The organism is Paenibacillus sp. RS8 (genome assembly GCF_041956825.1).
Lineage (GTDB): Bacteria > Bacillota > Bacilli > Paenibacillales > Paenibacillaceae > Paenibacillus_AQ.
This window is the reverse complement of sequence record NZ_CP168131.1, coordinates 1,204,178-1,319,520: the sequence shown is the minus strand read 5'-3', so window position 1 is coordinate 1,319,520 and position 115,343 is coordinate 1,204,178. Positions and strand designations below refer to the sequence as shown.

Below are 115,343 nucleotides of genomic sequence, written 5' to 3'. Positions count from 1 at the left end.
CAGAAGATAATCAGCTTGCTGCCGATATGTTCTTTCCTTCTACACAGGCCAGCATGAATGTGATTGGCCGGGAACGCGGCTGGGGTCATTATAGTCGGGCGAGCTATGATGCGGCTCGCAGATTCGAAGGCGCTTTATATGTGGGAGATCCAGATACTGTTGCTGAAAAAATCATTCACCTACGCAAACACGTAGGGATTACACGCTTTATGCTGCATGTACCGCTAGGTACGATGCCTCATAAGGATGTAATGAAAGCTATTGAGCTATTGGGTACTGAAGTAGCACCCATTGTTCGAGCTGAGATATCGAGATGGGAAGCAGAGGTTGAAGCAAAAGAGGATTGACCCCATTTAGATTAACTAGTATGATCTTACCAATTTATTGAAGCTGTTGTGAATTGGAGGGGGATACTGAAGTGACGGATCGAATCATAGCGGACAGACTTGAAGAATTAGGTATTGTCCTGCCAAGTGCTAGTGAACCGGCGGCAAAGTATGCTAACTACGTCATTGTTAATGGATTATGTTTTGTATCGGGCAAAGGACCAGCCGGAGATCCCAAAGGGAAGCTGGGCCAAGATTTCACTACCGAAGAAGGCTATCATTATGCACGTCAGACAGGGGTTGAGATTCTTGCCGTCCTTGAGTCAGCTTTAGGCTCCTTGGATAAAGTGAAGCGAGTGATCAAAATTCAAGGATTTGTGAATGCCGATCCCTTATTCGAAGAACATCATAAAGTACTCAATGGTTGTTCTGATTTAATGCTGGAGGTATTCGGAGACAAAGGCAGTCATGCACGTTCGGTATTGGGCGCTGTTTCTGTAAGAGATAATCTTCCGATCATCATTGATTCCATTTTTGAAGTGGATTAACAAGAGGGCTGTGGCACCGAAAGGTGACCGCAGTCCTCTTTTTTTACATGGTTTGAACTGTAGTTAGACGCCAACCCCAAAAATTGTAACAAAACTAATGATCCTAATTTTAGTAATAGTATATGAACGTATCAATCAACGAGGTGATGACATCATGAAGATTCATAAGAAAGCCACACTACTTGTACTACTCACATCTATACTCTATACAGCTCCAGCCCATGCGGCGGTAACGCCTCAGAATCAGGTTACGGGTGTTTTTCTGGACGATCGACAGCTTGAATTAGAGGTTCAGCCCTTGCTCATAAACGGTACAACGCTGGTTCCCATGCGCAAGCTGTTTGAAGAACAGGGAGCAACAATCTCATGGAACAACGATACCAAAACAGTGAAGGCCACTAAGGGAACGCTGGTACTGACTTATCAAATAGGAGATTTAACCGCGAACAAAAATGGACAAGCCTTAAGCTTAACCGTTCCGGGTCAGGTCGTCGGTGGTAATACGATGATGCCGCTGCGTTTTGTCAGCGAGGCTCTAGGTAGCACCGTGAAATGGGAGGCTAGTACTCGGACAGTCCGCATCTACTCAGCGATGAATTACGATACAACGATTCTTTATGGGGTTAACCTGCGCAGTTCGCCAAATTCATCGGACCAATCAGGTGTTCAGCAAATGTTGTCTGCAGGTGAGAAGGTACATGTGATTAGGGAAGTGGATGCTTTCTGGTTAGAAGTGCGAACGCAAGACAACAAGACGGGATACATATCTGCTAAACCCAAATATAGCAATTATACTAGTGAGTCGCTCGCTGAGAAACAGGGAAGCGCACTGCTTGCTTACGGCGAGAAGTATCTGGGAACCCCTTATGAATTTGGTGCAGCAACGAACCAGACTTCTACATTCGACTGCTCTTCTTTCGTAGGGCATTTATTTGAGGATGTATTGTCGGTGGATCTGCCGCGCACCTCCTATAATCAAGCCAAAGAAGGGAAGGAAGTTGGGATCAACGAGCTGCGTAAAGGAGATTTATTGTTCTTTAGTGCACGTGGTCTCGAGATTGGTCATGTTGCCATGTATGCGGGAAATAATCAGATATTGCATACGTATTCCAAAGAGAAAGGCGTTCATTATGAAGCCCTGAGTGAGAAGTGGAAGAAGCGTTTTGTGACGGCGCGTAGAATGTTTTAGATTAGGTAGCGGTTAGGCTATAATGATCACGATGAAGAAGCGTCCGAATATATTTGGGGGATGAAGCATAGTGACTAAAACAATCGTAGAAAAGCTGAACTTACAAAAATACAACCAAGTAGCGATATTGAATAAACCGGAGGGCTCTGATTATTTAGCTGAATTGTCCGATTATGATACTTCGCTAAATGAAGCATATGATCTTATATTTGCTTTTGTACTAGATATGTCGTCTTTACAAGAACTAGTGAACCGTGTGATAGAACATCAGCATCTTCATAAGAATGGCTATCTCTTTGTGGCATATCCTAAAAAGGGAAACAAAGTGTATCCGACCTTTATTCATCGTGACGACTTGCTAGAGGGTCTGGGCAGTGATGAGAACGGCTATATCGGGACCAGTAATATTAAATTTGCACGCATGGTTGGATTAGACGATGTCTTTACAGTTGTGGGGTTAAAAGAGGATGTTAAGGGTAAAGGTCAGCTTTCCAATACCCCAAGTCAATCTGTGGATGACTATATTTCTTTTATTCCAAATGTGGAAGAAGATCTGAAAGGTACACTGGAGCTTCTTACCATCTATCAATCGCTTACCCCGGGCTATCGTAAAGATTGGGCTCGATATGTCTATAGTGCCAAACAAGAGGCAACAAGAGCTAAGCGTAAAGAGGAAATGAAGATGATTCTACGGGCGGGTTATAAGAGCCGTGAGCTGTATCGACAAGCCAGTAGTACTGAATCTTAAATCGACCTTTCTTTATTAAAAAGATTATTTGCAGGCATAAAGACGGTTTTTGAACTCCTTTTCCGTCTTATGTTATGAACTTGATTGTTAAGGAGGCAGATAGTGACTTGTACGGATGCAGAACTGGTAGATAAGGTGTGTAAAGGGGATATGGATGCATTCAGTGGGCTTATCGGCAAATATTCCAATGCAGTATACGGAGTAGCTTACGGTAAGTTGGGTGATTTCCACACTGCGCAAGACATTACACAAGAGGTTTTTGTTAAGACCTATCGTAATTTATCCAACTTAAAGGAGCCAGAGAAACTCGCCAGTTGGTTATATGCAGTTACTTCACGGGAATGTATGGATTGGTTTAGGGCGAATAAGAAGAAAGCTGTATATGAATTCATGGAGCAAATCGAGGTTTCTCAGCTGGAGACTACTGAAGATCAGCTCCTCCGAAAAGAACTCCAGCAAGATGTGTGGAAGGCATTAAACACCTTATCCGAAGCTAACCGTATAGTCACCATTCTATTCTATATCGACAACTACAAGGTTAGGGAAATCGCTGATTTCCTTGATTTATCTATTGAAGCTGTCGAGAGTAGACTCCGCAGATCAAGAACGATCTTAAAAAGGGAGATGTTGCGTACAGTGAATAACAATCTAAGTAAAAACAAATTGCAGGACGAATTTAAAAAGAGAGTTTTTCAGGATGAAAGAATGCCTGAAACCAACTTTCGTCGTGTGGCCATGGGCCAAAGTGAATTCGATGATATTGATATGCCTAAGACGAACTTTTCTAATGTAAATATGGCGGGTACCAAGTTTGACAATATTAATATGAGCAGTACTACTTTTAACGATATCAATATGCATCTTGTTAAGTTTAATGAAGTCGGATTGTGGGAAATCGAGGTTAGCGATAGTGAATTAGGAGAAGCCTATTTCCATGATATTCACTTGTATGGTAAAGGCAATAAGTTTGAACGATGCCAGCTTAATGGCACATCTTTTGTAGAGTGTGATCTTTCGAATGTAGAGATAAAAGACTGCAATCTTTCAGGCGTCACAGTTAATGGCATTTCATTAGATGCCCTGCTAGAGAGTTATCATAAAAATAAATAATATTACAACAGGACTATTTATTCATCATTGATTTCATCGAAACCACTTCATCCTAGGAGTGGTTTTTAAGTTTGGGGTATAATGGATGTAGATCATATAGCACAAACCTACAGGGGTGAAATATAGATGAAGCGCATCACGATTTTAATCGCGGATGATGAGGCGGAGATTGCCGATTTGGTGGCCTTACATTTGCAAAAAGAGGGGTATCATATCATTAAAGTATCGGATGGACGGGCAGCGGTACAAGCTATTGAGTCCCAAACGGTAGATCTGGCGATTCTGGATATTATGATGCCAGGGCTGGATGGCTACGAGGTAACCCGTCATATTCGGGAGCAGCATCATCTGCCGATTATCTTTTTAAGTGCGAAGACTTCTGATCTGGATAAGATCACGGGACTTGTTATGGGCGCAGATGATTATATGACCAAACCGTTCAATCCAATGGAATTAGTCGCCCGCGTTAATTCTCAACTTCGCCGCTCTATACAATTTAGTCAGCCGGCAGCCATTCCAAAATCGGTGCTTGAAGTAGGTGGCTTGATGATCTCACCAGAGGAACATACCGTCACCCTTTACGGCGAGGTGATAGATTTAACTCCGAAAGAGTTTGATATTCTGCATTTATTAGCCAGTCATCCCAAGCAGGTGTTTAGCGCAGAGAGCATTTTTCAACAGGTGTGGGGAGAAGCTTATTATGAGAGTGGCAACACGGTCATGGTGCATATCCGTACTTTGCGCAAAAAACTTGGAGAAGACATGAATAAGAATAAATTTATTAAGACAATCTGGGGCGTGGGATATACCTTTACTGGATAGGCAGTGAGATTTGTATATTTTAAGAAAAACTTTATAATTGCCCTGCTTTTTCTTTAAAGTGTCTTCGTTATTCTATTCCTATCGAGGAAATGGGAGGACATTACGGATGAAAAAGTGGGGCTTTTTGATGATCATTGTGTTGTTGCTTGGTTATGCGGCCGCTCGTTATTTACCGGATACGGGTAATCTGGCTGATAAGAATGATAAGATCGGGAAAGGATCGATTAGAGATAGCGATAGTATAAAGGTGGTTACGCAAGATCAGGTATATCAAGGAGATTTATTGCTGGTGAACAAACAATATCCGGTACATGAGGACAGCGTGAAGTCTGATATTGTGACCTTATATGATCAGAAGGATCTGGTTCAAGGGTATGGTTTACTAGATACCTCTATTCGTTTGTCTGAAAGTGTAGCACTTAAATTCAATAAGATGATCAAGGCTGCGGAGAAAGACGGCGTGAATCATTTTTTGATTAGCAGTGGGTACAGGGACTTTGATGAGCAAGAGAAATTGTATGAGGAAAAAGGTTCAGACTATGCTTTACCGGCACAATATAGTGAACATAATTTAGGCTTATCACTGGACATCGGATCGTCTCAAGCAGAAATGAGCAAAGCGCCTGAGGGCAAATGGCTGCAAAACAATGCTTGGAAATATGGCTTTATTCTACGCTATCCTAAAGACAAAACGGAGATTACGGGGATTAAATATGAACCTTGGCATTTCCGTTATGTCGGGTTGCCGCACAGTGCAATCATTCATGAGAAGGGGATTGTGCTGGAACAATATTTAGATCTTTTGAAGGAGAATAGTGAAATTTCAACGGTTGTAGATGGTAAAACATATACAGTAAGCTATTATCCAATATCGGGATATACAAGTATTAAGATTCCAAAGAAAGGGCAATATAAAACGTCGGGTGACAACATGGATGGCGTAATTGTGACTACAGTTCAATGAGTACAGAGCCTAAAAGCATGTCTACTATGAAATTATTGCTGGCAGCCATATTTATCGTCTATATGTATTTCTTGATCCGAATCATTTTATTTAAAGGGGCACCTTTTAGCTTGCAATCACTTTGGGAACAGGCGGGGCGTATGCTTGAGCATCCTGACAGAATTTTTCATCGACAGGGCAACTATATACCCTTTAAAGAGATCTCGCGAGGGATAGAGCAACTGTCATTTTCAGATCCGTTTTCATCGCTTAATTTGGTGGGCAATCTTCTGGCATTTATTCCGTTTGGGAGCATGGTCCCTATGCTATTTTCACAAAAAGAAAGGTTATTCCGAAAAGTCCTCATGCTCTCTTTTACGCTGAGTCTGAGCTTTGAAGTTACACAATTGGTATTGTATATCGGCACCTTTGATGTGGATGATCTGATCTTAAACACTTGCGGTGGGGTAGTCGGTTACGCCTTATATAGAATGCTGGTTTCTTCTGGATTGTTTACAACTATATCGAAGCGGTGTTAGTATTTGTGGATGGTAGATATAGACAGAGGATAGAAGGGGCATGGTATGAAAAAGCGTATTTCGGATATTGTTTCCATCATTGTAGGAGCATTGTTGTTCTCTTTGGCCGTTAACTTGTTTGTGATTCCGAACGAGTTCGGTGAAGGCGGGGTAACGGGATTGACTATGATTACATACTATTTGTATCAGTGGTCGCCAGGTATTGTTAGCTTGATTCTTAATGCTTTATTATTGATTGTGGGTTATAAATTTTTAGACAAAACGACGACGGTATATACAATTATTGCGGTGTTTTTTAATTCGTTATTCTTGATTCTTACAAAGAATTGGCATATCGCCAGCGATGAGTTGATCATCAATGCAATATTTGGAGGCATCTTGTCTGGTGTGGGTATCGGAATGATCATACGCGTGGGTGGGACGACCGCAGGGTCAACCATTATCGCCAGAATTCTGCATAAATTTTTGGATTGGAACGTTAGCTACGCTCTTCTCTTGGTCGATTTAGTTGTGGTATTTGCTTCGTATTTCATCATTGGTGTGCAAAGTCTGATGTTTACGATCGTGATGCTCTATATAGCGACTAAGGTGATGGACTTCATTATTGAGGGAGTGAATCCTAAGAAGGCCGTTACAATTGTATCCAAGGAGCAGGATAAAATTGCTGAACAAGTTAATCGAATCATGGATAGAGGGGTCACAGTTATTTATGGCCGAGGGTATTATACTAAAGAACCCAAAGAGCTGCTCTATATTGTCATTAGCAAGCAGGAAGTGACCATGCTTAAGAAGATCGTAAGATCGATTGATAAAGAGGCTTTTATCGCCATTCACGATGTAAGAGATGTGTTCGGAGAAGGCTTTGTGGAGCTGGCAAAATAAGAGATAAAGTGCTGTCCGGTAGCTACGTGAGCTGCTTGGGCAGCTTTTTTTTGGATTGGGTATTCGATTGTGATGGATATCATTGCATTTTTTGTTTGTTCACATTTTATTAAATTCTAAAGTGATTCAACGCACACTCGCTCATTTGCAGATTCTATATGCTTTTTATAGAGGTATTATCTTATTGTATTGCAGGAGAGAGGGGTATTCATATGTTAGATCAACAAACGATTGCTATTATAAAATCAACAGTTCCTGTATTACAGGTTCATGGAACAACCATTACTACGACCTTTTATGGCATGTTATTTGAAAATCATCCAGAGCTATTGAATATATTTAATCATGCCAATCAGCGGCAAGGCAGACAGCAGACAGCACTTGCTAATGCAGTTCTTGCAGCGGCCATGAATATTGATCAGCTAGAAAATATCTTACCGGTGGTAAAACAGATTGCAGAGAAGCATCGAGCACTGGGTGTATTGCCTGAGCATTATCCGATCGTGGGTGAGACCTTGTTAGCTGCGATTGGGAAAGTACTTGGTGATGCGGCAACACCGGAAATTATAGATGCATGGGCTAAGGCTTATGGGGTAATCGCAGATGCTTTCATAGGAGTGGAAGCAGAAAAATATCGTGAAGCTGCCGAAGCGCTGGGGGGCTGGAGTGGATTCAGAAACTTTATCGTCACTCGGAAGGTTAGAGAAAGTGAGCTTATTACTTCCTTTTACCTGTCTCCTGAGGACGGAGGGGCGATCGCCTCTTATTCCCCGGGTCAGTATATCACGGTTCGTGTTCAGCCAGAGGGTGAGGAATATACCCATGTTCGCCACTATAGTTTGTCCAGTGCTCCGGATCAGGCGTATTACCGTATCACTGTTAAACGGGAGAGCGAAGGGCTAGATAAACCTGCTGGCGTCGTATCTACTTATCTCCATGATGTCGTCCAAGTGGGATCTATATTAGAAGTGGGCTCTCCAGCGGGCGATTTGGTACTGGATCAGACTAGTGACACTCCGGTGGTTCTAATCAGCGGGGGTGTGGGGCTAACTCCAATGGTAAGTATGCTGGAGACAATCATTGCTGCACAGCCAGAACGCGAGGTAACCTATATTCATGCAGCCATCAATGGAAGCTTGCATGCTATGAAGGATAGGGTGGCAGATTTAGCGCAATCTCATCCTGCTCTAAGTTCTTATGTATGTTATGAATCTCCAGGAGAAGGAGACAAGTGCAATAGATCTGGTTATATTGATCTTTCTTGGCTTCAAGAAATAGCAGACGTGAACGCTGAATTCTATTTCTGTGGGCCGACTCCTTTTATGAAGGCCATTTATAAGGCTCTCAAGGAATGGCAGGTACCGGAGGAGAGAATTCATTTTGAATTCTTTGGACCAGCTGGCAGTTTAGAAGAATAATAAAGATAACAAAAAGCACCGCAGCTGATTGGCTGAGGTGCTTTTTGCTTTGCGTTAGTGGTGATTTATTTGAAAGAAGCAAATGGATTAGTGCCTTTAGGCAGTATTGAACTAAAATTAAAGGTATAGGTAGGGATTCCAGCTGCATAAGGTGCGATTTCATATTGTTGATAGAAGATAGCTAAGCCACTTTCACTGACGAAGAAGGCAGGCTTCTCTGTTAGACCACCAGTTGACTCCGGAAAAGCTACATCCTTAGTGCTTTGCTTCAACATTTTATCTAGTTTTTGTTTGTAGTTTGGTTCTGCCTTTAACAGGTCTTTAAGTTCTATCTTCTTACCATCCTTCAGTGAGTAGGTATGTCCCTCGCGAATGGTACCGCCGTGTGCTCCACCGCTATATCCATATTGATCGACTACAATACTAAGTACGCCTTCACGATTAAAGGTGACAACATAAGTTTGAGAGTAGTCATATTTATGCTCTATCGTGCCATCTCTACGGCTGGCTTCTTTCTCAGCCTCTGAAGCGAATCGTTCAGCTTCTTTTTTGAAGGCTGTGTTAATCGTGTTTTGCACTTCATCTGTTAGACCACTGATTTTTGGATACTGAATCTGAATAGTAGCATTTTTATTGCTCTTATCCAAGGTAACAGAGGTAATCTTGATATCATTCATCACCAGCTTGCTAAGTTCTAGTGATTTCTGGACTGGATTATATACGCCTTGAATCCCTAAATAATCATTTAACAGCTTGAATGGGACATATAGGCGGTCATTGATCATCTTCGCTTCATGATTTCCGGTCATACTATAAATATAGTATCCGTTCAAATCTGTGCTGACGCCATAGTCAGAAACCTCTAGGTTAAGCTTCATCGAGTCGCTGCCCACACTGTAAGTTCTAGTGGTTGAATTATAATCAATGGCAAGACCAAAGGCATCACGCAATACAGTTAAAGGAATCATGGTATTTCCGTCTACGATTTTCCCTTGCTGTGTTAAGACTTGGCCTTTATATTTAAGCACTACAGAAGGCTGTTGAGTGGCTTGTTTTACGGTATTTCCTCCGGTAGCTGCGGCATTAACAAAAGTTCCCCCTACTAGTCCCGATCCTCCAAGTAATACTCCAGCAGCTAATACAGCAGACGTCCATTTCATTGTTTTATTCATGGTTATATTTCTCCTTCCCATTAATGGGCTTATGTAGTTCGATAGGTGTTGTTTTCCGCTATCACTCTTACGATTATACTTAAGCCTCTAATAGATTTGGTTACATCTGGGGTTACAGTGTTGTTGCATTGAATACGAAAAATCACAGAGATTCTAACGATTTTTTAACTTCCAGGTCTATTTTCTTTAACCATTATTGAATTTATGAATCAATAGGTGATCTCAAAGTAATTACGGTAAGCTCGGGACGACAATTAAAACGTATGGGCATACGAGTTACTCCAATCCCACGTGTCGTGTAGACCTGAAGTCGGCTGTTCGGGAGCTGGTATAATCCATTTGAATATTTACTGCCGTGAGGCGGGGTATACAAAGCGCCAACGAGTGGGAGGCGCACTTGCCCTCCGTGACTATGGCCGGACAATTGCAGGTCTATGGGGAGATCACTATATTCATCGGCGAAATCAGGCTCGTGGGCAAGGAGCAGGGTACATGCCTTGTCGGGGATATGGAGCAGCGCCTGTTGGATATCTGCTTTGCCAACCCACGGATCATCCACCCCAGCAAGATAGAGCTCTTTTCCATCTTTTTTTAAGACAGCATGTTCATTGTGAAGTACATGAAAGCCAGCTTGCGCTAACCCTTTCGTTACAGCTCTCCGAGTGCCAAAAGCGTCATGGTTACCTAAAACTGCATATTGCCCAAAAGGAGCCCGTAACTGCGAACAGAAGTCTACAGCCTCTGAAATATAATCCACAGAATGATCTAACAGATCCCCAGTGAAGCAAATCAGATCCGGACTGACCTGTTGAATTTGCTGCACTAACTCTGTTAAAACTTCTGGCCTCGAGTATACGCCTAAATGTAAATCACTGAAATGAACGATACGAAATCTATCGAATGTTGGAGGGAGTATAGGAATTGTTATATCTATAGATTTTACTTCAAGCCAGTACGGCTCAACCCAGTATGAATAAATTCCGGATGCAGTGGCTGTTCCAAGTAACCCCAGCGAGATTTGAGCACTTTTCTTTAAAAATTGACGTCTGCTAATAGGTTTAGTGTTCATGAATCCATCCTACGATAGGATTGTTACTTTAATATGACAATATTCATTATGTCACTCATTGTGTCGATAAACTTACATATACATTTACTTAATGGGAGATGAACAGATGAGTATTATCGATGCCTTAGTCCTCGCAGCACCTTATTTCAAAAAGATTCACTCGCAAGATATTATGATCGGTATTACGGACAGGGAAATCTTCCAGTATTATACTCCCAGTAATGCCATTGATTTTGGACTGGCCAAAGGAAGTCCTATTCCGCCTGAAGACCTAACGCTTTCAAATGGATTGAAAGGTGAGGTTAGCTTTAACCGGATTCCAGCAGAAATTTATGGATCTCCTGTAATTTCAACATGTGTGCCTATATATGGAACAGACAACGAGGTAGTAGGTGTGTTCGCAATTGCCTACACACTGGAGAACGAGAATAAGCTTGAAGTATTTACAGATGAGATTAATGGGATAAGCAATCACCTAATGGATATGGTTCAGAGCGTAGCCGCACAATCTCAAGAATTATCGGCCACCTCGCAGCAAATATTAGATAATACACGTAGAGCGGTAACAGAGTCTCAAGAAGTGAATAAGGTTACCAGCTTCATTCGTGAGATTTCTGAGCAGACGAACCTGCTAGGACTAAATGCTGCCATTGAAGCTGCGCGTGTAGGAGAGCAGGGGGCGGGCTTTGGTGTTGTGGCTAAGGAAGTACGAAAACTATCCGTAAATACCAAAGAAGCAACCCATAATATTGAAAAATCACTCAGTGATGTTCAAAAGTCCATTAAACAGATGGAGCTGGAAATTGAATCGATCTCCGCATCTTCACACGCACAAGCAGAACTGGTTACTGAATTCAGCGGAGTGATTGAACGCTTAAATAAGGCCAGCAAAGAAATGACTACTTTCATGCAATCCATTATCCAATAAGGTGTAATGCATAAAGTTACTTATCCTAAACCATGCTAGAAGGGAACAGGCGCATTTCAGAAGGGAGCGAATTTCATTTATGAAACAACCCGATTCCAGTCTGCAAGCGAACGACAATGTAACTCAAGCCAAAAATGCTTTAGGCAAGCTTCATTTCTCTGTCTCTCAGGCGCTTAGTCATCCAACAGAACAGACTTTGGCACAGGCTGAGAACCGTTTGGCGCATACCGAACAGGCGGTAGAGCAAGCCCAGGCCGCGTTAGGCCCACAAGGTGTGGAGTTGGCTGAAGAACTGCTGGCCGAGGATAAGAGCAGGCTTGCTGCATTGAAGACGCAAGGGAAACGTTCAGAACGCTAGATGTTCCTGCTACAACCCGTGAAGCGACTAAGCTTCACGGGTTGTTCTCATGCACTCTCATGTACTGTTTCCTTAAGGATGTAGCTTAGGATTGAGGATGGTATACTGGATTGAAGGTTCTGGCAAGAGCTTGGATGGGAGATAAACGATATGGATGGTAAGGACATTGAAGAGTTAACCCGGCAGGCGGAGGCTTTCATTCGACAATGTTACGCTGAACTTGATAAGACTGAAGCTGAGATGGATCAACGCATCCAAGCCGTACGAGAAGAAATTAATCAATCCGGGAGTTACACACATACAACGGAAGAGCTGGCTCATGGGGCAAGAATGGCTTGGCGACATAATAGCCGCTGCATCGGCCGCCTCTTTTGGCAATCCATTGAGCTGATGGATGAACGTCTGGCAGAGACCGAGGAGGATGTTGCTGAAGCTTTGCTGCGACATCTGGAAAAGGCGAATAATGGAGGACGTATTCGTCCACTTATCACGGTCTTCCGCAGCGGGGAAGCTCCTGATCGGAGAATCCGGATTTGGAACCATCAATTGATTCGTTACGCGGGATATCCTGGTGATGCTGAACATGAACGCGCTGGCGATCCGGCATCGGATGAATTTACGAAAGTGTGCCAACAACTAGGCTGGCAGGGAACAAGGGGCAATTATGATGTATTGCCGCTAGTAATCAGCATAGGCAATGGGCACCCCCATGTATTTCCTATTCCTCAACACCTCATTCAGGAGGTGCCGTTAACTCATCCCGAAATTGAACGTTTTGCAGAGCTTCAGCTCCGTTGGTATTCGGTGCCGATCATTTCGGACATGCAGTTGGAAATTGGCGGAATTCTATACCCCGCGGCTCCTTTTAACGGCTGGTATATGGAAACCGAAATTGGCTCGCGTAATCTGGGCGATACTGGACGATATAACGCTTTGCCGGCTGTAGCTGATCTGATGGGACTGGACCGTTCCAGTAACACTACGCTTTGGAAGGATCGGGCGCTTCTTGAGTTGAATCGTGCAGTACTGTATTCCTTTAAGCAAGCTGGGGTCAGTATCGTTGATCACCATACAGCAGCTGATCAATTTGTGAGATTTCAAGAGCAGGAGCAGGGACATGGACGTCAGGTTTCGGGACGCTGGTCATGGCTGATTCCCCCTATGTCTCCGTCGTCCACACCGATTTGGCATGACAGTAAGCTGAAAGAATATGATTACAGCCCTCGTTTCCTTTATCAGCGATCACCTGTGGCCACCTGTCCTTTTCACTAGCAATCCAATTCATGATCAAAAAAGCGCCAAGTTCCCCTCATAAGGAAACTGGCGCTTTTTTAGGCTTTTAAATGCTCTAGAAAGATTTGTTTAAGAAGCTCAAGCTGCTTGTCGGAGTCTAAATCCGATTCTAGCAGGAGGATGTTCTCTTTCATCGTTAGCTTTCTGGAAAAGAGAGCAAAGCTGTTCATCAGCGTGATTAAGGTCTCTTTCACAGGGAGATCGGCGCGAATAGAACCGTCTTCTACCCCATTTTGAATGATCCTGGAGTACTCATGCCAAATCTTGCGGTTCAATGCATTGAAATCCAGAACATCCTCAACAGGCTCATTTAAGTGAGAGGCGTAGCTTTCAAAATTGACCATAAAGATAATGCTTAAATGATTTTGGTCCTGAATAAAGAAATCAAACAACATCTCGATCTTTTCAAGACAGTTAAGTGGCAAGTCAGCTACGTACTTAAAATAATCGAGCATCGGCTCGAGCATTCGGGTGGCCACAGCCACGATGAGTTTTTCTTTTCTAGGAAAATATCGAAAGAGAGTCGCAATTCCGATATTCGCTTCAGTTGCGACATCTTGCATCGTCGACTTTTCGATTCCTTTTTGCGAAAATATTCGTTCTGCGGATTCGAGAATCGTATATAATCGTTGCTGTTTACCGTCGGATCGTTCTTTTTCATAGCGTGCTTTAGGATTCATGAGGGATAGACCCTTCCATTTTTGATTAGGTTTTTTAATTATTAGTATTATATCCACCGTTTATTGGATTAAGCAAGGAGAGGTTGTAGTTATTTCGTAAAAATGATATGATAAATATCACAGTGATAGTGTGACTATCATCACTCGAAATATTATATCACAATACGATTATAGAGGAGACTTAATTATGAATCGTCTAACTAATAAAGTAGCAATAATTACAGGTGCAGGCAGTGGCATGGGTCGTGAAGAAGCCCTTTTATTGTCCAAAGAAGGTGCTACAGTTGTAGCAACTGATATTAACGAAGCTGCTGTACAAGCAGTTGTAAAAGAAATCGAAGCCAATGGTGGACAAGCAGCAGCTTATGCACATAATGTAGCTTCTGAAGAAGACTGGATCAAAGTTGTAGAAGATGTGATTAGCAAATTTGGGAAAATCGACATCCTAGTAAATAACGCAGGGATCTCGTTCCCAGTTCAATTGCTTGAATCCACTGTTGATCAATGGAACAAAGTAATGAACATTAACGTGAGCAGTGTATTTCTTGGCATGAAACATGTTGTTCCTCAAATGAAGAACAATAAAGGTGGTTCCATCGTCAATATCTCCTCCATCGCAGGTTTGACTGGCAGCAGCGGTGCCGGCGCTTATACAGCTTCAAAAGGTGCCGTTCGTATGCTGAGTAAAGCAGCGGCTGTAGATTTTGGTAAAGACAACATTCGCGTGAACTCTGTTCACCCTGGATTTATCGAAACCCCAATGAGTGCTGAATTTGTAAATAACGAAAAAATGCATAGCTTCTTTATGTCCCAGACTGCATTGCCACGCGTTGGACGTGCTTCTGAAGTAGCTGAAGCTGTATTGTTCTTGGCTTCTGATGAAGCTTCATACATTACAGGCGTTGAGCTGCCAGTTGATGGCGGAGTCGTGGCTAAATAATAAATTTCTAAATAAGAAATACTAAGAAAGCCGTCTCATGCGTAGATTCTCTCTACACGTAGGGCGGTTTTTTTAAGCGTCCATCTCTACCGAACATTAGCCTACTTCCCTGCATAACATATAGCACTTGTAAGCAGGAGAAGGGTGTGGTTCAGAGATGGGCATCCAATTAACAGCGCTACATTATGTATATCTGGCATTCATCGTGTTCATTATGGCACTTCTGATTAGGCGGCGGGATACAACGATGATCTGTATTGCAGGCATCTTTGTACTTGGCTGGCTCGCAACAGAAACGATTAGTGGCTCGGTCACAGGCGTATTCAACTCTTTTGTATATGCAACCAAGGAGCTAATGGGTACGATTATGATTATTTCCATCATTGTAGCCATGAGCCGAGTATTAACCCAAACCGGAATTAACGAGACGATGGTAGCGCCGCTTACCCGGTTTTTACGTACACCGTTTATAGCCTTTTGGGGAATTGGCCTCATTATGATGGTGACATCTTGGTTCTTCTGGCCTTCGCCAGCTGTGGCTTTGATTGGGGTTGTGCTGCTGCCCGTAGCGATTCGTGTAGGACTGCCTGCACTCGGAGCAGCGATGGCGATGAACTTATTCGGTCACGGGATTGCGCTATCGGGAGACTATATCATTCAAGGTGCACCCAAATTAACGGCAGATGCGGCAGGACTTCCGGTAAGTAGTGTCATGGAAGCAAGTATCCCACTTGTCATAGTGATGGGTGTTGTCACTACGGTAACAGCTTATTGGATGATGCGAAGAGATCAGAAGAACGGTACTTGGCGAGACGGACTGATATCCGGGAAGAATGCCGCGAGTGCGCTAGCTGCGGAGAATGATAAAGTAGAAGGTCAGACGGTGATTTCTCCCACACTGAAGAAATGGCTGGCTATCGTTATCCCTCTTCTATTTTTAGCTGATGTAGCAGGTATGTTTCTACTGGATTTACAGGGTGGAGACGCAACTGCCTTAGTGGGTGGGACTGCTGTGTTCATCTTGGTCGTAGTAACATTGCTTGCACATCGTAATAAAGGACTGGAGCAAGTCACCTCATATTTGATCGATGGGCTTACATTCGGTTTCAAAGTATTCGGTCCGGTGATTCCGATTGCTGCATTCTTCTATCTGGGGGATTCGGCCTTTGCTGAATTGTTCGGCAAAGTTTTACCTGCTGCATCACAGGGGATTGTAAATGATCTAGGAGTTGCTCTCGCGCATAATGTTCCTCTAAATGGTGCTGTAGGTGCTGTGACTGCCACCATAACAGGAGCCATTACGGGTCTTGATGGTTCAGGGTTCTCGGGAATTTCACTGGCGGGGTCCATCGGAAAATTATTCGCTGTTGCTACACACTCCGACGCAGCTACTTTAACTGCCCTCGGTCAAGTATCTGCCATTTGGGTTGGTGGAGGGACGTTAATCCCATGGGCATTGATTCCAGCCGCCGCCATCTGTGGCGTAAGTCCATTTGAGCTTGCCAGACGTAACGTTAAACCAGTACTGATTGGGCTGATAGTTACAACGATCGTTGCTATGTTTCTGGTGTAGACCTGGATATTGATTCAAAAAAGGCTGCCGAGATATCTCGGCAGCCTTATATGTTTATCTTATCCCCTTCATGAAATTCTGAATCTTAGAAGAGAACAGGAAGAGAATTACCGCGAGCACAATGGCAACTCCACCAATAACTCCGAAGTACAGCATTTCGGTATCCGGAGTATAGAACTTCACAATCTGAGCATTAATAGCTTGCGCAGCAGCATTGGACAAGAACCACATGCTCATCATCTGAGCAGTAAAAGCAGCGGGTGCCAGTTTGGTCGTTGCCGAGAGGCCAACGGGTGACAAGCATAGCTCCCCAATGACGACGATGAAATAGCTTAGCACTAGCCATAATGGATTTACAAGTGAATTAGTTCCACCGAAATATGCAGGTACCAGAATGACTAGGAAAGACAGACCGGCAAACAATAATCCAAGCGAGAACTTTTGAGGAATCGTTGGTTGACGGTTACCGAGCTTTAACCAAATCCATGCAAATACAGGTGCAAGGGCGATAATAAACAGCGGGTTAAGCGACTGGAACCAAGCCGGAGAAATGTGTATACCCGCAAAGTCCAATTGGGTGCGCTTATCCGCAAAACTTGCTAAAACTGTTGAAGTTTGTTCCTGAATGGCCCAGAACATAATCGAGGCGATAAACAAAGGGATGTACGCGAGAATCCGTGATCGCTCTACAGCGGTTGTCTTGGGACTACGGTACATCACAATGAAGTACATTGTAGGAATAAGAAGCCCTAACACCCCTACGATCTTAATAAATGTCTCAAAGGTGAGTATTCCAGTAAGTATGCCGACCGTAACTACTACAGCAAGCACAACTAATCCAATACCGATCCAAGTAAATAATTTTTTCTTTTGTTCGGCTGGAATCGGGTTTTGTACAATCGTACCCGCCAGACCTAGGTTTTTGGTGCGAGTCAATACGTAAACAACTAACCCGATAAACATCCCGACTGCGGCAATCGAGAAGCCTAGATGGAAATTATTCATACCCACAGCGCCTACAATCAGTGGAGAGAGGAATCCGCCAAGGTTAATACCCATATAAAAAATGCTGAAAGCAGCGTCGCGGCGATTATCTTGTTCGCTATAGATTTCCCCTACAATACTTGATACATTGGGCTTAAGAAGTCCGGTTCCAAGCACGATCATAATCATCGAAGCAAAGAATAACGTGGCATTTCCCGGTATCGCCAGTAAAATATGCCCGAACATAATTAGAACGCCACCGTAAAAGACAGCCTTCGAAGTACCGAAAATCCGATCGGCAAGCCATCCGCCTATAATTCCGGACATATATACGAGTGAGCCGTAGATAGACATAATCGAAAGGGCCATATCCTCTGGAAATCCGAGTCCGCCTTTGCTTACTTCATAATACATGTAGTAAACAAGGATTGCTCTCATGCCATAATAGGAAAAACGCTCCCAAAATTCAGTAAAGAAAAGCGTGAACAGTCCCTTTGGATGTCCAAAAAATCCGGTTTGCGGGACACTATCTACAATTTTTTGCCTGTCTGTTGCTGACATGAATCAAATCCTCCTAGATGCTAATTGCTCTTTTCATGATGCTAATACCACACTACACTACCTTAATATTTATAATACCCTCATGAGGAAAATCACAACCCTTTGATGAGAAGGTTCTGAATAATGTCATATTTTTTAGTAATATTTCCAGCAGAACTTTATAATTAACTTATATTGTATTTTTCATCCAGAATGAAATGTTGAATTTAACCAAAGAACTTGTGGTTTCAAGCAGTGGTAAAATACGAGTGTGTTAATGGGTCCAATTCCCACTACTCCTTTTGAGCAAGGTTCATTGTGAAAGATAGAATAAAAGGCTAACTTATGATACTATTTACTCCTATATAGAAAGAGGACGTGAGCTAAAATGATCAACATAACTATGCCCAATGTGGATGTAAGTATTACTAAACAAATTAACCCGCAGTTAAGCAACATTTACGGATTCACTGATTTTCACCTGATTCCAAGAGACTACGGCGGTATCTTTATGTTCTACAATGACCAAGATGAGTTGTTGTTTGTAGGTAAAGCGAGAAAGCTAAGACCAAGAATCAAAAAACATTTCGAAGATACCGTATCTGATATCAAGCTGCACCGGGACGAGGTCACCAGAATTGATGTATGTTTGATCGAAAGCCCTGTTCATAGAGAAATTTATGAAACGTATATCATTAATGAATTTAAGTCTAAATACAATGTAGATAAAGTTATGTTTAGATAAACATAAAGAAGAGGCGCCGTCCAATGACGGTGCTTTTTTATGTTAAAGAAGATAGGAATGAAATAAGAACATCGGTACACACTATACAAGATAGTTAATAGATATTTAAAGGAGATAGGTCATATTGAAGCCTAAGTTTTTGATTGCGAAGCTAACTTTGTTGTGTATGTTCCTTGTTGTGAGTGTAATGCCCGTAACTGCCGATGCTGCAGCCAAAGAAAAAAAGAGCTCACATAAGCAATGCTTAACACCCTCCGTAATAGAGCTTAAAGATAACCTTAGGAAATTATGGAGTGACCATGTGATTTGGACGAAAAATTACATAGTTAGCGCCTTTGCAAATTCCGAGGACAAAGAGAAGGTACTGGCAAGACTGCTGCAGAATCAGCAGGAGATAGGGAATGTGTACAAGCCGTATTACGGTGAGGCGGTAGGAGATAAGCTAGCCCAATTATTGCGGGAGCATATCCTGATTGCCGGAAAGGTAGTTGCCGCTGTACTGGCAGGTAATCAGGCAGATTTGGAAAAATACAATAAAGAATGGTATAACAACGCTGACGATATTGCTAAGTTTCTTAGCGCACAGAATCCCAAATATTCGTATGAACAATTGAAAGAGATGCTTCATGAACATTTGGAGCTAATTACGGATGATGTGACAGCTAGGGTTAAAAAGGATTGGGATGCCGAAATCGTTGCTTTCGATAAAGGGCTGGAGCATATGATTATGTTTGGAGATATACTAACCGAAGGGATTGTTAAACAATTCCCTGATAAATTTAATTGAAACCAGAGCACCCGCAAGGGTGCTTTTTTCTTGTTATTGGCAACAATTTAGGTCTTTTGATCCAATTCAAAAAGTTAGATATAAAGGCTCACTTACAGACAAGATAAGTAAACTATAATAGACTCGTGGGCACTCGACATTTTTTGACATTTTTTTATAATTGAGGTGATAAGATCAATGATTTCTCCCTTTTTTAAAAAGAAAGACTCAGTGGATAAGCAGTCCAAACCGGGTATGGTTCAAAAGGTGCAATTATCAGAAGAGCAGGGTGAGGAAGTAGAGGACCAGATCGCTGGCGAGACTTTAGCAGGAGTGGTTACTACGGGAAAAGCTCCGCTTGATAAAAAATCACTTGATTTGATCTTCTCCGTGGAGCAGATTATTCAGGCCAGACAGCATGCCGAGACGAATATTAATGAACTTCAGGATCGGTTAACGCATTCCAGCAGCCATGTTGAACGTTTGAACCGGGACATGAAGAACCTCAATAAAGTGATTGAGGAAAGAGAGAAGAACGTACGAGAGCTTGAGCATAAATTGATTGAGAAGAATTTGAAGGTCGATCAAGTGCTGGAGGATTATCGGGAGCTTCAGACTACCCTCACTGCAGAGATTGAAGAATTAAAGAGTACGATCGACCTAGAGCATCAAAAGTATGTAAATCTGATCCAAAAACATAACGAAGCTCATGCAGAGAAGCTTAAGAAGATGAATGATCTGGAAGAGAAACTCGGACGGATTGAAACTGAGAACGCGCATTTAAGACAGAAATACGATACGATCCGCCAAGAAAAAGCCTATCTCTCCGGTATGATCAGCGATTTTACCAATCGTATGACCGTCCCTTTTGGGAATGGAAGCACGCTGGCGGGAAGAAATGACGACAACGGAGATACATAAGATTCATGGCAATGAATGAACCGAGCGCTGTTCTAATGATTGAGTTGCTGTCGCTTGAGCATGAACAGACCGGTTATCAGATTGAGATAGGTTTAACCCGTGATATCGGGTATGCCAGACGCAGGCTAAACATAGATGAATTTACATATGAACAATTAAACGCGCTGGCTCCCTATTTCGGGGAAAGAATGAGATTGTCATTGTATCCGAAATGGGATCCCTTTCGTAATCGTTATTACAGCACACTGGTCATTATAAACCAGACCTTCAGCGAAACCCTGTATTTTGCTTGTTCTGAATATTATGTGTCACAGCTTCTTCAATTAAAGGAAGTAGATGATCCCCAAGTACATGAAGAGATTGCTGTTGAAACGACGCAACCCTCTATACCTCCAGCCCGTAGGCCAAGAAGAAGGAAGAGCAAAAAACGGATTGGAAGACTGGTACTGCAGAGTATCCTGTTCGCTTGTTTAGTATTTGTATTGTTGTCTCTTCGAATGGGTGGTCAAGATATGGACCGTGCAGAAGGATTGGAAGGACCTGCTTTAGGTGCCGGGGCTGAGAAGATCGAGCAAATTGTCTCTCTACCGTTCACCCCTCCTGTTGGTGTTGGTAAGACAGAGGCGACCCCCAATCAGCAAGGTAAGCCTACCTCTGAACCTTCCGAGTCTACGCCAGAACCTTTGGAACCTCCTCAAGAACAAATAAAGCAATATGAGGAGATTGAAATAACCGGGAATAAATATGCATATAGTTTGCCAAAGGGTTACGTGGCTTTGTCATTTGATGACGGCCCGTCAAAGTATACGAAAGAAATCGTAGATATCTTAGTGGAGCATGAGGTGGCAGCCACCTTTTTTTTTATAGGGAATAAGGTCGCTCATAATGTGGAAGCGGTTAAGTATGCGAGTGAGCATCAGATGTCAATTGGAAGTCATTCGTGGGATCACAGCAAGATGACTGACAATGGGGATAAGCGCAATCAGAATAATTTGGCGAATACTAATAAGGCATTGGAGCAAATCACTCAAATGTCGATTACTGTTTTTCGGCCGCCATATGGTGCGATTAATGATAAGTTAGCAGCCAAAGTAACAGAACAGCAGATGAAGGTATTGTTATGGAATCGTGATTCTGAGGATTGGAGACGCAAAACCCCAGAAGACGTCCTTCAATTCGTTCATCATACTGATCCGTCCGGTGGCGTATATCTTTTTCACGAAAAGAAGATTACCGTAGAAGCGTTGCCCGCTATCATAGAATATCTAAAAGGGAAGAACATGAAGTTCGTCATTTTTAAATAACATCATTGCTGTAATCTTACTGCAGAATAAGAGTGGCTGTTACAGGATTATGATCGCTGTGTTCAAAGGATAGATCATGGCCCTGTACGCCACTTATTGTGATATTCGGAGAGACTAGAAAGCCATCAATGACAGCACGGAAATTCACACCTTCTGAATAAGCTACATCCAGTGTCCGGACGGACGGGATTTTAGCATCGACAGCCCACTGAAAGCCCTCCGGTTTGAAATCTTCAGGGAACTGCTGCAGCCATTCTGGCCAAGCTTGTGTGGTCTCAAAAACATCAGGGGTTGTGCCCGGTAAAGAATGATTCCAGTCCCCGCCTAAGATGAGGTAATTGCCTTTATCATTCTCTCTCTGAATATAAGTAGAAAGATATTCTAGCTGCTGCTTACGAATCGTTCCGCCTTGGTCAAAGGCTGATAAATGAAGATTGATTAGGATCAGTTCTTTCCCGTTATCGACGGGGAATCTGCTCTCCATAAAGGCGCGGTCAAGTTCAAACAGTTGACGAGGCCAGCTTTCTTTTCCCGGAAGATCATATCTAACGTTACTTGTGCTGCCGAATTTAGATAAGGTTAATAAACCGCTATTCACTGAGCCCATCGGATCAAGAACAGGAATCGGTACCCAAGGTACCTTGTAGTTCGTTGCGAATACGTTGCTGTAATTAGAGAAAATATTAGATAGCAAGGAGACCTCATCGATATGGTTGCTACGAGAAGAATCGATGTCTACCTCCTGCAACATGAATAGATCCGAGCCTGAAGTGGTCATTACAAAAGCTATTGCCTCCAAATTTGTCTTCGTTTGTTCCTCGCTGCTTGAACGTGATTTGGTGCCGCCATCCATAAAGAAGTCCTGATCCTTATCCAGTCCAGCATAGCCAATATTAAAGGTGGTTATCGCAAAAGGTTCTCCCTGCTTCATCATTTGTTCCTGATTATGGTTTACCGTTAGCGGAGTAGTCTCCTTTGGCTTATAATCAGTAATGGTAATATACAGGTAAAAAACCGCCAAAGATTAGAACGGCAGCTAGAAGGGTAAAACCGATGATTTTTATTGTGGTTGAGCTCATTTGATTCGATCTCTCCTCAGATGTAATTTCATAGAACGGACTTCTAATGGTGTAAACTTCGACGCTACGCTATAACTCCCCTTGTTTAAATAAAAAAAATTTGAGACAATGAGTAGTGATGGACTGAACTTTAATGTTTTGAAAAGAGGATAACGAATGAATATGGAATCCATTTATGGATTAACTTTTGATCAACTGGCGGCATGGCTGTTAGAACGAGGACATAAAAAATTTCGAGCTACGCAGGTCTGGGATTGGCTTTATCGGAAGCGGATTACAGAATTCTCAGAAATGCTCGATGTAAATAAAGATTGTGTAGAATTATTGGAGCAGCACTATGTGATCCATACGTTGGAGGAACATGTGAAGCAGGAGTCTGCGGATGGGACGATTAAGTTCCTGTTCCGTTTGAAGGATGGCAACCTGATCGAGACGGTGCTCATGAGACAGAAATATGGCTTGTCCGTATGTGTCACTACGCAGGTTGGATGTAATATCGGCTGCAGCTTTTGCGCAAGCGGATTGTTAGCGAAGAGTCGCGATCTTTCCAGCGGTGAGATTGTAGAGCAAATTATGAAGGTTCAACAGCATTTGGATGCAGCAAATCTCGAACAAAAGGTTAGTCACGTTGTAGTCATGGGGATTGGCGAACCGTTCGACAACTTTAATAACTTGCTCGATTTCTTATCGATTATCAAGGATCACAAGGGACTAGCCATCGCAGGAAGAGGGATTACTGTATCGACGAGTGGGCTTGCTAACAAGATCGTTGAATTTGCTGATGCGAATACACAAGTCAACTTGGCAGTTTCACTTCACGCGCCTAATAATGAGCTGCGGACGAAGATTATGAAGATTAACAAGGCAATTCCAATAGAGAAGCTAATGGAGTCCATAGATTATTATTTGGAAAAAACAAATCGCAGAATTACGCTGGAGTACATTCTGATGAAGGATGTAAATGACGGCAAGGAGCATGCGCTTGAGCTGACTGAACTAATCGGCGATCGGCGTCAGCTCGTCAATGTGAACTTGATTCCTTATAATCCGGTCGATGAGCACAGCCAATATCAAAGAAGCGAGCGGGAGACCGTGCGGGCCTTTTTTGATACTTTGAAGAAGCAGGGCGTGAGTGTAAGTACTCGGCTGGAGCATGGTGTAGATATTGATGCTGCATGCGGACAATTGCGAAGCAAACAGATCAAGAAATCTAAAGCTATGGCTTGAGGACGAGCTGACCCCTTCATGCAGCTTTTTGTGATACAATGACGTGGCAGGTATTAGGAAAAGAGGTTGATTGAGCAATGTTGACATTTACTAGCTACAGCGTGGAGAATGTTAAAGATCCTTTTGGTATACTAACCGGTAAACGGTATGAATTCGTGGTTCAACTGGATGTTCCAGAAGATGATGAGCTCTATGTAGAAAACGGAGTTTCCGCTAGAGCGATTATTAAAGTGGATGAAGATCAGGTTAGCATCGTAAGTTATGACCTACAAGAAACAACAACAGGCCAATTGCTTGATTTCGATATGGAAGAGGACGAGGAAGCAGCATTGCTCCTTTTCTGTAAAGAGCATTTGCCAGAATAATGATGCAGCATTGACATCCTTGCCCAAGGTTCAATTGTGGCAGGGATTTTTCTTTAAATATAAGAAAGTATAGGTTTTGCACCTATACTTTAATTTTTATATTTCTCGTTTAAACGCTTGCCGTCCTTACAAGGACGCCGAAGGCGTTTATGCTTGTCGCACGAATGTGAAATATAGGTTAAAATATTATAAAGCATCCAAAATAGGAGTTGTATACATGTCTAATGAAGAAGTGTTCTTGACCAAAGAAGGATTAGCTCAATTAGAGGAAGAACTGAAGGAATTGAAGGGTCCAGGGCGCAAGGAGTTGGCAGCTCGGCTTAAATTGGCGATTAGCTATGGAGATTTGAAGGAAAATAGTGAGTACCATTCGGCCAAGGACGATCAATCGTTCATGGAGACTCGTATTATGATTTTGGAGAAAATGCTGACCAAAGCGAAGATCGTAGACGAGAGCCAGATGGATCTTTCGAAGGTTAGTATGGGTTGTATTGTTACCTTGAATGATATCGAATACTCCGAGAAGATTGAATATAGAATTGTAGGGGCTGCTGAAGCAGATGTCCTAAACAACAAGATTTCCTATGAAAGCCCGCTGGGCAAGGAATTGTTGGGTAAAAAAGTCGGGGATATCGTTAGTGTAAATGCACCAATGGGTATCATCAAATATGAATTGCTTGAAATCAAAATGATGTAACACATGATAAAAAGGTCTCAACCCCGTTATAGGGGTTGAGACCTTTTTTAATTATAGGTAATGGCTATTGTGTATATTGATTTCATATCTTAGACGTCTTGCTCTGTTGCGCTTATAGTTTAGAGTAACTTAGAGCAGAGGAGTACTGTTCATGATCCAGAGTGTGTTATCAACGTTGTATCAAGTCATCGTGCCATTATCCATTCCGGTGATCGTCGGTGCACTGCTTGGACGGTTTAAAAATTTGGATACCAAGCCGTTATTGACGCTCTATTTATACTTTTTAACGCCGGCTATTATTTTTAATACACTGGCTACGGCCGAGATTTCTATGGATGATATTTACAAGACGCTTGCTTTTTCGCTGCTAAATCTGTGCTTTTTATGGGCAATTGCAAATATCATCGGGAAGTTATTGAAGCTCGGCACCTCTGAAATATCGGGATTGACTCTGGTCTCGACATTTACGAATAGTGTGAATTATGGACTTCCCTTGGTGTTGCTGGCTTTCGGACAGCTTGGGCTCGATAAGGCTTCTGTGTATGTGATTGGGCAAATGATTATCGTGAATACTGTGGGCGTTTATTTTGCGGCTAGATCGCAGTTCTCGGTGAAAAATGCGGTAAAGTCCGTGTTCTCTCTTCCTGCCATCTATGCAGCTATGCTAGCACTTTTTCTTAGAATATTTGACCTGCATTTACCTTCTGAGCTTGCTACAGGGGTCTCCATGGTTGCTGGGGGTTATTCACCAGTCGTACTGGCGATTCTGGGTGCACAGATGGTCAAAGTACGAACCAAACCATCCGAACGCAAGGGCCAGTCTACTTTTTGGACAGGGATGATCATTCGATTAATCTTAGCTCCACTAGTGGCATACCTCGGATTATCTATTCTGCATATTGATGGTATTTTATTCTCTGTGCTGCTGATTCTGGCCTCCATGCCAGTTGCCGTCAACGCGGTGGTATTAGCGGAGCGATTTGACGCCTCTCCAGAGCTGGTATCCAAATGCATTTTATGGACGACGCTTGCTTCCTTTCTTGTGTTGCCGATCCTTATTGTGCTAGTGCAAGGTGCGTAAAGACAAAAAGGACCCTCTTTCATTTCTGAAAGATAGGGTCTTTTTTTACTGTTACTGAACCTAGTGGTTAATTTCTTAGAAGTCGAAATTATCAGGGTCAGGGCCAACCCGTTGATCTTGATTCAGGTCGTTAATTAGAGTCATATCCTCTTCTGTTAACTGAAAATCAAACACATCTACGTTTTCGATGATCCGGTGCTCTTTAGTAGATTTCGGAATGGTAATAATTCCACGCTGCAGGTCCCAACGGATAATCACTTGAGCTACCGATTTGCCGTATTTAGCTGCAATTTGTTTCAGTACTGGCTGATCCAACAATTGCCCTTGCATTAATGGTGACCAAGCCTCCAATTGGATTCCTTGTTCCTTACAGAAACTAAGCAGTGGTTGCTGGCTTAAATAAGGATGAAGTTCAACTTGGTTTACCATCGGCTTAATTTCCGCATCCTTCATCACATCTTCAAGATGATGGATCTGGAAATTGCTGACCCCAATCGCTTTTACGCGTCCCTCTTTATATAAAGTTTCAAGTGCTCTCCACGTCTCTTTATATTTTCCTTTTACAGGCCAGTGGATGAGATATAGATCAAGGTATTCAAGTCCAAGCTTAGCCAAGCTAGTCTCGTAGGCAGCAATGGTTTCTTCGTAGCCCATATCTGCAGTCCAGACCTTTGAAGTTACGAAGAGCTCTTCTCTGGACAGGTTGTTGTCCTGCAAAGCTTCTTTGATTGCTTGACCTACACCCGTCTCATTCTGATAAATGGCTGCTGTGTCGATGCTGCGGTAGCCGTGTGCAATAGCAGATTTGATCGCTTGGATCAGCTCAGAGCCTTCTTCGACTTGAAATACACCGAGCCCAAGCCAGGGCATGTTTACCCCGTTGTGTAATGCAGTTGTATCTTGTAAATGTTGAGCCATAATAAAATTACCTCCTAAGATATTTAAAAGTTTGATTGGTTTGTAAATGCACAGCTGATTAAGCAGCTTCGGACTGGAGAAGAGTCTCGTCTTTCTTCTCCAGCGCACGACTCCAGGCGGTTAAGAATACTGCGGAGAGAACCATTATAGCACCCACCCAAGTGGTATGAATCAGTCCCATGTGATCCGTCACAATACCGCCAAGATAGGCGCCAATGGCGATACCAGCGTTAAAAGCAGCAATATTTAGCGCAGAAGCGACGTCTCTCGCACTCGGAGCATATCGATCTGCAAGTGTAACTACATGTACCTGTAGACCGGGTACGTTCATGAAGGCTAACAATCCCATAAAGAAGATCGTGAGTAATGCAGCCACTTTATAGGGTGCAGTAAAGGTTAAGACGAACAGTACAACAGCTTGTACAGCAAACATGTAGAACAGGGCATTCATAGGTTTACGGTTAGCTACTTTGCCTCCAATGACATTGCCAATGGCAATAGCTATGCCATATACAAGAAGGATAATGGCAACGGTGCTCTCTTTGAAGCCGCTGATTTCATGAAGAAGTGGAGATAAATAAGTAAAGACTACAAAGGTACCTCCATACCCTAAAGCGGTGATTGCAAACGCCAGCAGTAGCCGTCCGTTCGTCACGAGCTTGACTTGTTCACGAAGCGGTGTTCGGGTACCTTTGCGCAGCCCTGTAGCAGGGACCAAGATGAGATTACTGATGAGCGCTATAAGCCCGATAACAATAATGGCGATGAATGCCGCTCGCCAGCCTAACTGTTGCCCTAGAAAGGTACCCAGTGGAACACCGGTTACGGTAGCTACGGTTAGTCCTGTGAACATAATCGCAATAGCACTGGCTTTACGATTCTCAGGCACGAGGTCGGCGGCAATGGTCGAAGCAATCGACATGAACAGACCGTGTGAAAGGGCGGATATTATTCTTGCTATTAGCAGAATAGTAATACCGTCCGCAGCCGCGGCAAGGCTATTGCCAATGATAAAAACAATCATGATGATCAGCAATAATGCTTTGCGCGATATTGCCGTAGTCAGGGATGTTAAGATAGGGGCGCCAAAAGTTACCCCTAAGGCGTACAAAGTAACAGTTAATCCAGCTGTGGTTAGCGGTATATGCAGGTCATCGGCGATAAGTGGCAGTAGCCCCACGCTGATAAACTCGGTGGTTCCGATCGCAAAGGCACTAATGGCTAAAGCCAAGAGGGCTAGGGTACTTCTTTTTTGGTCTAGCAACATGTCTTTCACTCCTACACTCTGTTAATTCACCGGCCGGTAAGTGCAATTATGAAGCCATGTATCCATTAAGTATAGTACGTACTTTAAAGTGCTATAGGTACTAAAAAGTACCTATTAGTTATCGCCTAAGGATATTGTCAGCCATTTCTAGAATATTATCCGCCAAAAAAAACGTTGGACCCCATGAACTCATGAGAATACCAACGCTTTGATGATTGATCTATTGTGTTCAGGATGTTATTCGAAGCTGTATTTGATTCCCCATTGTTCCCTAACATTACTCATAATGTCCATAACATCTAAGGAAAGATTAAGGGTTTCCTGGTTGCCTTTTTCCGCGATATAGCGCTGCATATCCTCTATTTCGTATTGCAGCGCTATAGAAGAATCGCCGATTTCAATCGTTTCTAAGGTGCCATCTAAATATTGAATTGTAGCTTTAGAGGCCCGCGGAAAATTATCAACGGTAATAAAGCCAAGTTCTCCAGCAACGACGCCGCGTTTAGGCATTTTGGAGCGCATGGTAAGGGAGATGACCGCCATTTCATCTGCATCGTTGTTCAGTATGATTCCGGATTGTTCATCAACGCCTGTCTCAAAACGTTTCACCGTCGTTAGAATTTCATGTGGTTGTTTGGACAGGAAAAATCTTGTGAAGGATAAGGCATACGTTCCGATATCCAGCAGTGCTCCGCCCGCCAGATCTTTGTTGAAGAAGCGGTTGTTCACATCATATTCCTTATGGCTGCCGAAGGAGACCTGCACCATTTTTAGGCGCCCGATCTTGCCTTCCTCCACGATTTGCCGTAGCTTTTTGTACAGTGGCATATGGTAGATGGTCATAGCTTCTGCGACGACTAAGCTTTTTTGCTTAGCAAGCTCGGCGATTTCCTGTAGCTGTCTGCTATTTACGGTGATTGCTTTTTCACAGAGGACATGTTTGTTATTCTGCAAGCTCTCCATGATGTATTCGTAATGATTGCTATGTGGTGTAGAGATATAGACGACATCGATTTCCGGGTCTTGCAGCATTTCGCTGTAATTCCCATAGGCCTTTTCCGCTCCATATTGACTCGCGAACGCCTGGGCTTTCGCTAAGGTCCGTGATCCTACTGCATATAAGGTCCCGCCGATGTCATTAAGGGCAGCCGCAAATTCAGTAGCGATACTTCCCGGGCCGATGATTGCCCACTTTAGATTGCTCATTGTTAGCACCTCGCCTGTTTAGATTGTTTGATTCTACTTAGAGATAATTTTGATTCCATCCGAACCAGCCACAAGTGCTGCGGTAACTTCTTTTGTGAATAGGGAGGTCTCAATGACCCCGTTAATGGCTTTGAGTTTAGTTTGAAGGGCAGTGCTATCCTCTACCTTGTCAAAAAAGACATCCAGCAGCACATTGCCGTGATCACTGACCGTATACCCATCTTTACTTGTGCTTGTTCGGATCTCAGGCTTTCCGCCCAGCGATTTCACAGAATGTTGAACATAACTAAGGGCATCCTTAAGAACTTCCAAGACTACGGGATGCTTGAAGGTTAACTTGTTCACAAGCTTTGTTTCATCTACCAGCAATATATATTGATCGGCCATACTGGCAATCAGTTTTTCTTTCGTATGAATGCCGCCGCCGCTCTTGAGCGCATGCAGTTGCTCATCCACCTCATCACAGCCGTCAAAAGCAACAGCTATTCGCTCAACAGACCAAGTTGGGATGACCTGCAATTCATTCTGGACACAGAGTGAAGCTGTAGTGAAGGAGGGGGTAACTACCTTTACCCGAAGATCTGCTTCTTTAATATTCCCGATTAAGTAGGAAATCGTACTACCCCCGCCAAGACCAATGGTTGTGTCGTTCTTAATATACTTCAGAGCTTCTGCGGCGCAACTTTTCTTCCTAAAGTCCATATTCAAAGCCGATCATCTCCGTTAAAAAATTGATATTAAGCACATTTGTGCAATATAATAAAAAATGTGCAAAATAATCGTCTACAGTATAACGAGGGGTTCTGAATCCGTCAAATCCTTGAAAAAAGCGAGGAGTTCATCATGGATCGAAAAGAAGACAAGAAGCTGCTCATTAAGATTGCACAAATGTATTATGAGCAGAATTTAACGCAAAATGAAATTTCGAATGAACTTGGTATATATCGCACAACCATTAGCAGGATGCTGAAGAGAGTCCGTGAAGAAGGCATCGTTACGATCACCATCAATTACGATATTGGAGATCATTGTACACTGGAGCAGGAGCTGAAAGAACGGTTCGGGCTGAAGGAAGCTATTGTTGTAGAGGTAGATCCGGCTCAGTCCGGCGTGGTCAAACGTAAAGCTATTGGACAAGCTTGCGCGAAATGGCTGGAGCAAGTGGTTCAGCCGAAAGATACGATTGGGTTCTCTTGGGGAAGCAGCTTAGCTGCTGTTGTAGACAATCTGACCGTCGCACAGAGGCCTTTTGTAACCTGTGTTCCTACGGTGGGTGGTCCATCTGGAAAGATGGAGAGCGGATACCATGTCAATAATATCTGCTACCAAGCTGCCTTAAAGTGGGGTGCGCGCTCATTAATGATTGACGTGCCAGCGATCACGGAGCAAAAGGAAACCAGAGATCAGCTAATGCGTTCGCAGTATTACCAGACCATTGCCAAGGCATGGGATCGGCTGGATATCGCTATATTCGGCATTGGATCACCGGAAATTAAAGGCGAAGAGGCATGGCGTGGGTTTTATGGCGATGCTGTGATTGATGAGCTGGAGGACGGGAAAGTAGCAGGCGATATTTGCTCACGTTTTTATGATGGCAATGGAGTGCCTGTACGCACAGCAATATCGGACCGAACGCTGACCATTGAGCTGGAGCAGATCAAGCGAGCGAGGTACTCGATTGGTGTAGCGGAATCGCTGGAGAAGGTTTCGGGGATCTTAGGAGCGCTAAACGGCGGGTACATGAATGTCCTCGTAACAACTGAGGAAACGGCGCAGAAGATCTTGGAGTAACCACTACTAAATGTAAACAATTGAATTTAGTGAAAATAACCTGAAAATGGTATGCAAAATACTAAAAATTTTGCTTGTAAGCACCAGACAGAGCGTGTAAGATATACAAGGTATTCATATCGAACATTAATAAAACTCATATAATCTTGGGGATATGGCCCATAAGTTTCTACCGGATAACCATCGCAATTATCCGACTATGAGTGAAATAGCGCATCTAGGGTTCCGCTTTCTTCTTTGGAGGAAAGGTCTGGACCGAGCGATGCGGACACTATGCAGTGTTACACCACTAAGGGACAAAAGCCCAGAAGGACAGATTCACTTGAGAGAAACGACTCAAGGGATTTGTCCTTTTTTTGTTTTTTTAATGAAGAGGAGAGATTAGTTCACGATGAAAGTACTTCAAGAGCGCATTAGACAAGAGGGTCTCATTTTATCAGATACGGTACTGAAGGTAGATTCATTTCTGAATCATCAGGTCGATACGGAGCTAGCGCTGCAAATCGGTCAGGAGTTCAAAAAATTGTTCGGTCATCAACCGATTACCAAAGTGATTACCATTGAAGCTAGTGGAATTCAGTTCGCCATGGCTACTGCGATTGCATTAGGTGTACCGTTTATTTATGCGAAGAAAAAGAAAGCAGTAACGCTCTCAGAGGCGGTCTACTCAGCACCTGTACATTCCTTTACTCGCCAAGAGGATTATCTGGTTAGCGTCTCCCAGAAATATCTTGGACCCGATGACAAAGTGCTTATTGTGGATGATTTCCTCGCTACTGGTGCTGCACTTGTAGGACTGGTTGATATCGTGAAAGAGGCGGGAGCGGAACTCCTTGGCGTCGGATGTGTCATTGAAAAGAGCTTCCAGGAAGGTCGGAGCCTTCTGGAGAACAGAGGCATAGAAGTCCATGCCTTGGCACGTATTGCATCTATGTCACCAGGTGAAATTCACTTCATTGATAATGAAAGCTCATTAGAGAAAATCAAGGAGAGTGCGGGATGTTAAGCAAGCAAAAGGTATTTACGTTAGGCCTTCAGCATGTACTAGCCATGTATGCAGGAGCAGTTATCGTACCGCTGATTGTTGGGGGAGCCTTGAAGCTGAATGGAACTCAGATGGCCTACCTCATCGCAGCCGATTTGTTCACTTGCGGATTGGCTACGTTGCTGCAAATTATGGGCACCAAGTATTTTGGTAGCAGACTCCCCGTTATTCTTGGATGTACCTTTACAGCAGTTGGCCCAATTATCGCCATTGCTTCGACCCATAATCTGGCGACTGCGTACGGTGCCATCATCATTTCCGGGTTGTTCGTTGTACTTGCGGCCCCGCTTTATGGGAAGCTGCTGAAGTTCTTCCCGACCATTGTAACGGGTTCTGTCGTGACTATTATCGGGCTATCTCTTATTCCGGTAGCTATGAATAATGTTGCTGGCGGAGAAGGCAGCGCTGATTTTGGACAACCTCGCAATTTGCTGCTTGCACTGATTACATTGCTTGTCATTTTAGCGGTTAACCGTTTCGCCACAGGGTTCCTACGCTCGATATCTGTTCTGGTGGGCTTAGTGGTGGGTACTGCGATTGCTTATGGAATGGGTATCGTTAACTTTTCTACGGTAGGTGACGCTTCTTGGGTAAGCATCGCACAGCCGTTCTACTTCGGATGGCCTGAATTCAGTCTTACTGCAATCTTCACTATGATCATCGTTAACATTGTTAGTATGGTGGAGTCTACTGGGGTTTATTTTGCAGTTGGTAAAGTAATTGATCAGAAAGTTGAACAGAAGCAGATCGTAAACGGACTGCGTTCCGAGGGAGTAGCAATTATGCTGGGCGGAATTTTTAATGCCTTCCCATACACCGCTTTTTCTCAAAATGTGGGCTTGATTTCGCTGTCTCGCATTAAGACCCGTAATGTTATTTTTGCCGCTGGCGGGATCATGATTGTACTAGGACTCCTGCCTAAGCTGGCTGCCTTGACGACGATTGTACCGAATGCCGTACTTGGTGGGGCCATGATTGTCATGTTCGGATCGGTTGCCGTTTCCGGGATATCCATTCTATCCGATGTGGATCTCCGTAAGGATGGTAATCTACTGATTGCTGCTTGCAGTATCGCTGTTGGATTAGGTTCAGCAACACTTCCTGCAATGTTCGCAGAGCTGCCTGAATTTGCTCGGATGTTGCTGCAGAACGGTATCGTATCCGGTTCGCTTACAGCGATTGTACTGAACATTTTCCTCTCCAAGACAAAGGATGATGTGCAGGTAGAGGATAACACCATACCTGTTCTCGCTAAGGAATCTCAAGTCTCCTAGACTTATTTAATTCATGATAAAAGACCAAGCTCTGGTGTACTGAAACCTAAGCTTGGTCTTTTTTTTGTGTTCGGGGCTTGTGCATTTGCACAAAAAAATAGGTTGTCCCGTCAATATAATTGAGTTTGTAAGCGCAGTATACTCAGTTTAGAAAGCGTTATCAAAACACACACTTTACAGTGTCATACTTTTATATTAAGGGGGCAACTAGAGATGGAAGGCACAGTAATTAACTGGATGGGCGCTGTTGCAGGATTGATATTAGCCGTCGTATTGATTTTCAAAAAGGTTAATCCGGTCTACGCACTCTTTTTAGGCGCGATTGCCGGAGGGATATTGGGCGGCGCTTCTATTGCGGAAACGGTACAGTATATTATCGATGGAACGAATAGTGTAATGGGTGCAGTTGTGCGTGTACTCGCAGCAGGTGTGCTGGCGGGGGTACTGATTGAATCAGGTGCAGCCGAACGGATGGCCGAGACCATCGTAGACAAGCTTGGTGAAAAGAAAGCCTTACTGTCTATAGCACTGGCTACAATGATTATTACAGCAGTCGGTGTATTCATCACGGTAGCGATCATTATCGTCGCTCCAATTGCTTTGTCCGTAGGCAAGAAAATCGGTATTTCCAAAACAGCTTTGCTGCTCGCACTGGTCGGTGGCGGTAAAGCAGGTAATATTATTTCTCCAAACCCAAACACCATTGCCGTAGCGAAGGGCTTTGATGTGGATTTAGCTCAGGTTATGATCCATGGATTTATTCCAGCCGTTGCAGGTCTGATTGTTACTGTTATTATTGCTAATCTCTTGGTCAATAAAGGTGTGAAAATTGCAGACGGCGATGTTGTCACAAAAGAGGAAGATACCACTAAGGTTAAACCAAGCTTCGGCCGTGCTATCGTCGCTCCAGTTGTCGCTATTTTGCTTCTGGCCATTAATCCGGTCGGAAACATTCTGAATATCGAATTGCTGAAATCCTTTAAAGTTGACTCTATGATCATCTTGCCTCTTGCCGGTATCATTGGACTGATTGCTATGAAACAGACGAAGAACATCATTTCCTTTACAACATCCGGTTTGAATAAAATGACTGGTACAGCTATTATCCTGATTGGTGCCGGTGCCATCGCTGGTATTATCTCAAAGTCTGACTTGAGCGCTACGGTTGTTGATGCAATTACAGCTATGGGCATCTCCGGAACCTTCCTGGCTCCGATTGCAGGTATCTTGATGGCGGCCGCTACAGCGTCCACATCAACGGCTTCGATTGTGGCTGCCGGATCGTTCGGTCCCGCTATTCTATCTATGGGCACAGCACCGCTTAATGCGGCGATTATGGTGCACACCGGGGCTACAGTAATTGACCATCTGCCGCACGGTAACTTCTTCCACGTCACTGCTGATTCCGTTAAGATGAACATCAAGGACCGGATGTCACTGATTCCTTATGAAAGTCTCGTGGGTCTGACGATGGCTATCGTCGCTACTATACTATACGGCTTTATCCTATAACGATTATTTCGAACTAGAAGGGATGGATATTCTATGAAAAAAGATTTGGTTATCGTTCTGGCACCCGATTCTTTCAAAGAAAGCATGACAGCTAAAGAAGCTTGTGAAGCCATGGAAAGAGGCATTCATAAAGTGAATTCTAATATAAATTGTATTCATGTACCCATGGCTGACGGCGGCGAAGGAACGATGCAGTCCTTGGTCGATGCAACCGAAGGTACCGTGTATATTACTAAAGTTAAAGGCCCGCTCGGCAATGAAGTTAGTGCATCCTACGGAATTACAGGTGATGGATTGACGGGGGTTCTGGAAATGGCCAGTGCGAGCGGCATTCAGCTGGTGTCTCCTGAGACACGAAACCCTCTGATTACAACAACCTACGGCACAGGACAATTAATTAAAGCTTGTCTCGACCGTGGGGTCCGTAAGCTGCTGATTGGTATCGGTGGCAGTGCCACTAATGATGGAGGCGCCGGTATGGTTCAAGCATTGGGCGGCAGACTACTGGATGAAGAGGGGAATGAGCTGTTATTCGGCGGTGGTGAGCTCGGCAGATTAGCCAATATTGATCTGACTGGGTTTGACCCTCGTCTGAAGGATGTACAGGTTGAAGTAGCTTGTGATGTTACGAATCCCTTATGTGGTCCGACGGGTGCTTCGAGCGTGTTTGGTCCGCAAAAGGGTGCAACTTCAGAGATGATCAAACAGCTCGACAGCAACCTTCATCATTATGCGAGTGTTATCAAGGAACAGCTTGGAATCGATATTAAGGAAATGCCTGGAGCTGGTGCAGCGGGCGGACTTGGCGCAGGACTGGTGGTATTCTTAAACGGAGTGTTAAAAAAGGGAATTGAGCTTGTTATTGACTACACCGGACTTGAAGAAAAGGTACAGCAGGCCGATATGGTGTGGACCGGGGAAGGAAGCATCGATTTCCAGACCCAATATGGCAAGACACCGCTAGGCGTTGCACAGGTCGCTAAGAAATATAATAAACCTGTGTTGGCCTTCGCTGGAAGAATCGGTGATCAGACGGAAGTGCTGTATGATAAAGGAATCGATGCTATTTTTGGCATCATGCCCGGTGCGGCTTTATTGGAGGATGCCCTGAAGCAAGGGCAAGAGAATCTGGAAAGAACCGCTGAGAACGTGGCACGGTTAATCATGCTGAAACAAGGTAGATCATTATAAAAAGCTGCGGAGAGATTTCACAACCTTATATTACTACGAGAAACGGTTATCGTCTTTTGAGGACGACAACCGTTTCTTCTTGTTTCTTTTTAAAGTAGAGGTTTTCTGAGTAGAATATACGGGAACAGGAGGGGCAGACATGAAGATATCGAAATCACTCGCAGGACAAATCGCACAGGAAATGATGAGTGTAGTTCCTTATAACATTAATGTTATGGATGAGAACGGCTTTATTGTAGGGAGTGGAGATCTAAAACGGGTCGGGACCCTACATGAGGGAGCGAGAATAGCCATTCAAAGTGGGCATGTCTTTGAAGTATACGAAGATGGCAGTGGTATGAAGCCGGGGGTGAATGAACCCATTATTATAGATCATAAAGTTTTGGGTGTCGTGGGCATTACGGGACATCCGGATGAGGTTAGACCGTTTAGCAAGCTGGTCAGAGTTACTACTATATTACTTATAGAACAGGAAGCAAGGAATAAGCAGGAGCAGGATGACAGAGTAAGGCGTGTGAAATTTTATCATGAATTATCTTATCGTAAAGAGGCGTATGATCTTGAGTTTCTAGAGCGGGCGAGTAGCTATGGACTAGATCTCAAGAAGAAATGCTGGGCAATCCTAGTGGATGGAGACGTAAACGGGAAAGAGTTCAGAAATGTTTCTAGATCCTATCCGCATTACTGGAATTTGGAGAATGATAAGGCTGTGTTTTTTATCACGGATGGGTTTCTCTACAAAGAGCTGATAGGAAAACTTAGTGTGTGCGGTGATGTAAGACGCATTGGCTCTGGTGAGGCAGAAGAGCTAGCTGCTTATTCCCTTGAACAAGCACAGGCGGCCATTAATATTGGCAGTAGAGTCGATCCATTTAAGAAGCTCTACAACTATGCGGAACTCAAGTTTCTAATACACTTATCTTATGATGGGGATGAGCGGACCGGGACGATTTATGCTCCTCTAGATCAGTCGGGAGATAAGACGGGTCTGATTGAAACACTGCAAGTATTTATTGCGGAGAATGGAGATCATAATCGAACAGTCCAGAAGTTGAATATTCACCGAAATACACTGAATTACCGACTTAACCGCATTCATACATTGACGGGTAAAAATCCGCGCAACTATATAGATCTGTTCGAACTAGTGTGTGGATTGATGTGGCGTAAGTAATCCCTATTCTAATTGCCAACCTCTTTTTATAGGCATAAAATTAGTTTGGAACGTATAGATAAATTAGGACAGGGATGGAATAAGAATGAATGAGAAAGTTGTAATGAATGATAAAATTGTCATGCCATTATGGACGATGTGCCTCTTTATTGTAGTGATGAATACAACGATGTTTAATGTATCGCTTCCAACCATTATTAAGGATCTCCAAATTTCTGCTGATCTAGGCTCATGGGTCATTTCTAGCTACTCGATTGGATATGCATTATCGACAGTTATTTATAGCCGGTTATCCGACTTGGTGCCGATTCGTAAGCTCTTGACCATTGGTTTAATTACGCTTGAACTGGCATCCGTGTTTGGATTGTTCGCACATGACTTTAAGTTACTATTAATCACGAGAATCGTGCAATCTGCGGGTGCCGGATCCATGGCTGGATTGGGTCTTGTACTCGCTAGCCGCTACGTTCCGATTGAAAGACGGGGTGCTGCAATTGCGATGATCTCGGCGGGTAGTGCAATGGCCTTTGGTTTGGGTCCTATTGTCGGAGGCGTCATCAGCCAGTACTTTGGCTGGAATGGATTGTTCGGCATTACTTGTCTTGTGCTTATCGTGCTGCCGGTACTGCTGCGGTTATTGCCTAAGGAGCAGCCACAGCCTGCTAGCTTTGACATCCTGGGAGCGGCGCTGACCGTTGTAAATGCGGCAAGTCTGCTGGTAGCCGTAACTACCCAGTCGCTTGTATGGCTAGCGGTGGGTGTAGTGTCTATTATCGTGCATGCCTTACATCTAAAGAAGGCCAAGGAATCGTTCATTAATCCGCAGCTGCTTACCATGCCAGGTTACTTGAAACTGGTTGCCGTAGGCTTTTGTATTCTGGTATTGAACTTAGGAAACTTGTTTCTGATGCCGCTTGCGCTCGCTAATCTGTTCGATAAGTCAGCGTTGATGATTGGTTTGTTTATCGCACCGGGCGCGTTAGTATCTGCATTTCTGACCCGTTATGTGGGACGGTTTATTGATCGATACGGTAATATACGCTTCCTAGTGATCGGACATTGTATACTTGCAGCCGTTATGGCTGTGTTTGCTCTGAATCTTTCTGTATCACCTGTAGTGCTACTGCTAGGTTATCTATGCTTCTCTCCCGCTTTCTCAGCTACGATGGCATCCTTAAACAATGAAGCTTCTATCGTTCTTCCGAGGACTTGGATCGGTTCGGGCATGGGGCTTTTACAACTGGTTCAATTCTTCGGAGGCTCTGTATCTGTTGCAGTCTGCGGGATTTTGCTGCATGCTCAGCGTGATATCTCCCCAGCAAAAGCATATCAGCATGTATACGGCGTGTTGCTCCTCGTTAGCTTGTGCTCGTTAGGAATTCTTCTTTTATATAGACGTTCTAATGCCAAGAGCAAAGCTGGGCAGTCTACACACGCTTAGAACTGAAACGAAAAGGTAATAAAGACGTATCAGATGCTATAGCAGAACTTAGGAAGGAATGGTAATAATGGACAATGGGATGAATGTTATCTTATTTGAAAAAATGCCGGAAGGCGGGCTGCGAGTCATTGAGGAACGCACGTGGAGCATGAATATGATCGCAGCGCTAGAGCATGTCAATTATATTGTGGTGGGCAGTGTTGAATATGAAACGGTTGAAGGACGGCTGAATGTCGATGAAGGCAAGCTGGAGCTTCTGCTTGTTCCGATGCACACTGAATGATTGAGATAAAGGAAGGAGAACCTTGCGATGTCTAAAGATGAAAAGGATAAGGAACTTGCTGTATCCAAACTATTCACCTCTGATGGTAAGCCCATTCGAGTATTATCTACTTCGCTAGGCATAGCGTTGTTAGCGAATGCTATGTTTATTCCTGGCGGCGCAGGGGCTAGCGCAAATACTTCTGGAGATGAACCACAGCTAGTGTCTTGGTCTACCGAAGAGGTTAAAGCCTATTTTGACAAAAATGTGGATTGGAATATTCCATATCCAGAAGGTGAACAAGAGGTAGAACAGGAAGGTCAGGGTGTTGTTACCAATAATGGAACGACGGTAGTGAATAACTATGGCGGTTATCATTCAGGTTTTGGTTGGGATGATTTACTGTTGTATCACATGTTGTTTAATAGTGGTGGCAACTACTCTTCCAGAGGGTGGTCTAAGGACCGTCCAACTTATTATGGTGGAACGAGAACAACTTATAAGCCGCCTACCTATAGTAGTGAGAAGTTCCAGAATAAGAAGGTTCCCGGATCTGTTGTGAAGCCCAAAACATCGACTTCCTCAACAGGTTCCATTACGAGAAGAGGTTCTTCTTCAAAGAATGGAATCGGTGGCACTTCCAGCGGATTAAATTCATCGAAGAACTCTAAATCTAGCTCAGGCTCGAAGTCCTCTTCGAGATCAGGCTCAAGCAAGAGTGGTTTTGGCGGATGAGTGAGCAGCAGAGTGTATTTGAAATTCTAGATCAGTCTGAGCTTGAAAGAGGCCCGCGGGTCAAAGCGTTGTATGAGCTTGGGTTCACTTGGGCGGATCTTGAGGATGAAGAGTATTGGTTAGATGCAGTTGCTGTAATGCGCAGGGACACTTATAAGGAGCTTGAAGAAGCCTCGTCAAAACTCTGGATCATCCTCGATAAGGCCGTTCGCTATGTACATCTAAAGCGCGATTTATATGAACTGCTGGGGATTCCCCCTGTACTTTGGGAGATGCTTGATGGATGTCCTATGCCAGAAGAAGGCTTTATTAGTCGGTATGCCAGATTCGACTTTGCCATAGCCCATGATGGGACGATTAAGCTACTTGAATTAAATGCGGATACCCCGACAGGTTATGTGGAAGCCTCGATAGCTACACCATGGATTTGTGAGCAAGCTGGTGTGCAGAGTCCAAATCAAGGGATGAAGGAACAAGTTGCGGCAGCTTGGAAGGTAGAACGTCCGGATACTGCAGCATGTGTGGCTTATGGATCTCATCTCGAAGATTCAGGTACGATTGAAGCATTAGTAAAGCACAGTGGTCTCGATATTCGGTGTGTGGATTGCCTTGATTTGTGGGTCGACAACGGAATTCTCAAGGATGGGGAGGACCGTGTGATTGAGCGGATGTTCGCCCTATATCCTAAGGAGTGGATGGCTGTTGATGAAGGCGGGGATGCCCTCGCTTATGCGGTAGAGCAAGGGAATCTTCAACTCTTTAACGGCCCTCACAGTATATTGCTCCAGTCCAAGGGGCTGGTTGCAGCGGTGTGGGGTATGTATGAGCTGGGCCTGCTATTCGATAAGGAAGAGCGAGAGACGATCTCGCGCTATATTTTGCCTACTTATAATAAGCCTGTATTCTCTGGAAACTTTGTGTCCAAATCTGTTTTTGGCCGTGAAGGAGGTTCGGTGCGCATGTTTGATGATAGCGGTGCGCTAGAGCTTGAAGATGAAGACGGTTATGACAGTAGTCAGCTTTTCCCTACTGTGTATCAAAAAAGAGCCGATTTAGCACAGATAACGACTTCAGAGGGTGAATTTCATCTGCTGACAGGCATGTTCGTGATTAACGGGAAGCCTTGTGGTATGCTCGGCCGAGCGGGTGGATTGATTACAGGCAATGCCAGTCATTTTATTGCGTTGGGAGTGAGATAATTGGATAAGAGCAAGAAAACCCGAATCGGAGTCTTATGTATGATGCTTTTGACGGTACTGCTGCTTAGCGCATGTTCCAGTAATCAGGGCAGTGTATTTGATTCAGGAACAGCTGAAACTTCAGATAGTGTAGCAAGGGTACCGTGGGACTACCGGGTGGTAGAGAGTACCGTAGGGGATTTAATTGGGAGTGACATGACGGTTTTGCCGGATAATGAACTGCTACCGAATGACGGGAATTATGCTACTGGCGATAAAATTTGGACTCTTCAGTTCATGGATGCCGAGCTAATTACGGACGCTGACCAGAAGAACGAAGTTCGCCTGTCTTCATGGAGCACGATTAAGTCTTATGCAGATGAAAAAACGGCAGCAGAGGATCTTACCAATCTAAAAGTATCGGTAACGACTGATGTTGATCTTGTAGGGGTATACAAGACTAAATATAAGGATAAGACAAGGAACTTTGCGGTGCTTGAACTCCCTTCAGGTAATCGGATTAAGCAGCCGATTGATGATGAACGTTATACAGCATTAGAGAAACAGAAAACCGCTTCCGTAGTCCTTGAGGAAGTACATGATTTTGCCGATTATGATTCGGCGTATGCGAAATTTCGGGGGTGGGCAAAGTGACGATGGTGGTTAATTTGGTTGTGAGTGTGTTTGTGATTATTCTTTTGCAAGTGTTAGGCATGGTGATCTTTGGTTTGATGACTCCGTTTAAAGATATGGAGGAGCTGAAGAAAGGCAATGTGGCTGTAGCCTTGGCTTTAGGCGGCAAGTTTCTGGCAACGGCTATTATTATTGGCGTAGCGGCGTATACGAATACCTCCATTCTGCACATGATCATTTGGTTTGCGGTAGGTTATGTGTGCTTGATAGCGGCTTATTGGATCTTTGAATTGGCAACCCCAACCTTTAAGATTTCAGAGCATCTGGAGAAAGGGAATGTGGCTGTAGGCACTATGCTTTGCTTGGTGTTTATTGGGACTGCATTTGCGGTCAGCAGTTTAATTGTTTAGTTCGAACTTGAAATAGGCTAAGGACAAAGGTTGCCCCGATCCATCCGTCGAGTGGCAGCCTATATTTCTCTCATAAACGCTTACTGTTCTTAAAGGACACCGAAGGCGTGTTAGCTTGATGTGAAGAAGGGGTGGGCAGATGCATTTGTTTCTGAGAATTTCCACCAAGATGATGCGGTTACGTAAACGGACGATAGGGTTAATCATTCTGATCTTTATAATTCTTAGTGCGTCGATTGCTTACCTGATCGAGCCGGGTACGTTTCACAGTTGGTTTAATGCATTTTATTGGGTCATGACAACGATGGCGACCGTAGGGTATGGGGATTATTTTGCAGAGACCGTAGTTGGAAAGCTATTTACCATGTTTCTATATATCTTTGGTATCGGCCTCCTCAGCTTGGTTATTGGTAAGGTCATTGACTCCATTGCGGAGGTGCAGAGAAGGAGAGGAGCGGGAACGTTGAGCTTTCGTGGAAAGGATCATGTGATTCTAATTAATTGGAGTAAGAAAGCACAAGCTGCCGTAGAGGAGATTCTATGCTATTCGCCAAAATGCCATATTGTCATCATTGATGAGACAGGAAGTCATCCTCTGGAGCATATGGATCAAGTTCACTTTATAAGCGGCGATGCCTCCAGTGATGAGATTCTTCTTAAGGCTAACATCCATGAAGCAAGAGCAGCCATTGTGTTCGGGGACACAAGGATTGATGAAGCATCGCTGATCGACGGCAAATCTTTGTTAATTGCCTCTAGTATTGAGCGAATTGCGCCACAAGTACATACGACTGTAGAAATAATGCAAGAGAAGAATATACAGAATTTCAGGCATGTCAAGGTAAACGAGTTCGTGCTTTCACATGATGCCATCTCTAGACTGGCTGTTCGTTCTGCGCTCCAAGAGGGCAACTCTGAGGTGATAACGCAGCTGCTGAGCCGTAAATATGGTGATGATATTTATGAGATTCCATTGAATAATTCATGGAAGACTTATGGGGACGCGTTTCAGAACCTGCTCTTGCAAGGTGCAACCTTATTAGCGGATCGTAGCGACCTAAGTATTAATCGAAAGCTGGATCAGGCTATTCCTAAGGATGCTAGATTGTATGTTGTTTCCGATGAAGAGACGTATCGTAGGATTAAGGGTTAGACCAGAAATAAACGGATTAGGCGGATTTTCGGAAGCTGAGGCTTCGCGGGATTCCGCCTTTTTTGATAAAATGTGACTTATTTCACTGTTAAAATTGTTTTCTGTTCAGATTTTGTTCAGATCCACTCCTTATTATGGTTTATTATGTCCTAAGAACTATACTAGGGAGGATAAATACAGAATGGATGGAAAAATATTTAAGAAAATAGTTGGTATTTTGTTGTCTGTAGTGCTGTTGGCAGGCCCAATGCTACAGACTTTCGGCATAGTACAAGCTGCCGATGCATCATCTGGTAAAACTTATTTTACGGACACCGATAATTGGGGTGGGGGTCCGTTAGGTACGGAAGCAGCCGATGGTGACATGGACGTGGATATTAAGAATCAGAACAAAACAACCGCGGATAACTATAGTAAGTATCCGATTGAGTTTAAGATCAAGGCAGTTGCTAAGCTTCCGACGCAGAGCGCTAATATGCTGATTCGTGCTTACGATGTGGATGAGATCGCATCACTAACAAAAGCGGGTTCAAATGGTGAATGGGATAGAGTATATTTCTCCAAAAATCCTGCTGATATTGCACTTGTAAACCCTTATACAGCTTGGCAAACTTCTGGTAAATGGAAAACATCCGTCGCCGCTTCCGGTGTAGGTACCGGTGGACAGGGTTATCTGAAAGAACTTACTCGAAGCGCCTACTTGGGAACGCTTTCTGGGCAAAATGAGCAATGGAATACAACAGTTTTACCCTTCAAGAAAGAGGATCTTGGAAGAATTGCTCTAGGCGACAACTATGTGGGCTTGTCGATTCATCATTATTTTAATGATAAAGAGAGCCGGGATTCAGTGGTCCCTAATACCAACTGGACCATGAAGGTGGATTGGGCCCAGCTAGTTATTGATGGTGGTGAACGGCAGACCGGAGAGATCGATAATGTAGGGATTAAGGTGGAGAATGGAAAGATCACTCTGGATACCAGCTTTATTCCTAAGCTACCGGGTAAAGATTATTCCATGGAAGTAAGCGTTGTTGAGAAGAGAGAGTTTGACGGCGAGTTAATCGATAAGAATGTAGGGCTCGATAAAAAGCTGTTTGAAGAGCCAACTGCTGGACAAGAGCAGACTTGGAAAACTGAATTTACGGACAGTACGTTTAGTCCGTCTAAAGAATACACGGTAAATGTGATTCTGTTTGATGACCGTGGAGGCGGAACTAGCGGAGAAAAATATACAAATCCGGGCGAGGCTCAGCATATTTATACTTTTTCAACCTTCGATCCGGTGGCGAAGGATATTACCAAGGCAGGGTTGCAATATGAGCCAACAGCCTTTAATGCCAATGAATTTTCCGGCAAATACTATCAAATTAATGGTAATGCCTATGGTTCTAAACTGCAGAAGGTAAAGATCGTTACATTGCCGGATGCTGAAAAAGGCCAATTAGTATTAAATGAAACGGCAGTAAAAGCCGGTGATGAAATTTCGGTGAATGATCTTGGGCAATTAACCTTTGTTCCAGTGACTACCGGTTTTACTGGGAATATTGATTTTAAATGGAATGGGTATGATGGCTCGAAATACGGGGCGGTGGATGCTGTAGTTACGCTTACAGCAACGGCAGCACCAACAGTGGGTCATATTGAGAAGTCGAGTCAGAAAGGAAATATTGTTCCTTTTATTGCTAAAGACTTCACGGATAAATTCGTAAACAGCAAGAACGATCCGCTTACTAAGGTCAAGATCATTACGGTTCCAGCGGAAGGTCAAGGTAAGCTTGTTTACCGTGTAGGTAATGGACCTGAACAGACGGTGACTCCGGTAGTTGAGATCAGCGCGGCAGATCTGGCCAGTCTGTCCTTTATTCCGACAGCGGAGACCACGGGTACAGTGGCTTTCCAATGGAATGGCACAGATGGCAAGCAATACGCGAAGGAAAGTAAGAATGTTACAATTACCATCAATGCGCCACCAGTAGTTGCAGATATTCATAAGACAGGTGCTCATGGAGCTGCTATTCCTTTTACAACAGATGATTTCGCAAATGTCTATAAGGATGATAATAGCAATCTGAGCACGGTAAGGATCACTCTTCCAGCAGACTTTGCTGCTAATGGGCAGCTGTATTATAACAATACGGTGACAGAAGCAGTCTATCTTGAGCCAGGTATTCCAGCAGTTCTGAGTAAAGCTGATCTTGGCAGTCTTACCTTTGTTCCAGATACTAAACTGGCAGAAGGTACAGAAGTGAAATTCAAGTGGGAAGGGTATGATGGTCAGGTATACTCTGAGAATCTTGCCGAGGTCATCATTACTTATAATGGACTGCCGGTGGCTAATGCACTGAGCGTAGAAGGAAACGAGGGTGTACCTTCCCTTACTGTTGTACTGAAGGGGACTGACCGCGAAACGGTTACAGGTCTTACGTACGGCATTGCTACACCTCCACTGAAGGGAATATTAACACCTGCTGATCCAGGCAATCCGGCAGGGGATACATGGATTTACACGCCAAACTCTGATTTTATTTCGGGTAAAGACAGCTTCACTTATGTTGTGACCGATGCTGACGGACAAACAAGTCCTGTTGAAGCAACCGTGAAGATTGAACTTCATAAAGCACTGAATGGATGGGTTGGTAATAAGAAACAAGGTGATCCAACTATCGTAAAAGCGATACCGGGTCAACCGCTTAAACTGTCGGCAGTGAGCTCGCTTGCGGCTGAGAAGGTAACGGCGAATGTTGCTGATACTTCCGTGAATTTGACTTTAGCTAATCCGCTTACTTACGAGACTGACGGATTTAAGCAATGGGAATACACCACGTTTGTATTGCCTTTGAATACCACAGCGAATAGCTATGCAGTTTCATTTAGCGCTTGGGGTGCAGGTGATGCTCCGTTAGCTGGTGAAGCGGCGGATAAGCTGATAGACAACAACTATCAGGTGGTTCAAACGGAGTTGATACTGAGTGCAAATCCAGAACGCATTTTGGGTGACGGTAAGGCTACAACAGAGTTGACTGCCGTCCTCAAAGACAGTAATGGAAACCCAATCAAGGGGATTGAAGTGGTCTTTACTGCAGCTGTTGGCGGATTTGTAGGTAATGATCGCGCAGTAACCGATGACAACGGTATTGCGAAGGTAACTTATCATTCTGCACAAATCACAGGGGTTAGCGAGCAGAATATACCTGTTCAAGCTAATGTGAACAATGCCGAGCATGGTCTATTAGCTAAGAGTGAGATTACTATTACATTCTTGCCAGCTTCGATTCAGGGCTTTATTACAACGGGGGGATCTAACACTCCTGTAGCAAGTGCTCAAGTACGAGCTACCCTTGATTTGAACGGTGATGGCAAAATTGAGCCTGGTGTGGACTTCATTGAGAATATCGTGACCGATGAGAAGGGTGCGTATTATCTAGTCGTGCCTAAAGGCGATGCCAAATATGAGCTGGAGATTACACAAACGGTTGACGTGGGCGGTGTACCTACGGCAGTTACGTATAAACAGTATGCAAAAGTGGGACAAGTAACGGGTTCAGGAGACGAGAACTTCGAATCGGAGAAGACGCTGACAGGTCTGGTGCTCTTCAAACAGACGAACGGTCAATCTTCCTTGCTGAACTCCGAATGGCTTGGACATGCTAGTGTATTTTTAAAACAGCAAGATGGTAGCTATGTATCGGAGAATGGTAAACCTAAGGCTTTCCCACTACAGGCGCAGGGCGTATTTAATGCAGAGGGCCTTGCTGTAGGTCAGTATGAGCTTGAAGTGCGCTATGAACTGGAATCTGGAAAATCTATTGTAGTCAGCCGTAATACAGTAGCTGTAACTGCCGCTGGTGAATTGAATATTTCACAGTCTCTGGTTGATCCTTATGGTACGATCACTGACGCTGTAACAGGTCATGTCATTGAGGGTGCAAAAGTGATGCTGCATTACGCGGATACTCCACGGAATGCTAGTAAAGGTTTGACTCCGAATGGGGAGGTTACATTGCCTGTGATTGCAGGATTTGCACCGAATGATAATGCGAGTCCGAAGCAGTTGAGCGATAGTAATGGTTTCTATGCTTACATGGTCTATCCAGATACGGATTATTACTTAATGGTGACGAATGAGGGATATATTAATTATAAGAGTCCTGTTCTTTCTGTGGGTACAGATATTGTGCGGCATGATGTACAGCTTCAGCCAGTGCCTAACACTTCTGGTGCTACTCCATCGACTTCGACTGATCTGGCCGTAAAAGTAGCACTTACTCTCTCTGTAGAGAAGAACACAGTGAAGGAGAATGAGCAGTCACCGATTACAGTAGTTTACAAGAACGATTCGTCCGCTGTATCGGCAACAGGTGAGGTGAAGATTACTCTTCCTGATGGGGTAGTTGTTGTAGATGCTGCTGGCGGAACGGTTACGGGTAACGTAATCGTATGGAAAGTAACGAACGTAGGTGTGGGCAAGGGCGGTAGCTTTACTCCTGTTGTAAAGTGGCCATTGATCGATGCTGCAGAGGTCGCCTTAACGGTACCGGGAGAGTTTACCTCCGGGCAATCCTCTGCTAAGGCATTGGTGAAGGTAAATATATACTCCGATCGTTTTGGAGAACTGAAGCATTACCGTTATATTTTAGGATACCCGGATAAGGAGTTTAAGCTAAATGGCTCTCTAACACGGGCAGAACTGGCTGCAATTGTGGCTAGACTAACGGAGAATGAGACTATTACTTATGCTCTTCCTTACAGCGATATCCGTGCGGGGCATTGGGCAACCAATTATATCCGCATTGCTGTGAAGAACGGGTATTTCACAGGAGATCCGAGCGGGTTGTTCCGTCCGGACGCACCTGTAACCAGAGGAGAGTTAGCTTCGGTTATGGCTCGTTTCCTGAAACTTGAGACAGGCACACCGGCGGTGACACATTTCACGGATACTTCTGGTCATTGGTCAGGCAATGCGATTGAAGCATTGTATAACGGAAAGTTTCTAACGGGTTATCCGGATGGAACCTTCAAGCCGAAGAATGCAATCACTCGTGTCGAAGCGGTAACCCTGATTAATCGTATGCTGTATCGCGGACCGTTGAAAGGTTTGGCACCGCTATTCCCGGATGTTGCAGAAGACCATTGGGGCTTCGGTGATGTACAGGAAGCTACGTTCTCTCATGAAGCGGTTCGTAATGGAGATGGAAGCGAGAAATGGCTTAGATCTCTTAGCGACGATGTGAAATAAGAAGTACAAAAATAGGAAATAAGCTGATTCACTGAGACAAGGTCGTGTTTAGTGCCAAGTGGGTGCTAGATACGACCTTTTTTTGTTTGCCAATCTTTCCTTAAGGGTAAGAGATACATGACAATATTTACTTTACCTTCGGAAGGAGCCATTGTTAATGAGTGAACATCAAAAAGTGAACGGAAACAGCAAGAATGAGCAACTGGAACAGTTTCGCAGTAAGGATGAAGGTCACACCTTAACAACGAACCAGGGTTTAAAAGTATCAGAGGACGAGTTCTCCTTAAAGGCGGGTGATCGGGGCCCAACCTTACTGGAAGACTTTCATTTCCGGGAAAAAATGACGCATTTCGATCATGAACGAATCCCTGAGAGAATTGTGCATGCACGTGGATTTGCTGCTCATGGTGAGTTTGAAGTATATAAATCACTGAAAGAATATACGAAGGCGAAATTCCTTCAAGATCCTTCCGTGAAGACACCGGTGTTTGTCCGATTCTCGACGGTAGCCGGATCACGGGGATCAGCTGAGACAGTGCGGGATGCCCGCGGATTCTCTACCAAATTCTATACTGAGGAAGGGAATTACGATTTAGTAGGAAATAATATGCCCGTCTTTTTTATCCAGGATGCAATCAAATTCCCAGATTTAGTACATGCGCTTAAGCCTGAGCCACACAATGAAATGCCTCAGGCGGCATCGGCTCACGATACCTTTTGGGATTTCATAGCTAATAACCAAGAATCGGCCCATATGGCAATGTGGCTGATGTCGGACCGTGCTATTCCACGTAGCTTCAGAATGATGGAAGGGTTTGGGGTGCATACTTTCAGGTTGATTAATGAGCAAGGAAAAGCCCATTTTGTTAAATTTCACTGGAAACCGGTGCTCGGTGTACACTCTTTGGTGTGGGACGAAGCTCAGAAAATATCAGGTGTGGACCCTGACTTTCATCGCCGTGATTTATGGGAATCGATTGAAGCTGGCAACTTTCCGGAATACGAGTTGGGCATTCAGCTTCTAAGTGAAGAAGATGAATTTAAGTTTGATTTTGACGTGCTGGATCCTACAAAGCTATGGCCAGAGGAAGATGTACCTGTACAGATTGTTGGGAAAATGACCTTGAACCGCAACGTGGATAATGTCTTCGCCGAAACGGAGCAGGTAGCTTTCCACCCTGGACATGTGGTGCCAGGCATCGATTTCACCAATGATCCACTGCTTCAGGGCAGATTGTTCTCTTATACGGATACTCAGCTGATTCGGCTTGGCGGTCCGAACTTCCATGAGCTGCCGATCAATAGACCGGTATGTCCTTTCCACAACAATCAGCGTGACGGGTATGGACGGCAGACGATTAATCAGGGTTCAGTGAGCTATCATAATAATTCGCTTGCTAACAATACGCCTGCACCTGCAACAGAGGCTGAAGGTGGTTATGTACATTATCAGGAGAAGGTTGAGGGCCGTAAGGTGCGTAGCCGGAGCAAAAGCTTTGAAGACCATTTTTCACAAGCTAAGCTGTTCTGGAACAGCATGAGTGCTCCAGAAAAAACGCATATTATTGAAGCCTATTCATTCGAGCTCGGGAAGGTAAAGAGTAAGTCTGTCCGGCAGCAGGTTGTAGATATGCTCGCGAACGTTACGTTAGAGCTTGCTGTGCCTGTAGCAGAAGCTATTGGGGCGACGCCTCCGATAACAGGCGGTTCCGAGGTGGCTCAAATCTCCCCGGCACTAAGTCAGGCAAATACGAAGAAGCACCCAAACACACGTAAAATAGGTGTGATTATAGGCGGCAGATTTGATGAAGACTTGGTGATGCCTGTTCTGGATACGCTTATGAGAGCCGGGATCCAGCCGGAGATAATCAGTGATAAGCTTGGATTTATTAAAGGCTCGAAGGGGACAGAGCTTGAAGTCATTCATACCTTATCCACGACAGATTCGGTGCTCTTTGATGCAATTTATGCAGCTGGTGGAAATTCGGAACATAAGAAATTCCATAAAGATACAGCGCAATTCCTGAACCAAGCCTATTCTCACTTTAAGCCCATCGCGGTGACTACTGAAAATGCTAAACTACTTGAAACGGCCCAGCATAGAAGCAGTCCGGGTGTAATCATTGGAGATGGCGGAGAGGTTTTCGCTGCCAGCCTTGTCGCGGCAATTACTGCCCATCGTTTTTGGGAACGTATGAATGAATAAATAACTGATACAGAGGGGATATCCCGCTCGCCAAAGGCGTAAGGATATCTCTTTTTTTGTCCAAGGATAGATACATAACGCTCACAGTTTGATTTAACATTTTGTTGTATATTACCGTTATAGATAATACTAGACAGTAAGCAGTATAGGAGAATATTAAGAGGAGGTGATCACTTGAGGAAAGTAATCATTGCTGCACTAGCGATATTTGCAGGCGTTATCGGGTTAACGGCATGCGAAAAAACGGCAGCACCAAATCCGACTAATAGTGTTCATAACAATTCTCCAGCTCCAGCAGATTCAGACAATGATACTACGGTAACCCAGACCCAGGAAGTAGCTAACTTAGAGCAGTTCATTACCTCGAAGCTCACAGGCGAGTACGGTGTATATACTAATATTATTGAAACAGATCAGTCGGCGGAAGTGGCGAGTGGACACGAGGTTCTAAGTGAATCGGCATCTCTCCAGATGCTGGCAGCTGTGCGTAGCGGCCAACAAGAGAGATTTGCGGAACAATGGCAACTAGCTAAGCAAACCTTTGATATGAACAGCGGTTTCAGCTACCGTTACAGTCCCAAACAGCAGAAGCTATACCCCTTGAATGCTGCCGTAGATGATTTGCGCATAATTCGAGCTCTTTATGAGGCGGGCGAAAAGTTTAGTGATACGCAATATACAGCTGAAGCGGATAAATATGGCGAAAGATTTTACGATTATAATGTAAAAAATGAGAAGCTTTATGATTTCTACGATATGGAATATTCTTCAACAAACACATTCGTCACTTTGTGTTATATTAATTTGGGCACTTTGCGAAAATTGTCGATTCCTAGCCAATTTAGCAAGAAGCTGACGAATGATATGAACGTAATATTGGAAAACGGATATTTATCGGATGAATTCCCCTTTTATGAGACACGGTTTAATTATGAGACCGGAAAATATAGTTCAGAAAACATCAATACAGTAGAGTCGCTTTTATCCATTCTAGCCTTAACAGAGGTAGAACAGGAGAAATCCACCAGCATTGATTTTATCAAGCAACAGGTCGAAGCTGGAACGTTGTATGGGCAATATTCGAGAGAAGGTAAGCCGCTGAATGATATCCGTTCTACAGCCATTTATGCCATAACAGCTATGATTGGCGCAGAAATCGGCGATGAATCGCTCTACCATAAAAGTATTGAAAGAATGAACGAGTTCAGAGTAACAGATGTGGGTAGCCCATTATACGGAGGATTCGGCGATGTGGCTAGCGGCCAAGCCTACTCTTTTGACAACTTGATGGCACTATTGGCCTATGTCTATTAACTTAAACCTAATGTATTGAAGGTGAACCTGCATGATGGACAACACGGTGAAAACACCTCTAAGGCGAAGCATAACACTTGCTAATTTTTCGGTTTCTCCTGCATTTCTTGCTGCATTTGGAGTGCTGCTTATTACCGTCATCGCGTTGTTCACAGCTCCGTATGTCGGAATGGCGGATAACGGTGACTTTTTCCGTAGCATTTATAGTAATGGACTCTATTTCAATCTGCCGGATTATGATAGTCAGTACTTTGGTTATTTTGTGAAGCAATACGGGATCTTTCAATATTTTAATGAGAATGGTGCAATGTTATTTTCCTCTCAGTCCTTATTTATCAAGCTGGCTATAGGACTTAACAAGTTGTTCTTCAGTAGTGAGGTATTCGACATCCGCTTTCAAGCGGCGATTTATACGATTCTATATGTAATCGCAATTTACTTATTAATAGAGGCTATTACATGGAAGATGTCCCGAAAACAGGGATTCATCATTGCAGGTATTGCTATTTTTATATTCGGAGATACCGGTTATACGGCTTATTTTAACTCCTTTTACGGCGAAAGCGTTGTGATGATCACGATGATCTTCATGTTCGCTTCATGGCTGATGTTATATCAAAAAAGATTCAATGACTACGCGATGCTGGCCTTATTCGTAATTAGTACGTTGATCCTGACTACTTCTAAGCAGCAGAATGCTCCAGTGGGTATGATCATTGCTCTACTGGGCTGTTCACTTCTCTGGATTCGCAGAGATAAGATCTTCCGCATCCTTACGATGGCGTCTCTTGCTCTGATGCTGTTCGCAGGTGTGTTCACGTATTTGAATATTTCAAACGAGTTCGTAAACATTAACCAATTCCATGCTATGACCCGAGGGGTGCTGAAGGAATCACCAGATCCAGAGGCTGCTTTAAAAGCGTTAGGGATGGATGAGCAATACGCCATTCTGAAGAACAGCATTCATTATGAGAAGTACGTGACCATAGACGTAAATTCATCACTTCTCGAAGAGAATTTCTACAGTCGGTATGGATTTGTATCCATTCTTAAATATTATTTAACGAATCCGGACCAGCTTAACTCGATTCTTAATGTGGCCGCTCAAAGTGCATTCTCAATCAAACCAGCAGCCATGGGGAACTACGAGCAATCCGTCGGAAAGGAATTTCGGGCACAGAGCCACTTTTTCACCGGATATAGTCAACTGAAATTAACGCTGGCCCCGCGAACATTTGGATTTATTTTCCTGTGGATGATGCTTGTTATCGGTCTCTATATGCCTTCCTTTGTAAAAGCGATCAAGTCCCGTGATTTCAGAGGTATGCAGCGATTGGTATTGATAGTCGCTTCTATTGGCATTGGGCTTTCAGGTATTTTTGTATCGATTATCGGGGCAGGCGATGCCGATATTTCCAAGCATGAGTTCTTATTTACATTATCCTTTGATTTAGTCACTTTTCTGACCCTTTCCAGTGTGATTGGGCGCAGAGTTTCTAAAAACAGCAATCAGGTTAAGCAGGTTAGCAAGAACATCCCTTCTAGCCCGTATACAAAGCCTCAAAAGGATGTGAGTGTGTGAGCATCAGAGGAGTCTTAAACGGTATATTGCTACTGACGTTGACCCTTACAGCCCTGCTGGTTCCCGTTACACCTGTTCAATCTGCTGCTATGCCACAGCAGGTTCTACTGCTCTATGACAGCCTGGCTAAGGGTACAACGAAGGAAGGTAACGTGACTGAACTTCAGCGACTGCTGGCGTCCTATTCTATCAGGGTAACACTTAAGGGTCTGGATCAATATGAACAAGGGATGCTGGATCATTACTCCAAAGTGATCATGGTCCGTAACGCAGCGGATATTTTGATTACTAATAAATTTTATGTAGAGGATTGGGAGCATTATCAGGGACAGTATTTACATATCGGATACAGCCCTCCAGCCTCGCTGAAAAAGAAGCTACAGTTAACCACTGATGTGATATATGACGGGAATGCGGATCTCCAGATCGGGCAGTTTTCGGAAATTCCAATTCAGGTACAGGATATGCTCTATATTGCCGGGAGTCAGGGGACAGAGTCACTCGGAAAGCTATCCTTCCAGGAAGATGGCCTGCAAGCACCCTATGCTGTGAGTAAAGGGGATGACGCGTATGTTCCGTATTTTGAACAAGGGAATGTCAGTGCGTTGGCAATGGCGTATGTTCTGAAAGACTGGCTTCATATCACGTCAACGCCTAAAGTGTATTTTGCGATCAAGGAAATCTATCCCTTCTCTGATCTGGAACTGCTGACAGAGACTGCGGAGCGGCTGTATCAAGTGGGGATTCCTTTTCTCGCAAGTATACGACCCGTGTTCAGCAATACCGATTATCCGGCCATGCAGCGTTATTTGGTAGCTATCAAAAGAGTGCAATCGAATAATGGCAGCATTCTGGTCAATGCCCCTGTTGCGATGCATTCAACGAGTACTAGTAATATGGATCATTCACTTCAAGCGAAGATGAACGCGTTCATTAATCTGCTGGTGCACAACAAAATTGGGCCGCTTGGAATCGGAGCACAGATGCACTGGGCGTATGACAAGGAATACTCGGAGGCGGGGATGGGGTTTTTCGATTCCGTGATACTGTATCCGGATGAAAATGTTGACTATATGGAGCAGAGCGACACCTCTAAGTCCTTTCCATCCTCTTTGTATAGTGTGTCGGTTGATTTTTTGCAGGGTCTGCAGACATCCAATAATGTTGTGCCAGAACTGCCGATGGATACGGTAATCACTGTAGATATGCCTAAGGATAAGGAAGAGCTTGAGGAACTGCTGAAGACGTTGGAACAATACTGGGTTTCTTTTGCAGATTATAAGCAAGAGAGGCATCAGGTTGTTACTGACGTCAATACGATCACTTCATCAGAAGGGACGATATCTATTAATGGACAGCCCTTAAGTCTAAACTATACGCCAGAAACGGTGGATAGCGATTATCGATATACAGAAGAGCAGAAGAAGAGCTTTACTACGCTTTTTAATATACAGAATCAATTCTTTATAGTTGCCATAATGATCTCTCTGCTGCTATTTGGCGGATTAATGATCATCGGATACCGAATGTATAGGAAAAAGTATTTGAAATGAGACAACTAATCGTGATTTGGAGGATCCTATGACGATTTCAGACATACTGATGGTGATTGCAGTGATCTGTATCTGGTCTCTGCTGCTGGTAAATGTGACCCTCATTATCGCAGGCTATTTATATTACATTAAATCTGAAAATGAGGAAATACCAGAGATAGCGGGCGAATATCCTTTGGTTTCAATTATGGTTCCTGCTCACAATGAGGGGGTAGTAATCTGTAAGACAGTGGAGTCTCTGCTAGCGCTTGATTATCCGGAAGATCGATATGAGATTATTGTGATTAATGATAATTCTTCTGATAACAGTGCTGAACTACTGGCGGGTATCCAAAATCGAAATCCGGGTCGCCAGCTGATCGTTATTAATACAGATTCGATTACGGGTGGCAAAGGCAAATCGAATGCGCTGAATATAGGCTTCACTCATTGCAAAGGGCAGTTAATTGCGATTTATGATGCAGACAACACTCCGGAAAAAACGGCTCTACGTTATCTGGTTGCTGAGATCATGAATGATTCTAGCCTCGGAGCGGTAATTGGTAAATTTAGAACCCGTAACCGTAATGCGAGCCTACTTACCCGGTTTATTAATATTGAGACGTTATCTTTTCAATGGATGGCGCAAGCAGGACGCTGGAAGTTGTTCAAGCTATGCACCATCCCCGGCACTAATTTTATTATGCGCAGGTCTATTGTAGAAAGTATCGGCGGCTGGGATGTTAAAGCAATAGCCGAGGATACAGAAATCAGCTTCAGAATTTATATGATGGGTTATCGGATCAAGTTCCAGCCGAAATCCGTCACCTGGGAGCAGGAGCCTCAGACCTTAAAAGTCTGGTTCAAGCAGCGAACGCGCTGGGCCAAGGGCAATATCTATGTCATTGTCAAAAATATCCCCCTGCTTTTCGATAAATCCGCTGCTAAAGTCCGATTCGATATTCTTTACTTTCTAGCCATTTACTTCTTATTGCTGCTGTCGTTAATCACCTCCGATGTGCTGCTCATCCTGCATGCTTTGGGCTATGTACATACTACTATTGCTGGGCTTAGTAACTTTCTATGGTTGCTCGCCATTATTCTGTTCGTTGTAGGTACTTTTATAACGTTGACGACAGAGAAGGGCGAGATGAGCTTGTCCAATTTATGGATCGTAATGTTGATGTACATCTCCTATTGTCAGCTGTGGATGGTTGTCGCTGCTTACGGATTATATCTTTATGCCAAAGACCTCATCTTCAAAAGAGAAGCAAAGTGGTATAAGACTGAGCGCTATTAATAACGAACAAAGAAGTAATATGAGAAATATGTGATCACAGGAGAAACAGAACATGATGATGAAAAAACAAATGGTTATACTGTTGACCTGCCTCTCTCTTTTTCTAATTCAAATGAATATTGCAGCCGCCGAGGCCCCGCCTAAGGATACAAGATTAACATACACAACCTCTTTCACGGGGACGGATACTGCGCTAAAGGGTTCGAGTACTAAGCAGCAATATTTTGAGGTTATGGATTATTGGAATGTGGATGAGATCAGAATTAACCTGCACTTTCAAATTTCGCAAATTACCAAGGAGCAGATTTCTAGCGTTACCTTAACGCTAAATGGCAGCCCATTCTATACATTTAGACCCTCTCTAAAGAACAACGGTGAACAACAGCTGGTCCTTCAAGCCCCCAAAGAGCTTCTGAAAAAGGGGACCAATACGCTTGGTATTCAGGGCTATTTACAGTCGAGCAATACAGATGAGTTATCTTGTACTGTCGATTATGATTATGATAATTGGCTTCGTCTGTTTAATACATCCAGTATTAACGTATTGTATACGCCAAAGCCTTTGACTGGTGGGATCAGTGACTTTAGCGATCGTTTCTCTGGAATAGATACCTTAACGAAGAATCAGAGTATTCTGACCGTACCGGATAAAAGCACAGGGGCAGAATTGGAGTCGGCTACTTATGCGCTCTCCGGGCTTGTGAAGGGGAATACATTGGACAATAGAACGATTCCAATGCTTCCCTACCGGTCAGATGCTGTGAAGAATAAAGCTGCGGTTGTGCTGGTAGCTATGTATGACCGAGTACCAAATGCGCTAAAGGCTCAGCTAAGCACCTCTGAAGATTTAAGTACACATGCATTACTGCAGTTAGTGAATAAGGATACTCAGCCCCTACTTGTCGTAACCTCGAAGGATGAGAACTTACTGATTAAAGCAGGCCGTTTTGTTGCGAATCAAGAGTTATTGGGTCAAATCAGCAGTGATTTAAAGGTGGTCGATGATGCTACAGAAGTATCTGCACCACCCCTTTCGATTAGCTCCAATATTACGTTTACAGAAACGGGTGATAAACTCACTGGGGCACGTCATCAGGAGCAGACCTACTTTGTTTCACTGCCCTCTAACCGCTCGATTGCAGATTCAGGCAGAATCAGATTCGATTTCCGTTATGCACAGAATTTAGATTTCGACCGTTCATTAATGACGGTCAGCATCAACAACACACCCATTGGCAGCAAGAAGCTGACCAAAGAGCTGGCGAATGGCGATAAGCTGGAGCTTCCAGTTCCTCAAAACTTGAATATTTCCGGTAATTTTACGGTGACAGTAGCTTTTGATTTGGAGCTGAAGGGTGCCGGGTGTACCCTGGATAAGGATCAAACGCCGTGGGCTTATATCAGTAAGGATTCTGTAATGCGTCTTAATACTAAAGATCGGACGGAGCTCTTGTTTAATAACTATCCGTATCCTTTCATACGTGACGGCATTTACAATCAAGTGGCAGTTGTTCTGCCACAAGAAATGGATGATTATGCATATCTGAGTTTATCTAATGTGTTTAATCTGCTTGGAAAATACGCAAGCGGTAATACAGGGAACATTCAGTTCTACACGGATAGCGTTAGCGCAGATCATTTGAAGAATAATAATATCATCGCGATAGGCGCGTACAAGAATAATAAGATTATCCGTGATCATAATGATAAGCTCTATTTTCAATATAACGGGAGCGGATCAGCGATCCGTTCCAACGAGAAGATGAGTATTGAAGAGCAATATGGAGCGCAAATCGGAACATTGCAGTTGATTGAATCACCATTTGAGGCTGGACGAGGGTTGCTTGCTGTTACGGCAGTTGACTCTGAAGAGTACTACTTGGCGACGAAGCTGATCGCAACAGAGCGGGACAAATGGAAGGTGTTTGGCGATGGGGTTATCGTGGATAAAGACGGTAATGTCAACGCGCACCGTTTCAAGATCATTACTGGAGCAGCAGAGGATTCCGTGGTTAAGAAAATAGCGGAACGGACAGACGTACTGAGCTTCATTATCGTAATTGTACTAGTGCTGACGCTGGTGATTCTATCGCTGATCCTGCTGCTTCGTAAACATATGAAGAAACGTGGTGATAAGCGTGAGACGTAATCGCAGCGGTTTAATTTCAGATATTGCGCTCTTATCGTTCCTGGTGCTTCTATATATTTGTATTGTCTTTATTTCAGGGGCACCCGATGATTATATCCAGAATATTATCATTTTAAATGTAGCTTTTATTCTGGCGATCGTTACGTACTTTACTACGGTGACCGCAGGGTTAGTCTTGAATCTAGTGTTTATATTTGCTTACGGATTCTACACCATGTATCAGACGATATCTCTGGGTGAAACCATTGGAATGAACACGTACTTCTGGCTAATTATGACCCCATTGTTAACGGTGGTGCTATGGATATTTACATTAAGCAACCGAGAGCTACAGGCTGAGAATCAACGTTTGGAGAAAAAGACTGCCAATATGGCTATCATCGACGAGAACACAGATCTGCGAAACAGCATTTCTTTTCAGAAGGATGCCACCTTATTTACAGGCATTTCGACTCGATATCAGATTCCACTCACACTGCTTGTAGTGAAAGTGAAATACTGGAATGAGATTAGACGTATCATTCCCGAAGATAAGCTGGCTGAGGCTATTCACGACGTGTCTCAGCTCAGTCAGGCGAGCATTCGTACCAATGATGCACTGTATTTACTAGACAAAGATGACGCAACATGGGGCCTGCTGCTGTTCACTGATAGCGATGGAGCAAAGATTGTGATTGATCGGATTAAATTGAAGCTTCAAGAGCTTAATGACACTGAATTTGTCAAAAAGTATAAAGTCAGCCTCGGTCTTAAAATCGGTGCCGTAGAGTATCAATCGGGCACTATTGAGAATCCGCTGGATTTCATTGTTCAGGCTAAAAAACAGCTGGAGTATGATGTATAAGCTGCTTGACTTCGAGGGAATATAAGGAATATGGGATATTAGTTGACTTTATATGTCGATTTCACGTATGATGGAGTGGTGGTCTAAATCGTAAGATTTACGAATTTTCCTACGTTTATTAGGTTATGCTTATATATAAACCTACAGATCATTTGGTTAATTTACCATAAAGGCTCCACTAATTTGTTCAGAAGGAGGACGATCAGAATGAGAGAAGGCATACATCCTAAGTACAACAAGGTTATTTTCATGGATGCAAGCGTAGGCTTCAAATTCCTGAGTGCATCTACAAAATCATCCAATGAAACAATGGAATGGGAAGATGGTAACACTTATCCTGTTATCCGCGTGGACGCAAGTTCCGCATCCCACCCGTTTTACACTGGTAAACAAAGAGATACAGAACAAGGCGGCCGTGTTGACAAGTTCAAACAACGTCTTGCACAAAAGAAATAAGAATCCTTACGGACAGCAAATTCTTATATTCTTAAAAAGGGACAACCCATTTAGAAGCGATCGCTTCAGGGATGTCCCTTTTTTGTGTTCAGACATGTTAAAATGAATGGAATTGATAAATTTCGATAGTGGCAGGGGAGCGATCGGTAATGGAAAATGAAATAAAAGTAGATACAGTTCTTAAGAGTGAGGACGTTCAGGAGTTTAACCTATGGTTTAGCTTGAATAGTCGAATTATACTTAACTCTTTCAGTGTGGTTGCTTATTTTGTGATTTTACTGTTAATTACTAAGAATTACAGTACTACGAATATTTCAGTCCTTGCTGGGACTGCGGTGATTCTTGCTGCTGTTTTATGGTATATGACCAAATCAAGTTTAGTCAAAAAATCTAAAAAAGCTTTCGCTACAGACAGCTTAGCCCAGCAGCCTCAGAGCTATTCCATATCAGACGAAGGTATAAAGTACGTATCCGAGGCGGGCTCCGGGCAAGTGAAATGGGAGGAGATACATAAAATAGGCGAAACGATGAGCTTGTTCGTGTTTTTTGTGTCTTCTAATAGAGCGCTGATTATCCCTAAGCGATATTTTCAGTCAGAACAAGATAAAACAACATTTAAGGATTTGGCCAGAAAGTATATGTTCTCTCATCGAGTGAAGTTCAAATCGTAGAATTACTGTTTTTTGTCGATTCAATTGTAGGTTCGATTAGGATATAATGATAGAAGCGACTTGAAAAATAGGGGAAATATGGCATGCCGTGGATTCAAGCATATCCGTATTACTTATTAATGGGCAGTGTTCTAAGCTTTTACATGGCTATAAGCTCCTATCGACATCGGAAGTCGGCAGGAAGACGCTATCTGTGGATCTTAATGCTGCTGGTTAGCCTCATGTTTATTGCGACGGCGGGGGAGATTATGTCATCCTCTTTTCAGGCTAAGCTGTGGTGGAAGAATATGCAGCAGGCTCCGCTTTTTTTAAGTGCGCTATTTACTTATGCTGTAGTCAAAGAATATTTGTCCCCATCCACGGAACGCCTACCTATTAAGCTTGCTATTTTTTCGATTCCTATTGCTTTGGATATACTGCTTATTTTTACGGATACCTATCATCATCTAATGCGTAGTGAAGTGGGCATTGCCACTGTTGCGGGTGTTAGTGGAATTACTGTAAAGCCTACGCTCCTTAGCATGGCTTTTATTGCTTATGATCAGCTTTTTGGTCTATATGCGGTCTGCTTGCTGGCTCTTTCCTTGATCAATAGACCGAGAGCCTTTTTGCGGCGTTCTTTCCTGCTGCTGGCTGGGCTGCTTGTTCCGGTTGTTTCCGTTTTTTTTACTTCCTCTTTTGAAGATCACGCTTACAGGCTTTACAGCCTTCACTTATTTACCCGCAATTATAGCGGCTTATTTGTGTCTGTTCATTGACCCCAAATCTACGGTCTACCCTTTAACTAAAATTAAAATCTTAGAGCATATGAAAGACGGCGTAGTTCTAACAGATCAGAAGGATAGAATCATTGGTATAAATGAGGCTGCGACCTCCATATTATTGGAGATTACCGGGATATTGCATGAGACCTGGATGGGGAAGGATATTGATCTTTTTATGAGGGATCACGAGGACATCAGCGCTCATTATAGCCAAAGAACCGAAGGGCAGTTTGAGATTGAATGTACTGGAATGAGAGAGATTTGTTATGGCGTTTCTTTGATTGCGACGGAGCATCGGGCAACAGAGAACAAGGGGATGCTGATCGTTTTTAGTGACCATAGTGAAAAGAAGCGGTATGAACGTGAACTGCTCTATCAAGCTACAGTAGATGATTTGACTGGACTTTATAATCGCAGGCATTTTATGCAAATGGTGCAAAATCAAACGATTCCAGACGGATTAGGACTGGCACTGTTGTTATTCGACATCGATGATTTTAAATTAATTAATGATACTTATGGTCATCTGGCGGGAGATCAAGCTTTGGTTGACTTTTCGAATAAAATACTTCTGGTATACCAAGATAAAGGCATTGCCGGAAGGGTCGGCGGCGAGGAATTTGCCGTATGTTTTTTTGCTGAGGATAAACGCGCAGCACTGAAGGAAGCCGAAGATTTTCGTACGACGATGAGTGGTTACACCATAATTTTGAACGAATATGATAGTGTTCACCTTACCGCAAGTATTGGCATTTCTTTTACAGAGCGTAGAGAAGTGACCTTTGAAGATTTATATCGAGAAGCAGATGAAGCGTTATATCGTTCTAAGAATACGGGCAAGAATAGAGTGACGCTGGGTCGTGAACCTGTCTTAAGAGAAGCGGTGAAGGGCTAGGGAACATCGAGAAGCCAGATCTGCGTGCTGAGCAACGAAGAAGAAGGGGTGTCCTAATGAATCTGACAATTAATGAAGTGATGAGTAAGCTTGAGGAAATGGGTACAGAGCAGACAAAGCGTACCTTTATACGACATGGTGCTAAGGAGCCTTTATTCGGAGTAAGAATTGGGGACATGAAGAAGCTGGTGAAGGATATCAAGAAAGACCAAAGTCTGGCTCGCGCATTGTATCAGACGGGTAATTATGATGCGATGTATTTAGCAGGACTTACAATTGACCCCAAGACGCTTACGAAGGAAGAGCTTCAAAGCTGGGTAGAGGCAGCTTACTGCTCTGCTTTAGCGGAATATACGGTAGCCTCTGTCGCCGCAGAGAGTCCATTCGCATTGGAGCTCGCCAGAGAGTGGATTCGTTCCTCGGATGAAATGGTGGCTACTTGCGGCTGGAGTACTTATGGAAATTACATTTCAGTTACGCCGGATGATCTGCTGGACATCGCTGAGATCAGAGAGCTATTACAGCAAATACAAACAACCATTCATCAGGAACGGAATCGAGTTCGTTACACGATGAATATGTTTGTAATTATTGCTGGCAGCAGCGTAACCGAACTGTATGATGAGGCCACGCAGATTGCTGCAAGCATTGGAAAGGTCCAAGTGCATATGGGACCAACCGCATGTAAAGTACCACTCGCTGTAGACTATATTGCTAAGGTTGAACAGGCTGGAAAGCTTGGTGTGAAGAAGAAGACTTGTATTTGTTAATAGAGATTGCAATATTCCCTTCAAGTAGACACTCCATTTCTGACTCGTTTCCATTGAGGAGTGTGTAAGCTTGGAGGTTTTTTATGGCCCAATAGACAAGTGTTTCAATCGTATCAAAAAGTGTTTAATTTAGAAGCAGTAAAAATCCATATAGAAGACTTAGCGGAGTACTAGTGAAAGAGTAAAGAGCCTTAAATAAAGGGGATTAGGTAAGGGGCTATGGTTAGAAGACAGGATGGAGGCACTTTGTGAAAAAGCATCGATTTACTTTGCAGTATAAAATTCTATCCATTACAGTCTTTATCGTAATCTGCCTGCTAGGGTTCGTGATAGTCATGCATGATAGAATCAATGCGCTGCAGCGGGAAACCAGCTTTATTTCCCATCAGGACCGAAAGATAACTAGTTTGGCTAATCAGATCGAGAAGAACATTCTAGATATGGAAACGGGACAACGAGGATATATTATCACCGGTGATGATAAATACTTGGAGCCCTACAATTTGGGGAAAGCGCAATGGAAGGCGAATTATGATGAGCTCTCCATGCTGACTGCTAATGATTCCTTGCAGCATCAGCGTCTGATAGGCATCGAAAATAGTATCCAGCAGTGGATCAAGCAGTCCGGGGATTATATAATCGAATTGAAAAAAGAGGGACAGCAAGCTGGAATCTTACGATATTTCAATTCGGATGATGGTAAGGAGCAAATGGACCAGATTCGTAATCAGATCAATACTTACCGCGAGACGATGAATCAGAACACTAATGATTTGATAGCTGGACAGGCCGATCGGAACAAATTGCTGCTGGAGCTTCTCTATATTGCTTGGGCGGTTATTGCTATTGCTTCTTTGGTCGCCTCGTGGATGATTTCACATGCCATCGTTAGTACGATTCGTAAGGTTACCCGTACGATTGCTGGCTTAGATTCGACGGATGACATGAAGACAAGGGTCGAGATTACCACGAATGATGAAATCAGGGATCTTAGCGTCGCTACCAATCATCTGATAGACTCGCAGCAAGAAAGAATATGGATGCAGGATCATGCTAATGATTTACTATCAAGGTATCAGGGCATCACACGCGTCTCACAACTAGGAGATATCTTCTTAGGTAAAACTGCCGAAGTTATTGGTTATCCATATGGTGCCTTATACATACGAACGCAAGATCATGATCGAGACTTGCTAAATAGAACTTCTACGTATGCTGGAAACAGCGGTATTACAGATCATCGGCCATTCCTTCTCGGAGAAGGCTTAGTTGGTCAATGTGCTAAAGAAGCGCGCTTAATGCATCTTCAGGATCTACCGGAAAATTATATTAGCATTCAATCCGGGTTGGGCCTTTCTGCTCCCAAATCCCTTTTATTACTTCCTGTTTCTTTTTCGGGTGAGGTCGTTGCTGTGGTAGAAATCGCCACCTTTTCTCCACTTACGGAGCCGCAGATCGACTTCCTGGAGTCTATTTCTAATGCATTTGGTGCTGCGATTAACAGTACGATCAGCAGCATGAGAATTGATCAGCTTCTGGAACAATCCCAGCGCTTAAACGAAGAACTTCAGGTGTATACCGAAGAACTACAAACTCAGTCTGAGGAGCTACAAATCCAGACAGAGTCATTGCATGCAACGAATAGAAAGCTGGAAGATAAGAATTTCTTAGCTGAACAAAAGACATTAGAGGCCGAAAAAGCTCAAGCGGAACTAGCTCGATCAGCGGAGTTATTGCGGCAAAGCTCCCAATATAAATCGGAGTTTTTGGCTAATATGTCTCATGAACTCCGAACCCCGCTTAATGGCATACTGTTGCTTTCTGAATTTCTCATGGAGAATCAGTCGGGAGCCTTAAGCGGGGAGGATATTGAATTCTCACAAGCGATTCATTCTTCGGGACAAGATCTGCTAACGCTGATTAACGATATTTTGGATTTATCCAAGGTTGAGGCAGGGAAGCTGAATATTGAAATTGAAGCGATAAATCTAACGGAGATCCCGGAGGCAATGATTCAAAGCTTCAGCCAGCTGTCTCGCAAAAAAGAGATTCCTTTTCATATACAACTCGGGGAGGATTTACCTCCGCTATTTTATTCGGATGCGCAAAGGGTACGGCAAATTATTATAAATCTGCTGTCCAATGCATTTAAGTTTACAGATAAAGGTTCAGTAACTCTTGAAATACGCTTAGCGACTAAAGACGAATTACTGAGTTTGGGGAATTTGGAAACTGGGTTATTTATTGCTTTCGCTATCAAAGATACTGGAATTGGAATTCCTCATGAGAAGCAGTCCATTATTTTCGAGGCTTTTCAACAGGCCAATGGAAATACAGAGCGTCAATATGGTGGAACTGGGCTTGGGTTATCCATATCCAGAGAACTGGCAACACTGCTCGGCGGTGGGATTACAGTGGAGAGTCAAGAAGGAAAGGGTAGTGTCTTTACGGTGTATTTACCATTGGAGCTTCAGGACCCTAGCCTTGAAGAAACTGCTGAGAAAGTAGAACTTAATCAGGAGGAAGAAAGCTCGGTTGCTCTTGCCGCTGCAACTAGTGAGAATACAGGTAGTGACTTCACCTCGTTAAATCATAAGCATGTTCTAATTGTGGATGATGATGAGCGAAATCTGTTCGCGTTATCTAACACGTTAAGGAAGCGTGGACTGCAGGTAACAACAGCTACTGATGGAGAGAAAGGCATATATGCGCTGGAGCAATCTGCATCCATAGATATTGTTCTTATGGATATCATGATGCCGGTAATGAACGGATATGAGGCTATCACTCGAATCAGACAAATGCCGACAAGGAAAAGAATTCCAATCATAGCACTGACTGCGAAGGCGATGAAGGAAGATAAGGCTAAAATCTTACAAGCGGGTGCAACAGATTATCTCAGCAAGCCCATTAACTTAGATCGTTTATTAGCATTGATGCAATTAATCCTAACGAGTGATGCATAAGGTGATAGATTCTAGAAAATCAAACAAGCGCGCGCCAATGGAGTATTGGCGCGCGCTTGTTTAGTTTGTGCGAGCTGTCCAGTGGACAGCTTTAGGATGGTTGATAACGTTATTCTTCTTATTGTTGAGCGGAATCTACTACGACTTTAACAGCAGTGCCAATCGGTGGCAGGCTCTTAGTCAGCATAGGGCTGTAGAATCCTATAACTTTTGCACCTTTTACAAGCTCACTGCTGTTTACAGCTTTGCCATCAGGGTTCATTAGCACAGTATCTTTACTAATGCGAAGGACTACTTCTTTTTGTGATTTGTCGCTAAGACCATTGCCTTTAACGGTGATGCTGATGTTTCCTTCATCGTCTTTTTGAACTTCTTCAATGGCACCAGCAGTGCCCAGAAGATCATTTTGTTTCTGCTCATCTAGAACAGTGATTTTGTAAGTTGGAGTTTGCGGCGGCAAGCTCATGGTCATGATCATGGAATGCTCAGCTTTTACGGTCATACCGATCTGAAGATCTTTCAGTGCAAGCTTAGTACCGTCTGCCATTTCGATAGTCGTATCTTCACCTACATTCAGTACGATGCCATCTGTGCCAACACCTTGAATCTGAACGGATTGGAATTTACCCTCATTATTGACAGCTGTAATCACGCCAGTCTTGGTCATGTGCTCTTGCTGATTAGCATCAGTGATCACGATGGAATCTCCCTTCACTGTCATGTTGTGATGGATAATTTCACTTACAAAGGAAGCTGGAACATACAAAATGGAGTTAACCAATTGTGGTGCAGTTCCAAGCGTAGTGTTCATTTTATTGATGCTATAGCGATCTTCTCCGGCTTTTACTGTAGTGAATACAGCACCATTGATAAGATCAACGGATTTAGTTTGTCCATTCCAAGTTAATTCGAAGCCGAGTGCTTCACTAACCGAACGAAGTGGCACCATAGGCTCTTTTCCATTTGTAGTCTGGAAGCCAGTTTCCTTCAGAGTGGAACCGTTGATTTCAATTGCAAACGTCTTTTGATTAGCGTTAACAGAGGTTTGAGTAGCATCATTTTTTGCAGAAGTTGTGGTTGGTGCGGCATAAGCTGCTCCTGTTGAAAGTGCTAGGGACAAAGTTAAGAGAACCATACTTGTTTTTAAGGTGTTGTTCATAGTTGTGAGCTCCTTTTTAAGTTGATTTGTTAGTGTTGTTATTATCTAGACGGGGCATCTCTCCAATATGTTGCAGTTTTTTTGTATAAAAAGAGCAAGAGACCGTTCCGTTTGTAGTAAAATGGAAATATTAACAATAGCTCACATTAGGAGGCGCTATGGAGTCATTCAAAGATCGACTTAGATTTATGAAGGTCCAGCAGGACGGGCTTATTAAAGAATATGAAGCTCTGATTGCGGAATATGAAAGTCACGATCTGGTCAATGAGAATGAACACTTGAAGAAGCAACATGAGAAACATAAGCTTGCTTTAGTTGAGTTAAAGACTCAGGTAGGGAAGCTTCAAGAAGAGAATACCGAGCTAAAAATTACACTAACGGAACAAATCTTAAATGAGAAGCTTGGCATTCTTAGCTTGTCGAGACAGAAGCTGCAGACTTATTTTGCCTCTAAAAGCCTTGCCCATACAGACCGGCTGACGGCTTTTGAAATGGAGACGAAGCGTCGCATTCAGCAGCTGTACCAAACAGCTTCGAGGCAGCTCGGGGAGGATAAAGTAGAGTTATCCAGCCGGATTGGAGCGTTGTCGGCGGAGTTGAATGAGCGTGTACTAGCGCAGCGACAAAAGCTGAGGGAATCCGAAATTCATCAGAACGCTAGCATGGATAACGGATTACATGATTTTGCCTCAGAAGAGATCAGTGAAGAAGTATTGGAGCGTCGAAGAAAACAAAATCAGATCGAAATGAAGATCGGACTTGGTTGGATTAACAAACTTGGGATCCTGCTGCTGATTTTGGCCGTGGGAGCGGCATTCAGATATTCCTATTCCAACTGGTTCACAGGTTATATGAAGGGGAGCGCCTTTTTTCTATTAGGATTACTGATGTTAGGGGGCGGGGAGTGGCTGTATCGCAAAGGTAAAGGGACGTTCGCTTTAGGGCTACTTGGCGGCGGAATTTCAGTGCTGTACGGCTCTGTGTTCTATAGCTATTTTTTACTGGATATTATCAGTATTTATGTAGGGCTATCCTTATCCGTACTCATCACTTTAACTGCTGTACTTCTGTCTCTAAGGTATGAATCACGAAGTATTTGTGCTTTGGGCTTAATCGGAGGGTATTTGCCACTATACTCTTATTTGGGGGCATTCGGTCTTTCGGGCAATGCGGTTTACGTGGCGATGGGTTACTTGTTTCTATTAAACTTGTTCATTCTATTGATCTCCTTCCGCAAACGTTGGAACGTTGTCAATTATATCAGTTACTTATTTAATACACCTTCCATGCTGATATTAATAGCGTTATCAGATAGCAACGCAGTGAATATGATTTATGCGGTGCTGACTTTTGCCATGTATTTGGGCATTACGTTATGGTACCCGTTCAAGTATCGCTCCAAGCTGTCTTGGTGGGATTTCTCTCTATTAGGATGCAATACGTTTATTAGCTGTCTCATCTTGTATCTTCTATTCCTGGATGCAGGGCTGAAGGATTACAACGGTGCGCTGGCGCTGGTCTTCTGTCTGCTGTATCTAGGGCTTGGACGAGGAATCCAGAAGCTAATGCCACAGGAAAAAGAAAGTATGTTGCTGTTCTACGCTACTTCGTTGACCTTCGGCATTCTAATGATTCCTTTCCAATTCGGAGCGGCTTGGTGGTCCATTGGCTGGTTGATTGAAGGCGTCGTGCTTACCTTGTTTGGTAATCTGAATCGGTTTAAGGGGATGGAAAAGGCATGCTGGGGTATTTTGACGCTGTGCCTTGTGGTGTTCTTCGGACTAAATGTACCGATGCAGTTAGATATAGCCAATGAATGGATGAATTCTGCAGACGCTTATTTTCCGCTAAAATATTTCTTCATTACTGCAGGCATGCTGATTATCGCCGTATGGTATGCCGTTCAACATAACCGCAAGGATGCTCTGCAGCGCAGTGAGCCTTACGAAATCACCTTAGCCCTATGGTTTAAATACGCAGCGTTATTGAATTTCTGGATCTATGGATTGTATGAATCGAGAAGACTGTATCGTCTGGCTGTACCGGAGGATTTCTCACATAGAACCTTCTATAATTTGCTGCTGTCTGCTCTGTTAACTATTGTTCTAGCCTATGTATTGCCGAAGGTGAAGGTGTTGTATGACACCATCGTTAAATATTTTGTGAGACTTCTCTTTGGGATAGGTTATGCTATTTGCTTGGTGATTACAGTGGGCCTGCCAAGTCTGCAGAATGATATTGCACGTAATACTGGGGCTGATTATATCGCGCTGAGTGTACTTATCATCTTTAATATCTTCGTATGGTTTAGCGGACGTGATCTGCTGATCACCGTACTTAAACGTGAGTATAAAAGTATGGAGATCTATCCTGTCTTCATGGGAGTGTATCTACTCGGAATCATCACCGCTTTTCTAGGGGTACAGCTGCAATTGAGTGATGCGGGATTAATATTTAGTCTCGTTTATCTATTAATAGCAGTTCTGTTCATCATGTACGGCTTCCGCAAAAGATATGTGTACATCCGACGCTTCGGTCTTGGATTAACATTAATGGCAACAGGTAAGCTGCTGCTATACGATCTGGGACTACTAAATACCGGAAGTAAAATCATCGCTTATGCCAGCTTTGGAATTTGCCTGCTTGGCATCTCCTATCTTTATCAAAAGGTATCGAACAAAATGGAGGAGGGGCAGGCAGCAACGGAGAATGTGACTAAGGGGTAGACTACCAAGTGAACCATAGGAAGGAAGACGGGGATGTATCAGACTTATATTTTCGATCTGTACGGTACGCTAATTGATATTAAGACAGATGAGGAGCATTCTGAGGTGTGGGGACGGCTGGCTCTCCATTTTGGATACCAGGGACTCTCTATATCAGGGGGAGAACTGCAAGAACGGTTTCTACAGGAGCGGGATCTTCAGCTAAGTGAAGCCGCACGGAGCTGTGAGTATCCGGATTTCGTAATGGAGGAAGTGTTTCGGTCTGTGGCCCGTCAACTAGGCGGAGAACCGGATCAAGTATGGTTATATGAAACCGTTAGATGGCTGCGGACATTATCGATGGTCCATATCTCTCTATATGACGGTGTTGCTGAAATTCTACAAACGTTAAGAGAACGTGGCAAAAAAGTATTCCTGCTCTCCAACGGGCAGAAGACTTTCATTGAAGCAGAATTAACTATGCTAGGAATCATCCATCTATTCGATGGCATTGCGATCTCATCGGAAGCAGGGGTGAGTAAGCCTGATCCGCTATTTTACAGCTACTTAGTCGACAAATATGAAGCGGATTTGAGCTCAGCTATTATGATTGGAAATGATCCTCGTACGGATATTGAGGGTGCTCTGAAGGTAGGCATAGATTCCTGCTATATACACACGGCTTCTTCGCCTTCTAATATGGTTGTGAAGAGTACGTATTCTATATGGGATGGCGATTTGCGGCAAATCCCAGGTTGGAAATCATAGTTGTACAAAAAAGTCCCCGTACCCGGCTGCTTACTCACCGGTTACGGGGACTTCGTATATCTGACGTTTAGGATTGCAACGCCGTTTGTTTATGCTTGATTAGATTACACCTTCAGCCAACATAGCATCGGCTACTTTTTTGAACCCAGCGATGTTCGCTCCTGCAACGAGGTTGCCGGACTGTCCATACTGCTCGGATGCATCTACAGATTGTTGATAGATGGAAACCATGATCTCATGCAGCTTCGTATCAACTTCTTCAAAGCTCCAAGACATACGCATGCTGTTTTGTGCCATTTCAAGCGCAGATACAGCTACGCCGCCAGCATTAGCAGCTTTGGCAGGTGCGAATAGCACTCCAGCTTGTTGGAACTGATGAATAGCTTCGAGGGTGGATGGCATGTTGGCACCTTCGCCTACTGCTTTAACACCGTTCTCAATTAGTTTCAATGCCATGGTTTCATCAATCTCATTCTGAGTAGCACTCGGAAGGGCGATATCACAAGGAATAGTCCAAATTTGCGTGGAGTCTTCGGTATACACAGCGTTAGGGTGTTCATTCACATACTCGCTAATCCGTTTTCTTTCCACTTCTTTCAGGCGGCGGACAGTTTCGAGGTTAATGCCGTTTTCGTCATAGATATATCCAGCGGAGTCACTACAAGCTACGACTGTTGCACCTAGCTGAACTGCTTTTTCAATCGCATAGATCGCTACGTTACCAGAACCGGAAACAACAACGCGGCTTCCTTCAAAGGAAAGGCCTTTTGCTTTCAGCATCTCGTTTACGAAATAAACTGTTCCGTAACCAGTAGCCTCTGTCCGAGCCTGACTTCCGCCGTAACCAATACCTTTACCAGTCAATACGCCAGCCGGATATCCTCCGCGGATCCGCTTGTATTGTCCGTACATGTAGCCAATCTCACGACCACCTACACCGATATCTCCTGCAGGAACATCTTGGTCAGGACCGATGTAATTTTGCAATTCAGTCATGAAGCTTTGTGCAAAACGCATGATTTCGCCTTCGGATTTCCCTTTAGGATCAAAGTCGGATCCACCTTTACCTCCGCCGATGTGTTGGCCGGTAAGAGCGTTTTTGAAGATTTGCTCGAAGCCGAGGAATTTGATGATACTAGCATTAACGGATGGGTGAAAACGAAGTCCGCCTTTGTAAGGCCCGATTGCACTACTGAACTGTACACGATACCCACGGTTCACTCTTACTTTGCCTTGATCATCCGTCCAAGGTACGCGGAACATAATCAAACGTTCTGGTTCGACCAATCTTTCCAGAATGGCATTTTCCTGATACTTAGGTTCAGCAGCGAGGATCGGAAGCAAAGATTCGAGGATTTCCTTTACAGCCTGATGGAATTCGGGCTCAAAAGGATTGCGTGCAACTACCTGTGCGTACACGTCTTCGATATAACGATGTGCCTTGTTGCTGTTTGTGTCTAATTGCTGGGTAGATACTGAGCTCATGAATTCAACCGCCTTTTCTAGTATTCAATTTGGTCCAACACTTTTTTTATATTTTGGCACAAGTCAATGTTCCTCACAACTGTTTTTATTAAATAACTTACTTGAAGTGGAACGTTTTTTAGACTATGGTGTTATGAAATATGTTAAAAAAGCTTGCTGTACTTCGTGTAATGACGCGTTAAAGCGCGAAATATGCTAAAATGATGTGTAATAATTGTAGGGAGATGAAATTTAAAAAATGAGTGACAAATTAAACGAGCAGGAATTAGTAACCGTATTATCTGCCAAAACTAAAGTAGATCCTAAATTAATACGTTTAGTATTAAAGCATGAACAGACCTTTATCAATAACGCGAAGGCCAATGCCAAAGGTGAGGTAGACATCGACAATGATGATCTGGTTGACTATGTTGTTTCCCAGCGCGATGTGAAGCTGGATGAAATCACAGTTGAGACGATTCTTGATGCGGAGATGGATTACTTAATGGATAAAGGTTTGGCAGGATATATCGATTAAAGCTTTGCATATGTCCGGCTTTAAAGCCTTTTGTTCAAGAGGATATAGAGCCGGAATGAAAAAAATAGGCATTTGCATTGCGTTTAGTGATTTAGTGTGGTACAATGAAATTAATCATAAATTTAACCCTTAATTCACATATTGTAAAAGGTTATCATTTGTGCGTATGAGTCCTTTTCCAATGTGTGAATTTTTATTTGTTCGTACACTACGTAGGAATAAAAGGACATGTGTTAAATAAAATATTGGAGGTAATATCATGCAAACAGGTACAGTTAAATGGTTTAATGCAGACAAAGGATTTGGTTTTATCGAGGTTGAAGGTGGAAGCGACGTATTCGTACACTTCTCCGCAATCACAGGCGACGGATTTAAATCTTTGGACGAAGGCCAACGCGTTGAGTTCAACGTAACTCAAGGCGCTCGTGGACCACAAGCCGAAAACGTTGTAAAACTGTAATTCGAAAATTAGGCTGCCCTTAACACAAGTTGAGGGCAGCTTTTTTATTTTTTGAACATATGAATCTGCCCCTAATAGGGTGGCGAAATCGTCTCGATTCGATCCAAGGAGGGGTATTTATGTATTTTCGTAAAAAAGCACTGGAGGATCTTCCACAGGAAGACACAGCCATTTGGTCTTGTACCAAGGAAGGTTGCACCGGGTGGATGCGCGATAATTTTGCATTTCAGTATGTACCTACCTGCTGGCAATGTAACTCTCCCATGACTAGAAGTATGAAGATACTGCCAATGCTTGTGAACACGAATTCAGATATGAAGGCTATGAAGAAAGGCATCACGATTAAGTAACAGCCTTTACTAAAACCATGCTAGAGATGGTTAAATAGAAGCAGCTAACATACTCAAACAGCTGGACCCTTGATGGTGGGCAGCTGTTTTTTTGTTGGAGTATTTTATTTCTGATCGAGCAATTTCTCCCACTCTGTTAAGGTGATATTCTCTGAGATATGCTTCAAATGTTCAGGAACCTCTACGTGGCACATGAATTCTAAGCTGTTGCCGTCCGGGTCGTTGAAGTATACAGAGGCATTTCCTTGATAAGCTCGGATAAAAGGCTCAACGGAAGTTCGATTACGGAACGGCACAGCATCTACTCCAATGGATTGCAGCCACTGCAGGGATTGCTTCAAATCCTCATAAGTTACGCGAAAGGCAATATGCCGTAAGGATGGATGGTATGGCGTTTCTACTTCCTTTCCTTCCCAAATGCCAATCCAGCTCCGACCTTCCTCAATCCAGAAAAATGCAGTTTCTTCATCTCGCCAAGCCATTTTTAATCCCAATTTCTCATAAAATTCAATAGATACCTCAAGATTACTCACTGGTAAATGTGCTTCATATAGTCCTTTAATCATGTTCTTGTCTCCTTTTGCAGGCTTAGCCTGTATCTTATTTATAACTACCAGGTTCTTTCGTGCGCGATTTCCCATTCATTCCATGGTACGATTCCTAGCTCAGGTCTGGGCAGATCAGGCAGTACGGCTAGAAACTCTAAGGAATGACCATCTGGATCTTTGAAATACACGGATACGGCTGGCATCCAGCCAAATACATATAACTGCTCCTTCTCATCATCCAGGAAGTTGGAGGTTTCAATCCCCTTGGCCTTCAGATAGGATACCGACTGCTTCAAATCCTCAAGCGTTACTTGAAAAGCAAAGTGCTGACGCACGACCTCGGAAGGTGCCTTCTCCCAAATTCCGAGCATGGCCTGATTACGATCTTCTCCAATCCAGTAAAATCGCCGCTTGCGGCCTTCAGTATTCTCGGAATGGGCTAAGGGTAGTCCCAGAACATGTTCATAGAAATGAGAAGATTGTTCAAGGTTAGTCACGTTCAGATGGGTTTCAAACAGTCCTTTGATCATAGGGCGGCACCTGCCGGGCTATTGATTTTGCGAGCTAAATTTAGGAATGATTCTAAGACTAGACGAATGCGATCTTCAATCTCTTGGCCGCCCTCGTACCCATCGTATCCAACCTCGAAGCGCTTACGCTGCATCCCGCCGATGGAAATCCAATCGGGTGTATTAATCCCATGTAGGTTGCGTACAACCGCCTGTAATTGAAGCAAGGAGCTTACACCTACAGCTCCGCCTGCAGAACTGGCGGACAATACCGCTTTGCCGTTGAAATGGGTCTGGCCTAGATGGTCCAGCGCATTTTTCATCACACCACTCATGGAGCCGTGGTATTCCGGGGTGATTAGGATGATTGCGTTCGCGCTTAGCATCTCTTGATGGAGGGCGCCTAAATGCTCATGCTCTGGGTGGGACTCATCTGGTGAATAAAAGGGGAGCGGGCGTTTGTGGAGATCGAACAGGGTGACTTTTTCACCTTGCTGATTAATAAAGTGTGCGGCATGCTCTGCCAGCTTTGTGCTGGTCGCCTCTTTTCGATTACTGCCTGTCAGGATCATCACTTTCATCTGTATCCACTCCTATAAGGTGATTGCTATACACCAATGATAGCTGAATCGGCATTTATTGAAATCAGCACATGGAATGAACCTGCATAGCAAAGACGCTCAGCCATTGTGCTGAACGTCTAAGACTAAAGTTGTAGATGAGCTGAGTCGCTATGAGCTGTAGCCGTTTTTTAATGCAAAAATAGCAGCCTGAGTCCGATCTGATAAGTTTAGCTTTCCGAGTACATGGCTGACATGTGTTTTAACGGTCTTTTCGGTGATGACCAGCTTGCTGGCAATCTCTTTGTTACTCATGCCGAGTGCAATTAGATCTAATACTTCTTGCTCGCGTGGAGTAAGGAGCTCTAATCCGGTGATAGCAGCTAGTGTTGTATTTGGATCGTTTGGATCTGAAGTACGGACTTCCAATTGCTCTAGTGTAGAAGTTGCCATTAGATTCATCAGCTGACTGGCAGCCTCGGAATGTAGCTCGACTTGCCCGTTATGTACTTTGCGGATAGCGACTACCAGTGCTTCTGGTTCTATATCTTTAAGTAAATAGCCTTTAATCCCTACGCGGACTGCTGGCAGTACATGATCCTGATCCGAAAATGAGGTCAACACAATGACCTTGACCTGCGGATGGGAGATCCGCAGTGCTTGAGCGGTCTCAATGCCGTCCATAATGGGCATATGCAAATCCATTAATATAACATCCGGATTCAATTCGGCGGTTCTTTCTAACGCCTCACGGCCGTTGGAGGCTTCACCTATAACCTTGATATCAGGTTGTGTGGAGAGAAACACCTGCAGCCCACGGCGTACCATTGCATGGTCGTCTACTAATAATAAGTTTATCGTCATTTATTGATCACCCGACTTCATGTTAATTTGATGGTAAAGGGATGGTTACCTCAACCGTTGTACCTTGATGCTCCTCACTGTGAATAGAAAAATGGCCATCAAGCGCCTCGGCTCTTTCCTTCATAATATGCAGCCCGATAGATTCATTGGTGTCTGTGCTACAGCGCCGTTTGGCGCCGCCCTTACCCTGATCGATGATACTCAGTATCACCTCGGTAGCGTTCAAATGCAGAGATACTTCAGCTTTAGAAGCTCCGGAGTGCTTGCGCACATTATTGAGTGCTTCTTGACCAATGCGTAGTAGACCCTCTTCAATATTGCGAGGGAGCTCGAGAACGCCGCTTCGCCCAGTCTGTATCAGCAGCCCTAGTTGCTGACCGTGGGCCTGAAGCGCGGTCAACAACCCGGCTTCCAGCCCTGCAGGACGAAGCTGCATGATTAAAGCGCGCATTTCTTTGAGTGCAGATTGCGAGAGCTCTTGTATATCACGGACAGCCTCAGTAGCCGGATGGGAGGTGTGCTCTTGCTTCAGCATACTTTCCACACCTTTGGCTGTCATTGAGAGGGAGAACAGGATCTGATTCACCGAGTCATGCAGGTCACGGGCCAGTCGATTCCGCTCATCTAGACGAGCGATTTCTCGGCGCTTCTCTCCGAGCTGTACGCTTTCCAGTGTAGCTGAAATATGCTCAGCGATCGCTTCGAGTACTTCTCCATCTGCGGTCGCCGAGGCGAGTGCTTTAGGCGAGGCGATGAGTAGAATGGCTGAGCTTTGCACGATAATCTGCCGAAAGGGGACGGCAAGCATTACAACTCGCTCTCTATCAGGCTGTTCAGAACAGCAAGATTTCGTAATTTCCTGTTCCTCGTCAGAGGTTAATGTTGCAAAGCGGTGTCCTTGCGAGATATCTACTAGACGATTCTTAAAGGAATCTGAGAGCTCAAAAGGGGCTATTTCAGGTGTTATATTAGCTGCATAAGCGGCTGCGTGTACTTCGAATTTCTCCTCTCGTTGTCCGATAATCGCTGCAAAAGGCCAATCGAAATATTGGACAATCAGGGCGGTAGTTTTCTCTACCAGAATGCTTGGAGAGATGCATTCACTAGCCGTGAGATTTAAAGCTGCGCTGAATTCGCCTAATTTGGCGTACAGATTGGCCCGGCGCTGCTCAGTGCTGTATAGCTGCATGCGTTCAATGGCACTGCCAATTTGCAAGGCCACCGATTGCAGTAGAGCAAGCTCGCTGTCGGCGTAATGCGCTTTGCCCGGTGCTGCTACATTCATAAGCCCTAAGTAGCGATCGCCTGAATGGAGCGGGATGGTGGCGTGGTGGGTGATTCCCAAAGTATCCCCCCAGTTATACTGCCTGGCATTACTCAGCCGCTTGCAGTTTAGAATGTTGACTGCTTGTTCTAACCGTCCGTCCCATAGGCGCTCTAAGCACCAGCAGGTTCCACACTGCATCGGCTGTTTATTATCCCGTTGCAGCGCTGGCGGCAAACCTCGATCTACGGCGCATTCATACTCCATGTTCTCTTCGCTCAGGAAGATCCAGCCTGCTGTATTTCCCGTTAGGTCTAACAGCTTGCCCATAACTGTATCGAGCATCGGTTTGAGCTCATTGGAACTATTTAAGGTCTCCGCAATTGTCTTGAGCGTCAGTAATTCGTGGATTCCGGCTTCTTCCGGCATGAGGTTCTCCCCTTTAGGTTTATTAAAAGATAAAAAATTATAAGATTCACACCATACTTTATTCTTTTATTTCTCGTTTAAACGCTTGCCGTCCTTATTAGGACGCCGAAGGTGTTTATGTTGATAAGGTTCTATCTATTGTAACTTAGAATACTCCATTCATTCTAAAATTTTATGTAATTATGATGCCATAAAAAAGCAGCCCCTTAAGGTCTGGTATGACCTTAAAGAACCGCTAAGGGTATGCGTTAATTTACAGCTGCAGGGGTAGTGGAAGGTGTGCTGTGTTCTGCATCATCGTGCTGAATAAGTCCGTGTTTCTCCCAAGCCCGACTCTTCCAACGGAAATACATAATGACAGCTCTTAGCCACTCATCGGCCGCAGTGGCAATCCACACACCGGCTAACCCTAGATTAAGCTGGAACACCAGAAAATAGCCAAGGGGCAAGCTCATGCAGACCATGGAGATCAGTCCCATATATACAGGGAACTTCGCATCGCCAGAGGCCCGTAGTGAGTTGATAATGACCAAATTAGTTGTACGTCCAGTTTCTAGGAAGAAGCTAAGCAGTATAACCTGAGCCCCCATCGTGATAATGTTCTCATTTTCAGTGAAGAGGCCAAATAGCGGTACTCGGAAAATAATCACCAGAGCGTCTATTATTACTGTAACCAGCAACGCCCACTTCACACTGGAGAACACACGCTTATAGGCCTCATCGGGACGCCTAGCTCCCACCAGATGCCCTACGACAATGGAGGTTCCCATAGAAACAGCTACGCTGAATAAATAAATATAGTTGGAAATATTGAGCGCGTATTGGCGAGTAGCCATAGCTTCAGCACCCAAATAGGTAATATACAGTGTGAATACAAGCTGACAAGACTGATAGGTAATCGATTCAAAAGCGGACGGGATGCCGATTTGGAGAATTTGCAGCACGTATTTTTTGGAAAGATGAATGTAGTAGGTGAACTTCACTCGTATCTCCATCACTCTGTAGAGTAGCAGGAAGAAGACGATTAGACAGATAAAGCGACTGGCCACCGTTGAGATAGCCGCTCCTTCGACACCTAACGCTGGAAGACCAAAATGACCATAGATGAGCAGGTAGTTACCCACCACATGGATGATATTCATCAGCAAGGATACGACCATCGTTTGTTTAGTGAAGCCGTGTGTACGGATTGTGGTCGCCAGAGCATTGATTAATGCTTGAAGAAAAATTCCGCCCCCGACGATATGTATATACGATTTGGCATAAACGAGAATATCCCCTTTAACATTTAAGGCAGTTAGTAGCGTCCCTCCGAATATCAGCAAAAACGTACTTAAGAGAATTCCTACTAACAGGTTGAGGGTAATGGCATTTCCGGTAACTTGAGCCGCTTCTAGAGGTTTTTTGGAACCGAGGTATTGGGAGACCACGATTGCCGCGCCGTTGCCAATTACACTTAGAACTAAAATGGCAATCGCAATGATCTGATTCGCTGCACCGACACCCGATACAGCATCGTCCGACACAGAGCTAATCATAAAAGTATCCACACTGCCCATGAGCATAAAAAGGAACAGTTCCAGGAATATCGGCCAAGTCAGTTTTACGAGGTTAAATTCTTGGTGGTTATTTTGCTTCATTGTACACCTTCTTACATCATGATAAATTTCCTGATATTCCATAAACAAACTGTAATATTAGCATAGCTTTCATGAAAATGCAGTACTTTTACAAAAATATGACAAAGCGTTTCTTAATTGCTACAAAGATAAAGCCTGTAGCAGCGCATTAGTATCCTCCAGGTAACTACATCACAATAAAGTGCCTACTTCCCTTAAGGGATGTAAGGATCTAGAATTTGTACATGACTTACTAAAATATATTAACAAGGAGTGCAAATAAATATGAAATTACAATTAGCGCTGGATCTAGTGGACATTACGGGAGCGAAAGAGATTGTATCAGAGGTTGCCGAATATATAGATATCGTTGAAATTGGAACACCTATCGTTATAAATGAAGGCTTGCACGCAGTGAAAGCTATTAAGGAAGCTTTTCCTTCTTTGACCGTGTTGGCTGATCTAAAAATCATGGATGCAGGTGGATATGAAGTTATGAAGGCTGTTGAAGCAGGCGCGGATATTGTTACGGTACTTGGTGTCTCTGATGATGCTACCATTAGAGGTGCAGTGGAGGAAGCTAAGAAAACCAATAAAGAGATTCTGGTTGACCTGATCAATGTGAAGGATATCAAGACAAGAGCTGCTGAAGTAGACGCGCTTGGCGTAGACTATGTCTGCGTACACTCTGGGTATGACCATCAAGCGGAAGGTAAAAATTCTTTTGCGGATTTGAATGCAATTAAGAGTGTGGTTAAACAGGCTAAAACCGCTATCGCCGGAGGGATCAAACTTAGCACGCTTCCAGAGGTCATCGCCGCGAATCCTGATCTTGTTATCGTTGGCGGAGGCATCACAGGTGAAGCTGATCAAAAAGCCGCTGCAGCAGAAATGAAGCGTTTAGTAAGCCAGGCTTAAGATTGCAATGGACACAATGAAATATGCGCAGCGAATTATAGAGGAGCTTCAGCGCTCCGTTTCTCAGCTTGATCATCAAGAGGCTGAACGAATGGCTGAGCTTCTTCTTCAGTCGAATAAGGTATTTGTGGCCGGGGCTGGTAGATCAGGATTGATGGGACGAGCTTTTGCAATGCGACTCATGCATGTCGGTAAAGAAGTGTACGTCGTAGGAGAAACGGTAACCCCGGGTATTGAGCCTGGTGATGTGCTTGTGCTCGGTTCCGGTTCAGGAGAGACGAAGGGGCTGATCTCTATGGCTGAGAAGGCCAAAGGAGTGGGTGCAGAGGTTATTGCTGTTACAATTGCGCCTGATTCAACCGTCGGACGTTTAGCGAGCTATGTAGTGAAGCTGCCAGGATCTCCAAAAGATCAGGCTAGTGGAAGCTACAGCACAATTCAGCCAATGGCTTCTTTATTTGAACAGACGATGTTAGTCTTTTACGATGCGGTGATTCTGCGGATGATGGAGAAGACGGGGCAGACGACTAAGCAGATGTTTGGCAAGCATGCTAATTTAGAGTGAGCTTACAGAAACGAATGCCTTCCTATAAGGAGGATATTCGTTTTTGTGTTAGTATGATAACAGAAGAGAGGAGGCGCTTTAGGTATGGCAACCGAGATTAAGGATCGCATCAACTTGAAGGAAATTAATTGCGAGAAGGAATTAACGCTTGCGGTAATTGGAGGCAAATGGAAGCTGATTATCCTGTGGCATCTAGGGCTTGAAGGGACCAAACGGTTCAGTGAGCTGAAGAAGCTAATTCCTCATATTACGCAAAAAATGTTAACCAATCAACTTCGCGAGCTTGAAGAAGATCAGTTGGTTCTTCGGAAAGTGTATGCCGAGGTTCCGCCAAAAGTAGAGTATTCCCTGACTTCATATGGTCAGAGTCTGCTTCCCGTCCTTCGACTGATGTATGATTGGGGCAAAAATTACGGAGAAAATGTGATCTGGAAAGACACACCGCCAGACGAAAGATGCTAATCAAATAGTCTCTGATCATTAAAAATCCCTGAGAGGTCTGAATAGACCTTCTACAGGGATTTTATTGTGTCAATTATGGAGTAACTCGGATAACCAATTAAGCTTTTTGTTCGAATAGTTTGGTGATCTCTACGATGACGTTTACCGCTTTTACCATGTTGTCAGCAGAGGCGTATTCGAATTTACCATGGAAATTCTCGCCCCCGGTGAAAATATTAGGTGTAGGCAAGCCCATGTAGGAAAGCTGTGAGCCGTCTGTCCCCCCGCGAATCGGACGGATGACCGGTGTGATGTCCAGATTCTCCATCGCCTCATGGGCAATATCGACGATATGACGCACGGGTTCGATTTTTTCACGCATGTTGTAATATTGGTCTTTCATTTCGAGTACGATGTTCTCTTCACCGTGAATGCTCTTGAATTCATCTACGATGGCCGAGAGATAGGCTTTACGTGCCTCGAATTTCTCGCGGTCGAAGTCACGGATAATATATTGGAGCTTGCTGAACTCGGGGGTACCTTCAATGGAGCTAAGATGGTAAAAGCCTTCATAACCGTCCGTGAATTCTGGGGCTTCCTCAGAAGGGAGTCTGAGGTGTAGAGCCATGGCGATTTTTGCGGAATGAATCATTTTTCCCTTCGCGGTACCAGGATGTACGTTGACGCCGTATACAGAGATTTTCGCAGATGCGGCATTAAAGCTTTCATACTCTAGTTCACCGAGAGGGCCTCCGTCCACAGTGTAAGCATAAGAAGCATTAAAAGCAGCAACGTCAAATTTATGAGGGCCGCGGCCGATTTCTTCGTCCGGTGTGAAGGCGACTCTAATCTTGCCATGCTTGATTTCAGGGTGCTGAAGGAGGTAATTCATCGCTGTCATAATCTCAGCAATACCAGCCTTGTTGTCTGCGCCAAGCAGAGTGGTACCATCGGTTGTTATTAATGTGTGGCCTTTATATTCTGCCAGTTCTGGGAAGCTCACTGTGGACAATACAACATTCAACTCTTTGTTCAAAAGAATATCTTGGCCATCGTAGTTCTCGATAATCTGTGGCTTCACATTCGTTCCAGTAAAATCAGTCGCCGTATCCAAATGGGCTAAAAAACCAATGGTCGGAACATCCTTGTCCGTATTCGCAGGGAGTGTCGCCATAACATAGCCATGCTCGTCCACCTGGACGTCCTCCATACCGATTTCCTTGAGCTCTTCAACCAGCTTGTGAGCAAGCACCATCTGCCCCGGTGTGGATGGACAAGTCTCATTATCCTCATTTGATTGGGTATCCATTTGAGCATACGAAATAAACCGTTCTATAACCTCTTTTTTCACTATGGGTCATCTCCTCATTACTGTTGTATCTATATAGTATCACTTTCCATATCCGGTCTCATCCCTGAGAAAGAAGATTAAGAGTTGAGATTAGCATTATTGAGGCAATGTCTCTTGCTTCACTAGCTTCGCTGAAAGTAAATACCGGTCGGGTGCTGATCCAACGTATGAAAAAGGATAACAGGTGATCAAAGTAAGAATGGCCTTATCGCTTGATTTTATAGCTCCGCGTTCATTCCCGTCTACAATCTTACTGCCTGTCACCTCATAGATGAACGTACCGTCTGTGCTTTCCAGTTCGATCAGATCCCCTGCGACGAGTTCTCCTAGATTGCGGAATACGGTATCGCGGTGTCCAGCAAGCACACTATTGCCGGCGGCACCGATAGCTGCGCTACCGATATAGTGTCCGGCCCCTTTTTTTAACTCAGGGCTATCCGTACCCTCCAGAACAGCCACCTTCTTATTTAAGGTAGGGAAGCGGATCTCCCCAATCACCTCTCCCTCTGTATAGGACGGAGGAGAAATGGGTTGTTCTTTTGGAGAACTGACCATTCCTTTAGGAAGAGGGTTCTCTTCGTTTGGAAGGGGGCGGGCGATAACTTCCTCCCTCTTTTTTGCCCAATCATTTAGGGCCTGTTTGGCCTCAATCGGTGCTTTGACGACTTGAACGATCGAATAAATCAGCACAACTAAAGAGAGTATAAAGATTAGCTTCACGGCTAGTAAGACACCATTACGCTTCTTCATACTCTCTCCTCCAGACTTATGTTACTAAATGTTATTATTTCTTCGATTTCAATCTGCGCATAACAATCACACTGAGCACTGCGATAGCTAAGCTGGCAAGAATTAAGTTATACCAAGGCTCCGCGGTATTTGGGAGCTTGTCACCTGCCTCTGGTGCGCCCAAAGGAATGTCGCCGTCAGGTAAGGCTATTTCATCACTTGGCTGAGGCGTTACATTGGTAGTTTGATTACCAGCACTTGGTGACGATGTTGGATTATTACTGATTCCGCCCATTGGGATCGGTTCTTCAGTAACGCTAATTTCATCTGCAGGCGGTGTAGGTGTAGGCGATGGTGTTGGTGTAACTGTTGTTGGTGGCACTGATTGACCTGGTGTTACGACAGCTGTAGGTGAAGCTGTATTCGTTGGTGAATCTGTAGGTGTCGTAGTTGGTGAAGTTGTAGTTGTTGGTGAATCTGTAGGTGTTGTGGTTGGTGCAACTGTTGGTGTCGGTGAAGCTTCTGGTGTAGCTGTTGGTGTTGTGGTTGCTGTAGGTGTTTCAGCAGGTGTTGTAGTCGGTTCAGTTGTAGCTGTCGCCGTTGCGGTTGCTGTAGGTGATGGATCAGGTGTAGGTGTAACTGTTGCTGTCGGCGTTGGTGTTGAAGTAGGCTCCGCAGATGGGCCTGGTTCTCCGGAAGCGGAGAATTCAAAAGCTACGGTCGTGGCCTTCCCTTGATATTCGTTGCCGGCTTCCCAAGGGAAAGTTACAGCCATTTGAATTACACTCTTTTCCCCTCCAGCAAGTGAACCGATGGTCACTCTGCCAGCAGCTTCACTCATCACTCCCGAATAGATGATTACTCCCTCTTTTTCGAGAGTCATTTGGAGAATATTGTACAACTCTACGTCCCCAGAGATGAATTTAAAGTCCACAAAATAATCAAAGCCTTCTGTGCCGTCGTTAATTATCGTGTACTCTGAGCTCATTTCGTCACCGGGCTTCATATTGTTCATGGTTGCTGTGCTCGTAGTGTGAGAATTCACAGTAAGTTTAATGGTATCCTGAGCGCTTACCCCTCCAGCCTGCCATATTACTCCTACCAGAATAATCAGAACGTAAGCAGCTATGAAGACCGAGTGGTATTTTTTCTTCATTTTCGTTGCTCCTTTCTCCTGAGCCCACTGTAGCTGTTGAAAAACAAAATCTGCGGGCTTCCGGCAAAATCCTTCGTTTTAAACGATTATTCCATCCTACAATGTCGAAACAAGTAGTTTCGAAAGGTACCACTCTTGCAATTGCATACGGAATCTTTCCGAAAGAACGAAGGAAGAGGGGGATAGCTAAAACATAATTCGTTCGTTATAGCGAATACATAAAGTATAATCAAAATGATATCTAAAGAAAAACGATGTATTACAACCAATTAGGTCATATTTGGTTAAATAACAAGTATATTATCTATTTATCTGTTGATTTCTCTCTATATCTCTTTATTTTTATGTTTGTTCATATCTTAATAGTGTTTTATTAAGAACGGCTTTGGAAATAAAACAAAAAAAGGCAGGACGTTAATCTGAAACGGAAGAATTCCCGATAGTCAGATAAAATGTCCTGCCTTGTTAAATTTGCAATCTTACAGTTCTTTCATAGCCTCAGCTACAATTTCATAAGAACGAAGACGAGCCTCATGATCATAAATTCCTGCAGAGATAATCAGTTCATCTGCTTGGGTCTCTTTCAGAATGGCTTGAAGTCTTTCTTTAATCGCCGCTTTATCGCCAGAGAAAGAATAACGCTGCTTATCGAGCATGATTGCCTTTTCTTGTATCGACCATAACCCATCCATACTTTCAACGGGAGGTTGTAGCTTTCCGGTACGCCCACGGATGATATTGAGGAACTGCTGCTGCTGCGAGGTAGCCAGCTTTCTTGCCTCATCTACGGTGTCGGCCGCTGTAACCCCTAGTCCGATCATAACATAAGGCTTGTCTAATGCTTCTGATGGACGGAAATTACTGTGGTATATGTGCAGGGCCTGAAGTAAATACTCAGGTGCAAAATGGCTGGCAAAGGCAAAAGGCAAACCTAGCTTGGCTGCTAGCTCAGCACTAAAGCCACTGGAGCCTAAGAGCCAGATGGGAACATTTAGGCCTTCTCCAGGAACCGCGCGCACGCCAGCTGGACGGGATCCTGCGCCTGCAGGGTCGAAGTAAGCTCTTAACTCATTTAGCTGCTCAGGGAATTCACTGCCATCGCTTCCGAGGCCACGACGCAGCGCACGGGAAGCTGGTTGATCAGATCCGGGTGCTCTGCCCAGTCCAAGATCGATCCGTCCCGGATATAGAGATTCGAGTGTGCCGAATTGTTCGGCAATGACTAGAGGCGCATGGTTGGATAACATAATACCACCAGAGCCAACACGTATGCTTTGAGTGCCGCCCGCGATATGTCCGATCAAGAGTGAGGTAGCAGAGCTGGCCACTCCGATCATATTATGATGCTCAGCAAACCAATACCGATGATAGCCCCACTTCTCAGCATGTCGGGCTAAATCTAGAGAGTTATGAAAAGAGTCTGCTGCTGTCCCTCCTTCCACAATAGAAGCTAAGTCCAGCACGGAGAATCGAATGTCCCGAGGTTGTTTCAATGTTATCCCTCCTATAATAAATGCTCTATGCTCCTAGAGCAGTATTTGCAGCTATGAATATCGCTACTCGGCTAGTATATCATGAAATAAAACTATATACACACTTTAAGTAAGTTGTATATTCACAGAATGAGGAAAGAGATGGACAAGATTAATTTTTAAAAATTATGTAAGCGCTTCAAAAATTCTGTTGTTATTTCTAAACGGGCTTGCTATAATCACTTCGAAAAGTCCCCTAAAAAAGGAAGTTATCATAATGAAGCCAACCATAAGAGATGTTGCCAGAATGGCCGAGGTGTCAATTAGCACAGTATCACGTGTTATGAATGCACCGAATTCGGTAGTGGAGAGCAAACGGAATCGAGTGATGGAGGCTGTAGAACGATTACGGTATCAACCTAATTCATTTGCACGTGGTTTGATTTACAAGAAGTCTTTTACACTGGGGCTGCTTATTCCCGATATTGAGAACCTATATTTCGCTGGGGTGATTCGGGGAATGCAGGATGCATGCATCAAGCTTGGGTACAGTCTAATGATCTGCAATACAGACCGCGATAAAGAACGGCTACTGTCCTATATTGATAACTTCCATGAGAAACAGGTAGATGGAATCGTATTTGCCAGTGATGTCCTTTATCCTGAATATCATGACAAATTGGTCGGTTGTAGAATTCCGTTTGTGCTAGTGTCCTCGCATTCTGATGAGTTCGACATTCCAAATGTGGAGGTGGATGATGAAGCAGCTGCTTATGATGCGGTGAAGTTCCTGATTGATTTAGGTCATAAAGATATTGGTATGATTGGCTTTAACCATGATAATTCTGTATCAGGCCCACCACGCTATGAAGGGTTTGTAAGGGCGCTAACAGAGTCAGGGCTACAGCAAAATATCGTGAAGAGCAAATATGCCAGCCACCGGTTTGAACATGCTTACCAAGCTGCGCATGAATTATTTACGGATTACCCCGAGATAACTGCTGTGTTCTGTGTTGCTGATGAATTCGCGATGGGGACGATTTCTTATCTGAAGGATCGTAACATTCTTGTTCCAGGTCAGGTATCTGTGATTGGGTTTGATAATTTAAGAATGTCAGGGATGTTCATTCCGAAGTTAACTACAATTGCCCAACCGATTTACGAGTTAGGGTATCGTGCTGCTGAGAAGCTGCATGAATTACTTACAACAGGAGAAGTGCAGGTATTGAATGAGAAGATGGAGCATAAGCTGATTGTGCGAGAATCTACACGGGAGAAATAAGGGTAGTTCACTTTTGTACTACCCTCTGAAAAGCTTTTCAGAATTTCGGACTAATTTTAATTAATAATTAAATATCTGCTTGGACAATAAAAATAATTTTTACCAAAACATTTCAGATATGGATTGGAAACGCTTACTTTATGTGATACTATAACAAATGTAAGCGCTACAATTAATTGGAACTTGTGATTCGATTCTTATTTAGTATAGATCCTTAGATTCTGAAAAGCTTTGCAAGGAGGTGATCTGCTACAAGCTGCTTTTACATGCCAGGGTACCGGATGATTGAGTCAGAAGCAATCTCTAAATCCATTAAAGGGGATGTACAAAGATGAAGAAGACCTCAGGACGTAAGAAGTCATTGGCTTTAGTACTGTGTTTATCCTTCACAATGATGCTGAGCGCATGCGGCGGAGGCAATAACAACAATGCAGCGCCTACAGATCCGCCTGCGGCGACTACCAGCCCAACAGCAGATAACACCGAGAAAGCAACGACTGCTCCAAGCACCGAGCCTACGGGGTCTCCACTAGAGCTAGCCATGAAAGGCGACTATAAAGGAACTAAAGTAACGATGTTCGGCCCCTTCGTGGATGCTGACCAAGTGAAATTTGAGAATAGCATCAAAGAGTTTGAAGAGAAGACCGGAATTGATATTCAATACGAGGGCTCAAAAGAGTTCGAAGCTACGATAAACATTCGAGTAGACGGTGGAAATGCGCCGGATATCGCGGATTTTCCACAGCCGGGTCTGTTAGCCTCGATTGCTAAGACTGGTAAGGTTATCGATTTGACCAACGTGCTGGATCAAGCTCAATTGACGGCTAATTACAACAAGAGCTGGCTCGATATGTCTAACATGGACGGGAAAGACGGCAAGATCATGGCGGGGATTTGGAACCGCAGTAACGTAAAGAGCTTAGTCTGGTATCCGAAGAAACAATTTGATGAAGCGGGCTACAAGGTTCCTGAGACTTGGGATGAGATGATGGCTCTGACGGAACAAATTGCTAAAGACGGCGATCCTGCTTGGGCAATTGGAATCGAGAGTGGTGCTGCAACAGGCTGGCCAGCAACAGACTGGGTGGAAAATATAATGCTGCGCACAACTACACCTGAGAATTACGATAAATGGGTAAAAGGTGAGCTGCCATTCACTTCTCCAGAAGTGAAGAATGCAGTAGAAGTTATGTCTAAAATCTGGCTCAACAAGGATTATGTCTATGGTGGTGCTAAATCCATTGTGACGACATCGTTCGGGGATGCCCCGGCACCAATGTTCAATAATCCGCCTAAAGCCTGGTTTAATATGCTCGGTAACTTTATTACAAGCTTTTTCCCTGAAACGGCAAAGGTTGATGTAGATTACGATTGGTTCTACTTGCCGCCTATCGATCCTCAATATGGCAAACCGGTGCTAGTTGCTGGCGATATTTACGCTATGTTCAACGATCGTCCTGAAGTACGTGCGGTTATGGAATTCTTCACTACAGGTGAGTCCATAAAGAGCTGGGTACAGTCGGGTGGCGTAATTGCGCCAATGAACGATGCTTCCCTCGATTGGTATACCTCAGAATCCGACCGCCGGATGGCGAAACTGGTTCAAGATGCTTCCACACTGCGCTTTGATGGCTCTGACCTGATGCCGGGTAAAGTGGGTGCAGGTACCTTCTGGAAAGGCATGACCGACTATGTAAGTGGTACAGCGACGCTGGATCAAGCGTTGGAACAAATCCAGTCTGGCTGGAACAACTAACCTAATATTGAAAGCACACAGTTAAAAGAGGGGCAGCGGGAATTGAGAGTACTCTGCCCCTCTTTTTGTTTTCCAAAGCGCGAGTATAGGAGGAGCTGGAGCTAATATGGGTGCACAAACACAAACACAACCACAGCCACAGAGGGAGCCGCAATCACATGCTAAGCAAGCTGTCAGGCTTAGGGCGGTATTACTGTCTCTTCTAGTATTGATTGCTAACGTTGTTGTGAATGGCTTGATCTTTTTATTCTTTCGGGATTCGACGTTAAACCCACTACTAACAGCAGTTCTAGCCGTTCTTTGGGGAGTTCTGGGCGTCTATCTGATCTACTACACACTTACCTGGGCAGTTGAACAATATCCTGATCATATACGCCGAAAGGTGTTGCCCTATATTTTTATAGGTCCGGCAGTGATTTTATTGGGTTGGCTATTGGTGCTGCCTGCACTGCGAACACTCTATTTGAGCTTTTTTAATGCTTCTTCAGAGAAATTTGTAGGGCTGAGCAACTATGCTGCGATCTTTAGCGACCATCTGATGGCGACGGCACTGCGTAACAATTTACTTTGGGTGTTCATAGGTACACTGGCATGTGTAGCTTTTGGACTCCTAATTGCAATTCTTGCAGACCGAAGCAGCTACGAGAAAATGGCCAAATCGATCATTTTTATGCCGATGGCTATTTCTTTTGTCGCAGCAGGGGTCATCTGGAAGTTTGTATATTACTATCAACCTGGCGATGAACAAATTGGACTATTGAACGCCATCGTTACTTATTTTGGGGGAGAACCACAGGCATGGACGAGTATGCTTCAGCCGTGGAATAACTTTTTCCTCATTATTATTCTGATCTGGATGCAGACTGGGTTTGCGATGGTAATATTCTCTGCAGCTATCAAGGGAGTTCCTGACGACATTTTGGAAGCTGCACGGGTGGATGGTGCTAATGAGGTGAAGATCTTCTTTGGAATCATGATCCCTTATATTTCAGCAACTATTCTGACTGTGACAACGACCATTATCGTCTTTACGTTGAAAATATTTGACGTCGTCATGGTGATGACAGGAGGTCAATACGATACAGAGGTAGTGGCTACGCAGTTTTACCGGCAATTCTTTATGTACCGAAACTTCGGTTACGGCTCCACGCTGGCTATTGTTCTGCTGATCGCGGTGTTGCCAGTGATCATAATCAATCTACGTCAGTTCCGTAAGCAAGGGGGATTCTAATGGCCGGGAAAAAGAAGAGAAAAGGCAGCAAGACGATTGTAAATATCGTGCTGGGTGTGATTTGCTTCATTTGGCTGCTTCCGACGCTGGGGCTGTTTATTTCCTCCTTTCGTCCGGCTGCCGATATTTTGCAGACTGGATGGTGGAAAGCTTTTCCCCATCAGGAGTGGAAGGCTGGAGAGACCCTTCAGCTATCGAAGGATGTGGATCTGCGGGAGCCGATTGAGGTAAACGGTAAAACCTATACCGATGATCAACTGAAGGCAGGCGTGAAGGCCGATGGCAGTCGTTTGATGTGGGAGAACCGTAGAGCACGTACCATAAATCAACAGGAACAAGGCTGGAAAATGACACCGGATCTCACATTGGATAACTATAATAACGTGCTCTCGGGTAAGGAATATAAGCTCAAGCAAGCTGATGGAAGTGAAACGGTGCAAAAAGGTACCGGATTGTCGCAAGCCTTCTGGAATACACTGACGATTGCTGTTCCGGCGACGGTTATTCCGGTGTTGATTGCTTCTTTTGCCGCTTATGCATTTGCTTGGCTGCGTTTTCCTGGACGGCGAACACTTTTTGTCATCATTATCGCTATGCTCGTTATTCCAATCCAAGTGGCACTTATTCCAGTGCTTAAAGATTATACCGCGCTTGGACTGAACGGAAGCTATTTGGGCATTTGGCTGGCGCATACAGCTTTTGGGTTACCGCTAGTTACTTACTTTATGTATAACTTTATCAGTCAGCTACCTAAGGATTTGTTTGAGTCGGCTTTTATGGATGGGGCGAGCCATTTCACTATTTTCAGTAGATTGATACTACCGTTATCTGTGCCTGCACTGGCTTCTATCGGAATCTTTCAATTCTTATGGGTGTGGAATGATTATTTAGTCTCGCTGATTTTTATCGGCAATCAACCTTCTGTTCAGGTCATGTCGATGAAAATTGCCGACTTAGTAGGCTCACGGGGCAACGACTGGCATTTACTCACCTCGGCTGCATTTATCTCCATGCTGATGCCGCTCGCTATTTTTTTCCTGCTGCAAAAGTATTTCGTCAGAGGACTTATGGGTGGATCGATAAAAGGCTGATTTGAACATTGTGGGAACGTAAGCTAAAACACCTTCGCGGGAATTATAAGGATAAAGTATAGCGTCAAATTTATACTTTCTTATAACTGAACAAAACTGTGTCAGGGGGGGACTTAGAGAGATGAAGATGAAACCATACGTACATCCGGTTGCAGTATATCCTTACCGGGAGTGGAGCCTAGATGAAGAAAATTATAATGAAGAGAACAATCAAAGAAGCGAAAGTGTATTTGCTCTTGGTAATGGATATATTGGCATGCGCGGTAATTTCGAGGAAGGCTACCATGGCCACTCGGGCTCATCTGTAACAGGGAACTATTTGAATGGATTTTTTGATTCCGAGCCTATTGTATATCCAGAGGGAGCTTATGGTTATCCTTCCCGTAATCAAGCTATGCTTAACGTGCCGGACGCCAAGATTATTGAGCTGAGCATTGAGGGGCATGCCTTTCAGTTAAACAGTGGAAAAGTGCATCGGTATGAACGGCAGCTGGATATGCGAAATGGAATCCTGCATCGGCAGTTAGAATGGGAATCTCCTTCCGGACACAGGGTAGAGCTAAACATTCGGCGGATGGTGGCTTTGCAGCATAAACATTTAGCTGCCATCGATTACGAGGTCACGGCCTTGAATTTTGAAGGGACCCTAACGCTCACTTCATCGATCGATGGTGAGATTCAAAGGCCGGGGGTTACGGATGACCCCCGGCTGGGCTCGGGGAGTAAAGAACCTAGTTTGCTGCTGGTGGATACCGGTCATGAGCTCGAACAGAACTTTTTGTGGATGAAGCATAGGACGCGGCATACCCGGTTTGCGCTACTAACAGGGGTGAGCCATAGTCTGAATTGTAGCTCTGGATATGAAAGGGCCGTGCAGCTAGAAGGTCAGCGATTATCCATGCAATGGGTTGTTCCGGTGGTGATGGGGGAAAGGATCTCCTTGACCAAGTACATTTCATATCATACCTCTAAGGATTACATAGAAAATGAGCTGTTAAGCAAGTGCTTGGGAGTGCTGAGCTTGGCGGAGAATGGTGGGTTTAAAGCTCTGGTTCAAGAACAACGGGCTTTTTTGGATCATTTCTGGGCACATACTGATGTGGAGATTCAGGGGGATCTTGCGCTTCAACAGGGTATCCGCTTTAATGCGTTTCAATTGCTGCAATCCGTAGGACGTGACGGGGTTACGAACATCGGGGCCAAGGGCCTGACGGGAGAAGGATACGAAGGTCACTATTTTTGGGATACCGAGATGTACATGATCCCCTTCTTTACATTCACACAGCCGGAGATTAGCCGGAAGCTACTCGAATTTCGTTATGCCACGTTAGATAAGGCGCGGGAGCGAGCAGCGGTGATGTCTCAGAGGGGAGCATTATATCCTTGGCGTACCATAGATGGCGCTGAGAACTCCTCTTATTTTCCGGCAGGAACAGCACAAATGCATATTAACGCGGATATTGCCTATGCCATTAAACAGTATGTGCGGGCTACTGGAGATGATGAGTTTTTAGTTCTGAAGGGAGCCGAGATGATATTCGAGACCTCCCGTTTTTGGGTAGATCTGGGTCATTTTAATCCGGCCAGGGAGGGTGCGTTCTGTATTGATGCGGTAACGGGTCCCGATGAGTATACAGCTATCGTTAACAATAATGCGTACACTAATCTAATGGTACGAGATCAACTCTATTATGCATATGAGACAGCCAAACTGCTAGGCAAGCAGTATCCGGAGCATTTTGAACGTCTGAAGCGAAAGATTGGTCTGACTGAGAAAGAGCCAGGTGATTGGATACTTGCAGCGGAGAAGATGTATATCCCTTTTGATGAGGGGCTGGGCATCTATGCTCAGGATGATACTTTTTTGACTAAGAAGAAGTGGGATTTCGAACATACGCCAGAGGATAAATATCCGCTACTGCTCCATTACCATCCGCTGGTAATTTACCGTCATCAGGTGCTCAAACAGGCAGATTTGGTGATGGCCATGTTCCTGCTGGGTGATCAGTTTAGCTTGGCGGACAAGATCCGCAATTACAATTACTATGAACCGCTGACGACACATGATTCTTCTTTGTCTCCGTGCATTCACAGTATTATTTCTGCTGAGATTGGTGATTTAGCGGGGGCTTATTCCTATTTTGATCGTACGGTACGGATGGACTTGGATGATATTAACCGCAATGTGAAGGACGGGCTACACACTGCTGCTATGGCGGGTTCTTGGCTGTCGATTGTAAATGGTTTTGGTGGGATGCGCTTATGTGGCGGTATACTATCCTTTAATCCTGTCTTGCCGGCACAATGGGACAGCTATCGGTTTAAAGTAACAAGCGGCGGACAGCTATTGGATATTTATGTGGATGATAAGGTAGTCGTCTATACCCTATTAGTAGGTGATGTGATTGAGATTCTGCATAAGGGAAATCTGGTGCAGCTGACTGCAAAGAAGCCGTTGTCCCTTTCAATTACAAAGCAGCTTGAGGCTGTTATTTTCGAACTGGACGGGGTTATTACCGATTCTGGAGAGCATCATTATTTAGCCTGGAAAGCCTTAGCGGATGAGCTTGCGATTTCTTTTGATAGAGTGAAGCATGAACGTCTGAAGGGCCATAGCCGAATGGAATGTTTAGAAATCCTACTGGAGGGAAGCGGCCTGAATTTACCCCAACCGGTAAAGGGAATGCTCTGCAACAAAAAGAACGAAAAGTATAAACAGCTAATTCAACAAATGACACCGGATGATTTGCTCCCGGGTATCCATAGTCTGCTGACCAGTTTGAAAGAAAAGCGAATCCCCGTTGGGCTGGCTTCAACCAATGAGAATGCGATGTTGATTCTTGAACACTTGAAGATTGGGCGTTTGTTTCAGGCTATTGCTGATCCCAAGAACATTCGTAGGGGCAAACCAGATCCGGAAATTTATTTGCAGGTTACTGAGATGCTGGGCATCTCACCTGACTGCTGCGTAGGTGTCGAGGATACAGAGGAGGGGATAGCTGCCGTTAAAGCCGCTGGTCTGAGGTCTGTTGGAGTTGGAGATATGTCTATGAGAGATAGTGCTGAACTATGGGTTCCTTCTACCTCGGAGTTACAGGTAGAGAATTTGGTACAGTTGTTTCAGTAGTGAAAAGTCTTGCTCCTAAAAAGTCTGATAAACAGCAAGCCTCCCGATCATGGGAGGCTTGCTGTTTTGTCTATTTCAATACTTTCCGCACCAGCTTGACCTTATTCCCATAGGGTGGGTATACAATCCCGAGGTCGATTCGTGTACCTCTCTTGACGATGCTTTTGCGATGGGAAAAGACTTCAAAGCTGTGTTTACCGTGATAACTGCCAATTCCAGAATTGCCGACTCCACCAAATGGCAGGTTAGTGTTCGCCACATGAGAGATCGTATCATTGATGCAGCCACCACCAAATGAGACTCGGGAAAGTACCTCTTGTTCAACATGTTTATCCTCTGTGAACAGATAAAGCGCAAGCGGTTTTGGATGCTCGTTAATACTCCGGATCGCATCATCCAATTGATGATATTCCAATATGGGTAGGATCGGACCGAAGATCTCATCCTCCATAGAAGCATCAGTCCAAACTGCAGGATAGATTAGTGTAGGTTCAATATAACGTTCTTCTGAAATGACGGTTCCGCCCATTACCACCTTTTCCCGATCCCGCTCAATGAGGTCGGAAAGTCTTTGCAGCTGGCGCTCATTCACGATCCGGCCATAGTCAGTATTCGGCTGTGCATTTTGACCGTAGAATTCAGTGATTTGATGTTTGATTTTGGTGATCAATTCATTAGCAATGTCCTTTTGTACAAGCAAATAATCGGGCGCAATACAGGTTTGACCGGCATTTAATAATTTGCCCCATACGATTCGCTTCGCTGCAATATCCAGATTGGCTGATTTGTCGACAATGACCGGACTTTTCCCGCCGAGCTCCAAAGTTACAGGTACTAGATTTTTCGCAGCGGCTTCCATAACGATTTTGCCGACCGGAACACTACCCGTAAAGAAAATATAATCAAACCTGGCATGGATCAGTAAATTCGTTGTCTCTTTCTCCCCCTGAACTACGCGGATATACTGCGATTCGAAGGTTTCCTGAATAAGCTGCTCTATCACTGCCGTGATAGCAGGTGTGCTCTCCGATGGCTTGAGGACAGCGCAGTTGCCGGCGGCAATGGCACCGATCAGCGGCTCAATCAGCAACTGAAACGGATAATTAAATGGGCCAATAATGAGTGCAGTACCGTAAGGTTCACTTAAGATATAACTCTTTGCAGGAAATAAATGGAGTGGTGATCTAACCTTTACGGGTTTCGACCAACGTTTGAGATGCTTCATCATGTAACCGAGGCTGTCCAAGGTGAAGCCGATTTCTGTGGCATAAGCCTCGAACTCACTTTTTCCTAAATCTTGATGTAAAGCAGCCATAATCCGACTCTCATATCGTTTAATACTGTCTTTAAGTTTCTGCAGCTGACTCAGTCGAAAAGCAACCTCTTTCGTTACGCCACGATTAAAAAAGTCCTTATGCTCTTCAAGCATCACTTGGATGCTAGCCGTTGTCTGTGGAGTCATAATACTCCCCTCCTTCTTTGTAATAGGCCCGATTTATGGGAGCCGGTAAAAGGCAAAGGGCTCGCCAAAACGAAAGGAAGCACTTGCCTCATCTAGCTTGCAAACCGTTTCTTCATTAAGTTGAATGGACGTGCTTTGCAAATTCTGTTCCAGCTGCTCCACGCGTGTAGCCCCAACAATAACTGTCGAGACGGCAGGACGATTCATGAGCCAAGCTAAGGAAAGCGCAGTAGAAGAGGTTCCCAGTTCTTCAGCAATTTGCCCTACTTTCTGCCCCAGTTCGATTCGGTCATGATCAAGGAATCTTTTGAAATTAGGATCGGTATCTGCTCTGGACCCTGAAGGTGCGGAACCGCTTGAATTATATTTGCCTGTGAGAATTCCGCCCGCCAGTGGAAAATAAGGAATGATTCCTACACCTTGATCAAGACAAAGGGAGAGAAGCTCATTCTCCGGCGTCCGATCCGCTAAGGAATAGCTGCACTGAATCGAAATATACTTGGCGAAGCTCCGAGCCTCACTGATTCCAATCGCCTTCATCAATTGCCATGCTGTATAGTTGGAAGCCCCGATATAGCGCACTTTTCCCGAAGACACCATATCGTCCAAGGTCCGTAACGTCTCTTCAAGTGGCGTATAGGGATCAAAGGTGTGAATCTGGTATAGATCGACATAGTCCGTTTGTAGACGGCGAAGACTATCTTCTAATTCCTGCATCAAATGGCGCCTTGAGGAGCCGCTTCCGTTAGGTCCGTCATGCTTAACTAAGCCTGCTTTAGTGGCGAGAACAGCCTCATGTCTTCTACCTTCCAAGGCCAGGCCGATGATTCGCTCGGATTCTGTTCCAGCGTAAATATTAGCGGTATCAATAAAGTTAATTCCGTGATCCAGCGCAGCATGTACAATCTGAATGGAGGTCTCTTGATCTGCCCTTTTGCCAAAAGCGTTCGTCCCCAGTCCCAATGTGGATACTTGTAAGCCGCTATTCCCAAGTCTTTTAAAGTTCATACTCAGCACTCCTCATAATAAAATGATCTACTCTTGAGCAAAAAGATCCAGAGCTGTCTCCATGAACATCTTCACAGCTATGGAAGTATCGGTAAGCGAACTAACCGCGATATGTATATCTCTGAAGGCGTCGGGCTGTAGTTCGCGGGTAACTACATTTGGAGGTAAAGATAACAAGGACAACTCAGACATGACACCAATAGCAAGCCCCTCTTGAACCATATTAAGAGCTGTTGCGTAGTTATTCACCACGTATTTTACATTCAAATGGCTGCTACTTCTGCGGAATAAATCCACCACCGGCGGTTCATAGCCTGCTTTGCAGATCAGCATGGGCTCTCCCGCTAATTCTCTCACACCTATGACAGATCGTTTATGCAAGGGATGGTCATCTCTGATTACGGCGTACAACTTTTCTCTATATAATGGGATAGTTTCGAACGATTCGCAGGGAGCAAGCAACAAGCCAACATCAATTTCTTTGGATTCCAGCCATTCTCTGACTTCGGCGATAGAGCCTTCTTGCAGGCTGATCGTGATATTCGGATATCGTGCAGTGATAGAGCTAATAATCTTCGGTAAAAAATAGGCAGAAGCCACGGGAAAAGCGCCAATCCGAATGCTTCCTTTCTCAAGTCCCCGCTCCGCGTAAATCTCCTGATTGACCTTATCAAAGCCCATTAGAATTTCACGAAAAATAACAAGGATACGCTTGCCGATATCAGTAAGCATAAGACCGTTACGCCGATCCCGAAGTAATAGCTTAACATCCAGTTCGGCTTCTAGAGACGAGATCGCTCGACTGACAGCAGGCTGGGTCATATTCAGTTCTACACCAGCTTTGGTAAAACTACCGCTCTCGGCGATTTTGACGAACAAGCGAATTTGAGTATTGTTCATAACAAATATGATATGCCCCTTATGAGTATTATTCATTTCATTTATATTCTTAATTATTGTATCATTTGTGATGAATCTACACCAAGGAGTGAATACATGAATCAGCAGAAGAAAAGCATCATCCTTCTTATATTTTTGGTGATTGTATGGGGCATTAATTGGCCTATATCTAAAATCGCCTTAGACTACGCTCCGCCCTTATTATTTGCAGGTATCCGAACCGTCATCGGCGGATTTATTCTGATTCTAATTGCACTTCCTAAGGTGAAGGAGCTCCGCTTCAAGCAGCTCTGGCCGATCTATCTGACCTCGGCTATATTAAGTATTGTGTTCTATTATGGCTTTCAGACGATTGGCTTGCAGTATGTACCCGCAGGATTGTTCTCATCTATTGTGTTTCTGCAGCCGGTATTGCTCGGCATTTTTTCTTGGCTGTGGTTAGGAGAGAACATGTATGGGCTTAAAATGGCGGGTCTATTGCTAGGGTTCCTCGGCGTAGCCTCCCTCAGTATTGGAGGACTTAATGGAAGCATCTCTATCTGGGGAATTATACTTGCTTTAGCCAGTGCATTGAGCTGGGCGTTAGGAACAGTATATATGAAACGAAATGCTGTGCGCGTGGATATGCTATGGATGACCGCTATGCAAATTTCGATCGGCGGTATCATTTTGCTGCTTTCGGGATCTACTACAGAGAAGTGGTCGGATATCACTTGGAGCGGAACGTTTATCATGGATACATTGTTTATCGCAATTTTTGTGATCGCGCTAGGATGGCTGATTTACTTCAAGCTGATTAACGAGGGAGAGGCAGGGAAGGTTGGATCATTCACCTTTTTAATCCCACTGATCTCAATAGGGACAAGCGTAGTCTTTTTAAATGAGCAGATTACCTTGAATCTTGTGATTGGCCTGTTGCTTATTGTTAGCAGCATCGTTCTGGTGAATGTGAGGATCGGGCGTGCCGCGAAGCAGTCGGTTTAGTTCAAATATAAAGTATAAGTAGTAATCAGGGTTCTAAGAGGGCATATTGATGAATAGGGAAGCATAAACGGCTTCGGCATCCTTATAAGGACGGTAAGCATTTAAGCGAGAAATATAAGGATAAAGTATAGTGTGTAACTTATACTTTCTTATATTTGAACAAAAGGGACACCCCCGAAGCTTATAGCTTCTGGGAGAGTCCCTTTTTAATAAAGCGTAAAGCGCGTGTGACTTCAACCGTTGAGGGTCGAGTGGCTACGACATAAGTAGCAGATTTAGCAAGTTCTACTTCTTCCAGCACCCGGTTTAGGTGACTGAAGACTGCGCCGAGATCCCGAATACTTGATAGCGAACAATTCCCTTGCAGTTCAGAGAAACTAGCCAATTGCAGATCACGAGCGTGTTGGATACAATCCGCAAGTGAACGTTGGCACTCGGCATCCGATAAAGTTTTGGTTCCATAAAGAGCAATACAATCTGCGGTTGCCTCCAGCACATCCTTCATCCAGTCCGAAGAGGCATGATGCGCGGGCAGAAGACGAATATCGTCTGCAATCTCTTTAACATAGGAATGAATGCTTCTTAAATGTGAGGTAGCCTGTATGAGCCCCTTCAGTTTACCACGGCACTGATAATGTGTGAGGGTATAGAACATTTCTTTCTGTTCCCGGCTGCTATTTGACAGGAGTTTACCTGATTCTTCCAGTAAATTGTCTTTCGGAGAATCACGTCTTACGCCTACGAGATCTTTTAATGCATCGGCAAGCAGAAGACTTCCTTCGAATGCCAATGCTTTTACCTTGACGAACCTGTTCGGCGGCACGATAATCATATTGATGGCCAGGGCGATCAGCACACCAATAAATGTTTCCCCTATTCTCCAAAGCACGTAGTCATTCTGGTAAAAAGTAAGAGCTAGAACGGAAGTAACACCTACCTGTGAGACAGCTTGAATGTTCATCTTACAAGCAGTAGCGATACCAATCCCGATGAGTAGAATGAGCAGGATAGAAAGTCCACCTACATCAAAAAACTGGCCAACAACTAGGCTAACGATCCCGCCAAGAATAATGCCGAGCAGGCGGTAGATTCCTTTTTCAAGCGATGCTTTAACGCTGGCTTGAGTGATGAGGATAGCCGCAAGGGGTGCAAAATATAAATATTGGCTACCATATATGCTGTGTACGGCGACCCATGAAAGTGAAGCAGCCAGCGTAATTCGTATCATGTAAAGTGAGAAACCATATTTTTCAAGGCGGTCTTGTAACCCCTCGTTCATTATCATTCATCTTCTTTCGGAAAAAAATGAAAAAAACTGTCTGGTCTTTCAGTACGTTTTCATTATAGCATCCAAAAAAAGCCTTGGAAGACTGGATATTTTACAAAGTTGTTAAGTTTACGCATTCCTTTAATATGTACGCTATCGTATATAATGGTACAATCTAATATGCTATATCTATTGGAGTGTCAAATGAAAGGAGGAATTGTCGCTTATTAGCGCTGAGCATGCCCATTCGATTGTTCTCCGCGAGATGCGGGTAAAATAGTATTGTAATACTTAAGGTAAGGGAGGTTGTTAGCTATAGCTATTCAGGAAGGCACCATTATTTCATTTGAAGAGGTTACCAAGCAATATGACGACGAAGATCCGGTGTTGAAAGGAGTCAGCTTTGAGATAGAGCGCGGCAAATTCTATACACTACTTGGTCCATCAGGCTGTGGTAAAACGACTATTCTACGATTGATTGCTGGGTTCGCAGAGCCAACAAGCGGTTCAATCTTTTTAAACGGTAAAGTGATTAACCACATTCCAGCCAATGAACGGCAGGTCAATACGGTCTTTCAGGATTACGCATTATTTCCACACCTGAACGTATTCGAGAATGTGGCTTTCGGACTGCGCATTAAGAAGCTTAAGAAAGACGTCATCGCGAAGAAGGTGCAGGAAGCACTAAGTTTCGTTAACCTTGTGGGCTACGAGCAACGTGCCATTAACGAAATGTCTGGTGGTCAACGGCAGCGCGTGGCCATTGCCCGCGCGATTGTGAATGAGCCGCAGGTTCTATTACTGGACGAGCCTCTATCTGCGCTCGATCTGAAGCTGCGTACAGAGATGCAGTACATACTGCGTGAAATGCAGCAACGGCTAGGCATTACCTTTATTTTCGTTACCCATGACCAGGAAGAGGCACTCGCGATGTCCGACTGGATTTTTGTTATGAACAAAGGGAAAATCGAGCAAAGCGGTACGCCTAACGATATCTATGATGAGCCGATCAACCGTTTTGTGGCTGATTTTATTGGCGAGTCCAACATTGTGCCGGGGGTTATGATTGAAGACTATCTGGTGGAGTTTAACGGTCGGCGCTTCGAATGTTTCGATGCTGGGCTTAAACCAAACGAAGCTGTGGAAATAGTTATTCGTCCCGAAGATTTGGAGATTTCAACACTGGAGCAGGGTAAACTACGTGTGCGAGTAGATTCCCAGTTGTTCCGGGGCGTGCACTATGAAATCAGCTGTTATGATGAATCCGGACATGAATGGCTTGTGCATTCTACACGTAAGGCGACTGTAGGCAGTGAAATTGGCCTTTATTTTGACCCTGAAGCGATTCATGTTATGCGTTTCGGTGAAACGGAGGAAGAATTCGAACAAACGTCTGGAAGCTTACGCCGAGGTGGAGAGTCATGAAGAATAAGGGCAGATCGTATTATCTCATCCCTTATTACCTGTGGATCGCCTTGTTTGTAATCGCACCGGTGCTACTTGTCATCTATTATTCTCTATTTGATCTGGACGGGCATCTTACGCTAGATAACTACGTGAACTTTTTTACACCTGTGTATTTAAAAATGACGCTGACCTCATTCTGGTACGCGTTTCTAATTACAGCATTCTCTTTGCTGGTCGCCTATCCGGCGGCTTATCTGTTGACGAGAACGAAGCATAAGCAGCTATGGTTACTGCTGATTATTTTACCGACATGGATTAATTTGCTGCTGAAAACTTACGCTTTTATCGGCATATTCGGTACGTTCGGGCCGATTAACAATTTCTTTGATCTGCTGGGAATCGGAGAACAGCAAATTTTGTTTACGGGCTTTAGCTTTGTATTTGTATCCGTGTATATCTTTATCCCATTCATGATCCTGCCGATCTACAGTGCTTTGGAGGATCTCAATTTATCCTTGCTGGATGCGGCACGTGATTTGGGTGCTTCGGGCTGGACAACGTTCCGGCGCGTTATTTTTCCATTGACCATTTCGGGTGTACGTTCCGGATGTATGGCGGTATTCATACCAGCGCTGTCCCTGTTTATGATTACTCGTCTGATTGCAGGCAACAGGGTCATTACACTCGGTACTGCGATTGAGCAGCATTTTCTGGTCACACAGGACTGGGGCATGGGCTCCACGGTTGCAGTATTTCTGATTGCTATTATGGCGCTGTTCATGATTATTACAGGCGGATCGCGGAGAGGGGTGCGGAATGAGAAATAAAAACGGGTTCTCCAATCTGTACCTAGTGCTAGTGTTCGCTGTTCTGTATGCGCCAATCTTTTATTTGATGTACTATTCGTTCAACAGCGGGGGAACGATGCATAAGTTCGAGGGCTTTACGCTGGATTATTATCGTGAGGTTCTTCAGGATACACGTTTGATTATTATCATGATCAACACGCTTGTAATCGCGCTTCTGTCCTCGGCTATCGCCACGATTATTGCTATTATTGGTGCGCTAGCCATTAAGAGTGTACAGAACCGCCGTGCTAAAAACACCTTGTTATCTCTGAACAACGTACTGATCGTTAGTCCGGATGTCATTATCGGTGCATCGTTCCTGATCCTGTTCACCATTGCTGGCATCAAGCTTGGCTTCGTGTCCGTCCTGCTCTCGCATGTCGCGTTCAGTGTGCCGATTGCCGTGTTGATGATTCTGCCGCATTTACAGGATATGAGTCCTTCATTGACGGATGCAGCGCGTGACCTTGGGGCAAGCCGCAAGGATGTTCTGACTAAGGTGATTCTGCCGATTATCAAACCGGGGATCTTTAGTGGATTCTTCATGGCGCTTACGTATTCACTAGATGACTTTGCAGTTACGTTCTTCGTAACGGGTAACGGTTATTCGACGCTATCTGTTGAGATTTATTCCAGAGCTCGGCAAGGGGTATCGTTATCCATTAATGCTTTGTCGACGCTGATCTTCCTGTTCACGATACTACTTGTTGTCGGTTATTACTTCTTGACTCTTAAGAAGAACCGTCAGAATACCTCGGAAGCTGTGGCGGAGCCGGTAGCGGAAGCGGGGGTGCCTAGATGAAACAGCTGGTAAATGCTTTTCTGGCGATCGTGATCACGGCATTTGCGCTAATGTACTTGGGCTCCTGGATGAACTCGAGAGAGGGCTATTCCGGAGGAAATACGCTGACTATCTATAACTGGGGCGACTATGTCGATCCTGATCTGTTGAAGGAATTTGAAAAAGAGACCGGATTAACGGTCATTTACCAAACCTTTGACTCTAATGAGGCCATGCTAACGAAAGTGGAGCAGGGTGGAACTACTTTTGATGTCGTAATTCCTTCTGATTACGCCATTGCTAAGATGAAAGAAGAAAATCTGCTCATACCGCTAGATCACAACAAGATTCCGAATCTAAAGAATATTGATTCACGTTTTATGGACCTTTCTTTCGATCCTGGCAACAAGTATTCCGTACCTTATTTCTGGGGAACGGTCGGGATTATCTTCAACCCGGACATGACCCAAGGGATGGACTTCACCAGCTGGGATTCTCTCTGGGACAGCAGACTGAAGAACAATATTTTCTTGGTCGATGGAGCGCGTGAAGTGATGGGTATGGCTTTGAACAGCTTGCACTATTCGGTAAATGACCGGGATGAGGCTCACCTGCAAGAGGCGCTGACCAAGCTGAATAAACTGTCCCCTAACGTAAAAGCAATTGTCGGAGATGAAATCAAAATGCTGCTTGCAAATGAAGAAGCAGCGGTCGGGATTGTGTGGTCCGGTGATGCTTCTGAGATCATGGATGAGAATGATAAGCTGGATTATGTAGTGCCTGAGGAAGGCTCAAACAAGTGGTTTGATAACATGGTCATTCCACGAACTGCGGATAATGTGGATGGTGCGCATAAGTTCATTAACTTCATGCTTCGCCCAGATGTTGCGGCTAAGAATGCAGAATACGTAGGTTATTCCACACCTAACATTCCTGCGCTGGAGCTACTGCCGAAGGAAACCTCCGAGGATACCCGGTTCTACCCGCCTGCCGAGATTACGGATCGGCTTGAGGTGTATGATAACCTTGGGAAACGGATGCTTGCTCATTATAATGAGCTCTTCCTGAAGTTTAAGATGAATAAGAAGTAAGTCGTTTGGAGGTAAAGTCAAACGACTCCAAGAGCGTCTACATGCGGATTCCCGTGTTAGACGCTCTTTTTTTGAAGCTTAAGAAGGATAAGTTTCACGCTATATATTATCCTTATATTTTTCGCAGAAACAATCAACGTCCTGAAAGAATGCCGAGGGCAAGGCGCTCCTTCTTGGCCGGAAGAATATTGTAGTATAATGGCTAGGATGGATAACAGGAAAAGAGGGTACGAATGCCTACTATACTAGTTGCTGACGACGATGCGAACATTCGCGAACTTGTCTGTTTATTTCTACGTAACGACGGATTCGATACAGCTGAAGCTGCAGACGGCAAGGAAGCGCTAGCCGTTTATGGCTCTAAGCCTATTGATCTTGTTGTACTCGATATTATGATGCCGATTATGGATGGTTGGACGCTCTGCAAGGAGCTCCGAAGAGCCGATCCTGATCTTCCCTTACTTATGCTCACTGCGAGGGGGGAGACCTGGGAAAAGGTGAAGGGCTTCGAACTGGGGACAGACGATTATTTGACGAAGCCATTCGATCCACTGGAGTTGACGGTTCGTGTTAGATCCTTACTGAAGCGATACAAGATTGGTTCCACACAGACGATCCAGTTCGGCGATGTCATCCTTGATCGGCAGACCTATAAGGTGATGAGAGGAACTGAGTCACTGACGTTGCCACTCAAGGAGTTCGAATTGCTGTATAAGCTCGCTGGAACGCCCGGGCAAGTCTATACGCGCGAGCAGTTAATTGATCAGATTTGGGGGATTGATTACGCTGGGGATGATCGAACGATAGACGTACATATTAAACGGCTGCGCGAACGGTTTGCGACTACACCTGATTTTCGAATCGAGACCGTGCGGGGACTTGGGTATCGGCTTGAGGTTTACGAATGATCAAATCATTATATACACGTGTTGTTCTGACCTTTCTGGTCTCCGTGATCGGAGGCACATTGATTTCTCTATTTGTGACAACCTGGGTATTTCAAGATAAATTAAACGAAAACCTGCGAATTCCCTTACTTCGCTTTGGTCAGGACATCGCCCGGATATACGAAACCTTACCATCACGTGAAGCGGATGCTCTTATAAGTGGAATGAAGCAGCTTGATTCCTACCATATTCGAATTTACGATGAGAACGGCCAGTTCCAGTCTTACGGAGTGCTTAATGGAGAGAGCCCTGTTACCGTGACTAGTGAGCAACTAAAGAAAGTATTGGGTGGTGAAGCTGTTCAAGTTAAACCGAGTATAGGTTCTTCCAACCTCTTAGGACTACCTTTGAAAACTGAAATGGGAACGAAGGCGATGTTTGTGGAGCCGCTTGTGCCTCCTACTTTGTCTTCTACGAGGAATCTGCTATTTAATTTTTTGGCGTATTCATTAATAACGGGAAGCGTATTGATATTGGTCGCTTCTATGTTCTTAGTGAGACCGATCAAAAGGCTTACAAAGGCAACTAGGCGTATAGCAACTGGGGATTTCAATGTCGAATTAAATATTAAGCAGATGGGTGAGCTAGGTACCTTGGCTAATAGCTTCGAGGAAATGATGCACGATCTGCAGCACCTTGAGCAAATGCGCAGGGAGTTCGTAACGAATGTGTCGCATGAGGTTCAGTCTCCGCTTACCTCGATATCTGGTTATGCTATTGCGCTCAAGAAAGTAGCCCTCACAGAGGATGAACGAAATCGTTATCTCGACATTATAATTGCCGAAGCGGAGCGGATGTCCAAGATGAGCGATAGTCTGTTAAAGCTGAGTCTGCTTGAATCGCAATCGCAACAACTGCGGCTTATCACGTTCAGTCTTGATGAACAGATCAGACGGGTAATTGTGGCGATACAGCCTCAATGGTCGGCACGCAACATTAGCTTTGAACTTGATTTGAAACCGGTAATTGTATGGGCTGACCATGACCTGTTAAGTCAGGTGTGGACGAATCTCCTTGGCAATAGCATCAAATTCTCCAAAGATGACAGTGTGATAACCGTCAGTATCACCCAAGAGTTAAACAACGTGACCGTCCGAATATCCGACACTGGTATTGGCATTTCTCCTGAGGACCAAGAGCGCATATTTGAACGATTCTTCAAGGCAGATCGTTCCCATAGTCGCAAGTATGGCGGTAGCGGTATGGGACTGGCGATTGTCAAACAGATCGTCTCGCTTCATCAAGGTGACATTCGAGTGGAAAGTGAACCTGGAAACGGAACGACTTTCATCGTGACTTTACCTATCACAACACCGACAGCTTAAATTTGATTGCAATCGCTATTCTTCATGCTCCGGCGTTACATGTAAACCTCCTTGCATGTGATGCCGGAGTTTTTTTGACCTGTTCATATTCCGTTCATGTTGTCGTCATTAGGAGTACATCTTCTTTGGTTAAGCTCTCATTAGCGCAAACGTTAGGGCGACTTTAGAAACAGATTAGAACAGGAGAAGATGAGGGTGACACAAACGGAGGTAATAAAATCGGGGAACGGAATGAAGAAACATAAAGTACGTAACCTGCTGCTAAAAATATTAGGAGCAATAGTGATTTTGATCGTGCTTTTTCTAGCCGTTGTTTATACAGTTAATGTGATTAGCAACAAAACAGATCAGAAAAAAATACATCAATATGGTCAATTAGTTCCTGTTGACGGAAAAAGTATGAATGTTTTGATCCAAGGACAAGGGGAGCAGACTATTGTGCTTATCCCGGGCTTTGGGACTGGAGCGCCAGCGCTTGATTTTAAGCCGTTGATTGATGAGTTATCACCATTTTACAAAGTAGTGGCGGTTGAACCGTTTGGGTATGGACTCAGCGATGAAACTAAAAAAGAACGAACCACAGAGAATATCATAAGTGAAGTTCATGAAGCCGTACAGAATCTAAACATTGACCAATATATTCTAATGGGTCACTCCATTGGAGGTATTTACGGATTGGAATATGCGAAGAAATATCCAAACGAAGTGAGTGCATTTGTAGGGGTTGATAGTAGTGTTCCTGAACAAGGCGGTATGGATGTTAAATTCCCGATAAAAAAATTAAAGCTGCTCAAAGACTCAGGTATCATTAGATTGGGATTGCAATTAAGCGGTGACCCTTATGATGGACTTCCATTTGATGATGAGACCAAAAAACAAATGAAATTGATATCGCTCAAAAATATGAATAATTCCACTACCTTAAATGAAATGGAACATATATATCCTAACTTTGTCGCAGCCAGAGGGTTGAAATTCGACAAGAATCTTCCTATTATATTCTTTATACAAGCGAATAATACAACCGTGAAAGATTGGATTCCTCTGCATGAAGGGCAAGTTAAGGAATCTGTGCATGGAAAAGTGATGACATTCGAAGGCGGACATTATTTACACCATTCCAGATCTAAGGAAATCGTTGAGAACCTAAATTTGTTCATGGAAGAAGTCAAATAAAATAAGAAAACGCTCCGACCTTCCTCCTAAGGGGAGAATCGGGGCGTTTTTGCGTTATGGATAGAGATTATTTGATGCCGATTCTCATTCGGTAGCTGATCAGAACCTCTAAGGTGCGTCCTTGGAAATGGTCTTCGACGGCAGCGCTGAAATCTGCAATGTCCTGATTTAGTAGGGTAGCGTCCTGCTTCAGAACGGTTCTTATACCCCCTTGACTTAGAGCGAGTCCAACATAGCGCTGTGCATCGCAGGACTCTAGATTATGAAATACGATCTCTCTAGCAAAAGAGAATGCACCACTAGCCTGAATCCGTGATAAATGCCCTTCTTTGTCCCATTTGTAAGCTCTCTCTGCATCCGGTAAGAGTGAGGCGAGCAGATCCTCTGATTTGGAGATTAGTTGGTTGTAACGTTCTTCTACTTTCTGATGAAGGGCGAGGGGCCAGTCGCAATCGTAGGCCGCGAAGACACCGCCCGTTCTTAAGACCCGGGAGATTTCTCGAAGTGTACTTTGAGGATCCATCCAGTGGAATGACTGTGAGCAGGTCACAATGTCTACGCTGTCCGCTGCAAGTGGAAGCTGGTTAGAATAACCTTGTACAAATGTGATGGATTGGGGATCTTCTATTTGGCTTAATTTATCGATTGCTTTTCCCAGCATATCTGGATTCGGTTCAATGCCGATGATGTTGTCCGCGACACCCTTCCACAGAAAAGTAGATAAGCCCGTACCACAGCCTATATCTGCGATGAGTGAAGGTGAGGTGCCTAAGTAATCGGTCAGCAGTTTGATAATCATGGCAGGAGCTTCGGGGCGGTAGCGGTCATAGTCATCTTGAAAGCCTAGGAATCGGTCGATATTCTGCTTGCTATTGTTTTCAGGTATCATGTGATCCTCCTTCATAGAACCTATTTATAGGTCTATTGTATAGCCATCGCTCTAGCATGCCAAATAATGGTCACCAGGCAATCGCAGATAATGCTTCTTAGAATAAACAAAATCCCCGGAGGACACCTTATGGGTGTAATCGGGGATCTAGGTAATATTTAATTTTAAAGTACGCGAAGAACGTCTAGTACATGCTACCGAAGTAATGCAGGATCGATCGCAGGGACAAGTCCTTCAGCTGCAGCGCGATTTAGTAAGGCAGAAATTGCAGCGTAACCATCATCGCCTAGGTTCATCGAGAAGTCGTTCACATAGAGATCAATATGAGATTTAGCCACTTCTGGAGCCAGCTCTTGAGCATGACTAAGTACATAGTCTCTAGAATCGGTAGGGTGATCCCACGCATATTGAAGAGAGCTGCGAATCCAGCCAGTAATGGCATCGGCATCTAGATCGCGGCGAGCAATGATCGCACCGAGTGGAATCGGCAATCCGGTATCACTTTCCCACCAGCTGCCAAGGTCAGTCAGCATATTAAGACCATAAGACGCGTAAGTAAAGCGGGCTTCGTGAATCACCAGCCCGGCGTCGATATGTCCATCGCGAACGGCAGGCATGATCTCATCGAAAGGCATGACAATGATTTCGCCAATGCCTCCCGTCACATGCTGTGCTGCCCATAATCTGAAGAGTAAATATGCTGTAGAGCGTTCACTAGGCACTGCAATCCGGCGCCCGGCCAGCTTCTCGGGACGTTTGATCGCTGTTGGGCCACTTGCTGTAAGAAGCAGCGGGCCGCAGCCACGACCCAGTGCACCGCCGCATGGCAGCAGTTTGTACCGATCAAGAACCCAAGGTAGAGCGGCATAGGAGATTTTAAGGACTTCAGGTCCTTCTCCGTTAGCAGCGAGTGTGTTAGTAATGTCAATGTCGGCATAGGTTACATTAAGTTGTGGTGCATCCGGGACAAGCCCGTGTGCCCAGGCATGAAATACAAAGGTATCGTTAGGGCAAGGGGAAAAAGCGATATTAAGCTCAGTTGTCATTACAGCACCTCCAGTAGTATAGCGGCTGCCGCCGTTAATGCTTCCATTGCATCGCCGATCTTCCAAGCAGCCCGGTCGCGGGGACCGACCGGGTTCGAAATAGCGCGGAGCTCCAGTACCGGGAGCCCCAGCGCCTCAGCGGCCACGGCAACTCCGTGGCCTTCCATCGCCTCCGCGACGGCACCGGGATGCCGCGCGATGAGGGCGGCGGCCGTCTCCGCGGTGCCGGTCGCCGTTGAGACCGTAAGCACGGTCCCCGTGCTTACGGTCAGTCCGGCCGCTGTCAGCGCGGCCGAAACCGCCTGCACCGTGCCGCGGTCAGCCGGCACGGACACGCTGCCGAAGCCGAGCTCGGCAGCGCTGCGGAAGCCCTCCGGCGTCTCGGCCCCGAGGTCGGCGGCAATCATCTCGCTGGCAACGACCAGCGAGCCTAAAGGTGCCACCCCGGGGAACCCGCCGCCGATCCCAGCGCTGATTACGCAGCCGTAAGACCCGGCTGCGAGTGCCGCGGCGGTTCCCGCCGCCGCTGCTGCCGTACCTGCGCCGGCAGCAATCACATGGAACCTGCCGCTGCCTTGCAGGCCGCGCAGGACCGCGTCCCGCTCTGCGGCTACGGCTGTTACGATCAGCACGCGCCGCGTTCCAGCTTGTTGCTCCACCATCAGGCTGCCTCCTTTAAGGGTTGTGAAATCGCTTCCTAAATAGTCATTCGTAAAGACAAGAATACGCCGTTTTAGGGGTCAGGTCAAACTTAGAGTGATTTTCATCACGTTCGTAAAAGATCGCAAATAAAACATAAGCAGTTCGTTAGGCCGCTTAGTTAATCTTTTTTAGCGGCGAGGTTGACAAAGATAGTGTGAAGAAGTATAGTTATCTTAACTTAAAGATATTTAATGTAAAGACATTTACATTGTATTGAACAACAAGGCTGTCCGAGTGGAGGTGGAAATGATGAGTAGTACCGAAGAGAACGTACGTAATGCAGAGAATACTACGGAGATGGATCAGGCGTCTTCTTTAAAGTTATTTGTTGTATTATCTAAGGCTTACAGAAGCTTGATGGATCAAGCTGTGAAGGATATGAAGAGTTATGGGCTGGCATCTGCCGAGTTCATGGTGCTTGAGGTGCTGTATCACCGGACCCGTATTCCACTGCAACAGATCGGGGAGAAAATTCTCGTTACGAGTGGAAGCATCACCTATAATATCGATAAGCTGGAGAAGAAAGGTCTGCTGAAACGTGTGCCGTGTAGCGAGGACAGACGCGTGACCTATGCGGAGATTACGGATGCAGGGCGTGAGCTGTTCGATCAGATTTTTCCGCGTCATGTGGCTTCAATTCATGATTTGATGCGTGGACTGGATAAGGATGAGAAGGGGCAGGCTATCGAATTACTGAAGAAGCTAGGCAAAGGTGTATAGGAGCGCTGAAATAGCGTAATGAAGGGCACATCTATAAGGTCGGAAGCAGTTCGCTGCTTCTTACCGCTGAAAGACAAAAATTTTTATCATATATCTTAATGTTAAGATAATTAAATCAAAGAAAATTGGAGTGGATTAACAATGATAAGTGTAGGAATATTATTGATGAGATTAGTGATCGGGATTGCATTCATAGGACATGGTGCACAAAAGTTATTTGGATGGTTTGGGGGTTACGGCCCGAAGGGTACAGGTGGTTGGATGGAGTCCATCGGCATTAAACCGGGGGTTACTATGGCAATACTGGCAGGAATAATGGAGCTGGCAGGCGGATTCATGTTCGCGGCAGGCCTTCTGACACCTGTTGCAGCGGTGTTGATTGTTGCCACTATGCTGGGGGCTATCATTAAGGTTCATGCTCCAAATGGCTTCTGGTCTACTTCGAACGGAATTGAGTTTCCGCTTACGGTACTGGTAGTTGCTGCAGGTATAGCACTTACAGGGCCAGGTTCGATTTCTCTGGACGCATTGATTTTTAACTAAGAAGGGGGTTTATTATTATGACACTTCAAACTGCAGGAATCCATCATATTACCGCTTTTGTTGGAGATGCTCAGCGTAATGTTGACTTCTACGCCGGCATTCTGGGACTACGGCTTGTGAAGAAGACGATTAATTTTGACGCTCCGGAAGTCTATCATTTATATTTTGGAAATGAGGCAGGTGCTCCGGGAACGATTATTACTTTTTTCCCTTCACCTGTAGGGCGTAAAGGAAGAATCGGCAGTGGTCAGGTTGGTGTAACGACTTACGCGGTACCGGTGGGCTCTCTGGCATTCTGGGAACAGCGTCTTGCCGCATATCAAATTTCAGTTACTCTTAAAAATAGAATCTCGGAATCTTATCTATCCTTTGCTGATTATGACGGTTTGCGTATTGAACTGGTGGAACGTGAGGAAGGGCCGCTTAGTAAATGGTCTTTCGGTGGGGTTCCTACCGAGCATGCGATCAAAGGGTTTGGAGGTGCTGTGCTCTATAGCAACGATCCGCTACAAACTGCAGAAACGCTTGTCCATACGATGGGAATGGAGCATATCGCTGACGGAGATGGATACAGTCGTTATAGAACTACTGGCAATTTGGGTAATATTATTGATCTAAAGACAACGCCGGTTCCGCAAGGAGCAGGAGGTACTGGTACCGTTCACCATATCGCTTGGCGTGCACAAGATGATGCTGAGCAGCTGGAATGGGCGCATCATGTACAGAGTCATGGACATCATCCGACACCGGTTCAAGACCGCCAATACTTTAATGCGATCTATTTCCGCGAAAGAGGTGGAATCCTCTTCGAGATTGCTACGGACCCTCCGGGCTTTGCCCGTGATGAAGCCGCGGATGCGTTGGGTGAGAAGCTGATGCTGCCATCTTGGTATGAACCGCATCGTGCGGTCATCGAAGAAAATTTAAGTCCTATTCAAATAAGAGAAATTGAGGTGAAGCAGGGATGATTCATGTATTCCATAAAGGTAAAGATGTAACGAAACCCACGCTTGTATTATTCCATGGTACTGGAGGCAATGAGCAAGACTTGTTGCCGCTCGCCGGGTTACTATCTCCCGATTCATCAGTGCTGGGCATTAGAGGAAATGTACTGGAGAACGGAATGCCGAGGTTCTTTCGACGGCTGGCTGAAGGGGTATTTGATGAGGCAGATCTAATCTTCCGTACGCATGAGCTGAAGCAGTTTCTGGATGATGCCGCTGCACAGTACGGATTCGATGCTGACAATCTGGTAGCCGTGGGTTACTCTAACGGTGCGAACATTGCGGGTAGCTTGCTGTTTCATTATAAGGATATTTTCCGCGCTGCCATTCTACTGCATCCAATGGTGCCGCTCCGCAATATTACACTTCCTTCTTTGGAAGGCGTGTCTATCTTCATTGGAGCAGGCACGAATGATCCACTCATTGCTTCTTCGGAGACTGAGGATTTGGAGATTATTTTGCAGAAGGCAGGCGCAGAGGTTACAACACATTGGGGTAATCAAGGTCATCGTCTGAGTGTTGCTGAGGCTGAAGCCGCCAGAGATTGGTTGCAGATGCGCAGCACATCCACAAATGCATAAAACCATCAGAATAACCGCCGAATGGCGGTTATTCTTGTTATACAGCCACCTATAACCCTCCATAAAAGGATTGATCAATTCACTTCCTTTACGTTAGTATGAAGAATACAAAAAAGGCCCAAGGGTTGCTGTAGAAAGGTTGAAATAAGAATCATGATTGGAATTCAAAAGGGTAATAAGCTTACCGCTGATGGACCGTCACGGAAGCAGAGACTGCAGCTCGCTGTGATTCTTGGCTCCATTACAACGATCGGCCCGCTGTCGATTGATATGTATTTGCCGGCACTGCCTACGCTTGTCGCGGATTTCGGTACGACTGCTGCTTTAGTGCAGCTTAGTCTGACCTTTTTTTTGTTGGGACTAGCTTCAGGTCAGTTGGTAGCTGGACCGCTGAGTGATGTATATGGCCGCCGCCGTCCGCTGCTTATAGGGATGTTCATTTATGCCGTTTCCTCAGTATTATGTGCCTTTAGTCCTTCAATCGGACTGCTGATCGGTTTGCGGTTTATTCAAGGTCTTGCTGGCTCAGTAGGTGTGGTTGTCTCCAGAGCGGCTGTTCGTGATTTATATAGTGGCTCTGAGCTCACGAAGTTCTTCTCGCTATTGATGATTGTGAATGGCCTCGGACCGATATTAGCTCCGGTTATTGGGGGTCAGCTGTTAAGAGTGACCACATGGCAAGGGATATTCCTCGTATTATTTGCTGCCGGAATTATTTTTTGTTTAACAATTTTATTGCGCTTGCCGGAGACACTGCCGAAGGAGCGACGCTCTAAGAGCGGGCTGAAGGGTACGCTGCTTACTTTCCGAGTATTGCTGGGCAACCGTAAGTTTATGGGTTATGCCTTGTCTCAAGGTTTTGTAACGGCATCTATGTTCGCTTATATTTCAGGTTCTTCTTTTGTATTGCAAAATATTTTTGCGGTTACCCCGCAGGTATATAGTCTGATTTTTGCTATGAATGGGATCGGGATTATTATTACGGGTCAAATTGCCGGCAGACTTGCTGGTAAGGTAAGTGAGACTAAGCTGCTGCTTAGTGGACTATTGCTCTGTACGATGGGAGGTATCTTGCTGCTGCTGACGATTCTAGTAGGAGGAGGATTAATCCCAATTCTGATCTGTCTATTTGCAGTTGTCTCCAGTGTGGGGATTGTCGGAGCGACCAGCTTCTCATTGGCGATGCAAGATCAAGGCGAAACTGCAGGCAGTGCCTCGGCGTTAATCGGTTTGATTCCTCTACTGTTAGGTAGCTGTGTAGCGCCACTTGTTGGTCTTGGGGGAGTTGAGTCAGCACTTCCGATGGCCATAGTGATAGCATGGCATGTACTGGAGTTCTCTCCATTTTGTCTTATCTGCTGCTTGTTAGACGGGGAAAAGCCAGCACCTAGCAGTCTATCATTGTAACCTAGCAAGTAGTACTTTCAGCAAACTTTCAGCGGGTCTTAACGTTCCTTATCTGCAAAAGGATTATATTGGAGGTAGGGAAGGGAGGGATGACCATGAGTATATCAGCAGTTTCAGGTTCCGCATCGTATACCACCTCGACATCAAGCACTACAGATACCAGTGCGCTTGAGAAACAAAAAGCGAAGCTGGAAGCTGAACTAGACAAGATTGATGCCAGCTCAGACGATGAAAAGACCAAAGAAACGAAGACGAAGCAAATTGAGCAACAGATCAAAACCATCGAGGCACAAATTTCACAAAAGTCTCAGAGCAGCGCTTCCACCGCAGGTAGTGGAGTAGAGGCACCTGCCAAACCAGCGAACAATGCGCTTGCTGCAGCAAGTCCGCAAGAGATCGCTACCGCAACAACGGATAGTAAAGGCAGATTTGATATTCGAGTATAAACGCTAGCAAGACCCATGTTACATAACAGAGAGGGCATCCTTTGCCGTGAGGGATGTCCTTTTTGTTATGCATTTTTATGTGTAAACTACAGTTTCAATGCCCTTTAGCGGTATAGAATTCCAATAACAATCTTTAACTATTGCAGGGGTTGGGGCTGTACTGGGAGTCTAATTGAATAGGTGTTGATTATCATGGGTTTTTTATTCCAATAATTGTTATAATGAAATGGTTGAAAATTTGTCTAGCACAACGTGTGTCAGCGGTAAAGGCAGGTGGCCTCATGCATTCAAAACAACAGACATTAGAAAGATTTAAAATTGTAAGGCTGTT

105 protein-coding genes, 1 pseudogene and 1 riboswitch (2 of these 107 running past the window's edge) are annotated in these 115,343 nt (G+C 44.4%); of the genes and pseudogenes, 78 read left to right on the top strand and 28 right to left on the bottom strand.

What is annotated here, in order from left to right:
* The 10 genes from ACDZ28_RS07165 to hmpA form a co-directional block, all read left to right on the top strand.
* A protein-coding gene (locus ACDZ28_RS07165) for an LLM class flavin-dependent oxidoreductase (RefSeq protein WP_042131580.1) crosses the window boundary here: on the top strand, positions 1 to 347 show its 3' end. 718 nt of this gene lie to the left of the window's left edge; 347 of the gene's 1,065 nt are visible here — the last part of the coding sequence; the start codon falls outside the window, past its left edge; its stop codon occupies positions 345 to 347.
* 71 nt (positions 348 to 418) lie between these two features.
* Entirely contained in the window at positions 419 to 874 is a 456-nt protein-coding gene (locus ACDZ28_RS07160) for a RidA family protein (protein ID WP_231573978.1), read from the top strand.
* 154 nt (positions 875 to 1,028) lie between these two features.
* Positions 1,029 to 2,063 (top strand): stalk domain-containing protein, encoded by a 1,035-nt coding sequence (locus tag ACDZ28_RS07155; protein WP_042131579.1) that lies wholly within the window; start codon positions 1,029 to 1,031, stop codon positions 2,061 to 2,063.
* Positions 2,064 to 2,130: 67 nt separating this feature from the next.
* Entirely contained in the window at positions 2,131 to 2,811 is a 681-nt protein-coding gene (locus ACDZ28_RS07150) for a YdeI/OmpD-associated family protein (RefSeq protein ID WP_231574312.1), read from the top strand.
* Between the two features lie 102 nt (positions 2,812 to 2,913).
* Positions 2,914 to 3,921: a sigma-70 family RNA polymerase sigma factor gene (locus ACDZ28_RS07145; protein ID WP_375104314.1), complete on the top strand. Its 1,008-nt coding sequence runs from the start codon at positions 2,914 to 2,916 to the stop codon at positions 3,919 to 3,921.
* Between the two features lie 126 nt (positions 3,922 to 4,047).
* Positions 4,048 to 4,743, top strand: a complete 696-nt coding sequence (locus ACDZ28_RS07140; protein ID WP_042131576.1) for a response regulator transcription factor — start codon at positions 4,048 to 4,050, stop codon at positions 4,741 to 4,743.
* 106 nt (positions 4,744 to 4,849) lie between these two features.
* A complete protein-coding gene (locus ACDZ28_RS07135) occupies positions 4,850 to 5,707 on the top strand; it encodes a M15 family metallopeptidase (protein WP_341115644.1) in 858 nt (285 codons plus the stop codon).
* Positions 5,708 to 5,724: 17 nt separating this feature from the next.
* The gene (locus ACDZ28_RS07130) at positions 5,725 to 6,225 is read left to right on the top strand and encodes a VanZ family protein (RefSeq protein ID WP_375104313.1); all 501 of its coding nucleotides are present in this window, start codon (positions 5,725 to 5,727) and stop codon (positions 6,223 to 6,225) included.
* A 45-nt stretch (positions 6,226 to 6,270) separates the two neighbouring features.
* Positions 6,271 to 7,107 carry a YitT family protein gene (locus ACDZ28_RS07125; protein ID WP_076120334.1) on the top strand — a complete coding sequence of 279 codons (837 nt, stop codon included), beginning with the start codon at positions 6,271 to 6,273 and terminating at the stop codon, positions 7,105 to 7,107.
* Between the two features lie 212 nt (positions 7,108 to 7,319).
* Positions 7,320 to 8,525 carry an NO-inducible flavohemoprotein gene (hmpA, locus tag ACDZ28_RS07120; protein WP_375104312.1) on the top strand — a complete coding sequence of 402 codons (1,206 nt, stop codon included), beginning with the start codon at positions 7,320 to 7,322 and terminating at the stop codon, positions 8,523 to 8,525.
* Between the two features lie 65 nt (positions 8,526 to 8,590).
* Here hmpA and ACDZ28_RS07115 read toward each other — a convergent pair whose 3' ends face one another.
* Together ACDZ28_RS07115 and ACDZ28_RS07110 are read right to left on the bottom strand one after the other, a co-directional pair.
* Complete coding sequence (locus ACDZ28_RS07115) at positions 8,591 to 9,697, bottom strand: PdaC/SigV domain-containing protein (RefSeq protein ID WP_042131571.1); 1,107 nt, start codon at positions 9,695 to 9,697, stop codon at positions 8,591 to 8,593.
* 202 nt (positions 9,698 to 9,899) lie between these two features.
* The gene (locus ACDZ28_RS07110) at positions 9,900 to 10,766 is read right to left on the bottom strand and encodes a metallophosphoesterase (protein WP_375104311.1); all 867 of its coding nucleotides are present in this window, start codon (positions 10,764 to 10,766) and stop codon (positions 9,900 to 9,902) included.
* A gap of 106 nt (positions 10,767 to 10,872) precedes the next feature.
* Here ACDZ28_RS07110 and ACDZ28_RS07105 point away from each other — a divergent pair, with 106 nt between their 5' ends.
* The 3 genes from ACDZ28_RS07105 to ACDZ28_RS07095 all read left to right on the top strand — a co-directional run bounded on the left by ACDZ28_RS07105 (position 10,873) and on the right by ACDZ28_RS07095 (position 13,324).
* Positions 10,873 to 11,694: a methyl-accepting chemotaxis protein gene (locus ACDZ28_RS07105; RefSeq protein ID WP_375104310.1), complete on the top strand. Its 822-nt coding sequence runs from the start codon at positions 10,873 to 10,875 to the stop codon at positions 11,692 to 11,694.
* A 79-nt stretch (positions 11,695 to 11,773) separates the two neighbouring features.
* The gene (locus tag ACDZ28_RS07100; RefSeq protein ID WP_341115638.1) at positions 11,774 to 12,052 is read left to right on the top strand and encodes a hypothetical protein; all 279 of its coding nucleotides are present in this window, start codon (positions 11,774 to 11,776) and stop codon (positions 12,050 to 12,052) included.
* A gap of 150 nt (positions 12,053 to 12,202) precedes the next feature.
* Complete coding sequence (locus tag ACDZ28_RS07095; RefSeq protein ID WP_375104309.1) at positions 12,203 to 13,324, top strand: nitric oxide synthase oxygenase; 1,122 nt, start codon at positions 12,203 to 12,205, stop codon at positions 13,322 to 13,324.
* A gap of 59 nt (positions 13,325 to 13,383) precedes the next feature.
* Here the strand turns inward: ACDZ28_RS07095 and ACDZ28_RS07090 are convergent, their stop codons facing one another.
* Complete coding sequence (locus tag ACDZ28_RS07090; RefSeq protein ID WP_081390073.1) at positions 13,384 to 14,025, bottom strand: TetR/AcrR family transcriptional regulator; 642 nt, start codon at positions 14,023 to 14,025, stop codon at positions 13,384 to 13,386.
* Between the two features lie 187 nt (positions 14,026 to 14,212).
* On the opposite strand from ACDZ28_RS07090, the gene ACDZ28_RS07085 reads away from it, so the two are divergent.
* On the top strand, positions 14,213 to 14,965 hold the full coding sequence (locus ACDZ28_RS07085) for an SDR family NAD(P)-dependent oxidoreductase (RefSeq protein WP_038573803.1): 753 nt from the start codon (positions 14,213 to 14,215) through the stop codon (positions 14,963 to 14,965).
* A 157-nt stretch (positions 14,966 to 15,122) separates the two neighbouring features.
* Positions 15,123 to 16,538, top strand: coding sequence for a hypothetical protein (locus tag ACDZ28_RS07080; protein ID WP_076121614.1), 1,416 nt, complete (start codon positions 15,123 to 15,125; stop codon positions 16,536 to 16,538).
* A gap of 54 nt (positions 16,539 to 16,592) precedes the next feature.
* Here ACDZ28_RS07080 and ACDZ28_RS07075 read toward each other — a convergent pair whose 3' ends face one another.
* Complete coding sequence (locus ACDZ28_RS07075; RefSeq protein ID WP_042131563.1) at positions 16,593 to 18,083, bottom strand: peptide MFS transporter; 1,491 nt, start codon at positions 18,081 to 18,083, stop codon at positions 16,593 to 16,595.
* Positions 18,084 to 18,450: 367 nt separating this feature from the next.
* On the opposite strand from ACDZ28_RS07075, the gene ACDZ28_RS07070 reads away from it, so the two are divergent.
* The 4 genes from ACDZ28_RS07070 to ACDZ28_RS07055 all read left to right on the top strand — a co-directional run bounded on the left by ACDZ28_RS07070 (position 18,451) and on the right by ACDZ28_RS07055 (position 21,798).
* Positions 18,451 to 18,807 (top strand): nucleotide excision repair endonuclease, encoded by a 357-nt coding sequence (locus ACDZ28_RS07070; protein WP_042131559.1) that lies wholly within the window; start codon positions 18,451 to 18,453, stop codon positions 18,805 to 18,807.
* 124 nt (positions 18,808 to 18,931) lie between these two features.
* The gene (locus ACDZ28_RS07065) at positions 18,932 to 19,594 is read left to right on the top strand and encodes a glycosyltransferase (RefSeq protein WP_375104308.1); all 663 of its coding nucleotides are present in this window, start codon (positions 18,932 to 18,934) and stop codon (positions 19,592 to 19,594) included.
* A gap of 210 nt (positions 19,595 to 19,804) precedes the next feature.
* On the top strand, positions 19,805 to 20,494 hold the full coding sequence (locus tag ACDZ28_RS07060) for a hypothetical protein (protein WP_375104307.1): 690 nt from the start codon (positions 19,805 to 19,807) through the stop codon (positions 20,492 to 20,494).
* A 5-nt stretch (positions 20,495 to 20,499) separates the two neighbouring features.
* Positions 20,500 to 21,798 carry a polysaccharide deacetylase family protein gene (locus ACDZ28_RS07055; protein WP_375104306.1) on the top strand — a complete coding sequence of 433 codons (1,299 nt, stop codon included), beginning with the start codon at positions 20,500 to 20,502 and terminating at the stop codon, positions 21,796 to 21,798.
* A 16-nt stretch (positions 21,799 to 21,814) separates the two neighbouring features.
* On the opposite strand, the gene ACDZ28_RS07050 is transcribed toward ACDZ28_RS07055, so the two are convergent.
* The gene (locus ACDZ28_RS07050; protein WP_375104305.1) at positions 21,815 to 22,732 is read right to left on the bottom strand and encodes an endonuclease/exonuclease/phosphatase family protein; all 918 of its coding nucleotides are present in this window, start codon (positions 22,730 to 22,732) and stop codon (positions 21,815 to 21,817) included.
* A 301-nt stretch (positions 22,733 to 23,033) separates the two neighbouring features.
* On the opposite strand from ACDZ28_RS07050, the gene rlmN reads away from it, so the two are divergent.
* The 4 genes from rlmN to ACDZ28_RS07030 all read left to right on the top strand — a co-directional run bounded on the left by rlmN (position 23,034) and on the right by ACDZ28_RS07030 (position 26,247).
* Entirely contained in the window at positions 23,034 to 24,104 is a 1,071-nt protein-coding gene (gene rlmN, locus ACDZ28_RS07045; protein ID WP_076121606.1) for a 23S rRNA (adenine(2503)-C(2))-methyltransferase RlmN, read from the top strand.
* A gap of 77 nt (positions 24,105 to 24,181) precedes the next feature.
* Entirely contained in the window at positions 24,182 to 24,469 is a 288-nt protein-coding gene (locus ACDZ28_RS07040) for a DUF6509 family protein (RefSeq protein ID WP_042131554.1), read from the top strand.
* 217 nt (positions 24,470 to 24,686) lie between these two features.
* On the top strand, positions 24,687 to 25,166 hold the full coding sequence (gene greA / locus ACDZ28_RS07035) for a transcription elongation factor GreA (protein WP_042131553.1): 480 nt from the start codon (positions 24,687 to 24,689) through the stop codon (positions 25,164 to 25,166).
* A gap of 151 nt (positions 25,167 to 25,317) precedes the next feature.
* A complete protein-coding gene (locus ACDZ28_RS07030; protein ID WP_375104304.1) occupies positions 25,318 to 26,247 on the top strand; it encodes an AEC family transporter in 930 nt (309 codons plus the stop codon).
* A gap of 75 nt (positions 26,248 to 26,322) precedes the next feature.
* Here ACDZ28_RS07030 and ACDZ28_RS07025 read toward each other — a convergent pair whose 3' ends face one another.
* The 4 genes from ACDZ28_RS07025 to rpiA form a co-directional block, all read right to left on the bottom strand.
* On the bottom strand, positions 26,323 to 27,165 hold the full coding sequence (locus ACDZ28_RS07025; protein ID WP_042131551.1) for an aldo/keto reductase: 843 nt from the start codon (positions 27,163 to 27,165) through the stop codon (positions 26,323 to 26,325).
* A gap of 58 nt (positions 27,166 to 27,223) precedes the next feature.
* Positions 27,224 to 28,432: an MFS transporter gene (locus tag ACDZ28_RS07020; protein WP_042131550.1), complete on the bottom strand. Its 1,209-nt coding sequence runs from the start codon at positions 28,430 to 28,432 to the stop codon at positions 27,224 to 27,226.
* 237 nt (positions 28,433 to 28,669) lie between these two features.
* On the bottom strand, positions 28,670 to 29,638 hold the full coding sequence (locus ACDZ28_RS07015) for a Gfo/Idh/MocA family protein (protein WP_375104303.1): 969 nt from the start codon (positions 29,636 to 29,638) through the stop codon (positions 28,670 to 28,672).
* Between the two features lie 33 nt (positions 29,639 to 29,671).
* Positions 29,672 to 30,340, bottom strand: a complete 669-nt coding sequence (rpiA, locus tag ACDZ28_RS07010; RefSeq protein WP_375105315.1) for a ribose 5-phosphate isomerase A — start codon at positions 30,338 to 30,340, stop codon at positions 29,672 to 29,674.
* Positions 30,341 to 30,481: 141 nt separating this feature from the next.
* Between rpiA and ACDZ28_RS07005 the strand changes: the two genes are divergently transcribed.
* From ACDZ28_RS07005 to ACDZ28_RS06875, 27 genes are all read left to right on the top strand, one after another.
* The gene (locus ACDZ28_RS07005) at positions 30,482 to 31,429 is read left to right on the top strand and encodes a sugar-binding transcriptional regulator (RefSeq protein ID WP_042131548.1); all 948 of its coding nucleotides are present in this window, start codon (positions 30,482 to 30,484) and stop codon (positions 31,427 to 31,429) included.
* A gap of 116 nt (positions 31,430 to 31,545) precedes the next feature.
* Positions 31,546 to 31,649, top strand: a riboswitch (purine riboswitch).
* Between the two features lie 171 nt (positions 31,650 to 31,820).
* On the top strand, positions 31,821 to 32,435 hold the full coding sequence (locus ACDZ28_RS07000; protein ID WP_375104302.1) for a xanthine phosphoribosyltransferase: 615 nt from the start codon (positions 31,821 to 31,823) through the stop codon (positions 32,433 to 32,435).
* The gene (locus tag ACDZ28_RS06995) at positions 32,429 to 33,748 is read left to right on the top strand and encodes a nucleobase:cation symporter-2 family protein (RefSeq protein WP_042131546.1); all 1,320 of its coding nucleotides are present in this window, start codon (positions 32,429 to 32,431) and stop codon (positions 33,746 to 33,748) included. Before ACDZ28_RS07000 ends, ACDZ28_RS06995 begins: the two co-directional genes overlap by 7 nt.
* Before the next feature lie 213 nt (positions 33,749 to 33,961).
* Positions 33,962 to 35,260: a GntP family permease gene (locus tag ACDZ28_RS06990; RefSeq protein WP_042131545.1), complete on the top strand. Its 1,299-nt coding sequence runs from the start codon at positions 33,962 to 33,964 to the stop codon at positions 35,258 to 35,260.
* A gap of 33 nt (positions 35,261 to 35,293) precedes the next feature.
* Positions 35,294 to 36,451, top strand: coding sequence for a glycerate kinase (locus ACDZ28_RS06985; RefSeq protein ID WP_042131544.1), 1,158 nt, complete (start codon positions 35,294 to 35,296; stop codon positions 36,449 to 36,451).
* Between the two features lie 139 nt (positions 36,452 to 36,590).
* On the top strand, positions 36,591 to 37,625 hold the full coding sequence (locus tag ACDZ28_RS06980) for a sugar diacid recognition domain-containing protein (protein WP_042131543.1): 1,035 nt from the start codon (positions 36,591 to 36,593) through the stop codon (positions 37,623 to 37,625).
* Positions 37,626 to 37,710: 85 nt separating this feature from the next.
* The gene (locus ACDZ28_RS06975) at positions 37,711 to 39,066 is read left to right on the top strand and encodes an MFS transporter (protein ID WP_375104301.1); all 1,356 of its coding nucleotides are present in this window, start codon (positions 37,711 to 37,713) and stop codon (positions 39,064 to 39,066) included.
* 67 nt (positions 39,067 to 39,133) lie between these two features.
* Positions 39,134 to 39,349 (top strand): hypothetical protein, encoded by a 216-nt coding sequence (locus ACDZ28_RS06970; protein WP_042131542.1) that lies wholly within the window; start codon positions 39,134 to 39,136, stop codon positions 39,347 to 39,349.
* Between the two features lie 27 nt (positions 39,350 to 39,376).
* Positions 39,377 to 40,063: a hypothetical protein gene (locus tag ACDZ28_RS06965; protein WP_042131541.1), complete on the top strand. Its 687-nt coding sequence runs from the start codon at positions 39,377 to 39,379 to the stop codon at positions 40,061 to 40,063.
* Positions 40,060 to 41,262, top strand: coding sequence for a glutathionylspermidine synthase family protein (locus ACDZ28_RS06960; RefSeq protein WP_375104300.1), 1,203 nt, complete (start codon positions 40,060 to 40,062; stop codon positions 41,260 to 41,262). The genes ACDZ28_RS06965 and ACDZ28_RS06960 overlap by 4 nt, the downstream gene beginning before the upstream one ends.
* A gap of 39 nt (positions 41,263 to 41,301) precedes the next feature.
* Positions 41,302 to 41,895: a hypothetical protein gene (locus ACDZ28_RS06955; protein WP_197069824.1), complete on the top strand. Its 594-nt coding sequence runs from the start codon at positions 41,302 to 41,304 to the stop codon at positions 41,893 to 41,895.
* Positions 41,892 to 42,284, top strand: a complete 393-nt coding sequence (locus ACDZ28_RS06950; RefSeq protein ID WP_042131538.1) for a DUF350 domain-containing protein — start codon at positions 41,892 to 41,894, stop codon at positions 42,282 to 42,284. The genes ACDZ28_RS06955 and ACDZ28_RS06950 overlap by 4 nt, the downstream gene beginning before the upstream one ends.
* A gap of 169 nt (positions 42,285 to 42,453) precedes the next feature.
* Entirely contained in the window at positions 42,454 to 43,437 is a 984-nt protein-coding gene (locus tag ACDZ28_RS06945; RefSeq protein ID WP_375104299.1) for a potassium channel family protein, read from the top strand.
* A 181-nt stretch (positions 43,438 to 43,618) separates the two neighbouring features.
* Positions 43,619 to 48,673, top strand: a complete 5,055-nt coding sequence (locus tag ACDZ28_RS06940) for an S-layer homology domain-containing protein (protein ID WP_375104298.1) — start codon at positions 43,619 to 43,621, stop codon at positions 48,671 to 48,673.
* Between the two features lie 157 nt (positions 48,674 to 48,830).
* On the top strand, positions 48,831 to 50,879 hold the full coding sequence (locus ACDZ28_RS06935) for a catalase (RefSeq protein WP_042131536.1): 2,049 nt from the start codon (positions 48,831 to 48,833) through the stop codon (positions 50,877 to 50,879).
* Positions 50,880 to 51,053: 174 nt separating this feature from the next.
* On the top strand, positions 51,054 to 52,193 hold the full coding sequence (locus tag ACDZ28_RS06930; RefSeq protein ID WP_076120175.1) for a glycosyl hydrolase family 8: 1,140 nt from the start codon (positions 51,054 to 51,056) through the stop codon (positions 52,191 to 52,193).
* 31 nt (positions 52,194 to 52,224) lie between these two features.
* Entirely contained in the window at positions 52,225 to 53,775 is a 1,551-nt protein-coding gene (locus tag ACDZ28_RS06925) for a hypothetical protein (protein ID WP_375104297.1), read from the top strand.
* A complete protein-coding gene (locus ACDZ28_RS06920; protein WP_375104296.1) occupies positions 53,772 to 55,328 on the top strand; it encodes a hypothetical protein in 1,557 nt (518 codons plus the stop codon). The genes ACDZ28_RS06925 and ACDZ28_RS06920 overlap by 4 nt, the downstream gene beginning before the upstream one ends.
* 28 nt (positions 55,329 to 55,356) lie before the next feature.
* Positions 55,357 to 56,607 (top strand): glycosyltransferase, encoded by a 1,251-nt coding sequence (locus tag ACDZ28_RS06915; RefSeq protein ID WP_042131533.1) that lies wholly within the window; start codon positions 55,357 to 55,359, stop codon positions 56,605 to 56,607.
* A 52-nt stretch (positions 56,608 to 56,659) separates the two neighbouring features.
* The gene (locus tag ACDZ28_RS06910) at positions 56,660 to 58,756 is read left to right on the top strand and encodes a cellulose biosynthesis cyclic di-GMP-binding regulatory protein BcsB (protein WP_076120178.1); all 2,097 of its coding nucleotides are present in this window, start codon (positions 56,660 to 56,662) and stop codon (positions 58,754 to 58,756) included.
* The gene (locus ACDZ28_RS06905) at positions 58,746 to 59,600 is read left to right on the top strand and encodes a diguanylate cyclase domain-containing protein (protein WP_042131531.1); all 855 of its coding nucleotides are present in this window, start codon (positions 58,746 to 58,748) and stop codon (positions 59,598 to 59,600) included. The genes ACDZ28_RS06910 and ACDZ28_RS06905 overlap by 11 nt, the downstream gene beginning before the upstream one ends.
* A gap of 207 nt (positions 59,601 to 59,807) precedes the next feature.
* Entirely contained in the window at positions 59,808 to 60,056 is a 249-nt protein-coding gene (locus ACDZ28_RS06900) for a type B 50S ribosomal protein L31 (protein WP_042131530.1), read from the top strand.
* 149 nt (positions 60,057 to 60,205) lie between these two features.
* Complete coding sequence (locus ACDZ28_RS06895; RefSeq protein WP_042131529.1) at positions 60,206 to 60,727, top strand: YcxB family protein; 522 nt, start codon at positions 60,206 to 60,208, stop codon at positions 60,725 to 60,727.
* Between the two features lie 83 nt (positions 60,728 to 60,810).
* On the top strand, positions 60,811 to 61,485 hold the full coding sequence (locus tag ACDZ28_RS06890) for a histidine kinase N-terminal 7TM domain-containing protein (protein ID WP_375104295.1): 675 nt from the start codon (positions 60,811 to 60,813) through the stop codon (positions 61,483 to 61,485).
* 49 nt (positions 61,486 to 61,534) lie between these two features.
* The gene (locus tag ACDZ28_RS06885) at positions 61,535 to 62,386 is read left to right on the top strand and encodes a diguanylate cyclase (protein WP_375104294.1); all 852 of its coding nucleotides are present in this window, start codon (positions 61,535 to 61,537) and stop codon (positions 62,384 to 62,386) included.
* Positions 62,387 to 62,448: 62 nt separating this feature from the next.
* Positions 62,449 to 63,156, top strand: a complete 708-nt coding sequence (locus tag ACDZ28_RS06880; protein WP_081954288.1) for a DNA alkylation repair protein — start codon at positions 62,449 to 62,451, stop codon at positions 63,154 to 63,156.
* 248 nt (positions 63,157 to 63,404) lie between these two features.
* The gene (locus tag ACDZ28_RS06875) at positions 63,405 to 66,122 is read left to right on the top strand and encodes a CHASE3 domain-containing protein (protein ID WP_375104293.1); all 2,718 of its coding nucleotides are present in this window, start codon (positions 63,405 to 63,407) and stop codon (positions 66,120 to 66,122) included.
* Between the two features lie 118 nt (positions 66,123 to 66,240).
* Here the strand turns inward: ACDZ28_RS06875 and ACDZ28_RS06870 are convergent, their stop codons facing one another.
* Entirely contained in the window at positions 66,241 to 67,281 is a 1,041-nt protein-coding gene (locus ACDZ28_RS06870) for a stalk domain-containing protein (RefSeq protein ID WP_375104292.1), read from the bottom strand.
* A gap of 158 nt (positions 67,282 to 67,439) precedes the next feature.
* Here ACDZ28_RS06870 and ACDZ28_RS06865 point away from each other — a divergent pair, with 158 nt between their 5' ends.
* On the top strand, positions 67,440 to 70,007 hold the full coding sequence (locus ACDZ28_RS06865; RefSeq protein ID WP_375104291.1) for a DUF2339 domain-containing protein: 2,568 nt from the start codon (positions 67,440 to 67,442) through the stop codon (positions 70,005 to 70,007).
* A 33-nt stretch (positions 70,008 to 70,040) separates the two neighbouring features.
* A complete protein-coding gene (locus ACDZ28_RS06860; protein ID WP_042131523.1) occupies positions 70,041 to 70,754 on the top strand; it encodes an HAD family hydrolase in 714 nt (237 codons plus the stop codon).
* 99 nt (positions 70,755 to 70,853) lie between these two features.
* Here ACDZ28_RS06860 and gdhA read toward each other — a convergent pair whose 3' ends face one another.
* Positions 70,854 to 72,239 (bottom strand): NADP-specific glutamate dehydrogenase, encoded by a 1,386-nt coding sequence (gdhA, locus tag ACDZ28_RS06855; RefSeq protein ID WP_042131522.1) that lies wholly within the window; start codon positions 72,237 to 72,239, stop codon positions 70,854 to 70,856.
* Positions 72,240 to 72,477: 238 nt separating this feature from the next.
* Here gdhA and ACDZ28_RS06850 point away from each other — a divergent pair, with 238 nt between their 5' ends.
* The 3 genes from ACDZ28_RS06850 (at position 72,478) to ACDZ28_RS06840 (ending at position 73,566) form a co-directional block, all read left to right on the top strand.
* A complete protein-coding gene (locus tag ACDZ28_RS06850) occupies positions 72,478 to 72,756 on the top strand; it encodes a hypothetical protein (RefSeq protein WP_042131521.1) in 279 nt (92 codons plus the stop codon).
* Positions 72,757 to 73,015: 259 nt separating this feature from the next.
* Positions 73,016 to 73,216 carry a cold-shock protein gene (locus ACDZ28_RS06845; RefSeq protein WP_019914790.1) on the top strand — a complete coding sequence of 67 codons (201 nt, stop codon included), beginning with the start codon at positions 73,016 to 73,018 and terminating at the stop codon, positions 73,214 to 73,216.
* A 119-nt stretch (positions 73,217 to 73,335) separates the two neighbouring features.
* Complete coding sequence (locus ACDZ28_RS06840) at positions 73,336 to 73,566, top strand: cold-shock protein (protein ID WP_042131520.1); 231 nt, start codon at positions 73,336 to 73,338, stop codon at positions 73,564 to 73,566.
* Positions 73,567 to 73,670: 104 nt separating this feature from the next.
* Here the strand turns inward: ACDZ28_RS06840 and ACDZ28_RS06835 are convergent, their stop codons facing one another.
* The 6 genes from ACDZ28_RS06835 to ACDZ28_RS06810 all read right to left on the bottom strand — a co-directional run bounded on the left by ACDZ28_RS06835 (position 73,671) and on the right by ACDZ28_RS06810 (position 79,380).
* Positions 73,671 to 74,132, bottom strand: a complete 462-nt coding sequence (locus tag ACDZ28_RS06835; protein ID WP_339288513.1) for a VOC family protein — start codon at positions 74,130 to 74,132, stop codon at positions 73,671 to 73,673.
* A 44-nt stretch (positions 74,133 to 74,176) separates the two neighbouring features.
* Positions 74,177 to 74,644 carry a VOC family protein gene (locus ACDZ28_RS06830; RefSeq protein ID WP_375104290.1) on the bottom strand — a complete coding sequence of 156 codons (468 nt, stop codon included), beginning with the start codon at positions 74,642 to 74,644 and terminating at the stop codon, positions 74,177 to 74,179.
* Entirely contained in the window at positions 74,641 to 75,204 is a 564-nt protein-coding gene (locus ACDZ28_RS06825; RefSeq protein WP_375104289.1) for an NADPH-dependent FMN reductase, read from the bottom strand. Before ACDZ28_RS06825 ends, ACDZ28_RS06830 begins: the two co-directional genes overlap by 4 nt.
* A gap of 150 nt (positions 75,205 to 75,354) precedes the next feature.
* Positions 75,355 to 76,047: a response regulator transcription factor gene (locus ACDZ28_RS06820; protein ID WP_042131514.1), complete on the bottom strand. Its 693-nt coding sequence runs from the start codon at positions 76,045 to 76,047 to the stop codon at positions 75,355 to 75,357.
* 22 nt (positions 76,048 to 76,069) lie between these two features.
* Entirely contained in the window at positions 76,070 to 77,740 is a 1,671-nt protein-coding gene (locus ACDZ28_RS06815; RefSeq protein WP_375104288.1) for a GAF domain-containing sensor histidine kinase, read from the bottom strand.
* A 248-nt stretch (positions 77,741 to 77,988) separates the two neighbouring features.
* The gene (locus tag ACDZ28_RS06810; protein ID WP_042131510.1) at positions 77,989 to 79,380 is read right to left on the bottom strand and encodes an MATE family efflux transporter; all 1,392 of its coding nucleotides are present in this window, start codon (positions 79,378 to 79,380) and stop codon (positions 77,989 to 77,991) included.
* A 264-nt stretch (positions 79,381 to 79,644) separates the two neighbouring features.
* Here ACDZ28_RS06810 and hxlA point away from each other — a divergent pair, with 264 nt between their 5' ends.
* From hxlA to ACDZ28_RS06795, 3 genes are all read left to right on the top strand, one after another.
* Positions 79,645 to 80,277, top strand: a complete 633-nt coding sequence (hxlA, locus tag ACDZ28_RS06805) for a 3-hexulose-6-phosphate synthase (RefSeq protein WP_042131508.1) — start codon at positions 79,645 to 79,647, stop codon at positions 80,275 to 80,277.
* Positions 80,278 to 80,284: 7 nt separating this feature from the next.
* Positions 80,285 to 80,842, top strand: a complete 558-nt coding sequence (gene hxlB / locus ACDZ28_RS06800; RefSeq protein WP_042131507.1) for a 6-phospho-3-hexuloisomerase — start codon at positions 80,285 to 80,287, stop codon at positions 80,840 to 80,842.
* 84 nt (positions 80,843 to 80,926) lie between these two features.
* Positions 80,927 to 81,304 carry a helix-turn-helix domain-containing protein gene (locus ACDZ28_RS06795; RefSeq protein ID WP_042131506.1) on the top strand — a complete coding sequence of 126 codons (378 nt, stop codon included), beginning with the start codon at positions 80,927 to 80,929 and terminating at the stop codon, positions 81,302 to 81,304.
* Between the two features lie 97 nt (positions 81,305 to 81,401).
* Here ACDZ28_RS06795 and pepT read toward each other — a convergent pair whose 3' ends face one another.
* The 4 genes from pepT to ACDZ28_RS06775 form a co-directional block, all read right to left on the bottom strand.
* Positions 81,402 to 82,634, bottom strand: coding sequence for a peptidase T (gene pepT / locus ACDZ28_RS06790; RefSeq protein WP_339288504.1), 1,233 nt, complete (start codon positions 82,632 to 82,634; stop codon positions 81,402 to 81,404).
* Between the two features lie 96 nt (positions 82,635 to 82,730).
* Positions 82,731 to 83,384 carry a sortase gene (locus tag ACDZ28_RS06785; protein ID WP_375104287.1) on the bottom strand — a complete coding sequence of 218 codons (654 nt, stop codon included), beginning with the start codon at positions 83,382 to 83,384 and terminating at the stop codon, positions 82,731 to 82,733.
* A gap of 34 nt (positions 83,385 to 83,418) precedes the next feature.
* The gene (locus ACDZ28_RS06780; RefSeq protein ID WP_375104286.1) at positions 83,419 to 84,519 is read right to left on the bottom strand and encodes a hypothetical protein; all 1,101 of its coding nucleotides are present in this window, start codon (positions 84,517 to 84,519) and stop codon (positions 83,419 to 83,421) included.
* A 479-nt stretch (positions 84,520 to 84,998) separates the two neighbouring features.
* Entirely contained in the window at positions 84,999 to 86,012 is a 1,014-nt protein-coding gene (locus tag ACDZ28_RS06775) for an LLM class flavin-dependent oxidoreductase (RefSeq protein WP_375104285.1), read from the bottom strand.
* Between the two features lie 256 nt (positions 86,013 to 86,268).
* Between ACDZ28_RS06775 and ACDZ28_RS06770 the strand changes: the two genes are divergently transcribed.
* The 5 genes from ACDZ28_RS06770 to pgmB all read left to right on the top strand — a co-directional run bounded on the left by ACDZ28_RS06770 (position 86,269) and on the right by pgmB (position 94,478).
* Positions 86,269 to 87,273 carry a LacI family DNA-binding transcriptional regulator gene (locus ACDZ28_RS06770; RefSeq protein ID WP_076120193.1) on the top strand — a complete coding sequence of 335 codons (1,005 nt, stop codon included), beginning with the start codon at positions 86,269 to 86,271 and terminating at the stop codon, positions 87,271 to 87,273.
* 331 nt (positions 87,274 to 87,604) lie between these two features.
* Positions 87,605 to 89,029, top strand: a complete 1,425-nt coding sequence (locus ACDZ28_RS06765) for an ABC transporter substrate-binding protein (RefSeq protein ID WP_375104284.1) — start codon at positions 87,605 to 87,607, stop codon at positions 89,027 to 89,029.
* A gap of 106 nt (positions 89,030 to 89,135) precedes the next feature.
* Positions 89,136 to 90,260: a carbohydrate ABC transporter permease gene (locus ACDZ28_RS06760; RefSeq protein ID WP_375104283.1), complete on the top strand. Its 1,125-nt coding sequence runs from the start codon at positions 89,136 to 89,138 to the stop codon at positions 90,258 to 90,260.
* Complete coding sequence (locus ACDZ28_RS06755; RefSeq protein WP_042131499.1) at positions 90,260 to 91,351, top strand: carbohydrate ABC transporter permease; 1,092 nt, start codon at positions 90,260 to 90,262, stop codon at positions 91,349 to 91,351. The genes ACDZ28_RS06760 and ACDZ28_RS06755 overlap by 1 nt, the downstream gene beginning before the upstream one ends.
* 121 nt (positions 91,352 to 91,472) lie before the next feature.
* Entirely contained in the window at positions 91,473 to 94,478 is a 3,006-nt protein-coding gene (gene pgmB, locus ACDZ28_RS06750) for a beta-phosphoglucomutase (protein WP_375104282.1), read from the top strand.
* Positions 94,479 to 94,548: 70 nt separating this feature from the next.
* Here pgmB and ACDZ28_RS06745 read toward each other — a convergent pair whose 3' ends face one another.
* The 3 genes from ACDZ28_RS06745 to ACDZ28_RS06735 are packed head-to-tail and all read right to left on the bottom strand — an operon-like array spanning position 94,549 to position 97,848.
* Positions 94,549 to 95,940 (bottom strand): aldehyde dehydrogenase, encoded by a 1,392-nt coding sequence (locus tag ACDZ28_RS06745; RefSeq protein ID WP_339288493.1) that lies wholly within the window; start codon positions 95,938 to 95,940, stop codon positions 94,549 to 94,551.
* Between the two features lie 33 nt (positions 95,941 to 95,973).
* The gene (locus tag ACDZ28_RS06740; RefSeq protein WP_375104281.1) at positions 95,974 to 96,948 is read right to left on the bottom strand and encodes an aldo/keto reductase; all 975 of its coding nucleotides are present in this window, start codon (positions 96,946 to 96,948) and stop codon (positions 95,974 to 95,976) included.
* A gap of 27 nt (positions 96,949 to 96,975) precedes the next feature.
* A complete protein-coding gene (locus tag ACDZ28_RS06735) occupies positions 96,976 to 97,848 on the bottom strand; it encodes a LysR family transcriptional regulator (RefSeq protein WP_375104280.1) in 873 nt (290 codons plus the stop codon).
* 96 nt (positions 97,849 to 97,944) lie between these two features.
* On the opposite strand from ACDZ28_RS06735, the gene ACDZ28_RS06730 reads away from it, so the two are divergent.
* On the top strand, positions 97,945 to 98,832 hold the full coding sequence (locus ACDZ28_RS06730) for a DMT family transporter (protein WP_042131495.1): 888 nt from the start codon (positions 97,945 to 97,947) through the stop codon (positions 98,830 to 98,832).
* Positions 98,833 to 99,013: 181 nt separating this feature from the next.
* Here the strand turns inward: ACDZ28_RS06730 and ACDZ28_RS06725 are convergent, their stop codons facing one another.
* Positions 99,014 to 100,060, bottom strand: coding sequence for an aromatic acid exporter family protein (locus tag ACDZ28_RS06725; protein ID WP_375104279.1), 1,047 nt, complete (start codon positions 100,058 to 100,060; stop codon positions 99,014 to 99,016).
* A gap of 360 nt (positions 100,061 to 100,420) precedes the next feature.
* On the opposite strand from ACDZ28_RS06725, the pseudogene ACDZ28_RS06720 reads away from it, so the two are divergent.
* From ACDZ28_RS06720 to ACDZ28_RS06690, 7 genes and pseudogenes are all read left to right on the top strand, one after another.
* A pseudogene (locus tag ACDZ28_RS06720) lies at positions 100,421 to 101,531 on the top strand (ABC transporter ATP-binding protein).
* A complete protein-coding gene (locus ACDZ28_RS06715; RefSeq protein WP_076120198.1) occupies positions 101,521 to 102,333 on the top strand; it encodes an ABC transporter permease in 813 nt (270 codons plus the stop codon). The pseudogene ACDZ28_RS06720 and the gene ACDZ28_RS06715 overlap by 11 nt, the downstream one beginning before the upstream one ends.
* Positions 102,323 to 103,156 carry an ABC transporter permease gene (locus ACDZ28_RS06710; protein WP_375104278.1) on the top strand — a complete coding sequence of 278 codons (834 nt, stop codon included), beginning with the start codon at positions 102,323 to 102,325 and terminating at the stop codon, positions 103,154 to 103,156. Before ACDZ28_RS06715 ends, ACDZ28_RS06710 begins: the two co-directional genes overlap by 11 nt.
* Positions 103,153 to 104,226, top strand: coding sequence for an ABC transporter substrate-binding protein (locus ACDZ28_RS06705; protein ID WP_341115586.1), 1,074 nt, complete (start codon positions 103,153 to 103,155; stop codon positions 104,224 to 104,226). Before ACDZ28_RS06710 ends, ACDZ28_RS06705 begins: the two co-directional genes overlap by 4 nt.
* 233 nt (positions 104,227 to 104,459) lie before the next feature.
* Positions 104,460 to 105,134, top strand: coding sequence for a response regulator transcription factor (locus ACDZ28_RS06700; RefSeq protein ID WP_375104277.1), 675 nt, complete (start codon positions 104,460 to 104,462; stop codon positions 105,132 to 105,134).
* Positions 105,131 to 106,498: a HAMP domain-containing sensor histidine kinase gene (locus tag ACDZ28_RS06695; RefSeq protein WP_341115584.1), complete on the top strand. Its 1,368-nt coding sequence runs from the start codon at positions 105,131 to 105,133 to the stop codon at positions 106,496 to 106,498. Before ACDZ28_RS06700 ends, ACDZ28_RS06695 begins: the two co-directional genes overlap by 4 nt.
* 195 nt (positions 106,499 to 106,693) lie before the next feature.
* The gene (locus ACDZ28_RS06690; protein ID WP_375104276.1) at positions 106,694 to 107,674 is read left to right on the top strand and encodes an alpha/beta fold hydrolase; all 981 of its coding nucleotides are present in this window, start codon (positions 106,694 to 106,696) and stop codon (positions 107,672 to 107,674) included.
* A 67-nt stretch (positions 107,675 to 107,741) separates the two neighbouring features.
* On the opposite strand, the gene ACDZ28_RS06685 is transcribed toward ACDZ28_RS06690, so the two are convergent.
* The 3 genes from ACDZ28_RS06685 to ACDZ28_RS06675 form a co-directional block, all read right to left on the bottom strand.
* The gene (locus ACDZ28_RS06685) at positions 107,742 to 108,563 is read right to left on the bottom strand and encodes a class I SAM-dependent methyltransferase (protein WP_375104275.1); all 822 of its coding nucleotides are present in this window, start codon (positions 108,561 to 108,563) and stop codon (positions 107,742 to 107,744) included.
* 194 nt (positions 108,564 to 108,757) lie between these two features.
* Positions 108,758 to 109,609 (bottom strand): 1,4-dihydroxy-6-naphthoate synthase, encoded by an 852-nt coding sequence (locus ACDZ28_RS06680; protein WP_076120203.1) that lies wholly within the window; start codon positions 109,607 to 109,609, stop codon positions 108,758 to 108,760.
* The gene (locus ACDZ28_RS06675; protein ID WP_375104274.1) at positions 109,609 to 110,271 is read right to left on the bottom strand and encodes a futalosine hydrolase; all 663 of its coding nucleotides are present in this window, start codon (positions 110,269 to 110,271) and stop codon (positions 109,609 to 109,611) included. The genes ACDZ28_RS06680 and ACDZ28_RS06675 overlap by 1 nt, the downstream gene beginning before the upstream one ends.
* 289 nt (positions 110,272 to 110,560) lie before the next feature.
* Here ACDZ28_RS06675 and ACDZ28_RS06670 point away from each other — a divergent pair, with 289 nt between their 5' ends.
* The 7 genes from ACDZ28_RS06670 to mprF form a co-directional block, all read left to right on the top strand.
* Positions 110,561 to 111,031: a MarR family winged helix-turn-helix transcriptional regulator gene (locus ACDZ28_RS06670; protein ID WP_269321975.1), complete on the top strand. Its 471-nt coding sequence runs from the start codon at positions 110,561 to 110,563 to the stop codon at positions 111,029 to 111,031.
* A 141-nt stretch (positions 111,032 to 111,172) separates the two neighbouring features.
* A complete protein-coding gene (locus ACDZ28_RS06665; protein ID WP_375104273.1) occupies positions 111,173 to 111,574 on the top strand; it encodes a DoxX family protein in 402 nt (133 codons plus the stop codon).
* 17 nt (positions 111,575 to 111,591) lie between these two features.
* Positions 111,592 to 112,542 (top strand): ring-cleaving dioxygenase, encoded by a 951-nt coding sequence (locus ACDZ28_RS06660; RefSeq protein ID WP_339288485.1) that lies wholly within the window; start codon positions 111,592 to 111,594, stop codon positions 112,540 to 112,542.
* Positions 112,539 to 113,159: an alpha/beta hydrolase gene (locus ACDZ28_RS06655; protein WP_076120208.1), complete on the top strand. Its 621-nt coding sequence runs from the start codon at positions 112,539 to 112,541 to the stop codon at positions 113,157 to 113,159. The genes ACDZ28_RS06660 and ACDZ28_RS06655 overlap by 4 nt, the downstream gene beginning before the upstream one ends.
* A gap of 153 nt (positions 113,160 to 113,312) precedes the next feature.
* Complete coding sequence (locus tag ACDZ28_RS06650) at positions 113,313 to 114,566, top strand: multidrug effflux MFS transporter (protein WP_375104272.1); 1,254 nt, start codon at positions 113,313 to 113,315, stop codon at positions 114,564 to 114,566.
* Positions 114,567 to 114,661: 95 nt separating this feature from the next.
* Positions 114,662 to 115,012 carry a FlxA-like family protein gene (locus tag ACDZ28_RS06645; RefSeq protein WP_339288479.1) on the top strand — a complete coding sequence of 117 codons (351 nt, stop codon included), beginning with the start codon at positions 114,662 to 114,664 and terminating at the stop codon, positions 115,010 to 115,012.
* Positions 115,013 to 115,293: 281 nt separating this feature from the next.
* Positions 115,294 to 115,343: the 5' portion of a bifunctional lysylphosphatidylglycerol flippase/synthetase MprF gene (gene mprF / locus ACDZ28_RS06640; protein WP_375105314.1), read on the top strand. It continues 2,602 nt past the right edge of the window; 50 of the gene's 2,652 nt are visible here — the first part of the coding sequence; its start codon is at positions 115,294 to 115,296; the stop codon falls past the right edge of the window.

Coding starts and splice junctions, on each gene's coding strand:
- ACDZ28_RS07155 (WP_042131579.1), top strand. CDS start 1,029: ATGAAGATTCATAAGAAAGCCACACTACTTGTACTACTCACATCTATA.
- ACDZ28_RS07140 (WP_042131576.1), top strand. CDS start 4,048: ATGAAGCGCATCACGATTTTAATCGCGGATGATGAGGCGGAGATTGCC.
- ACDZ28_RS07135 (WP_341115644.1), top strand. CDS start 4,850: ATGAAAAAGTGGGGCTTTTTGATGATCATTGTGTTGTTGCTTGGTTAT.
- ACDZ28_RS07130 (WP_375104313.1), top strand. CDS start 5,725: ATGTCTACTATGAAATTATTGCTGGCAGCCATATTTATCGTCTATATG.
- ACDZ28_RS07125 (WP_076120334.1), top strand. CDS start 6,271: ATGAAAAAGCGTATTTCGGATATTGTTTCCATCATTGTAGGAGCATTG.
- hmpA (WP_375104312.1), top strand. CDS start 7,320: ATGTTAGATCAACAAACGATTGCTATTATAAAATCAACAGTTCCTGTA.
- ACDZ28_RS07115 (WP_042131571.1), bottom strand. CDS start 9,697: ATGAATAAAACAATGAAATGGACGTCTGCTGTATTAGCTGCTGGAGTA.
- ACDZ28_RS07110 (WP_375104311.1), bottom strand. CDS start 10,766: ATGAACACTAAACCTATTAGCAGACGTCAATTTTTAAAGAAAAGTGCT.
- ACDZ28_RS07105 (WP_375104310.1), top strand. CDS start 10,873: ATGAGTATTATCGATGCCTTAGTCCTCGCAGCACCTTATTTCAAAAAG.
- ACDZ28_RS07100 (WP_341115638.1), top strand. CDS start 11,774: ATGAAACAACCCGATTCCAGTCTGCAAGCGAACGACAATGTAACTCAA.
- ACDZ28_RS07095 (WP_375104309.1), top strand. CDS start 12,203: ATGGATGGTAAGGACATTGAAGAGTTAACCCGGCAGGCGGAGGCTTTC.
- ACDZ28_RS07090 (WP_081390073.1), bottom strand. CDS start 14,025: ATGAATCCTAAAGCACGCTATGAAAAAGAACGATCCGACGGTAAACAG.
- ACDZ28_RS07085 (WP_038573803.1), top strand. CDS start 14,213: ATGAATCGTCTAACTAATAAAGTAGCAATAATTACAGGTGCAGGCAGT.
- ACDZ28_RS07080 (WP_076121614.1), top strand. CDS start 15,123: ATGGGCATCCAATTAACAGCGCTACATTATGTATATCTGGCATTCATC.
- ACDZ28_RS07075 (WP_042131563.1), bottom strand. CDS start 18,083: ATGTCAGCAACAGACAGGCAAAAAATTGTAGATAGTGTCCCGCAAACC.
- ACDZ28_RS07070 (WP_042131559.1), top strand. CDS start 18,451: ATGATCAACATAACTATGCCCAATGTGGATGTAAGTATTACTAAACAA.
- ACDZ28_RS07055 (WP_375104306.1), top strand. CDS start 20,500: ATGGCAATGAATGAACCGAGCGCTGTTCTAATGATTGAGTTGCTGTCG.
- ACDZ28_RS07050 (WP_375104305.1), bottom strand. CDS start 22,732: ATGATGAAGCAGGGAGAACCTTTTGCGATAACCACCTTTAATATTGGC.
- rlmN (WP_076121606.1), top strand. CDS start 23,034: ATGAATATGGAATCCATTTATGGATTAACTTTTGATCAACTGGCGGCA.
- ACDZ28_RS07040 (WP_042131554.1), top strand. CDS start 24,182: ATGTTGACATTTACTAGCTACAGCGTGGAGAATGTTAAAGATCCTTTT.
- greA (WP_042131553.1), top strand. CDS start 24,687: ATGTCTAATGAAGAAGTGTTCTTGACCAAAGAAGGATTAGCTCAATTA.
- ACDZ28_RS07030 (WP_375104304.1), top strand. CDS start 25,318: ATGATCCAGAGTGTGTTATCAACGTTGTATCAAGTCATCGTGCCATTA.
- ACDZ28_RS07025 (WP_042131551.1), bottom strand. CDS start 27,165: ATGGCTCAACATTTACAAGATACAACTGCATTACACAACGGGGTAAAC.
- ACDZ28_RS07020 (WP_042131550.1), bottom strand. CDS start 28,432: ATGTTGCTAGACCAAAAAAGAAGTACCCTAGCCCTCTTGGCTTTAGCC.
- ACDZ28_RS07015 (WP_375104303.1), bottom strand. CDS start 29,638: ATGAGCAATCTAAAGTGGGCAATCATCGGCCCGGGAAGTATCGCTACT.
- rpiA (WP_375105315.1), bottom strand. CDS start 30,340: ATGGACTTTAGGAAGAAAAGTTGCGCCGCAGAAGCTCTGAAGTATATT.
- ACDZ28_RS07005 (WP_042131548.1), top strand. CDS start 30,482: ATGGATCGAAAAGAAGACAAGAAGCTGCTCATTAAGATTGCACAAATG.
- ACDZ28_RS07000 (WP_375104302.1), top strand. CDS start 31,821: ATGAAAGTACTTCAAGAGCGCATTAGACAAGAGGGTCTCATTTTATCA.
- ACDZ28_RS06995 (WP_042131546.1), top strand. CDS start 32,429: ATGTTAAGCAAGCAAAAGGTATTTACGTTAGGCCTTCAGCATGTACTA.
- ACDZ28_RS06990 (WP_042131545.1), top strand. CDS start 33,962: ATGGAAGGCACAGTAATTAACTGGATGGGCGCTGTTGCAGGATTGATA.
- ACDZ28_RS06985 (WP_042131544.1), top strand. CDS start 35,294: ATGAAAAAAGATTTGGTTATCGTTCTGGCACCCGATTCTTTCAAAGAA.
- ACDZ28_RS06980 (WP_042131543.1), top strand. CDS start 36,591: ATGAAGATATCGAAATCACTCGCAGGACAAATCGCACAGGAAATGATG.
- ACDZ28_RS06975 (WP_375104301.1), top strand. CDS start 37,711: ATGAATGAGAAAGTTGTAATGAATGATAAAATTGTCATGCCATTATGG.
- ACDZ28_RS06970 (WP_042131542.1), top strand. CDS start 39,134: ATGGACAATGGGATGAATGTTATCTTATTTGAAAAAATGCCGGAAGGC.
- ACDZ28_RS06965 (WP_042131541.1), top strand. CDS start 39,377: ATGTCTAAAGATGAAAAGGATAAGGAACTTGCTGTATCCAAACTATTC.
- ACDZ28_RS06960 (WP_375104300.1), top strand. CDS start 40,060: ATGAGTGAGCAGCAGAGTGTATTTGAAATTCTAGATCAGTCTGAGCTT.
- ACDZ28_RS06955 (WP_197069824.1), top strand. CDS start 41,302: ATGATGCTTTTGACGGTACTGCTGCTTAGCGCATGTTCCAGTAATCAG.
- ACDZ28_RS06945 (WP_375104299.1), top strand. CDS start 42,454: ATGATGCGGTTACGTAAACGGACGATAGGGTTAATCATTCTGATCTTT.
- ACDZ28_RS06940 (WP_375104298.1), top strand. CDS start 43,619: ATGGATGGAAAAATATTTAAGAAAATAGTTGGTATTTTGTTGTCTGTA.
- ACDZ28_RS06935 (WP_042131536.1), top strand. CDS start 48,831: ATGAGTGAACATCAAAAAGTGAACGGAAACAGCAAGAATGAGCAACTG.
- ACDZ28_RS06925 (WP_375104297.1), top strand. CDS start 52,225: ATGATGGACAACACGGTGAAAACACCTCTAAGGCGAAGCATAACACTT.
- ACDZ28_RS06915 (WP_042131533.1), top strand. CDS start 55,357: ATGACGATTTCAGACATACTGATGGTGATTGCAGTGATCTGTATCTGG.
- ACDZ28_RS06910 (WP_076120178.1), top strand. CDS start 56,660: ATGATGATGAAAAAACAAATGGTTATACTGTTGACCTGCCTCTCTCTT.
- ACDZ28_RS06900 (WP_042131530.1), top strand. CDS start 59,808: ATGAGAGAAGGCATACATCCTAAGTACAACAAGGTTATTTTCATGGAT.
- ACDZ28_RS06895 (WP_042131529.1), top strand. CDS start 60,206: ATGGAAAATGAAATAAAAGTAGATACAGTTCTTAAGAGTGAGGACGTT.
- ACDZ28_RS06890 (WP_375104295.1), top strand. CDS start 60,811: ATGCCGTGGATTCAAGCATATCCGTATTACTTATTAATGGGCAGTGTT.
- ACDZ28_RS06885 (WP_375104294.1), top strand. CDS start 61,535: ATGAAAGACGGCGTAGTTCTAACAGATCAGAAGGATAGAATCATTGGT.
- ACDZ28_RS06870 (WP_375104292.1), bottom strand. CDS start 67,281: ATGAACAACACCTTAAAAACAAGTATGGTTCTCTTAACTTTGTCCCTA.
- ACDZ28_RS06865 (WP_375104291.1), top strand. CDS start 67,440: ATGGAGTCATTCAAAGATCGACTTAGATTTATGAAGGTCCAGCAGGAC.
- ACDZ28_RS06860 (WP_042131523.1), top strand. CDS start 70,041: ATGTATCAGACTTATATTTTCGATCTGTACGGTACGCTAATTGATATT.
- gdhA (WP_042131522.1), bottom strand. CDS start 72,239: ATGAGCTCAGTATCTACCCAGCAATTAGACACAAACAGCAACAAGGCA.
- ACDZ28_RS06850 (WP_042131521.1), top strand. CDS start 72,478: ATGAGTGACAAATTAAACGAGCAGGAATTAGTAACCGTATTATCTGCC.
- ACDZ28_RS06845 (WP_019914790.1), top strand. CDS start 73,016: ATGCAAACAGGTACAGTTAAATGGTTTAATGCAGACAAAGGATTTGGT.
- ACDZ28_RS06840 (WP_042131520.1), top strand. CDS start 73,336: ATGTATTTTCGTAAAAAAGCACTGGAGGATCTTCCACAGGAAGACACA.
- ACDZ28_RS06835 (WP_339288513.1), bottom strand. CDS start 74,132: ATGATTAAAGGACTATATGAAGCACATTTACCAGTGAGTAATCTTGAG.
- ACDZ28_RS06830 (WP_375104290.1), bottom strand. CDS start 74,644: ATGATCAAAGGACTGTTTGAAACCCATCTGAACGTGACTAACCTTGAA.
- ACDZ28_RS06825 (WP_375104289.1), bottom strand. CDS start 75,204: ATGAAAGTGATGATCCTGACAGGCAGTAATCGAAAAGAGGCGACCAGC.
- ACDZ28_RS06820 (WP_042131514.1), bottom strand. CDS start 76,047: ATGACGATAAACTTATTATTAGTAGACGACCATGCAATGGTACGCCGT.
- ACDZ28_RS06815 (WP_375104288.1), bottom strand. CDS start 77,740: ATGCCGGAAGAAGCCGGAATCCACGAATTACTGACGCTCAAGACAATT.
- ACDZ28_RS06810 (WP_042131510.1), bottom strand. CDS start 79,380: ATGAAGCAAAATAACCACCAAGAATTTAACCTCGTAAAACTGACTTGG.
- hxlA (WP_042131508.1), top strand. CDS start 79,645: ATGAAATTACAATTAGCGCTGGATCTAGTGGACATTACGGGAGCGAAA.
- hxlB (WP_042131507.1), top strand. CDS start 80,285: ATGGACACAATGAAATATGCGCAGCGAATTATAGAGGAGCTTCAGCGC.
- ACDZ28_RS06795 (WP_042131506.1), top strand. CDS start 80,927: ATGGCAACCGAGATTAAGGATCGCATCAACTTGAAGGAAATTAATTGC.
- ACDZ28_RS06785 (WP_375104287.1), bottom strand. CDS start 83,384: ATGAAGAAGCGTAATGGTGTCTTACTAGCCGTGAAGCTAATCTTTATA.
- ACDZ28_RS06780 (WP_375104286.1), bottom strand. CDS start 84,519: ATGAAGAAAAAATACCACTCGGTCTTCATAGCTGCTTACGTTCTGATT.
- ACDZ28_RS06770 (WP_076120193.1), top strand. CDS start 86,269: ATGAAGCCAACCATAAGAGATGTTGCCAGAATGGCCGAGGTGTCAATT.
- ACDZ28_RS06765 (WP_375104284.1), top strand. CDS start 87,605: ATGAAGAAGACCTCAGGACGTAAGAAGTCATTGGCTTTAGTACTGTGT.
- ACDZ28_RS06760 (WP_375104283.1), top strand. CDS start 89,136: ATGGGTGCACAAACACAAACACAACCACAGCCACAGAGGGAGCCGCAA.
- ACDZ28_RS06755 (WP_042131499.1), top strand. CDS start 90,260: ATGGCCGGGAAAAAGAAGAGAAAAGGCAGCAAGACGATTGTAAATATC.
- pgmB (WP_375104282.1), top strand. CDS start 91,473: ATGAAGATGAAACCATACGTACATCCGGTTGCAGTATATCCTTACCGG.
- ACDZ28_RS06745 (WP_339288493.1), bottom strand. CDS start 95,940: ATGACTCCACAGACAACGGCTAGCATCCAAGTGATGCTTGAAGAGCAT.
- ACDZ28_RS06740 (WP_375104281.1), bottom strand. CDS start 96,948: ATGAACTTTAAAAGACTTGGGAATAGCGGCTTACAAGTATCCACATTG.
- ACDZ28_RS06735 (WP_375104280.1), bottom strand. CDS start 97,848: ATGAACAATACTCAAATTCGCTTGTTCGTCAAAATCGCCGAGAGCGGT.
- ACDZ28_RS06730 (WP_042131495.1), top strand. CDS start 97,945: ATGAATCAGCAGAAGAAAAGCATCATCCTTCTTATATTTTTGGTGATT.
- ACDZ28_RS06725 (WP_375104279.1), bottom strand. CDS start 100,060: ATGATACGAATTACGCTGGCTGCTTCACTTTCATGGGTCGCCGTACAC.
- ACDZ28_RS06715 (WP_076120198.1), top strand. CDS start 101,521: ATGAAGAATAAGGGCAGATCGTATTATCTCATCCCTTATTACCTGTGG.
- ACDZ28_RS06710 (WP_375104278.1), top strand. CDS start 102,323: ATGAGAAATAAAAACGGGTTCTCCAATCTGTACCTAGTGCTAGTGTTC.
- ACDZ28_RS06705 (WP_341115586.1), top strand. CDS start 103,153: ATGAAACAGCTGGTAAATGCTTTTCTGGCGATCGTGATCACGGCATTT.
- ACDZ28_RS06700 (WP_375104277.1), top strand. CDS start 104,460: ATGCCTACTATACTAGTTGCTGACGACGATGCGAACATTCGCGAACTT.
- ACDZ28_RS06695 (WP_341115584.1), top strand. CDS start 105,131: ATGATCAAATCATTATATACACGTGTTGTTCTGACCTTTCTGGTCTCC.
- ACDZ28_RS06685 (WP_375104275.1), bottom strand. CDS start 108,563: ATGATACCTGAAAACAATAGCAAGCAGAATATCGACCGATTCCTAGGC.
- ACDZ28_RS06680 (WP_076120203.1), bottom strand. CDS start 109,609: ATGACAACTGAGCTTAATATCGCTTTTTCCCCTTGCCCTAACGATACC.
- ACDZ28_RS06675 (WP_375104274.1), bottom strand. CDS start 110,271: ATGGTGGAGCAACAAGCTGGAACGCGGCGCGTGCTGATCGTAACAGCC.
- ACDZ28_RS06670 (WP_269321975.1), top strand. CDS start 110,561: ATGAGTAGTACCGAAGAGAACGTACGTAATGCAGAGAATACTACGGAG.
- ACDZ28_RS06665 (WP_375104273.1), top strand. CDS start 111,173: ATGATAAGTGTAGGAATATTATTGATGAGATTAGTGATCGGGATTGCA.
- ACDZ28_RS06660 (WP_339288485.1), top strand. CDS start 111,592: ATGACACTTCAAACTGCAGGAATCCATCATATTACCGCTTTTGTTGGA.
- ACDZ28_RS06655 (WP_076120208.1), top strand. CDS start 112,539: ATGATTCATGTATTCCATAAAGGTAAAGATGTAACGAAACCCACGCTT.
- ACDZ28_RS06650 (WP_375104272.1), top strand. CDS start 113,313: ATGATTGGAATTCAAAAGGGTAATAAGCTTACCGCTGATGGACCGTCA.
- ACDZ28_RS06645 (WP_339288479.1), top strand. CDS start 114,662: ATGAGTATATCAGCAGTTTCAGGTTCCGCATCGTATACCACCTCGACA.